We start from the raw sequence: 115343 nt of genomic DNA, 5'->3' as shown, positions 1-115343 counted from the left end.
CCCGAACCCATTGGTTCATATAAGGCGCTACTGAGGAAGGTGAGTAGGGCGGTTCCCATATTTAGCGCGATAGCCGAGTACAATGCCTGCAGCGGGATAGCTTGAGAGCTTGGTGCTTCTGATGCGATGTACTTGATCGCAGCGAGTTGAGTAAGTGCAAACGTTAAGGCATGCAAGCCTTGCGATAGCATCATCAGTGGCAATACTTCGGTGCTACCAAAAATACCCCAGCGGATAACTCCGCCCACTGCCGCGAGTAAAAACATTTTGTTGGCATTCCAGCTTTTAAACCATTTACTGCCAAAGATTAGAATGCTCATTTCTAATGCCACACCGATAGACCATAGGTAACCGATGGTTGATTCTGCATAGCCAATGCTTTTCCAGTAAAGCGTGCTGTAGGCATAGTAAGCAGCGTGTGAGCCTTGAATTAACGCTGTTACTGCCACAAATTTAAGCGCGTGTGTTTGTTTAAGTACCGGCCATAGTTTGCTGCTTACCGGTTCACCGTCACTTTCATCATCGACTAACGGGCTGGCGGGCGTTAGCAAGCTTAAGCCCCACATCACAACCAAAGAAGCAAGCGTTGCATATAAGATTAATGAGTGAGAAAAATAGGTGAGGCCAAGCCCTAAAAGGGTAGAAGAGACAATAAATGCAATAGAGCCAAATACCCGAACGCGGCCGTAGTCTAGTTGCAGTTGGCTAACCCATTTAGTGGCGACAGCATCACCGAGGGGAATTAAGGTGGCAATAAAAAAGTTAGCGGCAAGCGTGAGCACTGTTAGCCAAAAGTAGCCGTTTAACCAGCATAGGCTAGCCACTACCAATATGCTGGCAAAGCTCACCCAACGAACACCTGGCAAAAGGTGTTTAGCAGATTTAATTCGCGGCATAAGTAGCACATTGCCAAGAAAACGCGCCAGCATGCTAAAGCCGAGTAACATACCAATTTGGCTAGGATCTAGGCCTTCGCTTTCGAGCCACAGCGCCCAAAACGGCAAAAAGATCCCCCAGGCAAAGAACAATCCTGAAAAATATAAACTTATCCAACTGGCTGCTTTAGGTTTAAACACACTACCGAACCTTGTACTGCAATATGGCGGCATTATAGCCTTTATCTCCAAATAACAAAGCGAATACTAAAGTGAAATTTGTCTTAGGGTGGATTGGTTGGGTGATGTTTATTTGATGCTTTTGTGTGGTCTGCTCGGTGTAGGCTAGGCGTGCCTTGCAAGCTAGTTCGTAACGCTATTTAGCCAACAAATGTAAAACAATCATGCTAAAAATACTTTATTTATCAATTAATAAAACTGAAACCTGCGGTCTCTATGGTGTAGTCGATTTTTACACTACCTTAACTTAGAGATTGAAATGGATAATCATTTTCCGCTGAATAAACTGCTGCTTGCATCAGCCATTACCGTGAGCTTGACTGCATGTTGGGACAACTCCAGCAACAATTCTTACAATGAATTGGAGATGGAGCTTCGTTTGATGGAAACCACCGATTTGCACTCAAACATGAAGCCTTATAATTACTTCGCTTCTCCAAAAGACAATGCCTTGAGCCCTCAAGATTATGGCTTAGCTCGTACAGCGGTATTGATTAAGGAAGCGCGAGCAGAAGCGCTAAACAGCATGTTGTTTGACAACGGTGACTTGATTCAAGGTAGCCCGATGGGTGATTACGTTGCCAACCTAGGAGTCGCTTATCTCGAGCGAAATGTTCACCCGGTTTATAAGGCGATGAACTATCTAGGTTACGATGTGGGTAACATTGGTAATCATGAATTTAACTATGGACTCGATTACTTAGCTGCAGCAACTTCAGGTGCTAATTTTCCCTACATTAACGCTAACGTTTATCAGTTTGAAGGCAAACAACCAACCAATAATGTTGCTGTAGATGAAGAGACTTGTGCGGTAGATATCGATAAACACTTTGCGGGGAACTACGCTGCATTTTTCGAGCAATTTGAACCTTACTTCACGCCTTATGAAATTCTTGAGCGTGATTTTACTGCTACAGATGGCGGCACTTACACGGTTAAAGTTGGGGTTATTGGTTTCACTCCGCCTAATATTTTGAATTGGGATAAGCGCTACCTTGAATGTAAAGTGATGCTTGCTGATATTAAGATGACAGCCGAGCACTATGTGCCAAAAATGAAAGCTGAAGGCGCTGATATCATTGTTGCTATTCCGCATTCTGGTTTGTCTGGCGGCGATCGAGATGAAGACTTTATGGACAACGCTTCTTGGCAGTTAGCGCAAGTAGATGGTATTGATGCCTTAATGTTTGGCCATGACCACAACAACTTCCCAACAACCAGCAATACCTACGACGGTATGGAAGGTGTTGATGCGCCTAATGGCAAGATTTTTGGTAAACCCGCCGTAATGCCAGGCTTTTGGGGGAATCACCTTGGGGTGATCGATTTAACTTTAAGAAGCTCTGACAGAGGGGAAACTTGGGCTGTTAAGTCGAGCAGCGCCAGCTTACGTTCATTAAAAGATGACCCTTATTTGCAAGATGAAATGGTCAACTATTTAGTGAGTTCAGACCATGAAGGAACCATGGACTTCATGGCTGAAGAAATAGGCAATATTGATGAGCCAATTAACAGCTACTTTTCGGCCGTTGAATCAGACATTTCTGTGCAAATCGTGAACGAAGCGCAATATTCTCAAGGCTTGTCTTGGCAAGATGATGGCGTGTTAGATTCAAGTATTACTATGTTGTCGGTATCTGCTCCCTTTAAAGGTGGTCGCGGAGGTCGCGAAGACTATACCAACATTGATGGTGATGCTTTAACTCGCGCGAGTGTGGCAGATCTTTACGTATTTGATAACAATACCCCTGCTGTACTTGAGTTGACAGTGGCCGATCTTATCGAGTGGATGGAAGTGATTGTTGCTCAGCAATACCAAACCGTTGCTGAAGAGGGAGACCGCTTATTGCACCAACAGTTCCGTAGCTACAACTTTGATGTGTTCTTTGGCGGCTTTGACGCCGATGGCGAGAGTCTTCTCACTTATAGTATTGATGTGAGCCAAGCTCCTCGCTACCAAGTTAACGAAATAGGCGAGTTAGTCTACGATGCAAATGGTAACTTAATTCAAACGGACAGCCGCAGAATTAGCAACATTATGTATGCCGGTGAAGCGTTAGAAAATGACTTAACTAAAAAGCTTTATGTTGTAACAAACAACTACCGCGCATCGCAAAGTTGGATGCCTGGTGTGGCCAACGCGCGCATTGCTCATGAAGATGAAGTAGATTCTAACCGTGATTTAGTGAACAACTACTTGAACGCAAAATCTGATGATCTTGCAGACCCTAATGACATATTAGAGTTTCCCAATGCGCATAACTTTACGCTGGTAGGGCCAAGTGGAGTTACCGTAGAGTTTCTGTCTTCGCACCTAGAAGCGGCAGAGAGTTTTGCAAATACCTATTTGCCTCGGGTTACGCCGACTCAAGAGTTTGACAACGTGGCAGACAATGAAGGCTTTAGGGTATTTACCTATACTTTCGATTAAGTTGATGTAGGCACTCAAAAGTTTGCTTGCAGTAATGACACAAGGCGCACAACGGTGCGTCTTTTTTTGTCGGTCGGTTAACCAAGCCTCGTCTAATATTAGTGGAGAACTTATTGGGTAATCTTGATAAGTTCGCTAATCATAAGGAGTGGGGTATTCGTCAAATTGCGCTTGTTTTCTGTTTTCTATTTTGTTCTTCGGTCTTTGCCGAAGGCCCTTATAAGTACGCCGCTATTGAGCACCTATTTGAGCAAAAAGTTGGGATTGTTGTATTAACTTCGGTCTACAAAAAATTGGGTTTAAGCATAGAGGTGAACCCTTTGCCGGCGAAACGAGCCCAGCTAGAAGCATCAAACGGCATGCTTGATGGTGAGGTGATGCGAATATGGAGTTACGGGGAGCAGAACCCGCAATTGGTTCGTGTGCCAACACCTTATTATTCGCTGAACACCACCGCGTTTTACTTAAGCGAACGAGCGCTAGCAATATCTACCTTGTCTGACTTAGAGCGATATAAATTAGTGGTAGTGAGAGGGGTTAAGCATACTGCCGATGTTACTGCTAATCACATGTATGTTGAGCAATTAAGTAGTACTGACAAACTCCTAAGCTTTATTCACCGAGGGCGAGCAGATGTGGCACTCACGAATAAAGTTGATGGTTTAGTCGCTTCGAAGCGATTAAAACTTAACGAACACATCGCTTATTCGGCGCCGTTAGCGGTGTTCCCGCTTTATCATTATATTCATGAACGAGAGCGTCACTTAGTCGCGAAAGTGGATGAGGTGATTCAAGCGATGCTTAGGTCTGGCGAGTTAGCCCAAGTTATCGAACAAGCTGAACAACAGGTGCTGAATTCTGGCTACTAACCAAAAGGTGCTTTCTAATTTTACTGCTCAACATTTCCTAATCTCTTATTTTGCAATTATCGGGTCGAGCCTATGATTCAATTAGGTTAAAGTTGCGATTAAAGGCTAGTGAGGAAACGTTATGGAGCAAAGTCCATTGCAATCGCATCGAGAGTATCAGCAAATAAGCCAAGCAATGGCTTATTTAGTTGAACACCAACAGCAGCAACCAGAACTTAAAGATTTGGCCGAAGACTTAGGGTTGAGCGAGTCTCACTTGCAGCGTTTATTTAGCCAATGGGCTGGGGTATCGCCAAAGCGCTTTTTGCAGTATCTCACCTTGCAAAAAGCGCGCGAGCAGTTGTTTGAATCACGCTCGGTATTAGAGCTTGCTTACGATGTTGGCTTATCAAGTGGTGCCCGTTTATACGACTTATTTGTAAACATTGAAGCGGTAACACCTGGTGAAGCTAAGGCTCAAGGTGAAGGTCTAACTATTCATTATGGCTGGGGAATTACACCCTTTGGTTGTGCATTTATCGCGACGACGCATAGAGGTATTTGCCAGTTAAGCTTCTGTGAAGCAGAGCAGCAGCAAATACCATTGGAAGAGCTCACCAAGGCGTGGCCTAAAGCCAAATGTATTCATGATGATGATGCGATAAAGCCCTTGTTGACTCAAATATTTAGCCAAAAAGCGCCTCCTAAACAAGCTTTATCGTTATGGCTAAAAGGAACAAACTTTCAGTTGCAAGTGTGGCAAGCTTTGTTAAAAGTGCCTAGCGGCAATTTGTGTTCTTACCAGTTTTTGGCACAGCAGGTGAGCTCGGCCAATGCGACTCGCGCAGTTGCCAGCGCCGTCGCAAAAAATCCCATCGCATTTATTATCCCTTGTCACCGAGTGATTCGCAGCAGTGGTGCTTTGGGTGGCTATCGCTGGGGGCTAGATAGAAAGCAATTAATGATGGGCCGCGAAGCGGTATTGGCTGAGCAAAGTAATCAATATGGGGAGAGTGCATGAGGCCAGAGATGAATTTGCAGCCTTTTGCAGAACAATATGTAGCGAAGGTTTTGGCGCTACAAGTTGCTCCAGAGCAGCAAAACTACGTAAAAAACATCGCAGATATTTTGCAGCTGCTTAGTGAGCAACAATCAGCACATTTGATGATGGTTGATAAACAATTAGTCGGTTTTTTTGTGATTGATCAGCATTATCCATATCACCGAAATTTGCCATTGAACAAGGCTGTATTGTTGAGGTCTTTTTTTGTGGACCATCGTCACCAAGGAAAAGGTTACGGATATCAAGCGGGTTTGCTGCTTAAGGATTATGTCTCTCGATTACATTCAGGCTTTGAATTTTTATGCTTAACCGTAAATTGCCGCAATCACGCTGCGCAGGCTTTATATAAAAAATGTGGATTTAAAGACAGTGACGTTTTGTATCGGGGAGGGCCAGCAGGGCCACAGCATATCTATACAATGAAGCTAAAGTAGGGCAGTAAAGAAATAGGAAGCATAACCTAATCCCAAGGTTATGCTTCTAGAAGTTGTTTATACAACCTCAACGTTGGCCGCTTGTGGGCCTTTTTGACCGTCTTCAACGTCAAATGCTACTTTCTGGCCTTCTTCAAGTGATTTAAAGCCATCTCCTAAAATTGCACGGAAGTGTACAAACACATCTGCGCCAGATTGTTGAGAAATGAAACCAAAACCTTTCTTTTCGTTAAACCACTTAACGGTACCAGTGCTCTTAGACATTATGTCTCCTGAAACAATTGAAATAATACTCTATATTTTTAAGTTTGCTTGCTCTGCAGGGCTTAGTAATTTTGTTCAAATTATGCGCTGTCTTATCAAGCGACAACATCATAACAACAACTAAAGGCCTAGGCATAGTGACAAAACGTGGCAAAAGCACTTTTGCTTGATAACGTTTTCAATGCGTGATGTATCTCACGAAAGTAGTAGTTTAATTCGCTGTTAAATTGAGTAAAAACTGGTGGTTAACACTAGGGGCCGTTTACCCTTGGTGGTTAAGTTTTGTTCGAGGTGAAGTCGTTTTAGGCATGGCAAGGAGTGTGTAGCCTAGCTAGCCATCAAAGCCGCGATCTTGTATTAAATACCCAACTAGCTGCTGGATAAATCAGCTTAGAAGATCAACCGACTCGAGTTAGCAGTTTCTACCTGCGAGAGTTTGCTGAGTAAATTGACTAAAACGCTGCGCAAGTTGTTTGCCATTGCTTGCTTCACCGCTCATCGCTAACAACTGAGCCGCTACTTCAGCGGTGGCCCATTGACCCTTTATTGGCCGAGAACGAAGCCCATAGCTGGAAGCTTGTTCAGGGTTAATTGAAATCACAGGAAACGTGTCTAACCAAGGACTTTGGTGAAACATTTTTCTGGCCTCGCGCCAGCTGCCATCGAGCATAATGAATAGCGGCTTTTGGCCTGCTTTAAGCTCTACCTTGTAATGAACTCTCTCTGGTTGGCTAAACGCGGCAGGGAATACCACATAGGGTTGCCATTGTTGCTGCTGGCAAAGTGCTAATAAAGCTTCACAAGGTTCGGTTCGTTGCCAGATAAAGGCGTAGGTGTCTGGGATTAGGTCAGCAATAAATCGGCCAGTATTACTGGGGCGCAAAACCTCCATATTGTGCATGAGTAGCACAAAACCACAATCACTCTCTTGCAAAATAGCTTGCTCACAAAAGCAGTGTTGCTGAGGCATTTGGCAGGTTTGGCAACGTACTCGGCGTGCCCCTCGGCCTTTAAATTGGGTAGTGGCAGCAGCTTTGCGCTGAGCGTAGAGTTCTAGAAAGCGATTCACAAGCGATAGAGCGTAAGTAAAAGGAAGCAAGTATACGCTAAGCCTTAGCTCAACACGAACAGGCTAGTGGTAGTTGCGTGTTGTTTGCATTGGTAAATAAGCGGTACCTCCAAATGTTCCTGTTAAATGAATAGCTTTGATAGCGCTTTCATTCACATCTTTAATATTCATCTTGTATGATTATCAACGTTTAATCATGGGTTTATTGGCTTTGTTGAGCTTTTTGTTAAGGTTGCTTGGTTTAGTTTTGTTGTACAAGGAAGTAACTATGATTAAATCTCCCAGTTTGTTTTGGTGGGGAATTTTTACTGGGGTAATAGGTATGTTGTTTTATGCCAATTTTAGGGAGCCTCAAATACTGTTTGATGCGCTTCCGGCCTATCAATGGATAAAGTTTTCTGCAAATCCCATTATGCTCCCTCGCTATGCCTCAGAGTGGTTCCCTAGTTTTCTCCACGTAGTGGGCATGAGCTTGTTCACCGCTGGTTTATTAGGCACTGAAGGAAAACGTTGGTTAGCAATACCTATATGTTGGTTAGGTGTTGATCTCGCTTTTGAGTTTGGCCAAGCTACTGAAACCTTGGGGGTTCTAAGCTATGGCAATTTTGAATGGATGGACGTAACAGCGCTTATTATGGCGACTATTTTCTCTACCATTTGGCTTTTTCAGCATAATCAAAAAGCAATTGTTAAGTCGAAGAAAAGCCAATTTGCTATCCCTCTTGCGGTAGTTGTTGGCAGTGCAATGATGCTAGGTAGCTATCAATCACCAACTGTTGATCAAAAGGCTAGATACATTTGTACTTACCCAGATCAAAGTGAAGCTATTTGCGCCATTGAGCCAATATACTTGGACTGGGAAAGTTTTAGAGGCGAGAAGCAAGTTAGCTTTAGCGCTGAAAATAGCAATGCCTTAACACAAGCTTATATCGATGCCGGCTCAAGAGTCGAAGAGTTTATCGGCTTAGAGAATTCCGGAAAGATTTACCTTTACCAGCACTACATGTTTATTATTTCTGAGCTGCGTGGTGTCTACATTTTCGATAATACCAATCGTGAAACGCCAGTATATTTAGGCTTTGTTCATGTGCATGGTGCTTCTGATGTGCTAATTCACCAAGGCATGCTGGTTGTTGCTGCCTTAACGGATTTAGTTCTGATTGATTTTAATAATTTGAACAGCATTACTACTCAAGAGCTCGCCTTAGATTACCCCAACTATGATCGCTTGTCTCCTCAAGCCACCATATTTGCAAAGTTTAGTGAGAGTTCTGAAGAGTATGAATCTGTATACTTGGATTACGAAATTGGTTTGGTGATTGGTTATAAAAATGCCGATGGTAAATCATTCTACTTTTGGCCATTAGAGGAGTTGCTATGAAAACGCTTATTAAAAGACTTAGTGTTCCGATTGCAATAGTACTAATGGCTGCTTGTGATTCAGACTCAAGCTCAAGTGGTGGCACCGTAGTATATAGCGGAACAGGGCAGGTTGGCTCTCTTGCAGCTTTAGTTGAATTTCAAGGCGATCTTCATGCGATAAATACGAACCAAAAAGTTTCGATACTTCGCTCCGAAGAGTTTTTATCTGCTGATTATGTTGATAGTTATTCTTGGATATCTGAAACCTTACACGTGTATGACGATAGCCATGTGATGGTCGGCCATTCAAGTGGTGTAGACATTTATCGCTCCACTGGTGACCTAGATAATCCCGTTGAGTTTATCGCACAGCTTCGTCATTTAGTGGCCTATGATCCAGTCATCGCTCACGACGGAGTGGCTTATTACACCACCAGAGATGGTAGTAACGAAATCACCTTTAGGGACGGAATATTTGTTGAAAACATTAGCGATATCCTAGCTTATGTTCCGCCAACTCAAGAAGAAATTGATGAAGGCGCTTCTAGTATAAGACCTAACAGTACATCAATGGCAGAGTATCGAGAGTTGGCCGAGCCTATTGGCTTAGCGCTTCGAGAGGGGACGCTCTATGTTTGTGATGCTGCCGAAGGATTGGTTCCTTTAGTACTCGAGGCAAACCCTGAAGAATCAGCTGAATTTAGCCACGTACTTACTAGGCAAGCACTTAATGATGTATTTCCTTGTAAGGACGTGATAGCCACTGAGCAGGGGTTAATGCTGGTAGGTGAGTCTGGAGTTATTCAACTCGATGTTAGCGATACTGGCCTGAGCTTAGTGAGTCAAATACCTACCATATAAAACAAACAGGCAAACAAAGCGCATAACTTTGCTTGCCTAATAACATCGAATAGTAGTCAGAAGCAGAATGCTTCAGGGTTAATTTCTGCGGGGATGGGTGAATCGATATTTGGTTCACTTTTCTAAGCGACTGCCATTGGGTTGTAAGATGGTTGATGTCGCCTCAATCGGTAGAGGCAATAAGAAGTAGGTTAACCCTTAGTTGCCGCTCTAGATCTAGTATCAAAGCCAACGCTGTTAGCGAAACAAGAACTGTCTGGGGTAACCAAAGTAGCGGCGAATTTTGTAATGCTGGAACAATAAGGCTGTGGCAAGGTGCAATAAAGAAACAGCACCAAGGATGAATGCCATGCGTAACCAAGGTTGGTCATAGGCGCTGCGAACAACGTAGATTTCTGCGATGGTATTAATCCATTCGGCAGTGAGTAGCAACATGGCACACTGGTTTAGTCGTAAGCAAATTGGGTGGCGAATTAAAATACTACACAGCCCCATAATACATAGCGCAACGTAAATTTGCTGGTGGGCATGGTAGAAGTGGGCAGCACTGAGCAGAAAACAGATACAACAAGGGGCGAGAAACCAACGAATTGAAGATTGCATACTGTGCTGCTTAGTGGTTAAAAATGATGCAGCGAGTGTGGCAAGCTCTATAAAGCAAGATACTGATTTAAATCAAAATAACCGTTTTATACTTAGTTCAATGGTTGAAACTAAGAGTTAGATCGCACTAGCTAGTACTCTAAATAGCGCAATCTAACTGGGGTATTTTCAGACTAACTTAATGTTTGATAGTCGAAGTAATCAAAGTCGGCTTCAATCTGCTTACCTGTTAGGTCACAAGCAAATAAACCGACAAATGAGCCTGTGAAGCGAAACACATCGTTGCTGCCTTCATCTGATAAGTGAGTGGCATTTAAAGGCTCACCAATGGTTTGCCAAACTTTTCCGTCTAATGAATAACTAAATTGATACCACTGAGTACGTTGCTCTAGGCGCATGTAAACCCGTTTACTGCGGCCAATAATTATTTCGTCGGTGTATTCTTGGTACTTATCATCAATGTCGCCCACAACTTGAATGATTTGTTCGCCAGCATCGTTAGCTGAGGTTTTTAAAAAGTAGTGTCCGCCACGTGAGTAGTAAGCTACCAAACCTGCCATTTGCCGTGGTGAGCAGGGATTAAACTCTACAGCGGTTTCGCTGATGCAGTTAAATGCGGTAACTCGCTGCGCCAACATGCTTTGGTTGTAGCGCGAGTACAAGTAGTCACGGCCAGCTAGGCGCAGATAACCCGGTCGCTTGTTTAAAGATATCCATGATTCTTCAAATGGGTCTTTTAGTGATTGGTATTTTACCGCTAAGGTGTTGCCATCAAAGTCATCACGGCTCGCTTCAACCGGCCAAGGTTGAGCCGCTAGTTTTGGCGCTTGGATCTCCAGCCTTGGGGTTGTACCGCCTACAACATATGGCCAGTTATCACGCCACTCTACGTTTTGCAGGGCGGTTTCTCGACCTAAGGTACAGCGACCTTGGGCATATTTTGATGTCTCTTTAGGATTTTCTGGGTCGCTAATTGGGCGGCCACAAAGATGCGATAAATACCATTCGCCATTTTGGGTTTCTACTAAGAAGCCATGCCCCGCACGTTGCAATTCGGCGTCATCTTGGTGGCGAGACGTTAGAATTGGGTTTTCTGGGTGCAGCTCATAGGGGCCCCAAACATTTTTGGCGCGGCAAACCGTGACTGCATGGTCGTATGATGTACCGCCTTCTGCAGTGATAAGGTAATACCAGCCATCTTTTTTAAGAATTTGTGGCCCTTCAGTACAGCCCAGCTTGGTACCGTTAAAAACTACTTTTTCTTCGCCAACTAGCTGGCCTAACTCGGCATCAAATTCTTGTAGAACAATGCCACCAAAAAAGTCGGTTTTTTTGCGGCCATCCCACATCATGTTTACCATGTATTTTTTGCCATCGTCATCATGAAACAGTGATGGGTCGAAGCCATAACTACCTATAGATACAGGTTTACTCCATGGGCCGTGAATGTCTTCGGCGCTAACCACATAGCTGGGAGTAGACATCCAAGTACCGCCACGACAAGAATGCACGTTAGAGAAACAGCACCAAAACTTGCCATCGGCATAACTTAAGGCTGGGGCATATACACCTTCGGAGTTATCCATACCTCGCATATCTAGGTGGTCAACGGTATTAAGTACATGGCCGATAATTCGCCAGTTCACTAGATCTTTAGAGTGGTGGAGCATGATGCCCGGAAACCATTCAAAAGTAGAGGTAGCAATGTAGTAATCGTCTTCTACGCGGATAATTGATGGATCGGGACGAAAACCAGTAAGAATAGGGTTAGTAATAGTAGCCATAGTTACTCCTAAAGTTTGTACTGGTAATTTATTGCTTTAAATTGTGCTTATATGTAAGTTATAGGCTTTAAAGTATAAAAATATTGCTATTATGGCTGCGCATCCTCTCAGTTTTGAAAACATCCATCTTCCTCAGGGAAAATCCTACTATTTGCGCCGTTTTCACATTATTGATGAACCTAGTTTAGAGATTCCAACTCACTTTCACATGTTGTGCGAGGTTATGCTGTTTAAAAAGATCAAAGGGCAGGTAGGGATCGACGGGCAATCAATAGAGTTAAACGATAATTCACTGGTATTTGTTCCTTCATTGGCGATGCACGAAATGGAGATGCAAGGTGAGGAGCGAGAGTTTAGTCTGCTGCAGTTTCAACGTTATCTATATAGCGAGTTAGCCTTATTGGATGTGGCCTCTCAATTAGAGAAGCCTTTAGTGTTGCAACTTAATGACCTACAAGCAGGGTACTTACATAGCCAATTTGCTTGGTTAGAGAGCGTAGATAACAACAATGATGGACGGAATTTGGCGCATAGCTTATTGCGTACATTGTTTTTGTTTTTGGCCGGGCAGCAATCTCGCTGCCAATTCAGTACCGAAAAAAATGCTACCGTATTAAAAGAAAACAAAGGCTTAGCAAAAATTATCCCTTTGCTTCACCACTTAGAGAACCACCAAACACTTAACTTAAGCTTGCAACAAGCCGCTGATATTTGTGGTATGTCGAGATACCATTTTTCACGGGTATTTAAGTCTTTATTTGCCCAAAACTATAAAGATTATTTACTTAAACGAAAAATTAATACCGCAGTTGCTATGCTCAGCGACAGTAAACAAAGCATTACCCAAATAGCTTATGCCTGTGAGTTTTCCGATAGCGCTTATTTTTGTGCCAAGTTTAAGCAAGTAATGGGCATGTCACCGGGTCAGTTTCGCCAATCAACTCAAACGGTGTTGTCATTTGGCTAAGTAACCTGAGCTCGAGATAATAAACTGGTTTCTAGCGGCTACTTTTACTTATTTCGGTGTTGAAGCTACTTGCAATAGGCTAGCTATTGGCGCGCAGCTTCGCCTTGAACTAAGCAAAACTATTTCGCTAGAAACATGAAACTGGTTTAAGTACTGGGTTGCAGACTTATCGTCACTTCTTTATCCAGAGCTCAGGTTAAGTAAGACTGAATAGCTAATCCGCTATAATTTTGGTGTGCATCAATAAACATCAAACCGTTGTAAGTTGTAGCCTTCAAGCATTGTTAGTTAACCTTGATAATCCAGCTAGAAAATACTGTTATTTTAGCTGCTTAGAAAAACTTCTCTTAAGTTTTGGGGAAAATCAGCTAGGCTGTAGTTAACAAATTTATACCAATCACACTAAGTAAGGGATCAGAAATATCGCAGGAAAAATGCTCGAGAATAAGGCAGAATTTTTCGATAAGTAGTTATTCTACAATCAAAAATTCTAACGCAGTTATCGAGTATTTTAACCAGATAGAATGAACAGTTACTTAGTACGATTGGTATTAACAGTAGATTAGGGATGTTTAATGCGAATACTGGTTATTGGAGCATTGGGTACTATTGGCCGAAAGCTAGCCCCTGCTTTGGTTGGTGCTGGTCATCATGTGAGTGTAAGTTCGCGCGACCCTAATAAACCAGCGCCTTGGCCAGAGTTAAGTTGTCCGCGTTTTACTTTAGATCTGCTGGAGCCTAGTAGCCTGCCAGATGCACTGGAAGACGTTGATCTTGTGTATTACCTAATGCATGGCATGAGCGATGGTCAGGCTCATAGTGAGCTGGAGGCGATTGCCGCCAAAAACCTTGCAGATGCAGCAGCTGCGGCCGAGGTCCAGCGTATTATTTATATGGGCAGCTTAGTGTCGGTTAAACCCAAGTCTGAGCACATGCTTGCACGTATAGCGACTGGTGAAGCTTTGGCCTCAAGCGGCGTTGCAGTTACCGAGCTACGCGCTGGCATTATTATTACACCGGGTTCAGCAGCTTTTGAGGTGATGCGCGACTTGGTGGGGCATATGCCTTTAGCATTTGTACCTAAAGCCATTGAGACTAAAGCGCCGCCAATAGCCTTGGAAAACGTGCTCCATTACTTGGTTAAACTTGCCAATATGCCAGAAACGGCCGGGATGGTATTAGATGCTGCAGGCCCAGAATGGTTAAGCTATCGACAGCTTATGTTACGCATAGCTAAGCATTTAAATAAGTCGATAAAAATTATGGTGCTACCAGGTCTTCCAATTAAGCTTGCTTGCACCGTTTTAGGTTTAATAACCTCTGTGCCACAAAGTTTGGCTAAGGCTTTGATTGCGGGTTTAGCTGAGCAGCTAGAGGCAAAACCAGACGTGTTACGTGGCTTAATTCCTCAAAAATTAATGCCGATTGATGATGCCATTGCGCAGGTATTTGAAGAGGAGCAAGTACATACTTACCCTAAGCGCTGGCAAGATGGCGTGCCCACCTTCAGAAACTTTTCCTCATTGCATGGCTTTTATGCCAAAGCGGCAAAAAAAACCGTCACGGTGAATGCCTCTGCAGCAAATACTTGGCGAGTAATAAATCTACTAGGTGGTAAGCATCGTTACTTTTATCTCGATATGCTGTGGGCTATGCGCGAATGGATGGATTTTGCTGTTGGAGGAAAAGGCAGAGAACACGGGCGCAGTGATTATCGAACGCTACGGGTTGGAGAGCGAGTCGATTCTTGGACCATCTTGAGTGTTGAAGAAGATGAATGTTTAGTGATGCGCTTTGGTATGAAGGCGCCCGGCGGCGGCGGTATGCAAATTAGTATCGAGCCTTTGAGCGAAAATAAACACCAACTGGAAGTGGCTTTGTATTGGCATCCGGCCGGTTTTTGGGGCCTAGTATATTGGTACTTTTTTGCACCTTGGCATGGCTGGTTACTCTGGGGTATGACTAAAAACATGGCCAAGTTGGCAGAGCAAAATCAGCAAGCTGAAGAACAAAAGTAGTCCACCATTAATCACGACAAATGGTGGACTTAAACCCTAGTAAGGTGCTGGGTAGCGTTTAAATACTTCACCAATGTCGGCCATTGCCTTCTCACTTAAAGGCATAGCAAATGCGGCAATGTCTTCTTCTAACTGCTGCATGCTGGTGGCACCAATAATGGTAGAGCTTACTCCGTCTACTTGGTCACACCAAGCTAAGGCCAATTGCGCAGGCGTATAGCCGTAATGGGCTGCTAAGTCGGCATAGGCTGCAACCGCTTGGTGAGCAAGTTCAGTATCACGGAAAATTCCGTTGCGTTGCATAAAGGTCCAGCGGCTGCCTTCTGGGCGAGCGCCGTTGGCATATTTACCACTAAGCATCCCCCCAGCCAGCGGAGACCAAGGCAAATAAGCAATATCCTCTTGCACACAATTTTCAATTAAATAGGGCCAATCTTTAGCGTGTAACAAGCTAAACTCGTTTTGAATTGACACCATACGCGGCAAGTTATGTTGTTCACTCAGCTTTAGGTAGGTATTAATACCCCATGGGGTATCATCAGATAAACCGCAGTGACGAATTTTTCCGGCTTCTACACAGCGTTGCAAACCTTGCAGAATATCTAGCATCTGCGCTTGATGGTCGGCTGCATCTATCGCGGTTGGTTGAATATGGTTCGGCCAGTGTTTACCAAAGTGTGGAGTGGAGCGATTAGGCCAGTGCAGTTGGTACAAATCAATATAGTCGGTTTGTAAACGCTTTAATGAGGCATCTACTGCAGCTACCACTTCTTCACCATTAATAGGGCCACCATTGCGCACCCAAGGCAAGCCAGCACCGGCAATTTTAGTCGCAATAATTACATCGTTACGTTTCTGCTTGTTGGCCGCAAGCCAATTGCCAATAATGGCTTCGGTTTTGCCGTAGGTATCTGGAGAAGGTGGAACGGCGTACATTTCTGCTGTATCAATAAAATTAACCCCTTGGCTTAGGGCGTAATCAATCTGTTGATTAGCGTCTTGCTGATTATTTTGTAGGCCCCAGGTCATACTGCCTAAGCACACTCGCGAAACTGATAAGTTACTGCTGCCAAGTTTAGAAAAATTCATGTTAGGTCCATTAATCGGGTTAGCGCACAAGCAGTTAGCTTAGGTGATGGCTAATTGTGAAAGCAAGTACAAATAATTCTTGATGGTAGATAAGCTGATTCACATGGCTAGTATTCGCGATAAAGTTTGCTTAAGGGTAATATGCCAACGTTTCAAATGAGCTATCGGATATTACGTGAGCAACTACAGACCCTCGTCATTACCTATTGATTCCCTGCAAACGCATTTTGTTGAGCAACTTGCTCATGATCATTTAGTGGTAGAAGCTGCCACCGGCTCAGGCAAGTCCACCCGTTTGCCGGTGTGGGCGGCTAACTTAGGTAAGGTGCTGGTGGTGCAACCACGGCGGATAGCTTGTGAGGCTTTATCCACTTATGTCTCTGAGCAGCTGGCTTTAAGCGGCTCGCCACATAAAGTGGGTTATTCAATTCGCTTTCACTCAAGCGTTAATGAAAATACTGATATTGCTTTTGTCACTCCCGGGATCGCCTTGCGTTGGTTAGCTGAAAATAAACTTGCTGACTATGCAGTGCTGATTATTGATGAATTTCATGAGCGCCGTTGGGATTCTGATTTGTTGTTAGCTTTAGCTAAGTCTTTACCGCTTAAAGTGGTGGTCACTTCTGCTACCTTGCAAGGCAATAAGTTGAGTGAATATTTGGCTGCGAAGGTGCTCAAAACTACCGGGAGAGAGTTCCCAGTTAGTGTGAGTTATGAAGCGCGAGAGTCTCATCACCTACCAGATAGCCGACGGGTTACCGAATCAGTTAAGCAGGCTGTTGAGAAGGCTTTGCTAAAGGATGAGGGCGATATATTGGTGTTCTTGCCAGGCCGAGCAGAGATTCAAGCCTGCCAAGCTAGTTTGAGTGGGCTTGATGCAGAGGTAATGCCACTGCACGCAAGTATTAGCGCGCAAGAACGTAAAACCATACTAGACAACAGCAGCGAACAGCGGATAAGGCGAATTATTCTTGCAACAAACGTTGCCGAAACCAGTTTAACCATTCCAAGAATTACCAGTGTGATTGATTCTGGCCTAGAGCGGCGCACCAAGCAGCGTGCCGGTAGAACGGTATTGAGCTTAGAGCGGGTGTCGCGCGCCAGTGCCGAGCAGCGACGCGGCCGAGCAGGGCGAGTATGTGCAGGCCATTGTTACCGTTTATGGGGGGAGTTTGCGCCGCTAGAAAGCGTAACGCCACCACAATTGCAGCGTGAAGAGTTGTTAGAGCCGATGCTTTTTGCGGCAAGCTGTAATCACGCTTTAGCAAAGCTTCAATTTCTTGAAGCATTGCCTGAAAAGTCATTAAGTATTGCGAGTGACCGGCTCAAACGAATGCAGGCTTTGCGCACCGAAGACAGTTTGAGTGAACATGGCCAACGCTTATTAAACTTACCAATTGACAGTTATTTTTCGCATTTGGTCAACCTTGTCCCCAAGGGGCCGGAGCGTGAGGCTATGCTCGACTTGGCAGCGGCCTTAAGTATTAATCGTAGCCTTTATCAAAAGCCAAAATCGGAACATGCCTTAAAGGTGTTGAGCCAGTGGCAACCTTTACATTGTGATATGAGCATTACACTAGATCTGCTACGCGGGAAAACTTGGCCAGATGAACTAACGGTAAACCAAGACGCTTTAAGTCAAGCGCAGGAGTTAGCCGAGCAATTGCGTTCAGTAATGGCTTTAGATGATCTTGCTTATGCGAAAAACTATAGCCGCGAAAAACTGCTAGAAGCCTTGTTAGTCGAGGCTAAAGAACTGGTATATGTGAGGCGAGAAAAGCGCACCAATGCGATGGGAAATGGAATTGCAGAGTTGCAAGTTGGCAGAGAAAGCTTATTTGATGATGCTCAATTGGCTGCAGTGGTGTTTGACCTCTACAGTCTACCCGGGCGAGGAGTAAAGCAGCTAAACAACATTGGTTTGTGCTTAGCGCCGGTGAGTGTAGATTTGTTAGTAAAACACCGCTTTGGCGAGCTACAAAGCAAAACCAGTGTTGCTGCTGATGGCTCTCAGCTCATGCAACGAGTGTATGCAGGCAGGGTGATAGGTAGTGAAAAAGTGGCCTTAAGTGCTGAAGACTATCGCCAAGCGCTGGCTAAGCGGATCCTCGCCAATCAACAGTCTGGCTTTAGCCAACTAGGTTGTATTCAAGATATTGCAGCTTGGAACTTATGGGTAAGCCTTGGTGAGAAACACGGCGGTGGAGAAGGTGACCAAGTAGATTCTCTAGAGTGGTTGAGTTCTCAATTGGCTTTATTAGGCGTAGAAAATGCCGAAGACTTTAGTTTAATCGAAGCTAGCGATTTTGTATTTGAAGGGATCCCCCAATGGCAACGCGAAGACTTTGAGCAACGCTACCCAAGACAGTTAGTATTGGCAGACTTAAAACTGGATGTTGAGTATAAAGCAGGCTCAAAACAAGTGATTGTTCACTATGCTTTTGGCGGTCGTAAGGCGGGGCCTAAACGTTGGGAGCTGCCAACATGGGCAGGCTGGCGAGTGTTTTATGTTAAAGCAAGTAAGCGAGTGGCACTTACTTAGTGTGATTGGTATTAGTTGACGCTCGCAGCAAGCTGTTTGGCTTAACTGCGAGTCGCTAATAAAGGTGTTTTCTATTTAGAGGTCATTCGTTTTAGCGTGTCGTCTTTTAGAATGAAGTGGTGATATAAAGCTGCGAGTACATGCACTGCAAGCACCACATAGAGAAGTTGGCCGCCGTAATGGTGAATAACCGAGCCAATCTCGTTAAGCGATTCATTTTTTTCTGCAAAACCCGCTATCGTAAACAAGCCAAAAAACTTCACATCATGGCCGCCAGACAAGGACATAATCAAGCCAGAAATAGGCATTACTAACATCAGCAGATATAAAGCGATGTGGCCTAGATGAGCCATCTTAAGCTTTATCCCTTCACCGATAGGAGCGGGTACTTTGCTTACGCGATGCCAAACAATTCGTATTGCTATGGCTGCTATGGCAAGTAAGCCTAAACCCTTATGAAGGTCATATAATTCAAACTTCTCTGGCCCTCTAGGCAAGGTATCCATATAAAGTGCAATGGCAATTAAGCTTAAAATAAGTAGTGCCATCATCCAGTGAATGAGTTTACTGAGAAGTCCAAAGCGCTGCGGGCTATTTGTTAAGTTCATATGTTAAATACCATTACTTTAATTGTGGCTTAAGTTAGCAAATTATCTGTTTATGTAAACTATTTTTACGCTTCTTTACGAAGCCTTTGAAACTTGCCAAGGTATTGTTGATAAAACTTTTTTCTAACAAAAACCTTCCTAGTCACTGGGTTGCCAAGTTTGGCTATGCTAGCATGGCTTTAATTGTAGATTATGGTCGGAGTACATGCAGTGAAACGATTCCTTGGCGTGGTGTTGCTGATGGTTATCGTAGTGCTGTCTTGCCTAGTGGCCGTAGACCGTTACATTTCTCGCCAAGTTTCCGGGCAGTGGTTTCGCGATATGCAACAACTGCCGCCTCAGCCTGTTGCTTTAGTTTTGGGCACAAGTAAGTATGTGGGTAAGCGACTAAATACTTATTATACCTTTCGAGTTGAAGCTGCAGCTAAGCTATACCACACCAATAAGGTTCAAGCGCTAATCTTAAGTGGCGACAATGCTACCCGCTATTATAATGAACCTATAACCATGTTAAACGACGTGCTACGTTTGAACGTGCCACGTGAACATATTGCTTTAGATTATGCAGGGTTTCGTACTTTCGATTCTATTGTGAGAGCTAAAGAAGTGTTTGGCCAACAGGCTATAATTATTGTGTCGCAGCAATTTCATGTGGAACGGGCTTTATACATCGCTAATCAATATGGCATAGAAGCTTATGGTTATGTGGTAGACGATGCACCGCAAGCTTTTCATTGGCGGGTGAGGTTACGAGAGGTGTTAGCGAGAACTAAGGCCTTGATTGATTTACATGTATTGCAAGCTGAACCGCATTTTTTGGGTGATCCTGAGCACGTCACAATACGTGAAAACAACGAAGAATAAGCAAATGAAGATTACAAAAGTGTGGCTAGTGGTTTTGTCCTTTTTGTTGGGTGTAAGTACTTCGCTTAAAGCTGAATCCGATATTGTCCCATTTATTGTTGGTGGTAATGATGCGCCAGCTAATTATCCGTGGATGGCTCAAGTGTTTCTCGGCTCATCACGCTGTGGTGGAGTGTTAATTGGCGAGCGCTGGGTGTTAACGGCCGCTCATTGTACCTATGACTCCAGCCGACTAAATCGAACGATTGCGGCCTCAGAAGTCAAAGTGTTGTTGGGCAATTATCAGTTTGCTAATAGTGCTCATCCCGATGCCTTGCAAGTGAGTGAGGTATATCAGCACCCAAGCTATGTTAATCCTTCCGATTCTGGTCCTGCTTTTGATTATGATGTTAGCCTATTACGATTAACAGAAGCGCAAAGCGTAACGCCGGTTATTCTCAACGCTAATAAGGTAACCGATGCGCTCAATATTGGTGGCTTTATGCAGGTGGTCGGCTTTGGGCGAACCAATACTGACCCTTTGAACCCAATTTATCCAGACGTGTTACAGCAAGGTAACCTGAGTTTAATAAGCGAGAGCCGTTGTGAAGATGAGTGGTCCGCTTCTTCAATTACCGATCAAATGTTTTGCGCCTATGGTACTAACCAAGACGCCTGTTCTGGTGATAGCGGTGGTCCGGTTTTTATTGAAGAGCAAGAGCAACATCGTTTATTAGGTTTGGTGAGTTGGGGGAATCTATCTTGCCAAGGCAGTGCTGGCGTGTATGCTGATATAGGCACAGTTTGTACTTGGATCACCGATACAGCCAGTATTGCTGGCGATAGCAGCTTAATTTGCAGTATTGCGGATACTCCCTCGTCAAGCGGTGGTGGCGCCAGTTGGTGGCTATTGATTTTGGGCTTGCCGTTGTGGCTATTGCGGCGGCCTAGCAAAGCACAGCATTTCAAGCGCTAATCCTTGCTATTACAGGCCGCAATCACTAAAATTGCGGCCTTGTTTATTATTGAATAGCCCACAGAGTTTTTAGCCTAATGCGTGTTGCCGATTTTTCTTTTGAACTCCCCGATGAGTTAATCGCTCGTTATCCAAAACAGCAACGTCGTGATAGTCGTTTATTGTGTCTTAATGGCAATACTGGTGAGCTACAACATCAGCAGTTTCCAGACCTACTAAACCATATCCAAGCTAACGATTTATTGGTTTTTAATAATACACGGGTTATTCCTGCGCGTTTGTTCGGTCAAAAAGCCAGTGGCGGAAAACTTGAAGTGCTGATTGAGCGTGTTTTAGATGAACATCGAGTGCTTGCGCATGTTCGTTGCTCTAAATCACCTAAACCCGGTTCAGCTCTGCGCTTGGCCGACGCGTTTGATGCTACCATGCTAGCTCGCCATGATGCCTTGTTCGAATTACGTTTTGATGACCAGCGAACAGTGCTAGAACTGCTTGAAGCCTACGGCCACATGCCATTGCCTCCTTATATCGACAGGCCCGATGAAGATGCCGATAAGGAACGTTACCAAACGGTTTACAATGAAAAGCCCGGTGCTGTTGCCGCGCCAACGGCGGGCTTGCACTTTGATGACGCCTTGATGCAACAGATCCAAGACAAGGGGGCGGATATTGCCTTTGTTACCTTGCATGTTGGTGCTGGTACTTTTCAGCCGGTGAAAGTTGAGTCGGTAGATGAGCATGTGATGCATTCCGAATACGCTGAAGTTGGCGAGGATGTTGTGGCTAAAATCGCTAAAGCTAAAGCCGCTGGTGGTAGAGTGATTGCAGTGGGTACAACTTCAGTTCGTTCGTTAGAAAGCGCGGCTAAAGATGCCAAAGCCAAGGGGCAAGCTTTACAAGCCTACGCGGCAGAAACCGATATTTTTATTTATCCTGGTTATCAATTTGAGTTGGTTGATGCCATGGTTACCAACTTCCACCTGCCTGAATCTACATTGATCATGCTGATTTCGGCGTTTGCCGGTAAAGATAATGTGACGAAGGCTTATCAAGCCGCTATAGAGCAGCGTTACCGGTTTTTTAGTTATGGCGATGCCATGTTTATTGAGCGTAAAGACGCTTAGTTAACCCTATTTTGGCGATTAGACAATTATCTAAGCGCTTATTTGAAGCAATCTGAATCGGACTGTTTTTCCGATCTGAGGTAAGTTATGAAATATGAATTATTGGCGCAAGACGGTAAAGCACGCCGCGGCCGTTTAGTGTTTGAACGTGGCACAGTAGAAACCCCTGCGTTTATGCCTGTGGGTACTTACGGAACTGTAAAAGGCATGACGCCAGAAGAAGTAAGTGCAACGGGTGCTGAGATATTACTGGGTAATACCTTCCACCTGTGGCTTCGCCCTGGCCAAGAAGTGATGAAAGCCCACGGTGATTTGCATGATTTTATGAACTGGCAAGGTCCTATTCTTACAGACTCAGGCGGTTTTCAAGTATTTAGCCTAGGCGATATTCGCAATATTACTGAGGAAGGCGTACATTTTCGCAACCCGGTAAACGGCGATAAAATCTTCTTAACACCAGAAAAATCTATGGAGATCCAAAATGATTTGGGCTCCGACGTGGTGATGATTTTTGATGAGTGTACGCCTTACCCAGCGACTGAAGAAGAAGCGGATAAGTCGATGCAAATGTCCTTGCGTTGGGCAGCGCGCTCACGTCAGCGCCACGATGAGTTGGAAAACAAAAATGCCTTGTTTGGCATCATCCAAGGCGGTGTTTACGAGCATTTACGTGATGTGTCGCTGGAAGGCCTAACTAACATTGGTTTTGATGGTTATGCGATTGGCGGTTTAGCGGTTGGCGAACCTAAAGAAGATATGCACCGCATACTTGATTACGTGGCACATAAAGTACCTGAAGATAAACCACGTTACTTAATGGGTGTGGGTAAACCTGAAGATCTGGTTGAAGGTGTGCGTCGAGGCGTGGATATGTTCGATTGTGTAATGCCAACTCGAAATGCGCGAAATGGTCACCTATTCACTAGTGAAGGGGTGATTAAAATTCGCAATGCGCGCCACCGTGAAGATACAAATACACTGGATAAAGAGTGTGATTGTTATACCTGTCAAAATTATTCTCGTTCCTACTTGCATCATTTAGACAAGTGTAATGAAATCCTTGGCGCTCGTTTGAATACCATTCATAACCTGCGTCACTATCAGCGCTTGATGGAAGGGTTACGTGGTGCAATTGCAGCCGGTAAGTTAGACGATTTTGTAGCAGAGTTTTACGCAAAGTTGGGGCGTGAAGTCCCACCTTTGGCGGAATAATGCCCGATTGAGCAAGCAAAGCCTTGTTTTTGCTTGCTCTGTCTCCATTTAATAAGGTAGTTGTATAGATTATCTTAAGTTTTTAATTTTTTTAATGAGGGTAACAATGAGCTTATTTATTTCTCCAGCATACGCAGAAGGCGGTGCAGCGGCACCTGCAGGTGGCGGCATGGAATTAATTTTCATGATGGTGATTTTCGCGGTAATTTTCTACTTCATGATTTACCGCCCACAATCTAAGCGTGTTAAAGAGCATAAGAATTTGATGTCTTCATTGTCTAAGGGTGATGAAGTACTCACCACTGGTGGCTTGGTAGGTAAAATCATCAAGATTTCTGATGAAAATGACTACTTCCAATTAAGCCTAAGCGATGACACCACAGTTACGCTTAAGAAGGACTTTGTATCAGCGGTATTGCCAAAGGGCACGCTGAAGTCGCTATAGTAGCTATTCGGTCACTAGGGATAAGATTTTGTTAAATAGATACCCTTGGTGGAAGAACCTGATGGTAATCGCTGTGATTGCCATCGGCTTTCTTTACGCCACGCCAAACTTGTACGGTGAGGATCCTGCAGTACAAGTGTCTGGCACTCGGGGCGCTCAAGTAGAGCTGGCCCAATTAGACGAGATTCGCAACTTCCTCACAGAGCAGTCTATCGACTTTCGCTCTGTTGCCTTTGAAGATGGTTTAGCCTTAGTGCGTTTACGTAACGATGCTGACCAACTTAAAGTAAAAAGCCTCTTACATGATTTATTAGGCGACGATTACATCGTTGCGTTAAACCTTGCTCCAGCAACGCCTGGTTGGTTAGACGCCATCGGTGCGGGCCCGCTTAAGCTTGGTTTGGACTTACGTGGTGGTGTGCACTTCTTAATGGAAGTGGATATGGATGCCGCAATCAGTAAAGCCCAAGAAGGTATGATTCAAGATTTTCGAAGCGACTTACGTGAAGAAAAACTGCGTTATGCTGGGGTAAGAGCGCAAGGCGATTCTGTGGTAGTTCGTTTTCGTGACGAAGCCACCCTAGATAAAGCCATCAGCTTTTTAGACCGCAAATACAATGAATACCAATTCAGTGATGCTAGCCAAGGCGACCAATTCCGTCTTAGCGCTAAAATGACTGATGAGAAGCTAAAAGAAACTCGCGAGTATGCGCTGCAGCAAAACATTACCATTATCCGTAACCGGGTAAATGAGTTAGGTGTTGCTGAGCCACAGGTACAGCGACAAGGTTCTGAGCGTATTGTGGTGCAATTACCAGGTGTTCAAGACACCGCACGTGCCAAAGAAATTTTAGGTGCAACCGCTACTCTTGAATTTAGAATGGTAAATACCGACGCTGATGTGCGCGATGCAGCCGCTGGCCGAGTGCCTCCTGGTTCTCAGCTAGCAAAACGTGTTGATGGCTCGCCAGTAGTATTGCGTAACCAAGTTATCTTAACCGGTGACCACATCGTGGGTGCACAGTCGGGGTTTGATGAGTACAGCCGTCCGCAGGTTAACATTAGCCTTGATAGTCAAGGTGGTAGCAAAATGGCTGCCTTCACTAAAGATAATGTTGGCCAATCAATGGCGACTTTATTCATTGAGTACAAACCAACCGATAAGAAAGACGCTGAAGGTAAAACCATTTTAGAGCGTCAAGAGGAAGTGATTAACGTTGCTACCATTCAATCGCGCCTTGGTCGTAGTTTCCGAATTACTGGTATTGACTCTCCTGCAGAAGCACAAAACCTAGCACTACTTTTACGTGCTGGTGCGCTGATTGCGCCGATTCAAATTGTTGAAGAACGAACTGTTGGCCCAAGCCTTGGTCAAGACAACATTGATAAAGGCTTCATGGCGATTGTGGTTGGCTTATTAGCATTATTAGTATTTATGCCTATTTACTACCGTAAGTTTGGCTTGGTGGCTAACTTTGCTTTGATTGCAAACGTAGGGGTAATTATTGGCGTAATGTCGATGATTCCTGGTGCTACCTTAACCTTGCCAGGTATGGCAGGTATTGTTCTAACCGTTGGTATGGCGGTTGATGCTAACGTGCTTATCTTTGAGCGTATTCGTGAAGAGCTAAACGATGGCCGCAGCCCTCAACAAGCAATTCACTACGGTTATAGCAACGCACTTTCAACGATTTCTGATGCTAACATCACTACCTTTATCACTGCGTTGATTCTTTTCGCGATTGGTACTGGCGCTGTAAAAGGCTTTGCTGTGACGCTGGCGATTGGTATTGCAACATCTATGTTCACTGCCATTGTAGGTACCCGTGTAATTGTTAACTGGGTATGGGGCGGTAAGAAAATAGACAAGTTGTCTATCTAGGAGCTACGACGTGTTTTATTTATTTAGACCAAAAGGCACCGTGCGCTTCATGTCGCACCGCAAACCATTTATATGGTTTACTGTTTTGCTGATGGTGGCTTCGGTAGCTAGCTTAGCGATTAACAAAATCAATTGGGGTCTCGACTTTACTGGCGGTACCTTGATTGAAGTTGAGTTTTCTCAGGCCGCTGATCTTACAGAAGTGCGCGAAGTGATGGGCAACAATGGTTACCCTGATATCGTTGCACAATACTTTGGTTCTCAAACCCAAGTATTGTTGCGCATGATGCCGCGTGAAGGAATTGATAGCCAACACTTAGGTGACAGCATTATGGGTTTGCTTCGTAGTGAAGTGGATTCTGATGTTGAAATGCGCCGTATTGAGTACGTAGGCCCAACGGTAGGTAAAGAGTTAGCAGAGCAGGGTGGCTTAGCTATTATCGCCGCTCTGGGCTGTATCTTGCTGTATGTGGCAATGCGCTTTGAATGGCGAATGGCTTTGGGTGCGGTGTTAGCTTTGGCTCACGACGTAGTGGCAACCCTAGGTTTGTTCTCACTATTACAGTTAGAGTTTGATCTTACGGTTATTGCCGCGTTGTTAACCGTAGTCGGTTACTCCTTGAACGATACCATTGTTGTATCTGATAGGATCAGGGAAAACTTCCGTAAGTTACGCAAAGGCGACCCTGAAGAAATTATCGATGTTTCTTTAACTCAAACCTTTAACCGTACAATTGTTACCTCGTTAACCACCATCATGGTACTTGTATCATTGTTCATGTTGGGTGGTGAGTTGATTCACAACTTTGCTACGGCTTTATTGTTTGGTGTATTCATTGGTACTCACTCTTCTATTTACGTTGCTAGTACGCTGGCATTGTACTTAGGCATTAAGAAAGAAGACTTTATGCCCAAAGAAATCGAAGAGAAAGAAGGTGCCGACCAGGACCCTATCGCATAATTATCTAAACCCGCTTCGGCGGGTTTTTTGTTGTTAAGGAGAAAACACAATGGCCCATAACCCTCGATTCTTAGCGTTGGTTGATGATTGTCGCAGCCGTATTAAAGAGTGCGATGTGCACCAGGTTAAACAATGGTTAGAACAAGGTTTAGCATTCACCTTGATTGATAATCGTGAACAAGATGAATGGCAAAAAAGCCGTATTCCAAATGCCAAGTATATGGGGCGAGGGGTAATGGAGCGTGATGTAGAAACGCTTATCCCAGATTTAGACACTATGATTGTGATCTACTGTGGTGGAGGTTTTCGCTCAGCATTAAGCGCCGACAATTTGGTGAAGATGGGTTATACCAATGTGATATCTATGGATGGTGGGATCCGTGGCTGGAAGGAAGCGGGCTACCGGTTAGAAGGCTCATAAAAGATGAATGACCAAGTTAACCCAACAATTTATGCTTTTGATATTGCCGAAAATACCTATTACTTTTTTGACCAGCTTGAGGCCGAGCAGGCTTTTCAGCAAGCCGAAGCTAAAGGCGACTATCCAGATTGGCGAGAGCCCACGCCAATGCTTGAGTTACTAAAAATAAAGGATGCGCTGTTAGGCGAGTTTGCCAAGCGCATCGCGTTTTTAGAGCTACAACTAGAGCGAGCTGAATTAGGTTCTGATAGCTTCGATTTAGGTGCTAATTAGTATCAAATTCCCAGCCTAGTTCTTGGCTAATTTTTGATACTTGAGGCGCTATTAGATCTATGTCACTTTGGGGCACAGATTGCAGTTGGGTAAACCATTGGTCGCCGATTTCGAATGATTCCAACAGTTGTTGTTTCTGTTCAGCCGATAGCTCGGGGTTATCTAACAACTGTTGTTTCATGTTTTCGTAGACTTCAAGCTGTGGTTTATATTCTTCTAAATTAACGGCCAAGATAGCAAATATTACTTGCTCGGTAGTTGCTGCCCAGTGTTCTAAGTCTAAGTTGTATTTATCTAATACTTGTTTCACTTCGTTAGCATAAGCACTTTGATTGAGCTGAAGAACCATCTGTTCGGCTAGCTCGCTGGGGTTTTCTACTTCTTCTAATGTGTTTTCTTCTTCGATTTTTTCAACAATCGGCTTAAGCATTTTGCTCGCTTCAAACCAGTTGTCTATTTGTTGTTGGGTTAAGTTAGCGGCGTTTGCATAAGCGCCTATCAGCAGAAGCAGTAGAGGTAGCAATCTCATAAATACATCCTAAATATGGTGTCTATTTATAAAATAGTGGTCTTAAAGACAAAAATAAAGCGGGCAGTGCCCGCTTTAAGTTGTTTCTGCCTAATTTTATTAAGCTTTAATTGCATCCGTTAAATGCGGACGAATTGTAGATAACATGTGTTTTAGTACTTTAGGGTTTGCACATACAACATTTCCACTTTGGTAGAAATCTGTGTTGCCGCTAAAGTCTGTAACAATGGCACCTGCTTCGCGAGCAATTAGTTCACCTGCTGCGATGTCCCAAGGCTTCAAGTTTAATTCAAAAAAACCGTCTAAACGACCAGCGGCTACATAGGCTAAATCTAAAGCGGCAGAACCAGCACGGCGCATGTCTCCACACTCGGCAAAGATTGCTCCGAACATGGCTAAATAGCTGTCCATGTAGTGTTTGCGTTTGAATGGGAAGCCGGTACCAATTAGTGTGCCTTCTAAATCTTTAGCTTTAGTAACACGTAAACGGTAACCGTTTAATTGCGCGCCTTTACCGCGTGAAGCAGCAAATAACTCATTCCGAAGAGGGTCGTAAATCACACCATGCTCTGTTTTCCCTCGAACGCGTAATGCGATAGAGATAGAGAAGTGAGGAATACCTTTGATAAAATTGGTGGTTCCATCCAATGGGTCTATCACCCATTGATATTCATCATCCTTGCCAGCTGTTAAGCCACTTTCTTCACCAATAAAAGAGTGATCTGGGAAAGCGTTTTGAATGGTGTCGATAATGCTTTTCTCAGCGGCTTTATCAACATTAGTTACGTAGTCGTTAGCGCCTTTTGTTGTCGCTTCAACTTTATCTAACTGTTCGTAAGCTTGAGTTACGACTTTACCTGCGTTTCGCGCAGCGCGAATCGCAATGTTTAGCATAGCATGCATGAATTACCACCAATTTGTAGAAAGAACATAAAATAACCGCCGGATTATAGGGAAAACCAAAAACAAACACAATTGATTATAGGCACTCCATATAAACTTTTTCCAATCTAGCTGCTAAGGCTATGGCTATGTTACAATCCCGCGCATCAAATTTAGGGTGAAGTAAAAGTAATGTTGGAAAATGTTCGAGTGGTTTTAGTTGGCACTAGTCATAGTGGCAATATTGGCTCTGCAGCCAGAGCAATGAAAACCATGGGAATTAGCGATTTGTGCTTGGTAGCTCCAGAAGCTGAGATTGATGGTAAGTCAGTTGCGTTATCTGCAGGTGCATCGGATGTGCTTGGTGGTACCACAATTGTCTCAGAGTTATCAGAAGCAGTTGCAGACTGTCAGCTAGTTATTGGCGCCAGTGCCCGTTCTCGAACTTTAGATTGGCCGATGGTTGATGGGCGAGAAGCCGGCGTTAAACTCGCCGCAGAGGCCCAACAGGGTAAAGTCGCTATTGTGTTCGGTCGTGAGAGCAGTGGTTTAAACAACCCAGAGTTGCAGCAATGCCATTATCACGTTTGTGTACCTGCTAACCCCGAATATAGTTCGCTAAATTTAGCAATGGCTGTTCAGCTATTATGCTACGAAGTGCGTATGGCATTTTTAGACCAGCAAAACACACACCCGGAAGCTGCTCCCGAAGATTACCCTCACGCCGATGATTTAGAGCGTTTTTATCAGCATTTTGAACAGTCTATTGCTGACTCAGGTTTTATCATTAAGCCACACCCGGGCAAAGTAATGGAAAAAGTACGACGAATGTTCAACCGTATTCGTATGGAAAAACAAGAGCTTAATGTAATGCGTGGCATTTTAACTTCTTTTGATAAGCATATTTCCAAACCAGAAAAATAATCCTGACTAATTTAGTAGGTTTTATACTTGACTAAATTACTAGGGTATGGAAAGATTGTGACCAAGTTCACGGGAAAATATAGGTTTGATATGCGCTTAACTTCTAAGGGACGCTACGCAGTTACAGCGATGTTAGATGTTGCTCTTCATATGGAAGAAGGGCCGGTCTCTTTAGCTGACATTTCTGAGCGACAAGGTATTTCTTTGTCTTATTTAGAGCAGCTGTTTTCAAAATTACGTAAACATGGCTTAGTAACCAGCGTGCGTGGCCCTGGCGGCGGATATCGCCTAGGTATGGACGCTGATGATATTGCAGTAGGCATGGTGATTCACGCTGTTGATGAGTCGATTGATGCAACACGTTGTCATGGTTCTGCAGACTGCCAAGGCGGCAAACCTTGTCTTACCCATTCATTGTGGAATGACTTAAGTGAAAGAATCGCCGACTTCTTAGATAACATAAGCTTGGGTGGTCTAATGCGTGAGCGACAAATTGTTAATGTAGCGCATAATCAAGACCAACTTCAGCACGTTGATAACAACACGATACAAATTAGTTTATGACGCTCGCTTTCGCCGAGTAGTAACGGAGAACTTTAATGAAATTACCAATTTATCTTGATTATTCAGCAACCACTCCTGTTGACCCTCGGGTTGCTGAAAAGATGATGCAATACCTTAGCGTAGATGGTATTTACGGTAACCCTGCTTCACGTTCACACCGTTTTGGCTGGCAAGCAGAAGAAGCTGTAGATATTGCCCGCAACCAAATTGCTGACCTAGTAAATGCTGACCCACGTGAAATCGTATTTACCTCGGGTGCTACAGAATCAAATAACCTTGCTATTAAGGGTGCTGCTCACTTTTACAATAAAAAAGGTAAGCACATCATCACGTGTAAAACTGAGCACAAAGCCGTGCTAGATACTTGTCGCCAATTAGAGCGAGAAGGTTACGAAGTGACTTATTTAGACCCAGATAGCAACGGTGTTATCAGCCTTGAGACCTTAACCGAAGCATTACGTGAAGATACGGTTCTTGTATCTATCATGCATGTGAACAACGAAATTGGCGTAATCCAAGACATTAAAGCGATTGGTGAGTTATGTCGCTCTCGTAAAATTTTGTTCCACGTTGATGCGGCACAAAGCGCAGGTAAAGTTGAGATCGATCTTCAAGAGCTTCCTGTAGATATGATGTCTTTCTCTGCACACAAGGTTTACGGGCCAAAAGGTATTGGCGCTTTGTACGTGCAACGTAAGCCACGTATTCGCCTAGAAGCGCAAGTACATGGCGGTGGCCATGAGCGTGGAATGCGTTCTGGTACCTTACCTACCCACCAAATTGTTGGAATGGGGGAAGCCTTTGCTATTGCTAAACAAGATATGGCAAAAGATAACGAGCACATTCGCGCTTTACGTGACCGCTTTTGGGCAGGCATTAAAGATATTGAAGAAACCTATGTAAACGGTGATTTTGAGCAACGTGTAGTGGCTAACTTAAATGTGAGCTTTGCGTATGTTGAAGGTGAGTCATTGATAATGGCGCTTAAAGATTTAGCCGTTTCATCAGGTTCTGCGTGTACGTCTGCAAGCTTAGAGCCATCGTATGTTCTGCGCGCACTAGGCTTAGATGACGAACTCGCACACAGTTCTATTCGTTTCTCTTTTGGCCGTTTCACTACTGAAGAAGAAATCGATTACGCAGTTAAAGTGATTAACGAAGGTATTGGCCGACTCCGCGAAATGTCTCCACTTTGGGACATGTTTAAAGACGGCGTAGACCTCAGCCAGGTTGAGTGGGCACACCACTAAGTATTAAAAATAACGGATTTGGAGAGATATCATGGCTTATAGTGAAAAAGTAATTGATCATTACGAAAACCCGCGTAACGTTGGCGCTTTCGAAGATAAAGATGATAGCCACATTGGCACCGGTATGGTGGGAGCACCAGCTTGTGGTGATGTGATGAAGTTACAACTTAAAGTAAGCGACGAAGGCGTGATTGAAGACGCTCGTTTCAAAACTTACGGTTGTGGTTCAGCAATTGCGTCCAGCTCACTGGTTACCGAGTGGGTTAAAGGTAAGAGTTTAGACGAAGCTCAAGCGCTTAAAAATACCGATATTGCTGAAGAATTAGCCTTGCCGCCAGTGAAGATTCACTGCTCAATTTTGGCAGAAGACGCCATTAAAGCCGCCATTGCTGATTACAAAAAGAAAAACGCGTAGTAGATTTAAGGAGCCATCATGGCTGTATCACTAACTGAAGCTGCAGCAACACATGTAAGTCAATTTTTGAACAACCGAGGCGCGGGCACTGGCGTGCGCCTAGGGGTAAAAACCTCTGGCTGTTCGGGAATGGCTTATATTTTGGAGTTTGTAGACCAATTAGCTGAAGACGACAAAGTATTTGAAAGCCACGGTGTAAATGTCATCGTTGATGAGAAAAGCTTACTTTACATCGATGGCACTGAATTAGACTTTGTTAAAGAAGGTTTGAACGAAGGCTTTGTATTTAACAACCCTAACGTAAATGGCGAATGTGGTTGTGGAGAGAGCTTTAGCGTTTAAATGGAACACGCTATGAATCATTTTGAGTTATTCTCTCTACTTCCGTCTTATCAGCTAGATCAAAATGGTTTAGCTGATAGCTACAGAGAGCTGCAACAACAATACCATCCCGATAATTTTGCTGCTGAGTCTAGCGAACGCCAGGCTCAAGTGATGCAAAAAGCTGCGCAAATCAACGACGCTTATCAAACGCTGAAAGACCCTCTTAGCCGAGCGCAATACTTATTAAGTTTGCAAGGTATAGAGCTTGGAGGCGAACAGCGAACTATCAACGACGTTGCCTTCTTGATGAGTCAAATGGAGTTAAGGGAGCAATTGGCTGAAATAGAGCATGCAGCCGATCCTGAAGACGCTATTGATAACTTCTCAAGGTTATTGAAGCGGCAACGAAGCGACTTGAGCTCAAGCTTTGAAAAAGCCTACAATGAACAAAATTTTGAGCAAGCTGCAGACGATGTTCGCAAACTCAAATTCTATGCACGCCTGCAACAGCAGCTGCTTCAACTTGAAGAGAAAATTTTAGATTACTAATCTATATGGCATTACTACAAATAGCAGAGCCTGGGCAATCGGCTGTTCCTCACCAACATAAACTGGCTGTAGGTATCGATTTAGGTACCACTAACTCTTTGGTTGCAACTGTACGTAGCGGCAAAGCCGTTACTTTGGCTGACCATAGCGGTGATACCTTACTTCCTTCGGTGGTTCGCTACCACAAAGATGGTGTAGAAGTTGGTAAGTTAGCCAAAGCACAAGCGGTTACCGATCCTCATAACACCATTACCTCGGTTAAACGTTTATTAGGCAAAGATAGCGCAGATATAGACCGTAAACTGTTTCCCTATAACTTTAGTGACGCTAAAACCCCGCATATTCAAACAGTAGCGGGCGATGTTAATCCTATTCAAGTTTCTGCTGAAATTTTAAAAAGTTTAGCAGCGAGAGCTGAAGAGTCATTACAAGGTGAACCCGATGGCGTGGTTATTACTGTGCCTGCATACTTTGATGACGCACAGCGCCAAGGTACCAAAGATGCTGCTCAGCTAGCAGGTTTACATGTACTACGTTTACTTAATGAACCGACAGCTGCGGCTATTGCTTATGGATTAGATAGTGGCGATGAAGGCGTAATCGCGATTTTTGATTTAGGTGGTGGTACCTTTGATATCTCCATCCTGCGTTTATCTAAAGGTGTATTTCAAGTACTAGCCACGGGTGGAGATTCTGCGCTCGGTGGTGATGACTTTGATGATGCTTTAGTTGAGTGGATAGCCGAACAAGCGCAAGTTAGTGGAGTGCGTTCTGCCCAGTTACAGCGCGAATTATCACGCATAGCCAATCAAGTTAAAGTAGCCTTGACTGACCAAGACAGTGCCAATATCAATTTGGATATTGACGGTATTAATTGGCAGGGCAGCATTAGCCGCGAGTTATTCGATAGCCTCATTGAAAGTTTGGTTAAGCGCACTATTCGCGCTTGTCGCCGCGCTTTACGTGACGCTGAAGTAGAGCTAGAAGATGTTAACAATGTAGTTATGGTTGGCGGTTCTACTAGAGTGCCAAAAGTACGTAGCGACGTAGCTAACTTTTTTGACAAGCAGCCTTTAACTAACATTGATCCTGACCAAGTTGTTGCGATTGGTGCAGCCATTCAGGCTGACACTTTGGTGGGGAACAAAAAAGATGGTGAGCTGTTACTGCTTGATGTTACACCTCTCTCTTTAGGTATTGAGACAATGGGAGGCTTGGTCGAAAAAGTTATTCCGCGTAATACCACTATTCCAGTTGCTCGAGCCCAAGAATTTACAACGTTTAAAGACGGCCAAACAGCAATGGCGATTCATGCGGTACAAGGTGAACGCGAGTTAGTAGATGATTGCCGCTCTTTGGCTAAATTTGCGCTAAAAGGCATTCCACCTTTAGCTGCTGGTGCCGCTCATATTCGAGTCACCTTCCAAGTGGATGCCGATGGTTTGTTATCAGTTACTGCGATGGAAAAATCAACTGGAGTGCAATCGTCAGTTGAGGTCAAACCTTCTTATGGCTTAGCCGATGAAGAAGTGGCGAGAATGCTTAAAGACTCCATCACCAATGCTAAACATGATGTCACTATGCGCATGTTGCGTGAGCAACAAGTCGAAGCCGCTCGCTTCATTGAAGATATGAGTGCTGCATTAGTCGAAAGTGGCGAACGTTTGCTGCAAGATGAAGAGCGTCTTGGCATTGAACAAGCCATGCAGCAATTACAAGCTAGTGCTGAAGGGGACTCTGTTTCCGAGATAGAGCAAGCCATTAAATATTTAGACAGTATCAGTCAAGATTTTGCCGCAAGGCGAATGGATGATTCCATTAAACAAGCCCTAAGGGGCCAGCAAGTAGATAGGATTTAAGATGCCTAAAGTGATTTTCTTGCCTAATGAGGACTTATGTCCTGAAGGCTCAGTAGTAGAAGCAAAACAAGGTGAAAGCGTATTGGATGTTGCCTTGCGCGAAGGTATCGACATTGAGCACGCTTGTGAAAAATCTTGTGCTTGTACTACCTGTCACGTAATTGTTCGCGAAGGCTTTGATTCGCTTGAAGAAAGCGATGAGCTAGAAGATGATATGCTAGACAAAGCCTGGGGTTTGGAGCCCGAGTCTCGTTTAGGTTGCCAAGCAATGGTAAGCGATGAAGACTTAGTAGTAGAAATTCCTAAATACACTATTAATATGGTGTCTGAACAACATTAAGGAATAGGCTGATGGGGTTGCGTTGGATAGATGTTGAGCAAATAGCGATAGAACTGGCCGAGCAATTTCCAGAGCAAGATCCTAAGCAAGTTCGGTTTACCGACTTACACCAATGGGTTTGTCAGTTAGATGATTTTGACGATGACCCACAGCACAGCAACGAGCGCATTTTGGAAGCAATTATTTTAGCCTGGATGGATGAACTAGACTAAGTTCCAAGGGCTCGTTGTCGATTACTCAAATGAGGAAGTATTGATGACCGCCGTTATGGATCTAGTTTTATGCGCCAAACCTGCCGCTGTTCAATGGGGCCAAAATGCCTTAGTTAGCTTTGAAGCTAACCAAGTTAATATTCATATCAATTCTGAAGGCGTAGCCCGCCTTCAAGATATTCAAAAAGCCGGCCGAAAATTAGATGCGCAAGGCCTAAAGCACCTTTCTTTTATTGGCGATAGCTGGGATTTAGAAGCATGCTGGGCTTTCTATCAAGGTTATTACAACGCTAAACAAGATAACCAATTAGATGTAGTGGTACTAAGTGATGCTGACCAGCAGCGTTTTGATGCGCTTAAGTCTGCTGCTGATTGGACACGTAAAACGATTAATCTTGGTCCGGCAGCTATTTACCCACAAACTTTATGTGAATCTGCAGCGAGCTTCTTAAGTGGTTTATCTCCGGAACATGTTTCTTATGAGATTATCTCTGGTGAAGATTTACTGGAACAAGGCTGGGTAGGGACTTATCAGGTGGGCAAGGGGAGCAGCCAAGCACCAGCGATGTTGCAATTAGATTTTAATCCTAGTGGAAACCCAGACGAGCCAGTGGCCGTAGCCCTAGTAGGTAAAGGTATTACCTTTGACTCAGGCGGTTATAGCCTTAAGCCTTCCGACGGCATGTCAATCATGAAAAGCGACATGGGGGGCGCTGCCACCGTTACTGGAGGTTTAGGTTTAGCAATTGCTAACGGCTTAAACAAACGTGTGAAACTGTATTTGTGTTGCGCCGAGAACATGGTATCTGGAGATGCTTACAAGCTGGGCGACGTAATTACTTACAAAAACGGTGTTACGGTAGAAGTGCTTAACACCGACGCCGAAGGTCGCTTGGTATTAGCCGATGGTTTAATTGCCGCCAGTGAGCAGAAGCCTCAAGTTATTATCGATGCAGCTACCTTAACGGGCGCAGCTAAAATGGCTTTAGGTCGCGACTACAATGCTGTGTTTGGCTTTGATGATGAGTTGGTTCACCAAGCCTTACAAGCTGCCAAACAGGAGCACGAAAAAGCTTGGCCTCTGCCCCTAGAACCTTTCCATAAAGGGCAAATTGGCTCTAGCTTTGCTGATATTGCCAATATTTCTTCAGGCGAGGGCATGGCCGGCGCATCCACTGCTGCAGCTTTCTTAGCCCACTTTGTTGAAAACGCAGAAAAAAACTGGCTGCATTTCGATATGTCTGGCTCTTATCAAAAATCTGGTAATGCACTTTGGGCAACTGGGGCAAAGGGACATGGTATTCGCACCATTTCACGGTTGTTAACTGAGTTGAGCTAACTTATCATTCACTTACAATATCAAAGAGTGATATTCACCAAATTTTAGATGGAGCTAGTTAATGGCCTTAGAACGTACTTTTTCTATACTTAAACCCGATGTGGTGGCGAAAGACGCAATTGGTGCAATTTATGCGCGTATGGAGTCTGCCGGTTTACGTATTGTTGCAGCCAAAATGGTGCATTTGTCGCAAGAACAAGCTGCAGGCTTTTATTCAGAACATGAGGGTAAACCGTTTTACCCACCGCTGATTGAGTTTATGACATCTGGACCGATCATGGTGCAAGTGCTTGAAGCTGAGAATGCGGTGCAGCGTTACCGTGAGTTATTGGGTGCGACTAATCCAGCAGAAGCCGCTGCCGGTACCTTACGTCATGACTTTGGCTCGGGCATGCCACCAAATGGCACCCACGGCTCTGATTCACCAGAGTCAGCGTCGAGAGAAATCGCCTATTTCTTTGAAGACAATGAGATTTGTCCTAGATAAGTCAAACGGGGCAAAAGCTTCTTTGGCAAATGCAGCTTAATAGTTAAAAACTTATTAGCTGCCAATTGGCGCCGAGTACAGAGAATAACTGGCTTTCTGCTGTTATTATTTGTACAATTCGGCGCTTTTTTTATTTGGTCGATCGTGGAGTTAAGCGATGAGTGAAACAAAAACAAATTTACTTGATTTTAATCGAGCTGGTTTACGTCAGTTTTTTGCCGAGATAGGCGAAAAACCATTTCGTGCCGATCAGGTAATGAAGTGGATTTATCACTTTGGTGTAGATGACTTCGACCAAATGAACAATATCAATAAAGCCTTACGCGAAAAGCTTAAGCGTTTGGCTGAAGTACGCGCACCAGAAATTAGCACTGAGCAACGCAGTGCAGATGGCACCATTAAATGGGCGATGTTAGTGGCTGGCCAAGAGATCGAAACCGTTTATATTCCTGAGGGTGACCGCGCGACATTATGTGTATCTTCACAAGTTGGCTGCGCGCTGGAATGTACCTTCTGCTCTACTGGCCAACAGGGTTTCAACCGTAACTTAAAAGTGTCTGACATCATTGGTCAAGTTTGGCGAGCAGCTCAAGTGATTGGTCACAAAGGCATCGAAGGAAAACGTCCAATTACCAATGTAGTAATGATGGGCATGGGTGAACCGTTGCTAAACCTAAACAACCTGATCCCAGCCCTAGAGTTAATGTTAGATGATAACGGCTATGGCCTGAGCAAGCGTCGGGTAACAGTAAGTACCTCTGGTGTGGTGCCTGCTTTAGATAAATTAGGTGATAAGCTCGATGTGGCGTTAGCTATTTCGCTGCACGCTCCCAACGATAAGCTGCGCAGTGAAATCATGCCGATCAACGATAAATACAACATCGAAGCATTTTTGGCTGGTGTAAAACGTTATATCGACAAATCAAACGCTAATAGAGGCAAGGTAACTGTTGAGTATGTATTACTTAATGGCGTTAATGACTCTATGGAGCAAGCGCATGAATTAGCGGAAGTTTTACGCGATACTCCATGTAAAATTAACTTAATTCCATTTAACCCTTACCCTGGTTCGCCGTTTACCAAACCGAGTAATAGCCGCGTAGATCGTTTTAGTAAGGTCTTGATGGAATATGGCTCTACGGTAGTGGTTCGTAAAACCCGTGGCGATGACATTGATGCGGCTTGTGGACAGCTAGCAGGTGACGTTGTCGACAGAACCAAAAGAACCATGAAAAAACGGATGCAACAGCAAGAAATTTCAGTCACAATTCAATAACTAACCTTATCGAAGGACGGATATGAAACGCTGGTTGTACTTGTTTTTGGTGGTATTTTTGGTTTCTGGTTGTGTAACCGAAACCCGTGTAAATGGCCAAGAAGTAAACAATAAAGATAAACAGCTTAATAAAGACGCTGCCGCTAAAACCCGAATTAGCTTGGCGTTACGTTATTTAGAAGCTGGCGATGCAGAACAAGCAAAACGTAATTTGGAGCTAGCGCAAGAGTTAGCGCCTAATCTAGTTGATGTTTACATCGCCCAAGCCCACTTCTACCAAAGTGTTCGCCAGCCTGAGCGAGCCCTAGATGCATATAAACGTGCTAAGTCTATAGCGCCACGCAATGGTGATGTACTTAATAACTACGGCGTGATGCTGTGTAAGCAGAAAGAGTATGACCAAGCCGAGGAGTTATTTAAGCAAGCTTTAGCTAATCCTGAGTACGTTCAAGTAGCGGGAACCAATGAGAACGCGGGTTTATGCGCTTTAACTGCTGGCGACTTGGATAAAGCCTTAGATTACTTTACCAGTGCCTTAGCCTATAACATTCGCCGCCCTGCTTCTTTGCTTGGAGCCACCGAGGTTTATCTACAAAAAAATAAACCCGAGCAAGCCCGATTATATCTGCAACGGTATGATAGTATGGCTGAAACTACGGCGGAAAGCGCCTTTGCTTGGGTTCGCTTAGAAAGTGCAGCCGACAACTTTGCTGAAGAAGCACGTTGGGGCTTAACCTTACAACAGCAGTTCCCTAAATCTGAACAAACTAAACGATACATCGCTAATGACTACTAAAGCCGAATCAGAGCAAACAGAGCTAAGTGAAGACATTGAAGTGGTTAGCCCTGGGCAAATGCTGCAAGAAGCACGTGTTGCCGCCAAGCTAAGTCAAGCTCAAGTTGCTGAACGTTTGAAACTGCGTTTGCAAGTAATCAAAGATATAGAAGGCGATAGCTTCGATAGTGGTTTATCGAGTACTTTTATCAAAGGTTACTTGCGTGCTTATGCGCGTTTGTTGAATCTTTCTGAAGACCTAGTGCTTTCTAGCTACACCCATTTGCACGATGCCCATGAACAACGCACAGAGATGCAGAGTTTTTCTGGGCGGATAAAGCAAGAGACTCATGACAGTCGCTTGATGAAGTTTACCTACTTAGTGGGCCTTGGCATTGTTGTTTTGCTGGTGATTTGGTGGTGGCAAGAAAAGAGCCAACAAGTAGATTTTAGTCAGGCCAGCCCCGCTAGTTCAGAAAGCCGAATTCTAGAGCCGACCAGCGAGCCCGAAGTTGATGTAATTCCAGAACCTAGTGCTGAAAATGTTCAAGTGCTAAGCACTGTTGAAGCTCCCGAGTTGCCATCGGCACAACCAGTAGAGCCTGTTTCAGAGCCTGTGGTAGAAGCTAACAATGAGATTGATGCTGAACCAAAAGTTGAGTCTCAAGAGGTGCTGGAGCCAGTCGTCGAGCCCGTTAATGAATCTGCGTCAAATGAGCCTGCTTCGCAAGCATCTGAGCCCACTGTAATAAACAGCCCAGATCCTGAGCCAGAAGTAGAAGTGAACCAAGCGGCAGCTTTAACTGCCTTAAACATGAGTTTTGAAAATGAGTGTTGGGTAGAGATTAGAGATGCCACTGGCAAACGCTTGGTTGCAGACATTAAACAGCCTGGTCAATCACTCTCTGTAACTGGTCCTTCTCCTTATAGTATCGTGCTTGGTACTAATGCAGGCGTGAGTGTAAGTTACGGACAAGAATCAATCGACTTATCGTCATTTACACGCGGTAAAGTTGTGCGAATGCAAATACCAAACAATTAAGATCTTTCGATTATTATGAATCAACCAACTCCAATTAAACGCCGTAAATCAACACAAATTATGGTGGGTAATGTGCCAGTGGGCGGAGACGCGCCCATCACTGTGCAGTCTATGACCAATACACGTACAACTGATGTTGCTGCAACGGTTGAGCAAATAAACCGAATTGCTGCAGTGGGTGGCGATATTGTGCGCGTTTCCGTGCCTACCATGGATGCTGCCGAAGCTTTCAAGCAAATTAAGCAGCAGGTATCAATTCCTGTAGTGGCTGATATTCATTTCGATTACCGCATTGCCTTAAAAGTGGCGGAGTATGGCGCAGATTGTTTACGTATTAACCCAGGTAATATTGGTAACGAGCAACGCATTCGCTCGGTAGTTGATGCTGCACGTGAGCGCAACATCCCCATTCGTATTGGTGTGAATGGCGGCTCCTTAGAAAAAGATTTGCAAGAGAAGTACGGCGAACCCACGCCAGAAGCCTTAGTTGAGTCTGCGATGCGTCATGTGGATATACTCGATCGCTTGAACTTCGACCAGTTTAAAGTGAGTGTGAAAGCCTCTGATGTTTTCCTTGCCGTAGGCGCTTATCAAGGATTGGCCAGCCGAATTGACCAACCTTTACATCTTGGTATTACAGAGGCCGGTGGTTTACGCAGCGGCTCGGTTAAATCGGCAGTTGGCTTAGGTATGTTGTTATCACAAGGTATCGGCGATACCTTGCGGGTCTCTTTAGCAGCCGATCCCGTTGAAGAAATTAAAGTAGGTTTTGATATTCTTAAGTCTCTGCGCATTCGCTCTCGCGGTATTAACTTTATTGCTTGCCCAAGCTGTTCTCGCCAAGAGTTTGATGTTATTTCAACGGTTAACGCTCTCGAGCAGCGTTTAGAAGACATAGTAGAGCCAATGGATGTGTCCATTATCGGCTGTGTGGTAAATGGCCCGGGTGAAGCGCTTATCTCTGATTTAGGCATTACCGGTGGCAACAAAAAAAGCGGCTTTTATCAAGATGGCGTGCGCCAAAAAGAGCGCTTCGATAATGACGACTTAGTAGATGCTTTAGAAGCGAAAATCCGCTCGCGTATCGCGATTAAAGACATTACCGAAAGCTAATCTGCATTTAAATTTACCTCTTTGCTTAAAGGCCCTATAATCGAGGGCCTTTAATAATTATTGACCTGTTTTATTCGAGATTAATGTGGCTAAACAAATACAAGCAATACGTGGCATGAATGATTGCCTACCAAGTGATACACCCGCTTGGCAGAAGGTAGAATCAGTAATTCGAGAGGTGGTGGCAGCCTACGGTTACAACGAAATAAGAATGCCGATTGTAGAAAGCACTGATTTGTTTAAGCGCTCTATCGGTGAAGTGACCGATATCGTAGAAAAAGAAATGTATACCTTTGAAGATCGCAATGGTGATAGCTTAACCTTGCGACCTGAAGGCACAGCCTGTTGTGTACGTGCAGGCAACCAAGCTGGATTGTTGTACAACCAAGAGCAGCGTTTGTGGTACATGGGGCCAATGTTCCGCCATGAACGCCCACAAAAAGGTCGTTATCGCCAGTTTCATCAAGTAGGCGTTGAGTCTTTTGGTATTGCCAGCGCCGATATCGATGCTGAAGTCATTATCTTGTCTGCGCGCTTTTGGAAAGCCTTTGGCTTAGAGAATCACGTTACTTTGCAGCTTAACAGCTTAGGTTCAAATGAAGCTCGCGCTAACTACCGTGATGCTTTAATTGCTTACTTAGAGCAGCATAAAGAAGCCTTAGACGAAGACGCAAAACGTCGCATGTACAATAACCCTTTGCGTGTTCTCGACAGTAAAAATCCTGAGGTGCAAGCGGTTTTAGTTGACGCACCTAGCCTTAGTGAATACCTAGACCAAGAAAGTAAAGAGCATTTCGAACAACTATGTGCGCTGCTAGATAATGCAGGCATCGCTTATGAACTAAACCCGCGTTTGGTTCGAGGTCTTGATTACTATAACCGCACTGTGTTTGAGTGGGTAACATCAAGCTTAGGTTCACAAGGTACTGTATGTGCTGGCGGCCGTTACGATGGTTTGGTAGAGCAATTGGGCGGCAAAGCAACGCCTGCTGTTGGTTTTGCCATGGGTATGGAACGTTTAGTTCTATTGCTGGAAACACTCGAGTTACTGGGTGATTTACCATCAAGTGCCGATGTTTATGTGATCAATGCTGGAGAAGGAACACTTGGCGCAGCATTTTCGTTAGCCGAACAATTGCGAGATGCGTTACCCTCTGTTCGGGTTATGAGCCACTGTGGTGGTGGAAACTTTAAGAAACAATTTAAGCGAGCTGATAAGTCAGGCGCTAAAGTGGCATTGATCATCGGTGAAGATGAATTAGCCAACCAGCAGGTTACTGTAAAGTACCTACGCGAAGATATTCAACAGCAGTGCATCGCTCAATCAGAGTTAGTTGCTTTGCTTAATACCGTATTAGTTTAGTTAAGGAGACGCTGTGGACATTTATTCCACCGAGGAACAGCAAGTTCAAGCCATCAAAGACTGGTGGAAGAAAAACGGAACATCAGTTATTGGCGGTTCGGTACTAGGTTTAGCTGCTGTATTTGGTTGGCGCTATTTTGGCGAATACCAAATTGAGCAAAAGGAAGCGGCTTCAGATGCTTTTCAACAAGTGGTTAGTCAACTAGCTACAAATAATGAAGAGTTAACTCCTTTAGCAAATTTTGTGGCAGCTAACCAAGGTGACAAAAACTATTCAGTATTTGCATCATTATTGTTAGCAAAAGAACTAGTGGTTAAAGAAGATTATGCTCAGGCGCAAACTCAGCTTAATCTAGCGCTTGAAGGTGCGCCCGAAGAGCTTAAAGGCATGATCTATACTCGACTCGCTCGTGTACAAGCTCAATTAGCCGAATTTGATAATGCCTTAGCCAGCCTAGATAAAGTTACTGAGCCTGCTTTAGTGGCAACCGTTGAACTAATTAAAGGTGATATTTACTTGCAACAGGGTGAGCAAGCATTAGCTCGTCAAGCCTATCAAGCGGCTGTTGCTGCTGGTGCAGCAGAGCAAGACCCTAGTGTAAACCTAAAACTTAATGATTTAACTGAAGTTGAGGCTGCTAATGGTTAAAGCTTGGCGTGCTGCTAGCTTAGCTTGTTTGCTCGTTGGCTTGTCGGCGTGTTCTTTGTTCAACTCTGAAGAAGATGTTGTGCAAATGGCACCCGTGCCTGAGTTTGAAAACCAGTTTACAGTAGGCAAACAGTGGGAAACCCGCGTAGGCAAAGGTGTTGACGATTACTTCTCGGCGTTGTCGCCAGTTGTCGCCTACGATTCAGTGTTTGCCGCTGCCCGCTATGGTCAAGTGCGTGCCTTTGATTTAGAAGGTAAACGCTTGTGGGACCAAGATTTATCTCGAGTTGAAAGTAACAATCGCTTCTCGGGAAATACCCCTAATGCACGTGTTTCTGGTGGCTTAACTGCTGCGTATCGCCGTATATATTTAGGCACCGAAAACGCCGACGTATTTGCGTTAAATGCAGAAACCGGTGAAATAGTTTGGCAGGCAGAAGTGGCTGGTGAAGTGCTAGCGGCTCCTGCTGTAGAAGACAGTTTGGTGGTAGTTATCACCAGTAACGGCCATTTAGTTGCACTAGATGCTCACTCTGGTGAGCAAAAGTGGGATATTAAAATTGACCAGCCAGCACTGTCGTTGCGCAGCAAAGCGCCACCTATTATTTCTAACGGCGCGATAATTTTAGGTCGTAGTGACGGTAAAATTGGCCTGTATCTTTTAGAAAGTGGTCAATTGCTGTTTGAAACAAAGTTAGCCCAGCCTAAAGGTTCTACTGAGATTGACCGAATTGTAGATGTGGATAGTAAGCCAGCCTTGATTGGCTCTCAGCTCTATGCGGTTGCTTACAACGGAAACCTTATTTCGGTTAATTTACGCAGTGGTGAAGAAGACTGGAAGCGCAGTTATTCTGCCTACCAAAATATAGCTTCTTCGGGTTTAAACCTATTTGTTACTGACGTTAGCGACAATGTTTATAGCATTGAGCGCAACAACGGCATAGAAAAATGGACCCAAGGTGCTTTGTCTTACCGTATCGTTACTGCCCCCGCAGTAGACGGAAATAAGGTATTAGTGGGTGACAGTGAGGGCTACTTATATTGGCTTGATCGTGAAACCGGCGAGTTTGCTAGCAAAATGTTAGTAGATAAAAGCGGCTTATATGTTGCGCCTGTGGTAACCTCCGACAAAATTATCCTTCAAACACGAAGTGGTAAGTTAATTGCGCTAGATCGCAGTTAAGTTGTTATAATTGTGTACAAAAGGCTCATGGTGAATTAACCATGAGCCTTTGTCATGTCATGTATTCTAGAAAATGAGGCCCTTATGCTTCCTGTTGTCGCCTTAGTGGGACGCCCAAATGTTGGCAAATCTACATTATTTAATCGCCTTACACGCAGCAGGGACGCGCTAGTAGCTGACTTTCCTGGTCTAACTCGTGACCGTAAATATGGTCAAGCCAAAGTCGCGGAGCAAGAATTTATTGTTATTGATACCGGCGGTATTGATGGCGATGAAGAAGGCATTGACGCTATGATGGCGCAGCAGTCTTTGCAAGCTATTGAAGAAGCCGATGCGGTGTTGTTCTTGGTGGATGCGCGTGCCGGAGTGACCATTGCTGATGAGGCGATTGCCCATCATTTGCGTAAACAAGAAAAGAAAGTTTTCTTGGTGGCCAATAAAACTGACGGCATTGATGCCGATACCGCCTGTGGCGAGTTTTATGCCTTGGCGATAGGTGAAGTTCATCAAATTGCTGCTGCCCATGGCCGCGGCGTAAGCATGTTATTAGAAGAAGCTCTGCGTCCCTTTGTTACTGAGCAGGCTGAGAATCAAGCGGATGAGCCAGAGTTAGAGCAAGCTGATACGCAAGAAATGACCGAGTCAGAGCTTGATGAGTTAGCGCAGAAGTTTGCAGACCTTCCAATTAAACTGGCCATTGTTGGCCGCCCTAACGTGGGTAAATCTACGCTGACTAATCGGATTCTGGGTGAAGACCGAGTGGTAGTATACGACATGCCAGGTACCACCCGAGACAGTATTTACATCCCGATGCAGCGAGAAGATCAAGATTACATCTTGATTGATACAGCAGGGGTACGTAAGCGCGGTAAGGTGACAGAAACAGTAGAAAAATTCTCGGTTATTAAAACCCTTAAAGCGATTGAAGACGCTAATGTGGTGATGCTGGTAATCGACGCAAAAGATGGCATTTCAGATCAAGATTTAAGTTTGCTTGGTTTTGTGTTGAATGCCGGTCGCGCCTTAGTGCTTGCAGTTAATAAATGGGATGGTTTAGACAACGAACATAAAGAGCGGATTAAAACTGAACTGGATAGACGTTTGGGCTTTATCGACTTTGCACGCGTTCACTTTATTTCAGCGCTACATGGTACTGGCGTTGGCCACCTTTATGAATCGGTTCAGGAGGCTTACGCAAGCGCCACTAAGCGCGTTTCTACCTCTATGTTGACCAAGATTATGCAGATGGCTCAAGACGACCATCAGCCGCCTTTAGTGCGCGGTCGTAGGGTTAAATTACGTTATGCTCACGCTGGCGGCTATAATCCACCTCGCATCGTTGTACATGGTAATCAGGTTAATTCTTTACCAGACTCTTATAAGCGTTATTTAATGAATTATTACCGCAAAGCGCTAGAGATTATGGGCACGCCAATTCGCGTAGAGTTTAAAGAAGGTGAGAATCCATTCTCAGATAAGAAGTCAAAACTTACCATGGCTCAAGAACGCCGTCGGAAAAAAATGCAAAATGTAAGTAAGTACAAAAAATCGTAGAGGAACACTATGACTATTGAAGTTGCTTGCCCAGAGTGTGATGGACAGTTACAACACGAACATGACCACTGGTTGTGTGGCGCCTGCCACCATAAGTTCTCGCAGCGTGTGCATTGCGATAAATGCGATGCCGAGCTTGAAAAGCTAAAGGCCTGCGGTGCAGTAGATTATTTTTGTAATAGCTGCAACGAGTTAAAATCTAAGCGAGCTATTATTCGGCGTTTCGAGCGTTTAGACAGTTAATGAAAAAGGCGGCCATTGGCCGCCTTTTTTGAGAGTGAGTTAGTAACTTAGTTACTTGCAAGACTTTTTAGTATTTCAGGCCACTGTCGATAAATCATGTAATGACCTTGTTCAGGAACGACAGTGAGCTTAGCGTTGGCTGCGCGCTCGATAAAGCGCTCGGCAAGCACCAACGGAATATGCCTGTCTTGCTCGCCATGGAATAGCTGCGTAGCAACTTTTACATCTTCAATGTTAAAGCCCCAAGGTGACATCACTTGACGCACCTCGTCAGAAAAAGCATTACCGCCTTGGATCTTCGATTCTTTTAAATAACGGCCAAACTTTTCCCTAAATTGTGGGCTCTCAAATAGCTCAACATCGGCACCTTCTAGATCGCGGGCTAATACCTTAAATAATTTGTTAGGGTCTTTGTGCAAGCCCTTATCAAGAATATTAGTAAACAGGCGATGCATACTAGGGAAGTCACGAGCCAGCTTCATGTGCATGCGATATAGCTTGGCAGTGGCCTCGTAATCACTGTCGTAAGTGAGGGCATCGCCTGAGCTCACAATCGTCATGTTGCTGATCCGCTCAGGAATAGTGGCTGCGCAGCAGGCTGCGTAAACGCCTCCTGTGGCGTAGCCCAGTAACTGAACCTGCTCTAGTTCTAAATGGTCGAGTAGCGCTGCTAAGTCTTTTGACCAATTTACAAAGCCGTAGTTTTCGCAGTAATCAGAACCACCAAATCCGGGGCGGTCGATGCTGATTAAGCGCAAACCTAGGTGTTTTGCTAAATCAACATCATCAAAAAAGTTTTCTAAGCGACTACCTAAAATACTGTGGCAATAAACCACCGGTTTGCCCTTAGGGCTGCCGTATTCTTGGTAACACAGCTTACGTTGATCGGGCAGCGTAAAGTAGCGTGCATTAAGGTCGTGGGCTTCGGTAAAGTCAAAGTGGCGGCTACTTTGCGATAGCATTCCCCAAGGCCCAGTTAGCACCAAACTAGCTAATTCGCTCTGGCTACTAACATTGGTTTTCTTGAATACCGATTTAAGCTGAGTACGCACAGTGTTGTAACTCACAAAAATTTTGTCAGCAATGTCAGGTGGAGACATACCTTGCGCAATATAATTAACGATGCGCGCTTCTTTTGGAGTTAAGTTATAACCGTCTGCAAAAGCGGCTAAATCAAGCTCTACATCGGGGCGAGAAGGGGAGATAAACACCACCACACTGGCATTTCGCTCTAAACTTGGGTTTTGTAGATGGTTTACCGGGCTAAGAATTACCATGGTTTGCACATCTGTTTCTTGACCAATTTGGATCGGTAAGCCCCGGCTGCTGGATTCGTTAGGCCCCAGTGAAGACAGCTCTTCTACATATTGATTGAGCAAATCTGTTGATTCACTTTGCTGGGTCACTAAGTTTTTATTGCGTTGGTATAACCCTTGGCCAAGCTGCAGGGTTTCTTCTGCTAGCTCGTTAGTGAGCAAAATTTCACTTTTAGCATTCACCAAAATTACCCCAACCGGAATGTGGTCGAGCAAAGAGTTAAGCGAATGGTTTTTTTCTTCAAGCTGGTAAATACGCTTTGCGATATTTAATGCTTGGTTAAAGTGTTCAAGTAAAATCTGGTTCCGTTCGGAGTATTGGTTCTTAGCCATCGATAGTTGCGGAGATACCGCATCGAGCATTTGGCTTAATTGTGCCGAAGAGGAGTCTGAGTGGCCATATTCTTCTGTGCTTTGAAGTTCTGGCATCATGTATAGGTGCTCAAGCAAATCGGGCCAATATTCAGGTTCTGCCGCCGCACGGTAAATCATACCGATTAACTGTTCCCTGTTATCGACACTGGTTAGCTCTCGCTCCTTGGTGCTATCCAATGAATTCATAGTATTGCTGCTAATTTACTTTTTATATTGATATCTAGTTAGTTACCCGAATGTTCGCTTTACCTCTTTGTGGGTTTAGTCGACATTCTAGCTAAACTGCGAACCAACTAGGTATTCGGTTTAGTCCAGTCAATCTTATGTCAGAATTAACTAAAATCCCATCAATTTTGATGACTAACTCACTAGATGTGACATTGGCGTTTAAAACGCTAGAGCTTATTCAATAATTGTTGCGTTATGGTTTCCATCGGCAAAATTGATATTGACTTGGTCACCAACGCTTAAGTCTGCAGCAGATTTAACGATTTTCTGTTGCTGAGTCACCAAGCTAAAACCTCGTTCCAATACACGCAGTGGGCTCAAATTGTCCATTTGTCGACACACATTTACTAAGGCATCTTGCTGGTGTTGAAGGTTCTTATCACTGGCTAGGTTTAGCCGCTGCTTAAGCTGGACCAACAGTTGCTGATGACGGCTTAGTTTTAGTTCTAAGAGTGAGTGTTTTAAACGTGAGTGCGCTTCTAGATGGCGCTGCTTGCTGCGGTTTAAGCTTTGTTGATGAGCAAAGCTTAAACGGTGGCTAAGCTCGTCAAAGCGTTGCTGTTGCTGTTCCAATAAATGGATAGGGGATTGGGTTTCTACTTGGTGGTGAAGCTGCTTGAGGCGGATCTGTTGCCGACTAAGCATATGTAAGTAGCTTTGCTCTAACTGTTGGCTTAGTTTGTTTAAGCTTAACGCAAGGTGGCTAGCTTGCTGGCTAACAATTTCTGCGGCAGCTGAGGGGGTTGCGGCGCGAATGTCGGCAACTAAATCACAAATGCTGTCGTCTACTTCATGGCCTACCGCAGATATAATCGGAATGTTTGAATTAAATATACAGCGGGCGAGGGCTTCGTCATTAAAGGCGGACAAATCTTCTTTAGAGCCTCCACCGCGGCCAACAATAAGTAGATCTACTTCTTCACGCTGATTAGCAAGCTCAATCATATTGCTAAGTTGGCTTGCAGCGGCATCTCCCTGAACGGCTGCAGGATAAACGATCACTTTAATAGCAGGGGCGCGGCGTTGAAGTACCGATAATATATCTTGCAATGCCGCCCCAGAGGCGGAGCTTACTACACCAATGGTGCTAGGGTATTCGGGCAGGGATTGCTTGTCAGCTTGGCCAAACAAGCCTTCGCTGGCCAACTTCATTTTTAGTTGCTCAAACGCTTGCTGCTGTGCGCCGTCTCCAGCAGGGTGAATGGCTTCTGCAATAAGCTGATAATCACCGCGTGGTTCATACATGGTGATTTTGGCTTTCACTAATACTTGCATGCCATTTTCCGGTGTGAATACCGCCTTGCGATTAGCGCCTTTAAACATGGCACAGCGTACTTGGGCACCATCGTCCTTTAAACTGAAGTACCAGTGTCCCGAAAATGGCGTAGCAAAATTAGATATTTCACCTGCTAACCAAACTGTGCCTAGAGAGTTCTCTAGCAATCGCCTAACTTGCTGGTTTAATTGACTTACGCTGAGGATATTTTGGGCGATTTGATTGCTTTGCATTAGCCAACTCGAAGCTAAATTGAAAATAATGTAAGAAAATAACATTTTTCAATTTACCTTGGCCAGCTTTATACCTATAATCCGACCGCAATATTTTATCCCTTTATTAACTGATTTAGGCGAATGTTGCTATGTTGAGAATTTCCAAAGAAGCCTTAACCTTCGATGATGTACTACTACTTCCTGCTCACTCAGAAGTACTTCCTAATACTGCCAATTTGGCGACACGTCTAACCAAAGATATCCCGCTTAGTATTCCAATGGTGTCTGCTGCCATGGATACGGTAACCGAAGCTAATTTTGCTATTGCACTAGCGCAAGAGGGCGGTGTTGGTTTTATTCACAAAAACATGAGCATTGAGCAGCAAGCTGCTGAAGTGCGTAAAGTGAAGAAGTTTGAAGCTGGTATCGTTCTAGAGCCTATTACTGTAACGCCTGAGTTAACGTTGGGCCAAATTGCAGAGTTGCGTCAAATCCACGGTTTTGCTGGCTTCCCTGTTGTGACTGAAGCGAATGACCTAGTGGGTATCGTAACTGGCCGTGATTTACGTTTTGAAACTGATTTTTCTAAAACTGTTTCTCAAGTAATGACACCTAAAGAGCGTTTGGTGACAACTACCGATACATCGCGTGACGTCGTTGAAAAACTGATGCACGAACACCGCATTGAGAAAATGCTAGTGGTAGATGAGGCTTTCAAGCTGACCGGTTTGATTACCGTAAAAGATTTCAAAAAAGCTGAGCGTAAACCTAATGCTTGTAAAGATAGCTTTGGTCGTTTGCGTGTTGGCGCTGCTGTAGGTGCTGGTGCCGGTAACGAAGAGCGTATTGATGCCTTAGTTGAAGCTGGCGTAGATGTATTGTTGATTGACTCGTCTCACGGTCATTCTCAAGGCGTTCTTGATCGCATTAAAGCCACCCACGAAAAATACCCGGACCTACCAATTGTTGGTGGCAATGTGGCAACTGGCGCAGGCGCTTTAGCCCTAGCTGACGCAGGTGTAAGTGCGGTTAAAGTAGGTATTGGCCCTGGTTCAATTTGTACTACGCGTATTGTTACGGGTGTAGGTGTACCACAAATTACTGCAGTAGCTGATGCTGTTGAAGCGCTAAAAGGGCGTGATATTCCGGTTATCGCAGACGGCGGTATTCGCTTCTCTGGCGATATTGCTAAAGCCTTAGTTGCTGGCGCTTCTTGTGTAATGGTTGGTAGCATGTTTGCTGGTACCGAAGAAGCACCAGGTGAAATTGAACTTTATCAAGGCCGTTCGTTTAAGTCTTACCGTGGTATGGGCTCGCTTGGCGCAATGTCTCAAGGTTCGTCAGATCGTTACTTCCAAACAGACAATGCAGCCGACAAATTAGTTCCAGAAGGTATTGAAGGCCGCGTAGCTTATAAAGGCCCGGTAAAAGCGATTATTCATCAGCAAATGGGCGGTTTACGTTCGTGCATGGGCTTAACCGGTTGCGCTACAATTAACGAGTTAAATACCAAAGCAGAGTTTGTGCGGGTAACAAGTGCAGGTATGGGTGAAAGCCACGTACATGACGTAACCATTACCAAAGAAGCCCCTAACTACCGTATGGGTTAAGCCTAAAAGTTTGTTTTTCTTCTCTAAGCGCCGAAAGGCGCTTAGTTCTATCAGCCTATTTTAAGTAAGTGATTATGAGCAGAGATATCCACGAACATCGTATTCTAATTTTAGATTTTGGATCGCAATATACCCAACTTATCGCGCGTCGAATCCGCGAAATCGGTGTGTATTGTGAATTGTGGGGCTGGGATGTAGAAGAAGCCGATATCCGCGAGTTTGCGCCGAACGGTATTATTTTGGCCGGTGGCCCAGAAAGCGTTACGGAGAATGATTCTCCGCGCGCTCCTGAGTACGTATTTAATGCTGGTGTTCCTGTTCTAGGTATTTGTTACGGCATGCAAACTATGTCTGAGCAACTAGGTGGAGCGGTTATTCAAGGCGAAGGCGAGCGTGAGTTTGGTTACGCTCAAGTTGAAGTGGTTGCGCAATCTCCATTGTTTAAAGCGATTGAAGATGCAGTTGCGTCAAATGGTAATGCCTTGCTAGATGTTTGGATGAGCCATGGCGATAAAGTGTCGGCCATTCCTGAAGGTTTCACCACCGTTGCGCAAACGCCAAGCTGTGAATTTGCTGCCATGATGAATCAAGATAAGCATTTCTACGGTGTGCAGTTCCACCCTGAGGTGACTCATACTCGTCAAGGCTTGCGCATGCTAGAGCACTTTGTAAAAGATATTTGTGCTTGTGAAGCTTTATGGACCTCTGAATCAATCATCGAGAACGCCATTGCTCAAATTAAAGAGCAAGTGGGCGATGACGAAGTTATTCTTGGTCTTAGTGGCGGCGTTGACTCCTCGGTTGTGGCAATGTTGGTTCAACGTGCAATTGGTGACAAACTTACCTGCGTATTTGTAGATAATGGTTTGCTGCGTCTGAATGAGGGCCAGCAAGTGATGGATATGTTTGGTAACCACTTCGGTTTAAACATCGTTCACGTAAATGCTGAAAACCGCTTCCTAGATGCAATGGCTGGCGAAAGTGACCCAGAGAAGAAGCGTAAAATTATTGGTCACGTGTTCATTGACGTGTTCGATGAAGAGTCTAAAAAGCTTAAGAATGCTAAATGGCTTGCTCAGGGCACGATTTACCCTGACGTTATCGAATCAGCGGCATCTAAAACCGGTAAAGCGCATGTGATTAAATCTCACCATAACGTAGGTGGCTTGCCTGATGATATGGAAATGGGTTTAGTAGAGCCGCTTAAAGAGCTGTTTAAAGATGAAGTGCGTAAAATTGGTTTAGAGTTAGGCCTACCTTATGACATGCTATATCGCCACCCGTTCCCTGGGCCTGGTTTAGGCGTGCGTGTATTGGGCGAAGTGAAGAAAGAGTACTGTGATTTACTACGCCGTGCTGACGCTATCTTTATTGAAGAATTACACAAAGCAGATCTTTACCATAAAGTAAGCCAAGCTTTCACCGTATTCTTGCCGGTTCGTTCAGTTGGCGTAATGGGTGATGCCCGCAAGTATGACTGGGTTGTATCGTTACGCGCGGTAGAAACTATCGACTTTATGACCGCGCATTGGGCACACTTACCTTACGACTTCTTAGGTAATGTGAGCAACCGTATAATCAACGAGATTGATGGTATTTCTCGTGTTGTTTACGACATCTCTGGTAAACCACCAGCGACCATTGAGTGGGAATAAATTACCCTTCGTTGAATAAAGCGCCGCAATGGCGCTTTTTTTGCCTCACATTCAGCCAAAGGTTTTCTCTGTGTGCCTCCTTGCTATTTAAAGCTGAACAACTAATTCACGTTCTCTATTTTTAGGATCTGCTCTATGATGATGTTTTAATACCAATCACACTAAGTAAGTGAGCAGAAGTAACGCAGGGAAAAGACTCGAGAATAAGGCAGGGTTTTTCGATAAGTAGTTATTCTACAATCAAAAATTCTAACGCAGTTATCGAGTATTTTTAACCAATTAGAATGATTAGTTACTTAGTACGATTGGTATAACAGGGAGAGTCATGGCGTGAATGTTTTTGTATGGATGCTGGCTATTTGTCAAGCCTTATTAACCACCGGAAATATTTTGCTCGTGGCAGTCACCGGCTTAATTGGCCAGCAGCTCGCTCCTTCCGCTGCTTGGGTTACCTTTCCTGTTGCTATGCAATTTTTAGGGTTAATGTTAGCCACCATTCCTGCGTCTCTTATTATGGGGATAACCGGGCGAAAGAAAGGTTTTGTACTTGGTAACTTGGTTGGCATTGGTGGTGCACTATTAGCTACTTATGCGCTATCCCACCAGCAATTTATGCTGTTTAGCTGTGCAACCTTTTTATTAGGAATTGGTATTGGTTTTGGCATGTTGTATCGCTTTGCGGCGGTAGAGCTTTGCTCAGAAGGGCAACAACCCCGAGCCATTTCAGCCATTATGGCTGGCGGGGTGATCGCAGCAGTGATTGGGCCAAGCCTAGCGGTGTATAGTCAGGCATGGTGGCCTAATCAGCCTTTCATTGGCGCATTTGTTGGTTTACTTGCTCTGTATATTATCGCGTTAATACTGCTGCTGATGATTCGTTTCAATGATACTGAAGTAAGCAGCCAGCCGACAATTGATGCTCGACCTCTACGGGAAATAGTTAGTTCGGCTAATTACATTGTTGCCGTGGTAGCTGGCGTTGTTAGTTATTTTGTAATGAACCTATTAATGACCGCAACGCCTTTAGCGATGCATCACCATGGCTATCATTTTGCTCAATCTGCTTCGGTCATTGAATGGCATGTATTGGGCATGTTTGCCCCTTCGTTTATTACCGGCAGGCTAATATTGAAAATGGGGCTTTTCCCAACCATGCTGCTTGGTTTAGCGCTAATGTTTGCTTGTGTTGTTGTTAATTTAATGGGCACTAGCTTTATTCATTTTGCAGTTGCATTAACCTTGCTTGGAGTAGGGTGGAACTTTATGTTTATTGGTGCGACCCAAATGCTAACGCAATCTTATCGTTTAAATGAGAAGGCTAAAGCTCAAGCTGTTAATGAGTTTGTGGTGTTCTCTTTAGTGGCTATTTCTGCGCTGTCTGCTGGCTGGTTAGAGCAAAGTTTGGGGTGGCGAGTGGTAAATGTTAGTGCTTTACCCATATTGACGCTTGGTTTGATTTGCTTGCTGTTTTATCAGCGTCAACATAAAAGGCAACTATCTGTATGAGGCTAATTAAAGCCTAGATTTTAGTGCGTAACATCAAAGATTAATTTTTTTAATGCTAAATCCATGCGGTTTTTATTGATTAATACCATTGATATGTTTGCTGATAGGTTTATCTCTATGAATTTTAGGTAAAAAAAAGCCACTGCATAAGCAGTGGCTCAAAATTCTTTTTGACAGACAGGGTCAAAATAAGAAACAGGGAAGTCAGCAAAAGGGCTGACAAATGCAAACACAACATAGCAATCAAAGTAATTACAAATCCGGTAACTACTCAAAGAGGCCTGACATAACACCTTGATTTTAGGTGCTGCGTCAGACCCCTTCGCCTGATTGCGTGAGCATAGTAATCTGCAACTGGTCCTACAACAACAGATAAATTATAATGACCATAGATTAGAAAAACTTATCCGTTAATGGGATGTAAAAATGGCGCGTCGTTTGCCTCCACTTAATGCCTTAAAAGCCTTTGAAGCGGCAGCAAGGCATCTTAGTTTTACCCGAGCAGCAGAAGAGCTTTTTGTGACTCAAGCCGCTGTTAGTCACCAAATTAAAGCCTTGGAAGAATTCTTAGGTTTAAAGCTTTTTAGAAGGAAAAACAGGGCCTTACTGCTAACCGAAGAAGGCCAAGGTTATTTTCTCGATATTAAAGATATTTTTATTTCGTTAACCGAGGCTACCGACCGTTTGTTGGCTCGTGGCGCCAAAGGAACGATAACGGTTAGTTTACAACCCAGTTTTGCCATCCAATGGTTAGTACCACGTTTATCTCAATTTAGTGAGATGCATCCCGATATCGATGTTCGTATTAAAGCGGTTGATTTATACGAAGGTTCATTAACGGAAGATGTTGATGTTGCTATTTATTACGGAAGAGGCAATTGGTCTGGCCTGCGAGCCGACAAATTGCACACAGAGTATTTGGTTCCCGTATGCGCCCCCAGTTTGTTAGTGGGTGATAAAGCTTTAACTAAGCCCGAGGATTTGCAATATCACACCCTATTGCATGATACCGCTCGCCACGATTGGAAAGCGTGGTTTAAATTGGTGGGGCTGCGACAAATGAATGTGAATCATGGGCCTATATTTTCGCATTCAACCATGGTGCTACAAGCGGCGGTGTATGGGCAGGGTGTGGCACTCGGTCATAGCGTATTGGCTAAACCTGAAATTGAAGCCGGCCGTTTAGTGTGCCCCTTTGAGCAAGTTTTACTGAGTAAAAATGCTTATTACATGGTGTGTAAACCCAGCCAAGCTGAACAAGGTAAGTTGGTTGCCTTCCGTGAGTGGATGATTTCTTTGGTTGAGCAAGAACAGCAAGAGTTTGTGAATGAAGGTTTGGTAGACGCGGAGTGAATATGTTGAATCAAACGGCTTGGCCCTTAAGGCTGCTGTTGGCTGTAAGTGGCGCTGTTACCGTGATTATGGGCGCGGGTGCTGCGCATGGCTTCAGTCGCTTTTTGGGTGAGGCGCAATTATCGTGGATTGAAACCGGCGTGTTTTATCAAATCATTCATTTAGTGGCTGCTTTGGTAGTGATAGATAAACGCCGAACAACCGCATTACTTTGGATTTTGGGTGGTTGGTTATTCGCCGGTAGCTTATACTGCTTGGCTTTTTTTGGCTCAAAGCTGTTTGGGCCAATAACCCCAATTGGCGGGTTTATTTTGATTATTGCTTGGCTGAGCCTAGCTTTGCCAACAAAGAGAAGTGTAAATGAGTAGTATAATTTTGTATTGTCGCACTGGCTTTGAGAGCGACTGTGCTGCTGAGATCCAATTTCATGCTGAGCAGTTAGGGTTCTTTGGTTTTGCCAAAGCGAGCAGTGGCACTGGTTTTGTGGAGTTTAGCTGCTATCAAGCTGAGCATTCACAAGCCTTGTATCAAGCGATAGATTTTCGTCAATTGGTGTTTGCTAGGCATTGGTTTTTAGCGCTTGCAGAATTACAACTCGATGAGGCAAACCGCGTCGCATCTATACTTGCCATTGAGCAAAAGCTACCCAAGTGTGGCAGCCTACGTTTAGAGTATCCAGATACTAATGACGGTAAAGCTTTATCTAGCTTTTGCAAAAAATTTACTCGCCCGCTAGAAAATGCATTGGTGAAGCATCAATGGTTGACTAAAAAAGCGAATCCTAAGTTGCCAGCCATGCAGCTATTTTTTGTAAGCGGAACCCATTGCTGGATAGGCTACTCGGATACCCGCAATGGTAATGCTCAGCATAATGGTATATTACGTCTTAAGTTTCCAGTAGAAGCTCCAAGTCGCTCAACGCTTAAACTAGATGAAGCCTTTATGGTGTTGTTGAATGACGAAGAGCGAGAGCAGTATATTCAAAATGGCCAACATGCTGTTGATTTGGGTGCATGCCCGGGTGGTTGGACTTACCAATTAGTCAGACGAAACATGTTTGTGGCTGCTATTGATAATGGCCCTATGGCGCAATCGCTAATGGATACTGGCCAAGTGCAGCATTTTCGAGAAGATGGCTTTAAATATCAGCCAGAGCGTAGCAACGTAAGTTGGCTAGTTTGCGACATGGTAGAGCGTCCTGCTAAGGTAAGTCGTTTAATGTTGAAGTGGTTGGCAAATGGCTGGTGCCAATATGCAATGTTTAATTTGAAGTTGCCAATGAAGCAACGCTTTGCCGAGGTGAATCAAGATCTTAATTTGCTTAAAGAGGGCTTGAGTGAGTTAGGTTTTGAGCATGAAGTAAGGGCCAAGCACTTGTACCATGACCGAGAAGAAATTACCGTTTTTGCGCGTGTTTATTAGGGCAGCAAGACCAAGCATTAAAAAGGCAGCCTGGGCTGCCTTTTTAATTTATGCTGCTATAAGCTTTATAGGCGATCTAGAATCGCTTGTGTAAACTCTTTAGTACCGGCTGTGCCACCTAAATCGCGAGTGGTTCTGTCACCGCTGGCAATAACGTCTTTCACTGCATTAAGAATATTGGCCGCTTTGTCTTCCATTCCTAAATATTCAAGCATTTGAATACTTGCTAGAATAACCGACGTTGGGTTTGCAATATCTTGGCCTGCGATATCTGGCGCGCTGCCGTGCACGGCTTCAAAAATTGCTGCTCGTTCACCAATATTAGCACCTGGCGCCATACCAAGGCCGCCCACTAATCCGGCACACAAGTCTGACAAAATATCACCAAACAAGTTAGTGGTAACCATTACGTCGAAGCGCTCTGGGTACATCACTAAGTTCATACATGCTGCGTCAACAATCATCTCTTCAGATTCGATATCTGGGTATTGTTTAGCGATTTCACGAGCCACTTCTAGGAACAGGCCTGAAGTTGATTTCATGATGTTTGCTTTGTGAACTGCTGTTACTTTTTTTCGGCCTTCGCGGCGGGCAAGCTCGTAGGCAAACTTTACAATACGCTCTGCGCCGTCTCGAGTGATTACACTCATTGCTTCTGCGCTAGTGCCATCTTCACTACGTTTTTGGCCAACACCTGAGTACATGCCTTCGGTGTTTTCACGAACGGTAATAATATCTACGTCTTCGTAACGCGCTTTAGTACCAACAAAAGAGCGCACAGGGCGCAAGTTGGCGTAAAGGTCAAAGTGTTTACGCATAGACACGTTGATTGATGTAAAGCCAGTGCCAACCGGTGTGGTTAGCGGGCCTTTTAAGGCGATGCCATTTTGCTCGATAAGTTGCAGTGATTTTTCAGGCAACAGGCTGCCATCGCTTTCTAGGGCTGCTAGACCTGCGTTGGCAAAATCATATTCGAAACCACAACCCGCTTTATCCATAATCGCGATTGCACTTTCGATAATACTAGGGCCAATACCATCTCCAGGTATGACGGTGATTCGTCTTGTTGACATATCTCTTCCTAATTCGTAGGCATTTTTATTATTTAAGGGGGAGGAGGTAACACTCCGTGTTAATGCCCGAAGTTTGAGGTGTTCGGGCAACACAGAGTTTACAATTTTTTAACGCAATACTCAAAAGGAAATAGCTAATACTAAGGTATTAGCTTGATTACAATACAAAAATCTATTAGCGCTATTGAGCCTAGTTAAAACTTGAATACTTCTACTGATTTATTCAACCGCGTGGCAATATTGCTTAATTCTTCAACCATTTTGCTATTGTTTTCTGAGCTATCAAAAGTGGTTTTCGCTAAGTCATTTATGCCTACTATGCTGCTGTTTATTTCTGCGGCTACTAGGGTTTGCTGCTCCGCTGCTGTCGCTATTTGAGCGTTCATATCGTGGATTACCGAAATTGAATCGCTAATAGCATTAAGCGCTTGGTTAGCTAGCTCTGATTTTTCTGAAGTTTGTTGGGCATCTTTTGCATTCGTCTCCATTAGAGACACTGAGTTCTTGGCCTCAGTTTGCAGATTAGTGATCATTTCTTGAATTTCATTGGTGCTGTCTTGAGTTCTATTGGCTAAGTTTCTTACTTCATCGGCCACTACCGCAAATCCTCGGCCTTGCTCTCCTGCTCGAGCTGCTTCAATTGCCGCATTAAGCGCTAGCAAATTGGTTTGTTCAGCAATACCTCTAATTACTTCCAAAATCCGACCAATGCCTTCAGTTTCCATTTCAAGTTTACCAATTACTTGTTGTACTTCTTCGATGCCCGAAACTAACAAGCTTATGTTACTGTTCATTTCATTGACTACGCTGATACCTTGGCTTGACTGCTCATTTGCTTCTGTTGCTGCGCTAGAGGCTTGCAGAGCGTTGCGAGCAACTTCGTCAACGGTCACGGTCATTTGATTCATTGCAGTAGAGGTTTGTTCTAGTTGCATCATTTGTGATTCTGAGCTGGTATTGACAGACGTCGCTGATTCATGAATGCGGGAGGATGATTGATTGAGCTGTTCGGTTGCGGTGTTTATTCCGGTAACAATGTTGGTTAGGCTATTCACCATCGATAATACCGCTTGGTAAATGCCTGTTTCCTGGCCAGATTGCTGGGAAGAGTAACGCAGGTCTCCTTTTGCAATATTTTGGACAATGGTTTCGATGGTGGCTGGCTCTCCACCAATAGGGCCATACATAAGCTTCATCACCACCCAATAACACACGGCTAAAGCGAGCAGCAGCAGGAAGATTGCAATCGAGATAGTAAGCACAAGGTTTTCATTGGATGCTCGATTTATATTTTCCCACTTGTCCCACGCCCATACCGTCCAATTTAGGTTAGCAACTTTTGCTGACACAACAGAGTACTCATTTCCGTCAAATTCGTAGTCATGCTGGCTGGAAGCTTGATCGTTGTATTGACGATAGGATGGACGTAATTCAAATAGGTTTTTGCCGATGTAGTCGGTGTACTTCGAAGCGATAACAAAGCCGTCTTCTCGGCTCACAAACAATTGGTTATTTTCCGATAGGCCATCAATGAAGCTAGTGATCTGATTAAGAGCAAGGTTGACCGACAATATGGCTACCGGCTTACCATTACGAATAACTGGCACTGCCACCGCCATCACTACATCACCGGTACTACTTGTATAGGGAGTGGTCACGATCTTAGGCTCATTGGCCATGCCTCTTCGATACCATTCCCTATTTAGTTGCTTTGCGTCGAAGTTAGGAATAATACCGTCATTACTTGCAGCGTAAGTGTCGCCATTTTCCAAACCTACATAAGCATTAAGTACTTCTAAGGCGTCTTGTATTTTGTGCAGGCTAGCGACTAGCGGCTTTTCATCAATTTTTCCGCTAGCACTTAAAGGGAGCTCAGAAGCTTTGAGCTTAAGCGTATCGAAGTAACGATTCATTTTTTGTTCAATGGCTTTAGAAATTAAAAACGCTTGGTTGTTTAGTTGGCTGCTGTAATTAACTTCTGATGCAGACTTAAAATTTAAAAAACCGATAACAGAAATGAAAATGATGATGGCTGAAATGAGTAAACCCATTAGTGAAAGGATTTTGGCCTTAGCGCTCATAGAGTTAGTCCCTTAATTTTTACAAGAGAAATAGCAGTAATAAATAAAAACTGTTCTTACACTATAGTCCACAAAAACGGGTGTTAAGTAGCTTGATAGTATTTAAGGAGTTAAATTAAAAACGCCGTTAAAAGGACTGTGACCTAATGAGCCTAGGGTGTTAATTGCTGGGCGCCTGTTGATAGCGCAGTTGTTTGAGAGAAAAACCTAGTTGTAAATCGGTTCGCAGGCTTAATAGCTGTTTAGCTAAGTTGAGCTGCTCGGCATTGGTTTGTACTTTCTGGGCGAGTTTGTCGGGGGTAGGGGCATCTAATATAGCTTGTGCATTGGAATAGTTGTTTAACAGGGTTTTAGCGCTTTTGGCTCCTATTCCGGTAACGCCGGCAACATTAACGCTGCTAATACCAACAAGGGCCCAGTAGTCGGTAAGTTGGGAGATGGTAATGCCAAATTTGTTTTCTACTTCGTCTATGGATATATATTCTCGGCGAAAATAGTCGTACAGATTAACCCCGTTGTTGAGCAAGCTGTAATAGCCTCTGTCAGTAGACACTATGGTTACCGGGTAACTAGCCGCAGCTGCTTTGCTGGCAATAGTCGCACAGATATCGTCGGCTTCTTCATCTGGATCTGATACTGAATCAATGCCGAGATCTAATAGATGGTCTTTTAAGCTTTCTAACTGTTTGGCAAGTTGATCCGGCATGGGCGAACGGTTTTGTTTGTAATCGGGAAAAAGCTGTTCACGCCAAGCGCAGCGTTCTCCATCGAATACCGCAATAATGTGTGAAGGTTTCAGGCTAGCAATAATGCGCTTACAAGCACTACCTAAGGCCATGGTGGTGGCATTATCTAAAGCCCCATTAGGCGTTCTTTGCTGCTGTACAGCATAGATACGTCTAATGAGGTTCAATGCGTCGATGATGACAAGTTGCTTAGCCAATTTCGAACTCGCCTATGGCAAAAGTCATTTAGCTTTTCCAACCCTGTAGCAGGGCTCGTAATTGCTTCCTGGTAGCTTCATACGGTGTTGAGAGACAAAGTCTTTTAAGAGTTTATCTAACATTTTCATTATTTTAGGGTCACCGTCAATAATAAACGGACCGTGTTTTTCTATTTGTTTGATGCCTTCATCTTTTACATTGCCACTTACAATGGCAGAAAATGCTCTACGTAGGTTAGCGGCTAGATCTTGTGGTGCTTGGTCGAAGTGCAAATTAAGCTTCTCGACATTTTCGTGTAGCGGCTCAAAAGGGTGTTGAAAGTCACTATCAATTTTTAGGCTCCAGTTAAATGAATAGGCGTCACCAATTGCGCGGCGGTAGTCTTTCACCTTTGGCATCATCTGTTTAATAACTTGTGCAGCTCGAGCCGAATCATCAATGATTATTTGATAGCGCTGCTGAGCTTCGTGCCCTAATGTTGCACCAATAAACTCATCGATGCTTTTAAAGTACTCCTCGCTGGATTTTGGGCCGGTAAGAACAATAGGCAAAGGTTGGCGGGCATTTTCGGGGTGGAGCATAATCCCAAGAATATATAGCAATTCTTCGGCCGTTCCGGCACCACCTGGGAAGATAACGATAGCATGGCCCATTCGAACAAAGGCTTCTAAGCGCTTTTCAATATCGGGTAGAATGATCAGTTCATTCACTATTGGATTGGGTGGCTCGGCCGCAATAATACTGGGTTCGGTTAAGCCAATATAGCGACCGTCGTTTACCCGTTGTTTAGCATGGCCTACTGCCGCTCCTTTCATCGGACCTTCCATAGCGCCTGGGCCACAACCAGTGCATATGTTTAGCTCACGTAATCCCAGTTGGCTGCCTACTTCTCGTGTGTACTGGTATTCAACATCATTAATTGAATGACCACCCCAGCACACTACCAAATTTGGCTCGGTTCTGGGGTGAATAACTCGGGCATTTCGCAGCATTGAAAAGACTAGGTTAGTAATGTGCGATGATTGATTGAGATCGAGGTGGGCTTGTTCTTTTATTTCGTTAGAAACATATAAAATGTCGCGAAGTACGCTAAACAGGTGTTCTTGAATACCGCGAATAATTTCGCCATCAACAAAGGCATCTTCAGGGGCATTGGCGAGTTCGAGCTTTACTCCTCGCTCTCGGCTTAATACATTTATCTCAAAGTTTTTGTAACGTTCTAGAATTTCACGGCTGCTATCAGTTTTACTGCCGGAGTTGAGCACTGCCAAGCTGCAGTTTCGGTACAATAGGTAAATATCTTCTGAGGCACTTAAGGTGAGTTGATCTACTTCGAGCTTTGACAGTAAGTTCATACTGCCCACAGGGTTTATATGGGTAATCATCGACACCTCACGGTTAATTTGCGGATCGCAACTTAGAGTATAGCGTGAGGCGTCAAGTTAGCGTTGAGTTTCTCAACCCAACGCTAAACTAACTAGCTGATTATGTTAACTTTGTCACGACCACTGCTCTTTGATTCATACAGTGCTTGGTCGGCTCGCTCAAAAGCATCTAGCGGTTTGTCGCTTTCTTTAAACAAGGTAGCACCAATAGACACCGTGATAGACACTTGTTGGTCTTTAAACCTAAACGGCAATGCTTTTATCTGCTCTCGGATGTTGTCCAGTGGCACCATTACTGCGTCGGGTGAAATATTTGGCATAAGTAGCACAAACTCTTCGCCGCCAAAACGTGCCAAAAAGTCGGTGTCTCTTAGGTTGTTTTGCAAAGCGCGGGCAATCACTTTTAGTGCTTTGTCTCCTGCCATGTGGCCAAATTTGTCGTTAATTGATTTGAAGTGGTCAATATCAATAACGGCCATGCCAAGGTTGTAGCCGTAACGCTTCCAGCGTTTGTACTCCAGCTCTAGTCGTTCATCTAAAGCCGCGCGGTTATACACTTGGGTTAGGCTATCAATAAACAATTTGTGCTTGTGAGCATTAAGGCGTTTTTTGTACTCGTGAGTTTCTTCACGAACCAGACGAAGTTTTAGCTCTACGTTACCTAGCTCATCTAACAACTCGCTAGTACGTTGCTCAAGTTGTTCTTTCTCTTTGAACACGTCGGCAATTTGAATCAAGCGATTTTGAATAGAGCTTTTTAGGGTATCTAGGTCGTTGCTTGAACGAACTTCGGCACCTAACTCTAACAATCGATTCTTAAGTAGGCCGTCACTTTGTTTTTGGTCTTTATGAATAGACTTCGATTGACTCAAGGAGTCATTAAATTGGTCGTGAACACCGCCTAAGCTCTCATTAAGAGAATATAAAAACTCTTGGGAAGCTTTGCGCTCTTCACGGCTACCTTCAATGACTAGTTGAATAACTTTTATGCACAAACTTGGTAGTTCTTCAGGCTCAATGCCGACTAATAGGTCTGAGCGAACTTGGCCAAGTTTGGTTCCTACATCACCGGTGTAATCTAATTCGGTAATTAGCCTCTGAAGATCATCACATATACGTTTGTGAAGGCGATTATTGAGGATGCTTTCTTTAGGTTTTACAGCAGGTGTTGAATCATTTGATAAGGGAGCACCACCAAGAGCAGGTTTGTTGATCAATGCTTGGTAGTAATAATTTAGTAGCTGTTCAAGGCGTTGCTGATTGTCGTTGTGAGAATAAGCAGGCTCTTGTTCTAAAAAGTCGGTTAGTTTACGGCGTAATTGCGGTGGTAAACCGTTGATACGTTTAAGTGATTCGCCCGACGTTTTAATAATTCGTTGATTGTGCGCCAGTAGTGTTTTAAGTGTTTCGCTGTGTTGCTTGAACAGCCCATCTAATTCGTTTTGGTATTGAGAAATAGCCGACAGGTCTTCATTACTTTCAACTTCTTGGATAAGTTGTTCAAGTTTTTGATCGAGCTGTTCGTCTAGACCATAACAAATTTTTGACAGGCGAGAAATTAGCTGGCTTATTGCTTTTTTTTCCATTCTAACCTTTGCATCTTGGTTTGAAGGATTTTTGTTGGAACTGTCAATTTCGTTTCTCACCAACGCAAGTCGCTTCTTAATAGTGATGATATCGCTCATCGTTTAAACCAATACTTCCTAGCGTGCCTAACATAATAAAATTAGCATAACATGAGATCTTTGATAACTACAGCAGCTCAAGTGTCATAGTTTTTGGCTGCTGTTTGCATAAGTTTACCAATTTATTAAGCTCTTATCGCTGGAAGCGTTTACTTTCACCAAGCCTTTGGCAATCGCTTGTTTTACATCTTGGGTAACGTCACTACAGAAAAATGCAGCATGTGAACCACTCATTGCTGTAAGTTCAACCCATTGGTTTTGATTAGTGTGTTTACAAAGCTGTTGAGCGCCTTCAAGAGCTAACCATACAACTTCGGTCATTCCTTTATCGTCAATTGCATCTTTAGCTTTAGCTAAAAATGGCAAGCTACAACATCCAATGGCCATAATTAGTTTTATTTTTTGTTGTTCTGCACATATTTTGGCTCGACCACTAAGCTGCTCGCCTAATTCTTGTGGACTTAAATTTGCTTGTTCTATGCATAACACCAACTGCTTGTCGCTAATATGACCTAAGTGGAAATCACCTTCTATGTCTTCAATCAATTCTTCAATAAAGCGTTTAATTAGCTCGCGCTGAGCTTTAAAGCCAAGTGTTTGCTGGCTGGCAAGGCTAATGCTCTCTATAGAAAGCATTAATAGAATACGAGCTTGTTGTTTGTTGGACAGTTTGTCACGTAAACATACTAATGGTGCGTCGCTGTTCGCTAGCTGTTGTAGCCCAGTTACCGGGTGGTGATTGAGTTGATGGCTTATGTCGTTAAGCGAAGCGTTTCGACTCAGTAGCTTTTGACGGGTTACTAAGAATAGGAACAGCAGCATGATGCCAAATACGCAAACCAGCACAAGTACCAATTGCTGAAAGTTACTTTGCTGCAAAATAATCGCTTTTTCACGAGTAAGGTCAGATAGCTGCTGGGCTTGCTCTATGTATTGATAGTGTTGTTTAAACTGCTCGCGTTTAAGTTCATTACGAATTTGCTGATACTGCTGATTTAGGCTGTGGTAAACCTTAAACTGCTCTAGTGCTAACGAGTAGTTGCCATTTTTCTCATAGGCTTGGGTAAGCAGCTTATACACTTTACTATGGCTGCTGCTTAGCCCCATGGTGTTAGCCAACTCTTCTGCTTTTTCTAGCTGCAAAATGGCTAAGCCGTTCTCATTATTATTGATGTGTAATTCACCTAACAACAATAAGCTGCGCAGTAATTTGCCAGGTTGATTTAAGCTAATAAAAAGCTGTCGAGAAATTTGTAAGTGAACGAGTGCTGGTGTGTAGTCTGACAACTCCATATAGGTTTTGCCTAGTTGCAGCTCAATGTCCGCTAACAAGGGGAGGTTGTTATTGGCTTTGGCTATTTCTTTAGCATTGAGGTAGTGCACTAGAGCTGCGTCTATATCACCGGCTAGCTCAGACATATTGCCCAAGGTGGCAATCTCTTCGGCTTGTAAATCAAAATTACCTAATTCAACCGCATTGGCAATAGCATCCTGTTGAATTTGTTGGGCTATTGCTAACTCTCCTTGCCCAAGGTATACCCGTGCGATATTGGCTTGTAGCATGCTGGTGAGCAACAGTGCTTCATTACTATTAATGTCTTGTTGGTCCAACTCGGCTTCACTTAAATGGCTAAGTGCCAGTTCAGGTTGACTGTTCGCTAGGTAATAATTAGCGAGTAGTGCCTCGGACCAGGCGCGTAATATTGGGGATTTGCTGGCGTACGCTTCTTCTTTTGCCTTAAGTAGGTAGGTTTTTGCTTCGTTGCTTTTACCTTGGTTTAGATGATAAAGCGCCAATACTTTTTGAAGTTGAAAGCGCATGTTAGGCAATGGGAAGATTTTGAGTTTATCTAAATTAGTTTGTGCCAGATTGAGGTAAGTTTCTGTTTCACTTGCTCGGTTAGGATCATTGCTCAACACTAATGCGGCAATGATGTAGGCTTGAGTTAAGTGAGCTTGATGTTGCTGTTGTTTCGCTAGCTCGATAGCTTGATCAATGTATTGCTGAGCCTGTCGGGTATCTTTGATTCGATAGGCGCATAGCGCACCTAGTTGATAACTTAGTAAGGTAACGCTTTGCGACTCTGCATTTTGAGGGGATTGTTGCTGATTGCTTAGTTGCTGCTCGGTTTGCCTTATACATTCTCGAGGATTGGCAATCAGTAGCTGGCGGAGTGGCTCTAGTGCTTTGGGTACATGAACAAAACCGTGCTCGTAAGCAGAACTATTGAAGCTTACTAAGCACGTAATTAAGGCCAACAATCCAGTTAAATAAGCTTGAACTCTCAAGAAATAATTACCTTTTATTGGCGTAATAAACGCCAGTTACCTAATTTTTCGTCAACCTTAGGGTCATTAGAGCGCATAGGGTTTATGTCTAACCCTCCGCGGCGGGTATAACGAGCATATATAGTTAAGGTACTGGGTTTACAAAACTGCATAATGTCACAAAAGATCCGCTCGACACACTGCTCATGAAACTCGTTGTGTTGACGAAAAGATACCAAATAACGAAGTAGTGCTTCTTGGTTTATTTTCGGACCTTGATAATCGATGTAAACGCTGGCCCAATCTGGCTGATTAGTGATTAGGCAGTTTGATTTTAATAGATGGCTATTTAGCGTTTCATTGACTACTTGCTGCGGGTCGGCTGCATTTTCTAAAAGGTTAGGGTCTAGCTCATAGTTGCTAATGCTAATTTCTTGTTGGTCAATATTAACGCCGGGAATTGGCCTTGAGTCTATTTCACTGGAGATCGGTAACAGTTTTACTTCAACATTACCTTCAGCACAATGTTGTAAATCTTTCTGAAGGGTTGCAGCAACCTCATTAAAGTTTTTAAAGTGGCTTTGGTTAAAGCTATTTAAGTATAACTTAAATGATTTTGACTCGATTAAGCAGCGCGAACTAGCCGCCACTTTAACCTCGGCTACTGCTACAACGGGCAAACCCGATGGGGTTAACCAAGATAGCTCATACAAGTTCCACAAGTCGTAGCCGGTAAAAGGCAAGGCTTGGCTTTCATCCAAATTTATTTGCTGGCGATTTAAGGTTCGAGGTACGCCTTGTAATAACTCGGGAGAGTAGTGACTAATGTAATCGGTAGGCTTACCGAGGCTCAAACTGTCTTTTAACTGTTGCGAAGTGTTTAAAGGCTGCTTTTTCATGGTGTTGTTACATGGAATTAGTTAGGCTTAGTCTATCTTAATTCTTAGTGAAACACATCCATGAGCAGCGTCATATCACAACCATTATCTCTCGTTTTTAATAAGTTTGAACAGCATTGGCAAAGCAGCGCCTATCCGAAGGTTGAGTATGATGAGCAATGGTTGTCTCCTTGCATTATTGGAGAGCCAGAGCAACAAGAGGTGAGTTGGAAACCGGTGTTACGTGAGGATAAAGGAGATTTCTCTGGCATTGAGCGTGCCTTAGAAATAACTTTACACCCTAGTATTAAAGCATTTTACGGTGATTACTTCTCTGAAACCCTAGCGGTGTACTTTCAAAACAATCGCATTGAGTTGGTTCAAGCCTGGAATGAACAAGACTTTGAGATGCTACTTGAGAACATCATCGGCCATGTATTAATGCAACGTCGCTTGAAGCAAAAAGAAACGGTGTTTATTGCTAGTACAGAAGACGAGATGCAAGTCGTTAGCATCGATAATGATTCCGGAGAGGTTGTATTGGAGCAATTAGGAAAAGGAATTGACCGAGTACTGGCAAAAACACTGGATGAGTTTGTTGCAAAATTTGAGCTGTGTGACTGAAGCCAATTAACCTTCGCGGTTGAATTTTGTTGGAGATAAAATCGTTTTGGGTGCGATAAGGAGTGCGTAGGCTAGCCTACTTTAAGCATTCACTTATTAACTAAGAATAAGCATAACCATAACCAAAAGCTTAAAACGACTTTAGCCAAACCCTTCGGTTGCACTTGTGGCACTTTCTACTACATTATCGGCTACTTTTTCTGGTTCAAAGCCTCCAATTTGTATAAACAACCGCAAATTGCTGCAAAGAGTTGCTCGAAAGAGCAACAAACTTTAGCGCTTAAAATCCCAAGAAATATTGGACACTAAACGGCAGGTGTCACATTTGAAGTCAAAAATATCATGAACGGTGTTTTCTAATAGCCAATCGCCTCTGCAATTTGGGCAGCATCGTTCTTTTTCTGTTTCAAGGCTTTCGCCACCAACCCTATAGAGATACAAATAAGTCGGTACTTTACTTAAGTATTCCAAACGTTTAGTTAGGTCTGAGCCTCTGCGATAAAGGCGACTAGTGATATCACTCATCTCTTTTAATGCAGAATGTTCTAATATGCTGCCATTCATTTGCAGTTGGTCGCAGGCTGACCAATCTTCTTGCCACTTAATTAGCTGCTTGTGGTCGCCATTGGCAACTGCGGGCAAATGATAAAGCGGAATGGGGGTAAAATGGTCACCACAGCGAACTGGAGAACAACTTTGCAGATAATTAGTATACAAGACCTGCCAGCTAGGTGTTTCGCAAGTATCACTGTCATCTGAGTTGATGTCTCGGCCAAGGTTTTTAAGTTTTGGGCTGAGTAAACCTGCCTCACTTAATGCTAGTTTGGCGCGTTTTACTTGCTTACTTTGAAAACTGTCTAATAGGCTATTTTCTTCGGGACAAACAACTCGCACAGAAAAAGTGGCGTCTTTTAATATAACAGGAAATTCGCGGCCAATGATTTGCCCATTATAACGCCAACAATCTAACAGAAGGTTTATCGCTTTTTCGGCGCGGGTAATGGTTGTGTCGGTATAGCATTCAAAGTTTACTTCGCTTAAGTACATGGCTAGTTCTTCGCTTCTAGTTGCTCGATGCGTTGCAATAGTAGCTGGATTTGGCTTTCTAGCTCCATAACGCGTTGTTCAATAGCCTTTGGTGCCTTTTTAACCGGAGGCGCTTCAGCCACAAGATTCTCAACGATAGAGGGATCTTTCTTAAAAGCATTTAGCGCTGCAATTACCGTAGGCATTGGTAGCCTTGTGGTGAGCTTACTTTTTACTAAAGCAAGGGTAGGTTGTTTGTTTTCGTCCAATAAGGCTTTTATCGCGATCAATGCAATTTGCTGAGACATAACTAATCTTTAGTGGTGTTTAGGTGATTGATACAGTTTAATCAACTGCGTAATGGATAGCTGCAGAGCTTCTGAGTTATTGGGGTCACGAAGCTGGGCTAATACAAAACTACGTAAGCTTGGAATGAATACTAAATCAACGAAAATCTGTTGAAACAGCTCTGGGTCGTTTTGGTCCGCAATCGTTTCTAAGAAATATTTGAGTAAGTGGGGGTCACTTAAGGATTGCCACAACCTTCCTGCCACCGCGATAAAGCTATGAATCGAGTTTGCATTTGCAAGCTGTTGCTTAATCGCTTGATGGGTAAGCGGCTTAACAGAAGCCCCGGCTAAAGCTCGAAGATACAAACTTGCAAGCTCTTCATTGCTTAACAATTGCTGCTGATGCAAAGATGCAATTACATGACTAAGCTGCTGATCTAACTTAGCATGTTCTAGTAATTCTAGGGTTTTGTTGGCAACTTCTAGTGGCAGATGTGGGAAGGCTTGGCTAAGCAGTTTACTATTATCATCTCTATCTAACCTTGCCACTAAATCTGCAATGCCTTGCAGTGCTAGGTTCTGCCAATTTTCCCATTCACCATCGTTTTGCAAATAGCGACGAACAGCCAAGTAATGCTCCGATGGCGCTAATTGAGAATCTCTTTTATATAAGGCATTAAAAAAAGCGAGCTTTTCTTCAATGGGTTTATAGATATATTGATTGTTGGCTAATGCCTGTTGTTGCTCTTCACTCGGTTTAAGATTTAGTTCTTGCCCTAGTGCTTCAATAACCAGTTGGATGAACTGATCGCGCGCAGCAAGATTGATAAAACCTTGCTCGTTAACAGGTAATTGCAAAAACCATATATAAGGTGTTGTAGATTGTTGTTTTTGCCAAAAACAAACTGCAAATCTAGCGTGTTGTTGAATGGGGGCAGGGTAGGGCTGCTTTGCTACTTCCATTTGGTAGAAGTCTTGGTTACTGATGTGATGGATCTGTCGACCCATTTCATACACCCGTAGGTCACTGCCCGAAGCCTGAAGAATTTCGCTTAATGTGCTTAGTTTATTCATTGTTACTGTTCGATCCACAACATTTGGCGTCAGTATCCACATTTATAGAGGAGAGGGCAATTATCTCAGTTTGGTAGGTAATGTTAGAGTGGAATGTTACACTGCGATTTTTGCTTTAATGAATACGATGCCGCAACAAATCATGTCATTGCTTTTGGAACTTGAGCAGTGCTTAAAACAAACTAATAGTTGGCAAAACACCCTACCAAGTAACGAACTACTTGCTAGTACTCAGCCATTTTGTATCGACACCTTAAGTTTGCCGCAATGGTTACAGTTTATTTTTATCCCTAAAATGCGTGAACTCATTGAACTCGGTGCACCGTTACCTCAAAAAGTTGAGATAAGCCCTTATGCAGAAGAGGCGGTAAAGCAATTGGCATTTGACGCTAAGCCCTTGCTGGCCATTATAAAAACAATCGATGAGATAAGTAATGACTGACGACTCCAAGCTTAATGAAGAGATTGTTGAAGCTATTCCTGAACAACTTCAGATCTTGTTTGAAGATGACCATTATGTAGCGGTATATAAACCGGTTGGATTGTTAGTTCACCGAAGTTGGATAGCTAAAGAAGCCACCCAATTTGCTTTACAGATTTTGCGTGATCAAATTGGCCAATATGTTTACCCAGTGCACCGGCTAGACAGACCAACCAGTGGTGTACTTATCATGGCTAAGTCATCCGAAGCTGCCCGCAGGCTTTCCGAACAATTTGCTGCACAACATATAGATAAGCAATATCTTGCTTTGGTTAGAGGTTATATAGAGGGGGAACACCAGCTAGATTATCCGTTGAAGGAAAAGCTAGATAAAATGGTGGATGCTAAGGCACAGCAGGATAAACCTGCCCAGTCAGCCCTTACTTTTTACACTGGATTACAAAAAGCAGAGTTACCTTATCCTTCAGGTAAATTTGCAACTTCTCGATATAGTTTGGTGTCACTTAAACCTAAAACTGGAAGAAAGCACCAATTGCGCCGTCACATGCATCACCTAAGTCATCATATTATCGGTGACACCACTTACGGCGATGGTCGTCACAACCGCTTATTTCGTGAGCTGGGGCTACCTGGGCTTTGGTTGTTTTCTAAACAATTAATCTTTGTTCATCCTTATACTGACAACGAAATCATCATTGATTGCCCCTTGCCCGAGCGCTGGAAACAGTTATTTAAGCGAATGTCTTGGAAATAGTTCCCTTTTTATTGGTGATCTGCGTCACACTTGTGAAAGGTAATTGGAACTTTGAAAAGGCTTTCATGGTCGTGAAAAAAAATTACTTTTTTTAGGTCTTAACCTTAAATATTAGTTCAAATTTTGTTTTTTTTTAGTAATTAACCTACTGAAAGCCTTTTCTTTGTGATTGAAAGCATTTTCATAGCTTTTCTTATGGTTATTTGATGATGTGATCCATACCTTGTTTTCACCCCTGAAACCCTTGTTTTCAAGCGATTTTCAGAAAAATCATTCTGTGAGCTAGTTCAAAGTTGTCTGGAAATAGGCTCCCTATAATCCATCTCAGTTAGCGGATATAAGCACACTTACAAATGCACCGCTGGCTCTTACTAAATAAGGTAAGGGACTTAGTAGTTCTAAAGGAAAAGGAAAGGATTATGAAACTGAAAACACTTGCTGTTGCAGTTACTGCGGCAACAATTTCTTCAAGCGCATTCGCTCTTGATTTCAACGGTTACTTCCGTGCTGGCTTCGGCTTAAACGCTGATGGTGGTTCACAGTACTGTTATGGTGATGGTGGCCCTAACGCTCACGTTGTTGGTCGTTTAGGTGATGAGTGTGATACATACGCAGAGTTAGCATTGAGCCAAAACGTTGTAGAACGTAACACTGGTGAAAAGTTCTCTATTCACACTTTAGTTGCTTACGGTACTCAAGAAGGTAACACTGACCAACGTGGTAACTCTTGGCAAGGTGTAGGTGACCCAGAGAACCCATGGTCTGGCCAACGTCTATCTTTCCGTGAAGCTTACGCTAAGTACACTATGGCTAGCGGCACAGAAATCTGGGCTGGTAACCGTTACTACGGTCGTAAAGATGTACACATCAACGACTGGTACTACGTAAACGGTTCTGGTTACGGTGCTGGTGTTGATAGCATTGACCTAGGCTTCGCTCGTTTGGGTGTAGCTGTACGCCATAACAAATGGCATGATGTAGGTGGTGACTCTAGCCAACCTTTCACTTCAACTCCTCAATTAGACGTTCGTTTAAGTGGTATTGATATCGGTTTAGGTTCTATCGACCTAATCGCAATGGGTGGCAAAGCTAACCTAAGCGATGCTCAAGAAGAAGCTCAAACTGATGGCAGCTACAACGACAAAACTGGTGTTCAGTTAACTGCTGAGTGGGCTGTTGGTCTACCAGGTGGTTTCAACAAGTTAGTTGCTCAGTACTCTACTGAAGGCTACGGTTGGTCTGGTTACGGTATGAACAACCACTTAGGTGATTCATACAACATCGGTGGTGGCGGTGACTTAGGTCGTAAATCATGGCGTATCATTGACCACGGTGTGGTTAAATTTGGTAGCAATGTAGATATGGGTTGGTCTGCTTTTTACTCGCAACTTGATCAAGATGACGCGGGTGACAACAACAAGAGCGATGGTACTCGTTACGGCGTAACAATACGTCCTCGTTACTTGTGGAACAACACCATGAGCACAATCCTTGAAGCTGCATACTACAATGCAGAAGACCCATGGATGAGCGAAAGTGCTGACCTTAACAAGGTTGCATTAGCTCAAGCTTGGTCTCCTCTTCAAGAGAAAGGTGGTTTCTGGGCACGTCCTGAAATCCGTATCTTCGTAGCGAAGTTCGGTGGCGACATGGCTCAAGAGAAAAATGACCTTATGTACGGCGCTCAAGTTGAAGCTTGGTGGTAAACACTGCTTTTTAACTTAAATAGTTAGAACGCTAGTCAAGACCCTTAAAATAGAATATTTTAAGGGTCTTTTAGTTTTGAGGAGGTAGTAATGAGAACGAAACTTGGTGTAGTAGTTCTAACTTCAATGATAGGTTTGACAGCGTGTAGCTCTGGCTCAGATAGCTCTATGCTAAGCGGGGGCGCCGATACTCGGTACCTATACGCCGATACCCTTGTTACAGGGCGTACATTAGACTCGGCACCAGTTTGTTGTAATAGTTTTCAAGATATCAGCTATAAAGCCACTAGTTATAACTACCAAGCTGAAGAAGCGATAGACCAAAATCGTCAAGCATTTCAGTTCAATACGGGAAAAAGTTTTATATTGGCTTATAAGTTGCCTGATCTGGGCGAAGACATTCCTATTACGCTAGAAGCGCAAATTGGTGAAACTGTTTTTGCTCCCACAGTTGCTTTATTAAATGAGAATTTTGAAGTATTAAGAGTATTGCCCGCTGATTTTTTTAAGTATGTAGAGGCTAAACACTTTAAGCCCAATATGTTAGCGGCTACTTTTAAGATCCGCTTGGCGTCGGGCTTACCAGAAGAGCGTGAACGCTACATGATTGTATATACGACAGATCAATCATTGAGCGATGAGACTCAAATTGTGCACCCAGCTAGGACATATGCTAAAGCTCAGGCTAAAGCTGATCCAGGTCTACCTGATCCACTAATTCCACATTCCGCTATGGGAATGGTGAATATGACATTCAACTCTGCCAACTCTTCGGTTTTTTCTGATCAAGCATGGTTTGGTGGGAAAAAAGAAGAGCCTCTTCCTTCTCCCTCTAGTCAGGGAACCGTGGCAGCAGCAAGCTCCGCTGGAGCAGCAGTGGCCGTTTCATCAACAAGTTCAAGTGGCTCTGATAATAGAACACTTAAAAAAGCGATGCTTCCCGAAACAGAGGCTTTTTACAACAAGTTAATTGAAGACATGGTTAACAATGACGAAGTAGAAAAAGCGCTTAAGTTGGTAGAAGAAGCAGAATATGCAGGCTCACGCTCAGCAAGAAATACTTTTATTGAAGCAGTGAAAAACAAATAACACTTCTTTTAGTTTGATATAAAGCCAGCGTTAAGCTGGCTTTTTTGTTGCCCGATATTCGGTAGAAACAGGTGGGCTTAGTTATTGTGGCCTTAGCATAACTTCTTGTGCGGTGAGTAGGGTGGGGAAAGGCTTATCTGGGGTCAGTCAAAAAGGCAGTTCGCATAATTCTTTGCGTTAATCAGTGTTGCTATTTTACGAGTCTTATCGATGAGAGCATTAGGGGGGGTAGTGAAGGTGAGTGACTCACTTACTTACTAGCATAAAAAAGCCCTCTTTATGAGGGCTAAAAATAGGCATTTTTATTATTTGGTGTTTACCACCAAGCTTCGGCTTGGAAACCAAAGGTTACTTCATCTTTCGAGCTAGAGTCACGAGAGATGTATTGGTCTGATTTTGCGTAAGTTGCAAATGCACGAAGTGCTGGACGTGCAAATACATTTGGACCAGCTTGCCACTGCTGGGCAATAGTTACTTTAGCTAGTTTGTTATCTTCGCTACCATTAGCTTTAGCTGCATCTTGGAATTCAACTACATCGTAGCCTAGGTCTAAGATAGTAGATAGGTTATTGCTCCAGTTGTACTGAGGACGAACACCAACAGTGAACAAGGTAGAGCCTTTGTTATCATCTTTATCGTAGTTTTCGTAGTTAACTACGTAAGACATAGCTGTTGATTCGCCTAAATCAACCACACCCCAGTTTAGTAAGCGGTACCAGCTGCCTTCATTGCTGTCGGTGCGGTAAACCGGATCATCACCTTCGTCAGCCATATTTTCGTAGCCAAACCCGCGAAGTTGACCACTTGCGCCGATACCTGCCATAGCGTCTGTTGCGTAAGATACAGAGAACTTGTTAAAGCCACCAAAGAAATCACCTTGAGTGTGCTCAGCCATCACGAACACGCCGTTGTCTTTTTGGTTTTCGATGTTGAAATCTTGGTCAGCCGCTTCAGAGTACATGCCGTAAATACCTACTAAGCTCAACTCGCCGTTTGAGTTAGTAGAAATGCCGTCTAGGCGTAAATCTAAGTTGTTACCAGAGAAATCAGCCATAGTTTGGCCAGAGCCGGCAATGTTGGCATCAAATAATGCTTCAGAAGTATTACGAACCCATGCAGCAGAAAGCTTAGCAAAGCCTACATCGATATTTTCGATACCAGCACCTGCACCAGCATTTGCTAAGTAGTAGTAATCAATTTGGTGAACGTCACGACGTTGGTAAAAACGCTTACCAGCCCAAAGGTTTGAACCTTCGAAAGATTCAACCATGTTTTGGCCAGAAACGTACATTTCGCGCACTGCAGAAGGGCTTTCTTCCCAATCGTTACGTTGGTCCACAGAGTGAGCAAGTAGGGTATGTACACCCATTGCTTTGTTGCCTTCTTCATACAAAGGCGCAGATAATGCGATTTCAGCATAGGTTTCACATTCGTTACCCAAACGGTGCTTATATGGTGAGCCGTCGGCTTGGAAGCACATTTGCTCGCCGCCTGAACCGGTAGCGCCAATTCCTGAACGCATGTAACCGTTAAATTCTGGTGTTGCGGCAATTGCTTGAGTTGACATCGCGGCTGATGCTACTGCGATCGAAAGTGTTTTTAATTTCATTACATAAACCTTATGTGTATTAATTTCCAAATTTGGACATAAATAAGCACCCTGTTCTGTAAATTCCAATTCCTGTGGAACATTATGTCGAAAGTATTGTCTCAGTAGTTTTGTGGTTTGTCGTGTGAGGAAACTCACAGTTGCGGTGTGAAAACCCTTTCTTGTGCTTTTTTGGGTTTATTTGCTGGTTTTTTATTCTTTTTTTTGTTGGGTTTGCGGTTTTATATTCTTTTTATTAGGGTGTTGGGGGAAGCTAATAGCTTGTTGATTTACAGGGAGGTAGAAGGAGAATAAAACGAAATAGTTACTCGATGTGGCATTTTTATCTGAATTGAAATTAAGTGTTACAAAGTGTTACAAAAAGTGAGGTTTAACTTGTGCCAAATCGCATTTTTCTATTCCGTACCCGCCTAAACTAAGGCCCTGAAATCGTAAGAAAACGAATTTAGCGGCAACATCAAAATAATTATATTTAAGCCGCTTAAAAATTGGCCTTTTGAAGGAAAATGGCTAAGGCTTTATTTAGTTTACTATCAGCCCCTAGGAGCTCACTATGTTTAAAAATTTGTTTGCGCAAGCGCAAAAGGTAGGTAAAGCACTGATGCTACCCGTATCAGTTCTACCTGTTGCGGGTATCTTGCTTGGTGTAGGTGCAGCCGACTTTAGTTGGATGCCTTCTATTATTTCGCAGTTAATGATGAATGCTGGTGACGCAGTATTCGGCAACATGGCGCTACTATTCGCCGTTGGTGTTGCTTTAGGTTTTACCAACAATGATGGTGTAGCCGCGTTAGCCGCAATTGTAGGCTTTGCGATTATGAGCGCCACCATTAGCGTAATGGCTGGTCTTGAGTTTAACAGTGTTGTTGCAAAGCTACCTGAGCTTGGAGAGGCATTAAACCCTTCTCATTTAGACATCGTGAACTCCATATTTGGTAGCAGTCAAGAGGGCTTAACGGTTGTTGACCAAGGGCTGTTAGACCGCTTAAACGATGCTATTTCTAAAACATTCTCAACTGGTGTTCTAGGTGGTATCTTAGCCGGTGGTGTAGCGGGTTGGACTTTTAACCGCTTCTTCCGCATTCAGTTACCTGCTTACTTGGGCTTCTTCGCGGGCAAGCGAAGTGTGCCAATTATCACTGGTTTCTTAGCTATATTCCTAGGCGTTATTCTTTCAATTATTTGGCCGCCAATCGGTAATGGCATTGCTGTGTTCTCTCACTGGGCTGCTGAGCAAAACCCAACGCTTGCCTTTGGTATTTACGGTGTGGTTGAGCGCTCACTAATTCCATTTGGATTGCACCACGTTTGGAATGTTCCATTCTTCTTCGAAGCTGGATCTTGTGTTAGTGCGACTGGCGAACAACTAAACGGCGTATTAACTTGTTACTTGTCTGCAGATGAAGCGTCTCGTACAGCGAGTACTTCAGGTTTTGGTCAATTAGCTGGTGGCTACATGTTTAAGATGTACGGCCTACCTGCTGCTGCTATTGCAATTTGGCATGCTGCTAAACCTGAGAACCGCGCTAAAGTTGGCGGTATCATGATCTCGGCTGCGCTTACTTCATTCCTAACTGGTATTACCGAACCAATTGAATTTGCGTTCTTGTTTGTTGCTCCGGTACTTTACGTAATTCACGCTTTATTAGCTGGTTTGGCTTTCGTAATTACCAATACTTTAGGTATGGTACACGGCACCTCATTCTCTCACGGTTTAATTGACTTCATTGTACTATCGAGCAATGCACAGAAAATGTGGTTGTTCCCTGTAATTGGTTTGGGTTACGCAGCGGTTTACTACACAGTGTTCCGTGTGGTTATTGCCAAATTAGACCTTAAAACTCCAGGCCGTGAAGACGAAGAAGATACAGTTGCTACAGCGGCGGTTTCTGAAGACGAAATGTCTAAGAACCTAGTAGAAGCGTTTGGCGGAAAAGCTAACATTGTTAGCCTAGATGCTTGTATCACTCGCTTACGCATTCAGGTTAAGTCGGTAGAATCTGTTGACCAACCAAAGCTCAAGAGCTTAGGTGCAGCAGGTGTAGTAGTTGCTGGTCAAGGTGTTCAAGCTATCTTTGGTACTAAGTCAGACAACTTGAAAACTGATATGGAAGCTTACCTAGCAACCGTTTAAGGTTTAGTGTAAGTGTTAAAAAAAGGAGGCTTACGCCTCCTTTTTTGTATCTGTTTTTAGCTTTATAAACGTTCTAGTTTAGCCTCAATTTCAGCAATTTTGTTCGATACTACTTTTTCTAAGTGTCTTAACTCAGAAAGCACTTGTTGTTTGGTATCCTTTTCTTGTTGGTCTCTGCGAGTAATTTTATCCAGTTCTTCTACGATAAATCGAAGGTTAGCATTTATTTCAGTAGTATCTTTGTAAGTGCCGCGACCACCATCAATGAGTACCGTTTTTTTCTGCCTTGGATATTTGAATTTTACACTGCGGGTGAGAAAGTCACCTTTTTCCTTATGGAAGTAAATCTTGAGCGTATCAGAATTGGCTTCTTGGCGGAGGCTGTAACGTTCAATGTCGCTTGGGTTGGTAATGCCAATACTTTTTAGATTTTTGTACATAAAATTTCCTTCATAACGAATTGTCATTCTATTGCTAGAAACAGTCGCCGCCGCATTGTTCTGCAGAGCCTGTATATTGCAGCATAGCTCATTACGCGTAGAAGGAGTGTGAACTAGTGGGCTTTTTATGTGGAGGAATTAAAGAGGGAAAGTAGGCTCAAGCTACCGCAGTAACTTGAGCCGTTTTAGCTTAGTTATGTGCGTGTAGCTCTTCGTTTAAGGCAATCGCCGTTTTGTTGGTTAAACATTCGATTGCGCCAGTAAGGCTATTACGGCGGAATAGCAGATCTGATTTACCTGCAAGCTCACGGGCTTTAATGGTGCCTGCTTGTTGCTTGTTTTCGTCTATTAGCACCACTTTGGTACCTGAGGTAATGTACAGGCCAGACTCAATGGTACAGCGGTCTCCTAGTGGGATGCCAGTACCAGCGTTTGCCCCAATTAGCGATTCTTCACCTACTGCGATAACAATGTTACCACCGCCTGACAGGGTACCCATGGTTGAACAACCACCACCTAAATCAGAGCCTTTACCTACAAATACTCCAGCAGAGATACGGCCTTCGATCATGCTAGTGCCTGCAGTACCTGCATTAAAGTTACAGAAACCTTCGTGCATAATGGTAGTGCCTTCGCCGATGTAAGCACCTAGACGCACCCGTGAAGTTGCCGCAATACGCACGCCACTTGGTACCACGTAGTCAGCCATTTTCGGAAACTTATCTACAGAAGTAACCTGTAGTAGTTCACCTTTAGCACGCGCTTCTAACTGGCGAGCTGGTAACTCGGCTAGATCAATAGCACCCTGGTTAGTCCACGCTACGTTAGGAAGTACCGCAAAAATGCCACTTAAATCGGTACCGTGAGGTTTAACTAAGCGGTGAGAGAGTAGGTGCAGTTTAAGGTAAGCTTCTGGTGTTGAAGCAGCTGCATCATCTTGGCTTAGTAAACATAAAACGCGAGGCTGTTTGCTGCCTAATAAAGCGTTAAGCGCTGTTACTTGCGCTGTTAAACCTAGAGCTTCAGCATTGGCGATTAAGATGTTTAATGCTGCATCGTCTAGTTCAATGTCTTGTTTGCCGTTGTTGTAATCTAAACCTTTAGTTAGGCCTGATACTTCTGCTTCGCTTGGGTTTAAAACCGGAGCAGGGTAAAAAACTTCTAGCCATTGGCCATTTGCGTTTTTACTTCCCACACCAACGGCGTAACTAAAAAAGTCTTTAGACATGATTGTCTCCAAAATAGTGGTTGAGCTTGCTAAATATTATTGTTTGAGTGCTTGTTCCAGAATGCTCTTAAGCTGCTGCTTTTGCTCTGGACTTAGCTTTTCACGTTCACAGTTACTAATACTGAAGAAATCTTCTGCTTTCTCACCAATGGTGGTGACTTTAGCTGCGTGAATCGTGTAATTAAAGGATTGAAATACGGCGCTAATTTTAGCCAATAAACCAGGCTTATCCAAGGCGACAACCTCAATCAAGGTTCGATTGCCTTTAGTGGGCAAAAACTCTACACGAGGCGCGATAGAGAACTGCTGCACTTGGCGTGGCACACGGCGCTGTTTCAAATCAATTGGCGCAGCAACATGGAGCTTTTCGGCCAATGTTTGTTGCAGCAAAATACCGCGCTCTAGTGAGAGAGGTTCGCCCTCGTGATCGAGCACCACAAAGGTATCAAGTACAAAACCATCACGGCTCGACATGATCTGCGCATCATGAATATTCAAATTCTTTTGATCTAGTTCAGCGGCAACTGATGCGAATAAATGCGGTATATCTTGGCAATGGATAAATATCTCTGTGCCCCCGCGAGTTGCGCGCCGACTAACCAATACTAAAGGCTGGTCTTCGCTGTGGCCCCACAAGTGGTCGCTGTGCCAAGCAATTTGCTGAGGAGTGTGGCGCAGAAAGTAATCGGCCCTAAAACGCTGCCATAAGCCGCGTACTTGCTCTTCTGAATAGCCTTTAAGTTCTAATTGCTGAATGGCTTTCTTCTGCTTATCTCTAATCACCCCACGAATATCGACAGGATTTTCCAAGCCTCTTCGTAAGGCTTTTTGTGTCGAATTATAAAGTTCGCTTAATAAGGTTCGCTTCCAGCTGTTCCAGGTGTCGTCATTGGTTGCGCAAATATCAGCTACCGTTAAACAAAGCAACATGTCTAGGTGGCGCTGATCACGTACAACCTTAGCAAACTCGGTAATCACTTCAGGATCATAAATATCGCGGCGTTGAGCGGTTACCGACATCAATAAGTGGTGCTTAACTAGCCACGCTACGGTACGAGCGGAGGGTTTACTAAAACCATGAGCCAAACAGAACTCTTCGGCATCTACCGCACCCAAGGTTGAGTGATCGCCTTTGCGTCCTTTAGCAATATCATGAAAAATTGCTGCTAAAGCCAATAAATCAGGTCGTTCTAAACGCGGGTATACTTGGCAACAAAGAGGGTGAACCTCTTTGGTTTTTTCATCATTAAACGAATGAATTTTGTTAATCAGGCGATGGGTATGTTCATCAACTGTGAAAGCGTGGAACAAATCAAATTGCATCTGACCAACAATGCGGCTCCAAGCAGGGAAATAGGTTGATAAAACCCCATAGCGGTGCATTAAGGTCAGTGGTAACCCAGTCACGTTAGGATGCTTAATAAGGCGTCTAAAGTAGCGGCGACACTCTGGTATATCTTGCAACCAATGGGTTAGCCTGCGTCTCGCTTCGCGCAACTGGCGCAAGGTTGCTGAGTAAATACCGGTAATCTTCGGATTATCGGCAATGTGTAAAAACATCACCAAAATTTGTTCAGGTTGTTCTAAAAATAGCTGGCCATTAGCGCTATCAATTAGGTTGCCACGTAGCATGAAGTTTTCATCGACTGGCTGAACATCCATGGCGGTGTTACCAAGGATCGCTTCATCGAAGAGCTGCAGTAGCATTTCATTTAATTCAGAAATTCGACGCACCGTTTGGAAGAAGTGCTTCATTAAACGCTCAACGGGCGCATTGTGCTCACCGCTATAACCCAGTGATTGAGCTACTGCTAACTGGCGGTCAAATAACAAACGATCATCACTTTTAGGCAAGTGAATATGCAGCGCAAAGCGTACTCGCCACAAAAAATCTCGACAATCTTGCAGTTCTCTGCACTCTGCTAAAGTAAGGAAGTTTTGTTTAGTGAGTTCATCTAAGTCGCTACTGCCAAAATGGCGGCCGGCTACCCAACAAATCGTTTGAATATCACGTAAGCCACCAGGGTTAGCTTTAATATCTGGTTCTAAGGAATACGCATTACCTTTGTATTGGCGGTGACGACTTAGTTGCTCATCCTTTTTGGCGCGGAAAAAAGCTTCGCTAGGCCAAAAACTGTCGGCGCAAACGGCCATACAGAGCTCTTGATACAGTGCTTTATCACCAAACAGTAAACGTGACTCTTGTAAGTTGGTGGCAATGGTAATGTCTTCTAAACCTAGCTCTAAACACACTTTGAGCGTGCGTACACTTTGGCCTACATCTAAGCGTATATCCCACAGTAAGGTAATAAACGCTGATATTTTTTCTGCTATTGCTGGTTTTACTTGCTCTCGAGTGAGAATAAGAATGTCGATATCTGAACGAGGGTGAAGTTCACCACGGCCATAACCACCTACGGCAAGCAACGAGAGCTCTGGGTGATCGGCTAAACCAAAATGCTTCCACAAACAGTTAAGTAACAAGTCCATTTGTTGAGAGCGCAACTGCACTAACTCAACGACATGCACGCCCTGATTGAACTGATCGGCTAAGTACTCTTGCAGTTCGTCTAGATATCGCTTACTACTTTTAAGCGATATCTCTTCTACGCAGGGCAAAGGCGGTGCTGCTAACGTCGTTTCCATGACTATACCTCTAAGACCCGTTGGTTAGTGTTTAATAATACGTGGTAAGTCTTCTTCGTCACGAAGTGTTAACACTTCAACACCGTCATTAGTGACTAACAGCGTGTGCTCCCACTGAGCAGAGTTTTTGCCGTCATTGGTGCGCGCTGTCCAGCCATCTTCTTCGTCAACCCAGTTGCCTTTTTTGCCTTGGTTGATCATCGGTTCAATGGTAAAGCACATGCCTGCTTTTAATACCGTTCGGTCGTTGTTGCGGTAATGCATGATTTGTGGATCTTCATGGAAACCTTCACCAATACCGTGGCCACAAAAATTATCGACAATGCCGTAGCGATAGTTGCCTTTTTTCAAGTATTTTTGAATTGCATTACCTATGTCGCTGACTTTATTGCCAGGTTTTACCACTTTAATGGCTTGGTAGAGCGCTTGCTGAGTCACGCGACATAACAGTTTATCGGCAGGTGAGGCATTACCCACTAAAAACATTTTGGAGGTATCGCCGTGATAACCGTCTTTTATTACGGTGATATCGATGTTGATTACATCGCCATCTTGCAAAATATGGGTACTAGATGGAATGCCATGACATACCACATCGTTTACCGAGGTACAGATTGATTTAGGAAAGCCATGGTAATCTAGTGGCGCAGGAATAGCCCCTTGCTCGTTTACTATGTAGTCATGGCAGCGTTGATTAAGTTCATCGGTGCTAACGCCAACCTTCACATAAGGGGCGATCATGGTGAGAACGTCTGCCGCTAGGCGACCAGCAACGCGCATCTTTTCAATTTGTTCTGGGGTTTTTATTACTATGCTCATGAGTACTAATAGTTGAGTGTTTACCTTGGTTTTGCCGCTAGTTTACCGTAAGGGCGAGGGGAGTTGTAGTAGCTAGAAAAATTAACGAAAAGTTTAGCCTTAGCTTTATCAATATCGCTATTTATGGTATAAAGCGCGCCGTAAGTCATTACTCTAGTTTTCGAATTAGCGTGGATGCTTACATAAATTAAATATTTATATTTTAAACACACACACACATCGTCACGTTTTCCGGGGTGCTGGGCAATTTGGTCTGGTCGGTAAAATGGGATGTGTGGAGGCCTAACCCCATTTGAGGAAATTATAATGGCAAACGTTTCAATGCGCGATATGCTTCAAGCAGGCGTACACTTTGGTCACCAAACTCGTTACTGGAACCCAAAAATGAAGCCTTTCATTTTTGGTGCTCGTAACAAAGTTCATATCATTAACTTAGAAAAAACTGTACCTATGTTTAATGATGCAATGTCTGTTCTTAAGAAAGTTGCATCTAAGAAAGGTAAAGTTCTTTTTGTTGGTACTAAGCGCGCTGCTGGTGACACCATCAAAACTGAAGCACTTCGTTCAGATCAATTCTACGTTAACCACCGTTGGTTAGGTGGTATGTTGACTAACTGGAAAACAGTTCGTCAATCTATCAAGCGTCTAAAAGATCTAGAAGCTCAAAGCCAAGACGGTACTTTCGAAAAGCTAACCAAAAAAGAGGCGCTTATGCGTACTCGCGAAATGGAAAAGCTTGAGAAAAGCCTTGGCGGTATCAAAAACATGGGCGGTTTACCAGACGTATTGTTTGTAATCGATGCTGAACACGAGCACATCGCTATTCGCGAAGCAAACAACCTAGGTATCCCAGTTATCTCTGTAGTTGATACTAACTCTGCACCAGACGGTGTTGATTACATCATTCCTGGTAACGACGATGCTATCCGTGCAATTAAATTGTACCTTGGCGCAGCTGCTGATACTGTTATCGAAGGTCGTCAAGACGACATCGTAGTACAAGCTGAAGAAGATGGTTTCGTAGAGGAAGCTGCTGAGTAATTAAATGCAATAAACAGCATTTATACTGAGTAAGCTTGATGATTAGCAGGGGACAAGCTTGTCCCCTGAGTTTTATCCGATAAACAGTCGAGGATCAAACAAATGGCAATTACTGCTGCCCTAGTAAAAGAACTGCGCGACCGTACCGGCGCAGGCATGATGGATTGTAAAAAAGCGTTGACTGAAACTGATGGTGACATCGAGTTAGCGATTGATAATATGCGTAAGAGCGGTGCTGCTAAAGCGGCTAAAAAAGCGGGCAACATTGCAGCTGACGGCGCGATTATTATTAAAGAAGGCGCTGGTTTTGCAGCCCTACTAGAAGTTAACTGTCAAACTGACTTTGTAGCTAAAGATGGCAACTTTACAGCGTTCGCTGAAAAAGTAGCTGAAGCTGCAGCTGCAGAAAAAACTGACATCGAAACTTTGAAAGCAAACTTCGAAGAAGAGCGTGTTCAACTGGTTGCTAAAATCGGTGAAAACATCTCAATTCGTCGCGTTGAGTACTTAGACGGTGCTCCAATTGCTTCTTACCGTCACGGTGAGCGTATTGGTGTTGCTGTAACTGGTGAAGCTGATGTTGAAACTCTTAAGCACGTTGCAATGCACGTTGCTGCTTCTAAGCCAGAGTTTTTATCTCCTGAAGACGTACCAGCCGACGTTGTAGAAAAAGAGAAAAAGCTACAAATCGAAATTGCTATGAACGAAGGCAAACCAGCTGAGATCGCCGAGAAAATGGTGACTGGCCGTATGAAGAAATTCACCGGTGAAATCTCATTAACTGGCCAAGCGTTCATCATGGAGCCTAAGAAAACTGTTGGTGCTATCTTGAAAGAGAAAGGTGCTTCTGTTGCTGGTTTCATTCGCCTAGAAGTTGGCGAAGGCATTGAGAAGAAAGAAGAAGATTTTGCTGCAGAAGTTGCTGCGCAAATCGCTGCAGCTAAAAAGTAATTTTAGTTGTTCTTCAGGTTGCGGTATCATGCCGCAACCTTCTTGTATTTCTAGATAAGAGAGATCATCATCGCTATGAGCACCAATCCTAAACCTGCATATCGTCGCATTCTTTTAAAACTTTCAGGTGAAGCCCTAATGGGTGATGAAGGTTTTGGTATTGACCCTAAAGTATTGGACCGTATGGCTCTTGAAATTAAAGAGTTAGTAGAATTAGGTATCCAAGTTGGGCTAGTTATTGGTGGTGGTAACCTGTTTCGAGGCGAAGGCCTTGCAAAAGCAGGTATGAACCGTGTAGTGGGCGACCACATGGGCATGCTAGCAACCGTGATGAACGGCTTAGCTATGCGTGATGCATTACATAGAAATTTTGTGAACGCGCGCTTGATGTCGGCCATTGAGCTAAATGGCGTGTGTGATTCTTACAACTGGGCAGATGCTATTAGCAACCTGAAAGCCGGTAAAGTTGTTATTTTCTCAGCGGGTACGGGTAATCCTTTCTTCACAACAGACTCTGCAGCGTGTTTACGTGGCATTGAGATTGAAGCTGAAGCAGTGCTTAAAGGCACTAAAGTAGACGGCGTATTTACTGCCGACCCTGTAAAAGACCCTGCAGCCACTTTATACAGTGAGCTGGATTACGCTGAAGTACTAGACAAAGAATTAAAAGTGATGGATTTAGCCGCATTCACTTTAGCGCGAGACCATAACTTGCCAATTCGTGTATTTAACATGAACAAACCTGGCAGTTTAAAGAATGTTGTTATGGGCGCAGATGAAGGCACCACTATCTGTCACGTATCAAATAAAACAGAAACAGAGTAGGGATAGTTATCGTGATTAACGAAATCAAACAAGATGCTCAAACACGCATGGGTAAAAGCATTGAGTCTTTGAAGTCTCAAATGTCTAAGGTTCGTACAGGCCGCGCCCACACAAGTCTACTAGACGGGATTATGGTGCCATATTACGGTGTAGATACGCCGTTAAAGCAAGTTGGTAATGTATCAACTGAAGACTCGCGCACGCTAACCGTAACCGTTTTTGATGCTAGCCTAATTAGCGCAGTAGAAAAAGCCATTATGAGTTCAGATTTGGGCCTAAACCCTTCTTCTGCTGGTACGCTAATTCGCATTCCATTACCAATGCTAACCGAAGAGCGTCGTCGCGACTTAATTAAGATTGTTCGCGCGGAAGCAGAACAAGCTCGTGTGGCTATTCGTAACATTCGCCGTGATGCCAACAGCGATGTAAAAGAACTACTAAAAGAAAAAGAAATTGGTGAAGATGATGATCGTCGTGCACAAGACGAAATTCAAAAAATCACTGATGCAGCAGTTAAGCAAGTTGATGAAGCCTTAGCCGCAAAAGAAGCTGAATTGCTGGAAGTTTAATCGATTCAACGATTGAAAATAGCCGTGTCTTGTTACACGGTTTTTTTTTGTAAGTAAGAGTAGTGAATTATGACCTTACCTGAAGCGCAGCAGTTAGCCGTGAAAGATGCTATGCCAAAGCATGTTGCCATCATTATGGATGGCAACGGGCGCTGGGCTCAGCAACGTGGTAAATTGCGCATGTTTGGCCATCAAGCAGGGGTGAAGTCTGTAAGACGGGCTGTAAGTTTTGCCACCCAACTTGGCGTAAAGTCATTAACCTTGTTTGCCTTTAGCAGCGAGAACTGGCGACGCCCAGAAGAAGAAGTGTCAAGCTTAATGAACTTGTTTTTGACAGTTTTGCAACGAGAAGTTAAAAAACTGAAAAACAATAATGTACAACTAAGAATAATTGGTGATACTTCTCGCTTTAGCGAAAAATTGCAAAAGCGTATTGCCATTGCTCAAAATGAAACTGCCACAAACGATGGTTTGGTGCTAAATATTGCGGCTAACTATGGCGGTCGTTGGGACATTGTAAACGCTAGCAAACAACTTGCAGAGCAAGTTAAGAAAGGACACTTAGATGCACAAGATATTAGCGAAGAGCATATCTCGGCATTAATGGACAGTGATACGGTTGGCGATGTGGATTTGTTAATCCGTACCGGTGGCGATCACCGAATTAGTAACTTTTTGCTATGGCAAACCGCTTATGCAGAGCTTTACTTTAGTGATGTGTTGTGGCCAGACTTTGACGAAGATGCATTTGGCGAGGCCATTGCTGCATTTGTTAGCCGCGAGCGTCGCTTTGGTTGTACTGGGGAACAGGTACAAGCTTTGTTGATAGATAATCAAAAAAATGAGGATCATTTTGCTTAAGCAAAGAATCATAACGGCGCTGATATTAGCGCCTTTGGCCCTAGCTGCAATTTTCATGTTACCACTGTTTGGCTTAGCGCTGGTGTTTGCATTAGTGCTGGTGTTAGCAGCCAGAGAGTGGGCTAGAGTGGTGTCTGACCAAGGTTCAAAGCGTTTGAGCTTTTTTGTTGTTTTTTCTTTGGTTTTTGGGTTTAGCTTGTGGCAACTCCCGCTAGACAGTTTGGCACATTCAATTTGGTTTAGCGCCATGCTGGGCCTTGCTGTAGCTGCGTGGCTAAGTAGTTTGTATTTGCTCTCCAGCTATCCTCATTCGGCGACGTTTTGGCACAACAGCAGCATTTTTAAGCTGTTAGTTGGGTTGGTAGTGCTACTTCCATTCTTTTGGTCTTTAGTCTTTTTACGTTCAGTAGACCCGAACAATCCAGCCGTTGGTGGTGCTTGGGTGCTTTACGTATTACTGCTAGTTTGGGCCGCAGATACCGGGGCATACTTCGCCGGTAAACGTTTTGGTAAACGTAAGTTGGCTAAAAATGTTAGCCCGAAGAAAACCATTGAAGGTTTGCTAGGTGGCTTTGCGGTTGCAGCGTTGGTTACTTTGGGCGCATTTATCTTTTTAGATATACCACAAGGCAAAGAGTGGGTATTGGTGATAGCCAGTGGATTTACCGTTTTAGCCTCGGTAGTGGGTGATTTGGTTGAAAGCATGTTCAAGCGTCAAGCCGGAATAAAAGACAGTGGTAGTTTGCTTCCTGGCCATGGCGGCCTGCTTGATCGCATTGACAGCATGACTGCAGCGATGCCGGTATTCGCTTTTTTCTTCCTTCATTGGATGTAGCCCTTGATGAGCAAGCAATTGGTTATTCTTGGCGCAACCGGCTCGATTGGTAGTAGCACCCTTAAAGTTATCCGCGAAAACCCTGAGAGCTTTGCTTTGTTTGGTGTGACTGGTGGAAAAAACCTAAGCGCTATGTTGGATATTTGTCGTGAGTTTTCACCTCAATATGCATTAATGGCCGACGAACCTAGTAATCAAAAATTACGTGAAGCGATTAAAGCGGAGTCTCTTAAAGTAGAGGTGCCTAGCGGCAGCAACGCCATTGCTGAGATGGTTAAGGCCACTGAAGTTGAATTGGTGATGGCTGCAATTGTTGGCGCTGCTGGTTTATTACCTACGTTAGCTGCTGTAGAGGCTGGCAAAACGGTGCTGCTGGCTAATAAAGAAGCCTTGGTAATGAGCGGCGCTATCTTTATGGAAGCGGCGCAAAGAAGCGGTGCTCAAATTCTACCAGTCGATAGTGAACATAATGCGATATTCCAATGTATGCCGGAACAAGTCCAACAGCAGCTTGGTTATTGTAATTTGTCTGAGGCTGGCGTAAGTAAAATTTTGCTTACCGGTTCTGGCGGGCCTTTTAGATACGTTGAGTTGGCTAGCTTGTCCTCGGTAACCCCAGCGCAAGCTTGCGCACATCCAAATTGGTCGATGGGGCAAAAGATCTCAGTAGATTCAGCCACCATGATGAATAAAGGTTTAGAGTATATTGAAGCAAAGCGCTTGTTTAATACTCAACCTAATCAGATAGATGTAATCATTCATCCCCAGTCCATTATTCACTCCATGGTGCAGTACTGTGATGGGTCAGTGTTGGCGCAAATGGGCCAACCGGATATGGCTACACCAATCGCCCATGTGATGGCATACCCACAACGGCAGGTTTCTGGGGTAGAGGCTTTGGATTTCTTCAGCATTGGTGAATTGAGCTTTATTCCACCTGATTACGCCAAATACCCTTGTTTGAAATTGGCTATCGATGCCTGTTATGACAGCCAAACTGCTACGACTTGCTTAAATGCGGCGAACGAAATCGCCGTAGAAGCATTTTTGGCAGAGCGGATAAAATTCACCCAGATTGCTGAAGTTGTCGCCACTTGCTTGGATAAACAGAGTTATATGGGCGCCGAAACTGAACTTTCAGTTTTACTAGAGGTCGACCAAAGGGCGCGAATGCATGCTGATGCAGCGGTTAAAAGGATCTGTGCATGAACGAAGTGATTTGGAATACCAGCTTTTTTATTATTGCCCTAGGCATTTTGGTAACGGTGCATGAGTTTGGCCACTTTTGGGTTGCCCGTCGTTGTGGCGTTAAAGTAGAGCGTTTCTCAATAGGTTTTGGTAAAGCGCTTTGGCGCAAGACGGCTAAAGATGGTACTGAGTATGTGGTGGCAATGATCCCGCTTGGTGGCTACGTAAAAATGCTCGATGAACGAGTTGCCGAAGTGCCTGCCGAGCTTCGCTCTCAAGCCTTTAATAATAAAACATTGGGTCAGCGCAGTGCGGTTGTCGCGGCTGGTCCTATTGCTAACTTCTTGTTGGCTATATTAGCTTTCTGGCTGATGTTTGTTATTGGCGTTCCTTCGGTCAAACCGGTTCTAGGTGGCGTTGCACCTAACAGCATTGCTGAGCAAGCTGGTCTTCGTTCGGGTCACGAGATTATCATGATTGACGGCCAGAAAACGCTGGATTGGGAAAGCGTTAACTTAGCCTTGGTTAGCCAGCTTGGTAATGAGTCGATCGCCGTGGAAGTACAAGACACCGAAACCCAACAAACTCAAATGGCTTATTTGGACATTCGTGAGTGGCAGTTGGACAGTGAGCAGCAAAGCCCGATTATTAGTTTAGGCCTACAACCATTCAGCCCAAGCATCTCGATGAACGTTGCCAAGGTAGTTGCTGGTAAACCTGCCGCAGAGGCCGGTTTGTTAGAAGGCGATAAGCTGGTAGCACTAGATGGCGTTAATCTCGCGTCTTGGCAAGATTTTGTTACTTATGTTCAAGCTAGGCCGCATCAGGCAATTGTTGTTGATGTGGAGCGTGCTGGTAGCCAAGTACAGCTAACCATGACTCCTGAGGCCAGAGAATACCAAGGGAAAGAAAGCGGCTATGTGGGTTTAGCACCTGAAGTATCTGAGTTCCCAGAAAAGTATAGAATTGATTTGCATTACGGTTTTTTTGATGCGTTTGGCAAATCTCTCGAACGAACTTGGCATTTAAGCAAATTGACCGTATCTATGATCGGTAAATTGGTGACAGGCGTGGTTTCATTAGATAACCTTAGCGGTCCAATATCTATCGCTAAAGGTGCTGGAGCTACCGCCGACTACGGCTTGGTTTATTTTTTAGGTTTTGTTGCCTTGGTGAGTATTAACTTAGGCATTATTAATTTGTTTCCCTTGCCAGTGCTAGATGGTGGCCACCTAGTATTTTTTGCCATTGAGGGCATAACTGGTAAACCCGTGTCAGAGCGTGTGCAGGAAATTGGATTTAGGATTGGTGCAGTGTTAGTGATGGCTTTGATGAGTCTTGCTATTTTTAATGATTTTATGCGCTTATAACAATTAAATAGGACGTTCTTTTTTCTTATGTTCAAAAAGCAGTTGGTTGTTGGACTTTTACTAGCCTGCATCTCCGGAACGACTCTCGCCGCTGGAAATTCGGCGTTTACTGTTGCAGATATTCGGATCGAGGGATTACAACGGGTATCGTTGGGTGCCGCGTTATTGCAAATACCTTTACGTATTGGCGATGAGGTAGACAGTTCTCAAGTTAGTGACAGCATTAAGCGCTTGTATCGCAGTGGCAACTTCGAAGACGTTCAAGTTTTCCGTGACGGCGATGCATTGGTATTCAAAGTTCTTGAAAGGCCTACCGTTAGTAACATCGAGTATTCTGGCAATAAAGACATCAAGACCGAACAACTCGAAGAGTCTTTGCGTTCATCGGGCATCAAAATAGGCGAGCCCTTAGATAAAACTAATCTTCGTAATATTGAAAAAAGTCTTGAAGACTTCTATTACAGCGTGGGTAAGTACAGTGCGCGGGTTAAAGCGATTGTTACCCCCTTGCCGCGCAATCGAGTTGATTTGAAGTTTAATTTCCAAGAAGGTTTATCTGCGGAAATTGAACAAATTAACATTATTGGTAACCAAAAGTTTTCTTCTGGTGAGCTAATTAAACGTATGACGCTTACCGATAGTGCACCTTGGTGGAATGTACTTGCCGACCAAAAGTATCAAAAGCAAAAGCTAGCTGGCGATTTAGAAACCATTAATAGCTTTTACTATGACCGTGGTTATATTCGCTTTAAAGTTGATTCCACTCAAGTTGCTTTAACGCCCGATAAGAAAGGCATTTACATCACCATTAATGTTGATGAAGGTGAGATCTACACGGTAGAGAAAGTCGAGTTAGCGGGTAACCTCCTAGATAAGAGCGCAGAGCTAAATGGCTTAGTGAGCATTAATCAAGGGGATACTTATAGCGGTGCTGAAGTCACTAAAACTGAAGAATTACTGTCTAAATTCTTGGGTCGCTATGGTTACGCTTATCCTCAAGTTAATGTTTTTCCAGTAATTAATGATGAAGATAAAACAGTAGTTCTTAACATCAATATAGATCCTGGTAATCGAGTTTACGTTCGCCGAATCAACGTGAGCGGCAACACTATCACCAAAGATGAAGTACTGCGCCGTGAGATGCGCCAAATGGAAGGTACTTGGTTATCAAGCCGCTTAGTTGAGCAATCCAGAGCCCGCTTAAGCCGTTTGGGCTTCTTTGAAACGGTTGATGTAGAGACAGTGAAAATTCCGGGCTCTGATGACCAAGTGGATGTCAATTTTACTGTTAAAGAGCAACCTTCGGGGTCGTTTAATGCCGGTGTAGGCTTTGGTACCGAATCAGGCTTAAGCTTGTCAGCTGGTGTACAGCAAGACAACTTCTTGGGCACCGGTAACCGAGCAGGAATTAATGTAAGTACTAACAAATACTCTAAGAATTTTGATGTTAACTTTACTGACCCTTACTTTACAAAAGACGGGGTGAGTTTTGGTGGCCGCTTCTACTACACCGACTTTGAAGCGTCAAAAGCCGATATTGTAGACTATAACAACGAAACAATTGGTTTACGTGGGACCCTTGGTTTCCCTATTAACGAATACAACCGTTTGAGTGCGAGTCTGGGTTTAGAGCAAAATAAAATTTCGCAGTTAAACGCTTATGCGCAAATCCAACAGTTTTGGGATATTTATGCCCCACACCGAAATGAAGATGGATCGTTAACCTTTGGGTCCTTGGATACCACCTTGGGTTGGAGCCGCAATACTTTAAACAATGGTTCTATGCCTACAGCGGGTTCTTCACAGAAATTCGATACTAAGATAACCATTCCTGGCTCAGATATTCAGTATTTTAAGATGAGCTTTGATACGCGTCACTTCTTCCCTATTACCACCAACCACGATTGGGCGTTTGCAGTAAGAGGTAAAGTTGGCTACGGCAACGGTTATGGTCAGCTTGAAGGTAATGACCAAATTCTACCTTTCTTCGAAAACTTTTATGCCGGTGGTTATTCTACCTTACGTGGTTTCCGTTCAAATACCGTGGGCCCACGTGCGCTTTACTTAGTAGATAATAATGGTAGTTCGTATGTTACCGCGTCTGATGATTCAGTGGGCGGTAACGCTTTGGCGGTAGGTTCAGCAGAGCTCATCTTCCCAACTCCATTTCTTGACGAAGCTTATATTCGTCAAGTTCGTACCACTGCGTTTATAGACTTTGGTACTGTTTGGGATACCGAGTTTGATTATGAACGTTATAGTCAAATGCAATGTATTAGGTATTGTGACCGTTTTGGTGATTATTCATCACCGGACCGAATTCGAGCCTCAGTAGGTGTGTCTATTCAATGGTTCTCTCCTATGGGACCACTGGTATTCTCATTTGCTAAGCCAATTAAGAGTTATGAAGGGGATCGATCTGAAGCCTTCTCATTTAACATTGGCCAAACTTTTTAACTTTTGATTTTAGGAGTAAATCTTTTGAAAAAACTAATTGCTGCTGTTGCCCTTGCTGCAACTATCGTAACCCCGAGTTTTAGTGCGCTAGCAGAAACTAAAATTGCTGTGATTAATATCGCTGAAGTTTTTCAACAATTGCCTCAGCGTGACACTTTACAAAAAACGCTAAAAGACGAATTTGAAGTGCGTGTGCAAGAAGTTCGTGGCTTGGAAGCTGAAATGCAGCGTCTTTATGACAAACGTGAAAAGGATGGCGAGCTGCTAGGTCAGCAGGAAGTAACTAAGATTACTCGTCAGCTTGAAACTATGCAGGCTGAATACAAACTTAAGCGTAAAAACTTAGAAGAAGACCAACGCCGTCGCGGCGCTGAAGAGCAACAAAAATTGATGATTAAAGTTCAAGACGCAATTGTTGAAGTATCTAAAGCACAGGGCTACGATTTAGTATTACCTTTAGATGCAACAGCGTATGCATCTGACTCTTTGGATATTACCAAGCAGGTTGTTCAACAAGTGAGTAAGAGTAAGTAAATATGACACTAAGCCTTGGCCAAATCGCTGAGCAACTCGGGCTTACCCTTCAGGGTGATCCCGAGCTAGTTATTTCAAATATCGCCCCCTTTGAAAAAGCAGGGGCGCAAGAGATAAGCTTTTTAACAAACGCAAAGTACAAGCCTTTGCTGGCCACTAGCAAAGCTGGTGCGCTTATTTTGTCGAAAAGTCATGCTGATGCTTTTTCTGGCAATACCCTGATAAGTGAAGACCCTTATGTTAGTTATGCCCAATTAGCGCAGCTACTAGATACCACCCCAGCTAGCGCAAGCAGTATTCATCCATCCGCTATTATCGAAGATGGCGCTAAAATTGGTAACAATGTCTCTATTGGCGCTAATGCAGTTATTGAAAGCGGTGCTTTTTTAGGCGATAACGTGCAAATTGGAGCGGGTTGCTTTGTCGGTAAAAATGCAGAGATTGGTGCAGAGACAAAATTATGGGCTAATTGCAGCATCTATCATGAAGTTCAAATTGGCCAGCAGTGTTTAATTCAAAGCAACACTGTGGTTGGTTGTGACGGTTTTGGTTATGCCAATAAGCAAGGCCAATGGGTAAAAATTCCGCAATTGGGCACGGTGATTATTGGCGATAAAGTTGAAATCGGTGCTTCGGTTTCTATCGACCGAGGGGCGTTAGACAATACTGAGATTGCGTCAAACGTGATTATCGATAATCAAGTGCATATCGCTCACAATGTAACGATTGGTACCGGAACTGCCATTGCAGGTACTACTGGGATTGCCGGTAGCACTAATATTGGCCGTTATTGCATTATTGGTGGTGGTGTTGGCATTAACGGCCATATCGATATATGCGACCAAGTGACTATCACCGGTTACTCTATGGTCACTAAATCAATTAGTGAACCAGGCACTTATTCTTCTGGCATGCCAACCCAAGCTAATCGTCAGTGGCGAAAATCAATGGCTCGCCTATCTCAAATAGATGAGATGCATAAACGCATTGTAAGCTTAGAGCGCAAGAACAGCGCTGAAGCTGACTAAACTAGGAACAGATTTTGACTAAACAACTTAACCGCTTAGAAATTCAAGATATCATGGAGCTTTTGCCCCACCGTTACCCATTTTTGTTGGTAGACCGGGTATTGGATTTTGAAGAAGGTAAAACGCTACACGCCATTAAAAACGTAACTTTTAACGAACCGTTTTTTACTGGTCACTTTCCGCAACAACCTGTTTTCCCAGGCGTATTGATTCTTGAAGCACTGGCTCAGTGTACTGGGATATTGGCGTTTAAATCTACCACTAAGCCAGCCGATAACGAGCTTTACTATTTCGCTGGTATCGATAATGCTCGCTTTAAGAAGCCGGTTGGTCCTGGCGATGTATTGCACCTCGAAGTTGAATTATTACGCGACCGTCGCGGCATCGGTAAATTTAACTGTGTTGCCAAGGTAGAAGGCGAAGTGGTTTGTAGCGGCGAAATCATGTGCGCACGTAGGGCCTACAAGTAAGTGGAGCTGAATATGATAGATAGCACTGCAAGTATACATCCAAGCGCCATCATCGAAGGTAATGTAAAAATTGGTGCCAACACTACTGTTGGTGCTTTTACCATTATTCGCGGTGACGTTGAGATTGGTGAGAACTGTCAAATCGCTTCACATGTAGTGATTAAAGGCCACTCTAAAATTGGCAATAATAACCGCATTTTCCAATTTGCCTCGGTAGGTGAAGACTGCCAAGACTTAAAATATGCCGGTGAAGAAACCTATTTAGAAATTGGCGATAACAATACTATCCGTGAGAGTGTGACGATTCACCGGGGCACTACCCAAGACCAAAGCATTACTAAGATTGGCAGTAACTGCTTGTTTATGATTAATGCCCACGTTGCCCACGATTGTGTTGTAGGTAACGGCTGTATTTTTGCTAACAACGCGACTTTAGCTGGTCACGTCACTATTGGCGATAACGTTATTTTTGGCGGTCAAGCGGCAATTCATCAGTTTGGTAAAGTGGGTTCTTACGCCTTTGTAGGTGGCTGCGCAGCTGTTAACAAAGATGTTCCTCCCTATGTGATGGCTGTAGGTAACTATGCTCGCCCAGTAGCAGTTAATACCGAGGGTTTATTGCGTAGAGGTTTTAGTAAGGATGCTATTAAGGCGATTCGCCAAGCTTACAAAACGCTTTACCGTAGTGGCAATACTTTAGAGGAAGCGCTAAGCCAGATAGAGTTATCTGCTGAGCAATACCCAGAGGTTAAGTTGTTCGCCGATTTTCTAAAAGAAAATGGGCGAGGCATTGTTCGCTAATGGCTCAGGCGGATTTGCATATCGCTATCGTCGCCGGGGAAGTCTCCGGCGATATTTTAGGTGCCGGTTTAATTTCTGCACTTAAACAGCAATACCCCAATGCGCGCTTCTCCGGCATCGCGGGTCCATTAATGCAAGAGCAAGGCTGTGAGGCCTTGTTTGATATGGAAGAGCTATCGGTAATGGGGCTAGTGGAAGTGCTAGGGCGCTTACCGCGTATAATCAAAATCCGCAAACAACTGCTCCAACAATATATTCAATCTCCACCAGACATTTACATTGGCATTGATGCTCCAGATTTTAACTTAGGCGTAGAACATAAACTGCACGCTAAAGGTGTTAAAACTGTTCATTACGTTAGCCCCTCCGTTTGGGCATGGAAACAAAAGCGAGTTTTCAAAATTAAAGAGGGCTGCAATAAAATTCTGGTTTTCTTGCCATTTGAAAAAGCTTTTTATGATCGCTTCGAAGTGCCTTGTGAGTTTGTTGGGCACACCTTGGCTGATCAAGTTCCTCTTGAAAGCCCCCAATTGCCTGCCATTGAAAAGCTAGGTTTAGACAGTTCTAGAAAAGTACTAGCGATATTGCCTGGTAGTCGAAATGCTGAAGTGGGCTTGCTTACACCAGTCTTCCTTGAGTCCGCTAAAAAATTACTTGAGCAGTATCCAGATCTACAACTGGTTGCTCCTTTAGTTAATCAGCGTCGCCGGGAGCAATTTGAATCTTTAGTCAATGAGCATGCGCCAGAGCTAGATATTAAAGTTATCGACGGACAAGCTCGCACCGTGATGACCGCAGCAGACGCTATTTTATTAGCTTCTGGCACGGCAACGCTGGAAGCGATGTTAGTAAAACGGCCTATGGTAGTAGCTTATCGTTTTAAGCCTTTGACTTATCGAATTGCAAAGTTAATTGTTAATGCTAAGTTCGCTGCCTTGCCTAATTTGCTTGCCGACAAAATGATTGTGCAAGAATATGTACAGGAAGACTGTACCAGCGACAACATTGTGGCCGAGTTAAGTCGCCTACTTGAAAGTGATAACAGCAAACTCATCGATAAGTTTACTGAATTGCACCAACAAATCCGTTGTGATGCTGACCACAAAGCAGCGCAAGCGGTTATTGAAGTAATAAATAGTTAGTTTTCCTTATACGCGTTTTTTGGAGTTGTCATGACGCCTTTTGTTTATCCTTCTGGTTATTCTGTTTTTGCTGGCGTCGATGAAGTAGGGCGGGGCCCTTTAGTGGGTGATGTGGTAACCGCAGCGGTTATCCTTGATCCTAAGCAGCCAATTGCAGGACTAAACGATTCCAAAAAGCTCTCTGAGAAAAAACGTTTGGTACTAGCCGAAGAGATTAAGCAGCATGCAATAGCCTGGGCGATAGGCCGGGCAACTCCTCAAGAAATAGATAAGTTGAATATTTTGCACGCAACCATGCTGGCTATGTCTAGAGCCGTTGCGGCTTTGAGCGTTACACCTGAGTTTGCGTTGATCGACGGCAACCGAGAGCCTCAGTTAAGCATCCCCTGCCAAGCGGTGATAAAAGGTGATGGTTTGGTGGCCGAAATTAGCGCTGCATCTATTATCGCAAAAGTGGCTCGAGACCAAGAAATGGTCGAATTAGATGCCCGTTACCCAGATTATCAATTTGCCAAGCATAAAGGCTACCCAACGGCCTTACACCTAGAAATGTTGGAGAAACACGGTGCTATTGCCGAGCATCGGCGCAGTTTTAAACCCGTACAGCGGGTACTAGGAGAGCTGTAGTTTTGTCAGAACCTACACCAAATCCATCTTTCATTCACCTTCGGGTCCATTCAGACTTTTCGATGGTTGATGGCTTAAAAAAAGTAAAACCCATTGTTGCAAAAGCGGCCGAGTTAAACATGCCGGCCATTGCTTTAACTGATCAAACTAACCTCTGTGGTTTAGTTAAGTTTTACGGCGAAGCTCATAACCAAGGGATTAAGCCCATTGTCGGTTGTGATTTTTTTGTTCAGTCAGATGAATTAGGTGATGACCAGTTTCGATTAACCTTATTAGCTACCAATAACAAAGGTTATCAGAACATCACTATGCTCATCTCACGGGCCTATTTGCGAGGGCAGCTGCAGGGTAAGCCGGTTATTGATAAGCAATGGCTTAGTGAACATGCTGAAGGAGTGATTGTTCTGTCTGGTGGTCGCCAAGGTGATGTGGGCAAAGCCTTACTTAAAGGTAACCACGATATCGTTGAGCGAAGTCTTGCATTTTACCAAAAGTATTTCCCAAATCATTACTTTTTAGAGTTAATTCGCACCGGCCGCCCCGACGAAGAAAACTACCTGCACATGGCCGTTGCGTTAGCGGGCGATAAAGGCTTGCCTGTAGTCGCTACCAATGAAGTTGTTTTTTTAGAAGAAGATCAGTTTCAACCTCATGAAGTGCGGGTTGCCATTCACGATGGTTTTGCTATCGATGATAGCCGCAGACCTAAAAAATATAGTGCGCAGCAATATCTTCGCAGCGAGCAAGAAATGCAGGAGTTGTTTGCAGATATTCCCGAAGCACTGCAAAACTCAGTTGAAATCGCTAAACGCTGTAATGTAACGGTGCGCTTAGGTGAGTACTTTTTGCCTGACTTTCCCACCGAAGGCCTGCCCATTGAAGAGTTCTTCTGTAAAGTATCTTGGGACGGTTTAGAAGAGCGCTTAGAGTTTTTGTTTCCCGACCCTGAAGAGCGAGCAAAACGTCGTCCGGAATACGACGAACGTTTACAAATTGAACTTGATGTAATTAACCAAATGGGTTTCCCTGGTTACTTTCTCATCGTAATGGAGTTCATTCAGTGGAGTAAGGATAACAATATTCCGGTTGGACCTGGCCGGGGCTCGGGCGCTGGTTCGTTGGTAGCTTATGCGCAAAAAATTACCGATTTAGATCCGCTTGAATTCGACTTACTATTCGAGCGATTTTTGAACCCCGAGCGGGTATCTATGCCTGACTTCGATGTCGATTTTTGCATGGATCGTCGTGACGAGGTAATCGACCACGTAGCTGAGCTATATGGTCGAGATGCGGTATCGCAGATTATCACCTTTGGTACTATGGCTGCTAAAGCAGTAGTGCGTGACGTAGGTCGAGTATTAGGTCATCCTTTTGGTTTTGTTGACCGGATCTCCAAGTTGATTCCACCCGATCCGGGAATGACCCTAGAAAAAGCCTTTGAGGCTGAACCGCGTTTGCCAGAGCTGTATAACGCTGATCAAGAAGTTCGCGAGCTAATCGATATGGCTCGTATCCTCGAAGGGGTTACGCGTAACGCGGGTAAACACGCTGGTGGCGTAGTAATTTCGCCCACCACTATTACCGACTTTGCCCCCTTGTATTGTGATGCAGAGGGTAAAAACCCAGTTACCCAGTTTGATAAGAATGATGTTGAATATGCCGGCTTAGTGAAGTTTGACTTCTTAGGCTTGCGTACACTGACGATTATTCAATGGGCTTTGGATATGCTCAACCCAGTGTTAGAAGCCAAGGGTGAGCAGCCAATCGATATTGCGGCAATTTCTACCACTGACCCAAAATCATTTAGATTACTGCAAGATTGCAAAACAACCGCGGTATTCCAGTTGGAATCTCGTGGTATGAAGGATTTGATTAAGCGTCTTAAGCCCGATTGTTTTGAAGATATGATTGCACTTGTTGCCCTGTTTCGTCCCGGTCCGTTGCAATCAGGCATGGTAGATAACTTTATCGAACGTAAACATGGTCGAGAAGCTATTTCTTACCCTGATGAAACTTGGCAACACGACAGCCTGCAACCTATTCTAGAGCCGACCTACGGTATTATTCTTTACCAAGAACAGGTAATGCAGATTGCTCAGGTTCTAGCAGGTTATACCCTCGGTGGCGCTGACATGTTACGCCGGGCTATGGGTAAGAAAAAACCTGAGGAAATGGCCAAGCAGCGGGCAGTATTTGAAGAAGGCTCTATTAAGAATGGGGTTGATGGCGAACTGTCCATGAAGATCTTTGACTTGGTAGAAAAGTTCGCTGGCTATGGTTTTAACAAGTCTCACTCCGCTGCTTACGCTTTAGTTTCTTATCAAACTTTATGGATGAAGGCGCATTACCCTGCGTACTTTATGGCAGCGGTGATGTCGGCCGATATGGATAACACCGACAAAATTGTTACTTTAGTAGATGAATGTAACAACATGGGGCTGAAGCTGGTGCCGCCCGATGTAAACACTGGCTTGTTTAAGTTTTCGGTGAATGCCGATGAAGAAATTGTTTACGGTATTGGCGCGATTAAAGGGGTAGGTGAAGGCCCCATTGAAGCGATTTTAGAGGCCAGACAAAGTGGACCATTTATTGATCTGTTTGATTTTTGTTGTCGCTTAGATCTCAAGAAAATCAATAAAAGGGTGATTGAAAAACTTATTATGGCCGGAGCTATGGACAAGCTAGGCCCGCATCGCGCCGCAATGATGGTGACTTTGCCAACAGCTATGCAAGCCGCTTCACAACATGCAAAAGCCTCAGCTCGGGGCCAAGAAGACTTATTCGGTATCATTGCTGAAGAAGAGGATGAACGCCCAGAGTTTATTGATGAACCTGTTTGGACAGAAAAAGTCTGGTTAGAAGGGGAAAAAGAAACCCTTGGCTTATACTTAACCGGTCACCCAGTTAATCGCTATTTAAAAGAGTTTCGTCAATATACTACTGGTCGCTTGGTAGATATACGCCCCACCGGCCGCGGTACTACATCAACGGTAGCGGGCTTAGTGTTATCTACGCGGGTAATGCTTACCAAGCGGGGCTCTAAAATGGGCATCATTCAACTCGATGATCGCAGTGCCCGTTTGGATGTGATGTTCTTTAGTGAAGCATTCGATACCTACCAAGAATTATTAGAAAAAGATCGCATGTTGGTGATTCAAGGAGAGGTCAGCGTTGATGATTTCTCCGGAGGCATTAAAATGACTGCTCGTGAAGTCATGGATTTGTCGATGGCTCGTGAACGCTGGATGAAAAAACTGCGTTTGCGAATGTGTCGCGACCAGCTAGATGAACTATTTTGGCAAAGATTTTACGAAGTATTAGAGCCTTATCGAGCGGGAACCTGCCCAATAGCAATAAGTTATGAGGGCGATAATGCCAGTGGCATGTTAAGCTTAGGCACCGATTGGCGAATTACGCCGAGTGAAGATTTAATAGAGGCGTTGACCCAACTGCTGGGACAACAGCAAGTCACCCTAGAATTTAATTAAGAAAAAGATTATATGAATCCGAATTTTCTAGAGTTTGAGCAGCCGATTGCTGAGCTGCAAGCGCAAATTGAAGAGTTGTGCATTGTAAATGAAGAATCTGGCGTAGATGTAGATTTACAGGAAGAAATCTCTCGTTTGCAACAAAAGCAAAACGATTTAACCCAAAAAATATTCTCAGACTTAGGTGCTTGGCAAGTCGCCCAGCTAGCGCGTCATCCTAATCGCCCATATGTGTTGGATTACATCGAGCACATTTTCACTGACTTTGATGAATTAGCTGGTGATAGAGCTTACGCTAACGACGAAGCTATTGTTGGTGGTATGGCACGTCTAGATGGCAAACCAGTAATGGTTATTGGCCAGCAAAAAGGTCGCGAAACCAAAGAAAAAATCCGTCGTAACTTTGGTATGCCAAAACCAGAAGGCTACCGCAAAGCGCTTCGTTTGATGGAAATGGCTGAGCGTTTTAATATGCCAATCATTACCTTCATTGATACTCCTGGAGCATATCCAGGCGTAGGCGCAGAAGAGCGTGGACAAAGTGAGGCAATTGCTAAAAATCTATTGGTTATGGCTGGCTTAAAGGTGCCAACTATTTGTACCGTTATTGGTGAGGGTGGCTCTGGCGGCGCCTTGGCAATTGGTGTAGGCGACCGCGTTAACATGCTTCAGTACAGCACTTACTCGGTGATTTCTCCAGAAGGTTGTGCTTCGATTTTATGGAAGAGTGCTGATAAAGCGCCTGTTGCAGCCGATGCTATGGGCATTACTTCAGAACGCCTTAAAGAATTAGATTTAATTAATGACATTGTTCCAGAGCCTTTAGGTGGCGCCCACCGTGATGTTGCCGCGATGGCGCTTAATCTAAAAACTAAGCTATTGAGCGATTTAGAAAGCCTATCAGCATTAGACACTGAAACCTTGTTAGAGCAGCGCTATCAGCGCTTAATGTCCTACGGATATTGCTAATAATGAACTAGGGCATTGGTATCTCCAGTGCCCTATTAAGAGGTTAATTTGTCCCTTCAATCTCGCTTTTCACACTCCCTAGTTTCTCTTCCGTCAACAACTCAACGTATTGTTATTGCCCTTAGTGGCGGCTTAGATTCAAGCGTTCTATTGCACTTAGCAGCCCAGTACCATAAATCTCACCGGCACTTAGAATTACTAGTTGTGCACGTAAACCATGGCCTGCAAGAGCAAGCAAATAATTGGCAACTTAACTGTCAGCAGCAAGCAGAGGCTTTGGGTTTACCCTTTGTGGCTGAGATGGTTGATGTTGAAGTAAAAGCACGCTCTAGCTTGGAAGCGGTGGCGAGAGAAAAGCGTTATCAAGCTTTAGCGAAACATATGGATGCTCATAGCTGCTTGCTAACGGGACACCATGCCGACGACCAGTTCGAAACCTTTATGCTAGCGCTAAAGCGGGGAAGTGGCTTACAAGGCTTAGCTGCTATGCCGCCAATGCGGAATTTTGCTGCTGGGTGCTTGTTAAGGCCTCTGTTATCTGTAACGCGAGCAGAGTTAGCAGACTATGCTAGGCAACAGCGACTCAGCTGGATAGAAGACCCAAGCAACCAGTCTTTAGAGTTTGATCGTAACTTTTTGCGGCATAAGATATTGCCAGAGCTAACAGGGCGCTGGCCCCAATGGCTAGCTTCCACTCAGCGTAGTGTTCAATTACTACAAGAATCTGTCGATTTGTTGGAAGAGCTGGCTGAGTCTGATTACCAAACGCTTGAGAGTGAGCAAACGTTGTGTTGCGAAAGCTTGTTACTGCTTTCGCCAAAGCGCCAAAGAAACGTGCTCCGTTACTGGTTTAAACGTATGGGTTGGGCTTACCCAAGCCAAGCGCAATTAGCGCAGATCCTCACTCAAGCCTCTGCACAACAAGATGCCAAGGTAGCTGTTACATTAGCAGAAGGGGAGTGTCGCCGCTTTCAAGCTTGTTTGTATTTGGTGAGAAAAGTTGAATTGCTTGAGTCAAACTTAGTGACTAACTGGGAGCTTGCTAGCACACCAATATTAACCTTGGATAATGGTAGTCAATTAGCTTGGCAAAATGGTGGCAAGTTATTGCCGCCTTCAAGTTCCCAACAAGTTAGTGTTAAATTTAGAACTCATCTAGAGCAAAAAGAGTTTAAAGCGTTTGGGCGCGTTGGCAGTAGAAGCATTAAGAAGCTATTGCAAGAATGCAAGTTACCGCCATGGCAGCGCAATCGCTTACCTTTTGTATTTTATGATGAAGTACTAGTGGCAGTAGCTGACATTTACATTCAGCAAGATTATGCATGCCCTAATAATAAGGGCATTGCTCTTAACTGGTTGCCGACTTGTTAGCGTAAAGCTGTTCGTCGGCGCTTTGGATTAGGCTTTCGCTATTGCTGCCAGGTGTCCATTCGCTTACTCCAATACTCGCTGAAATATCGTATTGAGCCAGTAGTGGCGACTCTTCAAGTTTAGCGTGTAAGCGTTTAATCACTTTTTGCGCAGAGTACTCGGTGGCCGGGCGCAATAACATGGCAAACTCATCACCACCTACTCTAAAGGCTTGATCGCCGCTTCTAATTACCGACTCGAGTACTTTGGCAAAGCTAATCAATACTTGATCGCCAACCGGATGGCCAAGCGAATCATTCACTTGCTTAAACTTGTTCAAGTCTAACAGCATAAGTACTAAGCCACCTTGTTGCTGGCTTTGACGGGTTTGCTGTTCGATCGACGTATGTAAAGATTCATCGAAATGGGCACGATTACCGATACCGGTTAAGTAGTCATTACGCACGCGTTCTTGTAATCGTGCTATCTGCAGGGCATGTTTTAATGGAGCCTGCAGTAGCTGCGTTAGCTGGCGGAGTTGATGAATTTCATTACGCTGAAACGGAGTATCGCGGGTAAAGGTAACAATCGCTAAGGGCTGGCTTTTATTGTTGAGATTAAAACTACGGTAGTAGCGCTGGCCTTCAAATAGGCTCACTTCGGTTTGCAGGCTATCACTAACTAAACGCATGGCGGAAAACTCAACGTAATTCGTTGCCATAGCGGCAAAGTTTTGCAGTAACTCATCTAACTGTAAGCTTTCTTGCAAAGACTCAAGAATACTCAGCTTCTGAACAGCACTAAGTTTAGCGTCATTAGAAAAATGTGATATTTTTCTTGGGCTTACAATATTGTTCTGCGCTAATTGTAGAGAATCCATAGTTACTTTACTCTTATCTAATCTTGCTGTTTAGCGTCAAAAAACGCCGCTAGTTAAGAATAAAGCAATTTGTAGGCCAGCTAATCTTCCAAAAAAGCCAAAATTTTGTCAATTTGCTGCGAAGTGTTTTGGTATCCCTCTCTTATCAGATAGTTAGTGTAATCTTGCTCGAACATTAAAAAGCTGGTGATGGCCGAAGGTTTGTCTTTTTTAATGCCTAAGGTAGCCAGCATCAGCCGTACCGAAAGTGGCAATATACTAAAGTGGTTGTGTGCGGTTTGTTCGAAATCGATATTAGGTTTGATACTTAAAGAGTGAATAGGGCGCAAATCTAATTGTTTTTGCTGTTGTGGTGTTAATAACTCAATAGTTCGATTAATACGTTGTAAGCGCTCTAAGTCTGAATTAAGAGTATCGGAAAACACCGAGTCGAGAAGATGACCTGCAATTGTTGCGCTATTCGGCGGAGGACAATCTATTGCGCAGTTGGGTTTGCGAGGCTGCTCTAAATGAATCGCCAGTATTTTATCAGCACCTAAATGGATTGCGGGGCTAAGTGGGCAAAGCTGATGAATGGAGCCATCGCCGTAGTAATCTTGACCTACTTTCTCTGCTGGAAATATCAGAGGTATGGCTGTTGAAGCAAGTAGGTGACTGGTATGGATTTGGGTTTTTCGCCCCAGCCGCCTGGCGCGTTGCCAGTTTTGTTGATGCTGCTTGGCTTGAAAAAAAGATAAGGACTGACCGTCTTGGTAATTTGAAGCGGTGACCGATAAGGCATGCAGATAGCCAGTGGCAATGTTCTGATCGATCCGCTTGTAGTTAAGATAATCGTTTAATAAGGCTTGTAAGGGCTGGTTATTGAGTAGGGAAAAGCCTTGTTGCTGGCTATAGTCTGCATGCAGGCTTTTGCACACCATTGATGATAATTGCTTGGCTATGGCTAAACTGTCGGTTCTAAAAACTTGCTTACATTTAAAGTTACGCCAAATATATTCAAGTTTTTTAACCCCTAATCGAAAGCAGGAGGCATAGACACCTAGCGCAGTAGCGTTTATCGCACCCGCGGAAGTACCACAAAGTATTGAAAAGGGACTGGCATGGTTTCTTGGGTATTGCTCCGCAATCGCTTTTAGAACCCCAACTTGGTAGGCCGCTCGCGCGCCGCCGCCGGTAAGAACGAGAGCGACTTTGGGTTTGTTTTTAGTGCTAGCCTTTTGATTCATAATAATATCTTAGCACAGCGTTTTATCACTGCTTACTGGTGATATCACACTCCCAAAAACAAAAAAAGCCGGCGAAGGCCGGCTTTTTAGTCAATTTACAGATCTTAGAATTGGTCGAAGATTTGCTCTACAGCCACTTCAACTTTTTCTCCACTGCGACGATTTTTGTATTCAATCACACCTTTGTCTAGGCTGCGGTCACCAATAACGATAACGTGTGGAATGCCAATCAATTCTATGTCGGCAAACATAACACCTGGACGCTCTTTACGATCGTCAAACAATACATCAATACCACGCTGCTTGGCTTCTTCGTAAAGCTTGTTAGCCACTTCTTGAACGCGATGAGATTTGTGCATGTTCATCGGTACAATGGCTAGCTTGAATGGCGCAATTGCATCTGGCCAAGTAATACCGTATTTGTCGTTGTTTTGCTCAATAGCTGCAGCAACGATACGAGATACACCCACGCCGTAACAACCCATGGTTAAGGTTTGGTTTTTACCTTGCTCATTAAGCACCGCAGCGTTCATTGATTTAGCGTAGGCATCACCAAGTTGGAAAATATGACCAACTTCGATCCCACGTTTAATTGATAAATTACCTGAACCGCAAGGGCTTGGATCGCCTTCTACCACATTGCGTAGATCAGCAACTTCGCCAAGTGCTACATCTCGCTCCCAGTTGATACCGAAGAAGTGTTTATCATCTACGTTAGCACCTGCGCCAAAGTCACTACAGTGCGCGGCAGCGCGGTCTACAATAACTGGCATTGGTAAATTAACTGGTCCTAAAGAGCCTGGGCCTGCGCCAACTGCAGCGCGAATTTCTTCTTCACTAGCAAACTCAAGCGGTGAAGCTATCTCAGTTAAGTTTTCTGCTTTAATTTCATTGAGCTCGTGGTCGCCACGCAAAATTAATGCAATAAGTGAATGCTCAGATTCTTCACTGGCTTTCACAATCAAGGTTTTAACTGTTTGTTCAACCTTAATGTCGAACTGTTCAACTAGCTCAGCAATGGTTTTAGCATTTGGCGTAGCCACTTCTTGCATCTCTTGGCTAGGTGCTGGGCGCTCACCTGCAGGGGCTAAGGCCTCTGCTTTTTCAATGTTTGCCGCGTAGTCGCTGTTATCAGAGAATACGATTGCATCTTCGCCAGACTCGGCGAGAACGTGGAACTCATGGGATACGCTGCCACCAATGCTGCCAGTGTCGGCCAATACTGGGCGGTACTCTAAACCTAAACGCTCAAAGATACGGCAGTAAGCTGCGTACATATCATCATAAGTGCTTTGTAAGCATTCATCGGATAAGTGGAAAGAGTAGGCGTCTTTCATTAAAAATTCGCGAGAGCGCATAACGCCGAAACGCGGGCGAACTTCATCACGGAACTTGGCTTGAATTTGGAACAAGTTAAGCGGAAGTTGCTTATAGCTGTTTACTTCTCTGCGGACTAATTCGGTAACCACTTCTTCGTGGGTAGGGCCTAGTACAAAATCGCGCGAGTGACGGTCTTTAAAGCGAAGCAGCTCTGGGCCAAACTTGTCCCAGCGGCCGGTTTCTTGCCATAAATCTGAAGGTTGAACAGTAGGCATGTGGATCTCAATAGAGCCACTGGCATTCATTTCTTCACGAACAATTTGTTCTACTTTTGAAAGAACACGCAAACCATTGGGCAGCCAAGTATATAAACCTGAGGCTAATTTTCTTACCATGCCAGCGCGCAGCATTAACTGGTGAGATACAATCTCTGCATCGCTCGGAGTTTCTTTCTGAGTTGCCAGAAGATATTTGCTAGAACGCATATCTGTCCTTTCATTTAGCTATTAAATTGCGGCGATTGTAACAGGCTAATTTCGCTCTGTCAGGCCTTGTCACGGCGGTCGCCGATGATTTTTGCAGGGTTACCGGCAACGATAGCCCATTTAGCCACATTTTTAGTGACTACCGCTCCCATGCCTACGACCGCATGGTCGCCAATTTCAATGCCGTCAACAATACAGGCGTTCGCACCAATCCACACATCTTCGCCAATTGTGACGCCTTTGGATTGGCTGTTTTGCCGCCAAATATCTTGCTCTGGGTGCATGCCATGGTTGAAGGCATAAATTTTTACGCCGTTAGCAATACGGCTGTTGTTGCCAATGCTTACGCCTTTTTGCCCGCCGTCGATGGAGCAGCCGTGGTTTATAGCTACATAGTCGCCAATGGTTATTGGGCCATGCAAGAAGCTTTGAGCAGCCACAAACGAGCTATTGCCTAGCGAGACTAAACGCCCTGGCTCGGCAAATATATTGGCGTCTGGGGCAATGAAACAGTTCTCACCAATTTGTACGGTTTCTAGTGCTTGCAAATGTTGTTGGATATCATTTTGCCAGGGCTTGGCCCATTGCAGGTGTTTCGCTTTTAAACGGTAATAAAGCCATGGCATCCAAGCAAGGCGCTGTTTGTGTTGTTGCTGATAGTCCTGAGGTTCAAGCTGCATGGCTCACCGAAACAATTTCTACTTGTGACTCACTTGCATTAACTTCTAGGATTCGCCAGCGGATATTGAATTGATATAAGGCCACACCATACTCTCGGTCGTCAGTTTTGTTTTGTTTGTATGCTGGGCGTGGATCTTGGGCTAATACCTGCTCTATCACCAGCCGTTGAGCTTGTTCTATATTCAGCTGTTGAGCTTGTTGCAAGGCTTGCTGAGACCAAATCACTAGTAACTGTTGCTGTGGTGCTTGTTGTGCGTAACCAGCCTGCGCTTCTGGAATACTGTCGGCGTAAGGTAAGTAGGGCTTTACATCATAAATAGGAGTGCCGTTAACTAAATCGCCACCTTTGAAATGCATGGCCAACTTATTTGGGCTGCGTTCAACGTGACTAAGTTCAAGTAAGGATAAACCTAAGTGATTAGGGCGAAATGACGAACGAGATGCCAATACGCCCACTTTTTTGTTACCGCCTAAACGTGGTGGGCGTACCTTGGCTTTCCAGCCAGATTTAATATTTTGATGAAAGGCAAACACTAACCAAAAGTGACTAAACTGCTCCACATTGTCTAGTAAATCAGGGTCATTAAAGTCGGAGTTGAAGACTAAGCTGCTGGTTGTGGCATTAACCAAGCCGGGCTGACGTGGCACCGAAAACTTCTCTTGATAAGGGGAGTGGATAAGGCCCAAAGGAGATAGCTGGATATTCATTACTTTTCAATTCTGTAGGCTTTGCCAAAACAACTTAACATGGCAATGCATGCTGCAGGTTCTTCAATTGGGTAACATTGTTGAATAGTGACTACATTGGCCCCAATACCGGCGGCTTGCTCGCGAAGATTATTGCGTGCATCCACTTTCTGCGGTGGTGCTTGATTGGCTTTTTCTTGGCAACTTAGCCCTTCTACAATGCCTAAGTATTCTGCTTGCAGGGGATCGATTTGTTCATCGTTAACTATTTCCACTTCGGTGGCAGGCAAATAGTTTTCAAAGTTTTCTTTATCGACGTTGGTATTAAAACTGTAGTTGCCACTACAAGCTATTAGGCTGCTGCTAAGCGCCATTATTAGAAAAACACGCATACACTTCCCTTGAATCAAATACTTGAAGCTGGTCATTAGCTGGTAAAATTGACATGTACTTATTGATAATACTGGGTTTATTATAACATCACTTAGTTTCGCTTGTTGTTTCAAGTTAATGCTGAATAGCGAAAAAGTTTTTAGGATGTTTTACCAAGGATATAGGTAATGTCTAAACCTAACATCAGCATGTTTCGCAATTTAGATTTAGCATGGCGGCACAGCATTGGCTTGCTATTTTCGCTGGTGTTGGTGGTAGCTCTGGCCTTTTGGGGGCGCCAGTCTTCAGCGTCAGTGGCTCCCTTAGTTACTGTTATGGTGGCGATGCTTAGCATTATTTTGCCGCTTTCTGTTGGCTTAATGTGCCGCAGTTTTTACCGTAAGAAATACAGTTACACGATGTTGGTTTTTGGCGCCGCCTTTTTCTCGGTGTCGGGTTTAGAGCTTTGCTACTTTATTCTCAACTATCCCTCCTTTTTAAGTGTTCAGCCACTATCTTCGAATACTGTAGCGATATGGTCTGGGCTAATTACACGTGGCTTTTTAGCTGCAGTGTTGCTCATTTGCGGGGTGCTGCTTAGCCGTTACGAGCGCTTAGCCAACGGTGGGAAGATGAGCATCGCGGTGCTGGCTATCGGTAGTGTGATATTTTCTTTCCTAAGTGTCGCCTTTCTTTATGTGGTGTCATTACCTTTTATGCAGGTGGCTTTATCCCATCTTCATTCAGTGTTGGAATTATTGGTTACTGCGGTATTTGCGATTGCTATCGCTTATTTTGGCTGGCGTGGCCGTTGGCTAAATTGCACCCTTGAATGTGGCGTATTTGCGTGTGTGTGCATTCAATTTATTTTGTACTTTTGGCCGGTGTCAGAAAACTTAGGTGTTAACAGCTTTGCCGTGTTTTCCTTGTCGTTAATTAAGCTAAGTAGTTACTTGGTGGTTGCCGTTGCTAGCTACTTGGAGTTAAGAGCGCCTGCGCCAGTAACCACCATAGAGCGGGAGCGACGCCGCGAAGACCGGTTGATTCGCTTAATGGATCGAGCGAGGGGGAAGCAGTACTCATGGTTTAAACGCAGTAAAAGCTCCATTAGTACTTACGTTACCTTGCTCAGCGGTTGCTTGGTGGTAGCCGGGGTTACGGTAACTTACCTTATCTTTTATTTTTCTTTTGTTGCCAGTTTAGAGAGCGAGCGTGAACAGCAATTAAGTTTACGAAATGCAATTCAAGTTGAGCGCCTAGATCGAGAAATATCTCATGCTTATGAAGAGCTCAGCCATCTAGCCGAGCAATCTTTACTTGATGGGTTTATTCAGCAGCAATTTGTAGATGAACGCTTCATCAATGTTGAACCCGATTTTTGGCATTCGCGCTTAAGTAGCGATATTCGTCAGTTACTTAAACGGGAAAAAGCTTTACTGGCCGCGCATCTTATTGTGGTTAGCCAAGGCCAACAATTTGAATACCTCTCAGTAGGAAAGCGAATTGGTCAAACGCTGCCTAAGGCTTTGCTATTAGACGCAGAAAAGTTGCCAGACAGAGTGCACGCTCAAACAATTAGACAAAATAGCCAAGGCGTATGGTACTTGGCAACCAGTGTCCAGCATAGCGATGGTGGCGTTGCCGCTATATGGCTTTTTGAGTATCGCCTTGATGATTTATTTAAAGTATCTCAGCAAGCGTCATCAAATCGTTCTAGTCAACATGCTGAAACCACCATTGGGCCTTTGTTAGTGTTCGACATTAATGGAGAGCGATTGTGGCGCAGTGAGCATGGCAGAGGGCAGTCTACGAGCTTTCAAGCCTCAGAATATCAACGCATCAAGCAGCTAATTAACTCCCCAGTTAAAGACTTACCAGAACAAGTGGTTAAGTTTGGCTCTTACATACTAAGTATTCAGCGTCTGCCTTATTTGCCGTCGAACGACCAAGAGTATTTGGATTTAGTGCAAATAACTGATTACGAGGAAACTATCGCGGCCTCACAAATGGCGGCTAAGCAAGCTTTGTTAGCAGCAGCTGTGGTAATCGGCTTAATGGTGCTAGTAGGCTGGTTTTTTGCTCACACTATAGTTGCGCCACTGCGCTACATTACCAACGCAACGTTGTTGTTTGGTGAGCGCAATATACAGGTGACCTTACCAGATAAATCTAATGATGAAGTGGGCGTATTAGCCCGAGCCATAGGCCAAATGACGGCAAAAGTAGATGCTCGTACTGAGCAGCTCAATGACGAGATTGCCGAACACCAGCGTAGCCAGCAGCAGTTAAGCATTGCTAGGCGAGATGCAGAAACAGCTTCGCAAGCAAAAAGCGACTTTTTAGCAATGATGAGTCACGAGATCCGAACCCCTCTAAATGGTATTTTAGGAATGACTCAGTTACTTAGTGCTTCCTCGTTATCTGAGGAGCAAATTGAGCACGTGAATACCATTCGCCTTTCTGGCAAAGCTTTATTGGTGATTGTTAATGACGTATTGGATTTCTCTAAGGTAGAAGCCGGTAAAATGGAGCTACGCTTGGATGCTTTTAGCTTGCATTTAACCTTGCTGGAAGTCGTTAAATTATTCTCTCCTCAAGCTAAAGCCAAGCACTTGAGTTTGCATCTCGATTACCCTGAACATTTACCTAAGGTGTTCATTGGTGATCAGGGCAGGGTGCAGCAAATATTTATTAACCTCGTCAATAATGCGATTAAGTTTACCGAAGTGGGCACGGTGAATTTGAGTGTTGAATATAGTCAACAACCAGGTGCCGAGGAAACTGTCTTAGTAAGAGTAACCGACAGCGGCATTGGTATTGCCGATGAGTCTATCAACAATTTATTCATGCCTTTTGCTCAGGCTGACAGCTCAACAACCCGTCGTTATGGCGGCACTGGCTTAGGGCTGGCCATTTGTCAGCGCATTGTATCCTTAATGGATGGTGATATATCAGTGACATCGGGTTTAGGGGTTGGCTCAGAATTTAGTGTGAGCTTACCTTTGCAAAGTGTTGAAGATGATGTGTTGAGCGTAAGTGTTACCGACAGTCGTGAACAGGCTGTATTAAGCAAGTTGTCTGGCCATGTGCTGTTGGTTGAAGACACCGTGGTTAATCAACGTGTTGCTAGCCATATGTTAGACAGTTTTGGCCTTAAAGTGATGATCGCTCGTGATGGCCATGAAGCCATAGATCTGTTTAAGCGTTGGGGCTCAAAACTTTCTCTCATTTTAATGGATTGCTTGATGCCTGACATGGATGGTTATGAAGCCACAATGGTTATTCGGGAACTAGAAAACCTTGCTCAGCGAATTCCCATTATTGCGTTAACAGCAAGCGTTAGCTTAGAAGCAAAACAGGCTTGTTTTGATGCTGGAATGGATGACTATGTGACTAAGCCATTTGACCGAGTGGGCTTATATGTTTGCCTGCGTAAATGGTTGAATACAAAAAATGCTAGTGTTGAGCAAACACTGCTAACAAGTAGTGATGAGCTTTCTAACGTTCAATATCAACGGATTTCAACAACTGAGCTTACTAAGCTGCAAGAAAGTATGGGGGATGAGTTTGATGCCTTATTGCAGGAATATCAAAAGGGCGCAGAGGCGATGATTGAAGAGCTATTGCAAGCTTTAAAGGTTAAGCGTTACCAAGATGCAGTACGCTTAGCGCATGGCCTTAAATCTAGTAGTAGTTATTTCGGTGCAAGCAGTTTACAAGCTCAGTGTTTAGCGCTTGAAGAGGGCTTAAAAAAACAACCGATTTTGGATGAGCATATAGCACTTGCTGCTGGCTTATTTGAAACGCTTAGTGAAACTATGCTGGAAATCGAACAGCATATCCGCTTATATTCTAAATAGATTCGTATTTTTGGTTTGCTGGATGTAAACCACGATGCGTTGTTGCTTTAGGTAAATAGACTAGCCTTAAACAACAGCATCGTTTTTTGTGGAAAGGAGTTATCTTCGTGTCTATCTCGAATAAGCTGTTATCGGCTTTTGGTTTCGTTGCTATTTTGATGTTTTGTTCCGCCGTTATCGTGTTTATTCAACTAGATAAAATTGCTCAAAAAGAGCGGCAAATAGTTGAAGTTAGTGTTCCTGTAGTTGCCCAAAGCAAAGAAATTGAGCGACACCTTCAGCAATCGCTTAGTGCCCTTCGAGCCTACCTCATCCATGGCGCAGATAAACAACGCGCCGAGCATTTTCAAAGCCTATTTGAACAGTCTTGGCTCAACATTGATTTGGCCGTAGAGCAAATTCAATTGTTAAGCGATATAGCGGTTCCAGAGCAAACCTTAACTAGCTTTTTAGCCTTAAAAGAACTGCAGCAACAAATTATCAAAATTTCCAATAGCGAAGATAACCTACCTGCACACGCTTTATTGCTGTTTGATATTGCCCCCTTAGCTGAAGAAGCGATGAACCAGGTTTCTAGCGCAGTCACCGAAGAAATTTCTCAACCCGGCTTATATAGCCCCAAAAAACGGGTACGTTTGTTAGCAGATATGAGCGAAGCGCGTAATGAACTGGCCAATGCCCTTACCAGCTTGCGTAGTTTTATTATTACTGGCGATAAATACGAACAAGAGAAATACCAAGAGTATTTTGCCAGGCATAAACAGCGGGTAGCCGATGTAGAGGCCGCAAATAATTTATTTACCGAAGAACAAGCTCGGTTGTGGCAACAGTTTGTCGAGTTAGTTGATATTTTTGTTCCCTTAGTCGATGAAATGTTTGTGATACGAGCAGCTCCTGACTGGAATATTGCCAATCACCGTATGGCCAACGAAGTTATTCCCTTAGTGGCCGATATTGAACTGAAACTTAATGACTGGAATATGCAGCAGCAAAATGTGTTAGTGAGCCACCAACAGGAACTAGAGCGTTTAGGCGAGCAAGTTGTGCTGGTGGTATTTGCTGGTGCTGCTATTGCCGCGTTATTAGGTGGCTTGGTGGTGCTTTGGTTAACTCGTCAAATTAAATCCAACCTAGCTCTAGTTAATCAGCGAGCAATGCAAATAGCTAACGGAAACCTTTCGCAACCGGCATTGAAGGTTAGCGCTAAAGACGAGGTAGGGCAGCTTACTGGCTCCATTAATGCGATGGCAGAACAGCTAAAAGGATTAATAACAGAGGTTAATCAAACTGCTGCAGATGTGAGTCAAAGCAGTGTGAAGGTCTTTGATAAGAGCTCGGGCATTGGCACAGCTCTTGATGAACAGCGTTCGAAAGTTGACTCAGCGGCTACTGCTATTGAAGAGATGTCTGTAGCAGCCAGAGAAATAGCGCAAAACACTTCTCAAGCTGCTGACCATGCAAGAGATTGCGGAGACGTCGCAAGCCAAGGTGGGCAAGTGGTCACAGATACCATTTCCATTATGCAAAAAATCGAAGGTTCTGTAAGTGATAGTAATCAGCACATCGCTAAGTTAAACCTGGCGGGTGAAGAAGTAGAAAAGATTACCGATGTAATCGCTGGTATCGCTGAACAAACCAACTTGTTAGCGTTAAATGCAGCCATTGAAGCAGCTCGTGCTGGCGAGCAAGGGCGTGGTTTTGCTGTAGTTGCTGATGAGGTTCGTAGCTTAGCTAGCCGAACTAGCCAATCCACAGAAGAGATTGCTCGAATTATCAACCAAATTCGTAGCCTAACTGAAGCGGCTAATCAGAGTATGTCAAAGAGTACCGAACTGGTTTCTAGCGGCCGCAATGTAGTTAATAAGGCAGGAGATGCGTTGCATCAAGTTATCGACACTACTCAGGGTGTTACCGAAATGGTTACCGCGATTGCAGCAGCCACCGAGGAACAATCTGCAGTGGCCTCAGATGTGGCGGCAACACTGGAAACAATTGCCCTTATTGCTCAAGATTCAGTGAGTGAAGCCCAATCTAGTGTAGATGATGCCAAGTCGTTAGAAGAAAAATCCAATCAACTCAAGCAACAAATTCAACGCTTTGTATTGTAG

102 protein-coding genes (1 of these 102 cut by a window edge) are annotated in these 115343 nt (G+C 44.1%); 70 read left to right on the top strand and 32 right to left on the bottom strand.

Going from position 1 to position 115343, the window contains the following annotated elements; all coding sequences use genetic code 11:
• Positions 1 to 1076, bottom strand: partial view of a 3-phenylpropionate MFS transporter gene (locus OV592_RS14205; RefSeq protein ID WP_406609029.1) — the 5' portion only. 88 nt of this gene lie to the left of the window's left edge; 1076 of the gene's 1164 nt are visible here — the first part of the coding sequence; it begins with the start codon at positions 1074 to 1076; its stop codon lies off the left edge, out of view.
• Positions 1077 to 1374: 298 nt separating this feature from the next.
• Between OV592_RS14205 and OV592_RS14200 the strand changes: the two genes are divergently transcribed.
• The 4 genes from OV592_RS14200 (at position 1375) to OV592_RS14185 (ending at position 5891) form a co-directional block, all read left to right on the top strand.
• Complete coding sequence (locus OV592_RS14200; protein ID WP_406609028.1) at positions 1375 to 3546, top strand: bifunctional 2',3'-cyclic-nucleotide 2'-phosphodiesterase/3'-nucleotidase; 2172 nt, start codon at positions 1375 to 1377, stop codon at positions 3544 to 3546.
• A gap of 113 nt (positions 3547 to 3659) precedes the next feature.
• Entirely contained in the window at positions 3660 to 4415 is a 756-nt protein-coding gene (locus OV592_RS14195) for a substrate-binding periplasmic protein (RefSeq protein WP_406609027.1), read from the top strand.
• A 121-nt stretch (positions 4416 to 4536) separates the two neighbouring features.
• The gene (locus OV592_RS14190; protein WP_406609026.1) at positions 4537 to 5415 is read left to right on the top strand and encodes a bifunctional transcriptional activator/DNA repair enzyme AdaA; all 879 of its coding nucleotides are present in this window, start codon (positions 4537 to 4539) and stop codon (positions 5413 to 5415) included.
• Positions 5412 to 5891, top strand: coding sequence for a GNAT family N-acetyltransferase (locus OV592_RS14185; protein WP_406609025.1), 480 nt, complete (start codon positions 5412 to 5414; stop codon positions 5889 to 5891). Before OV592_RS14190 ends, OV592_RS14185 begins: the two co-directional genes overlap by 4 nt.
• Before the next feature lie 57 nt (positions 5892 to 5948).
• On the opposite strand, the gene OV592_RS14180 is transcribed toward OV592_RS14185, so the two are convergent.
• Complete coding sequence (locus OV592_RS14180) at positions 5949 to 6155, bottom strand: cold-shock protein (protein WP_016401263.1); 207 nt, start codon at positions 6153 to 6155, stop codon at positions 5949 to 5951.
• A gap of 412 nt (positions 6156 to 6567) precedes the next feature.
• Positions 6568 to 7224, bottom strand: coding sequence for a tRNA-uridine aminocarboxypropyltransferase (locus OV592_RS14175; protein ID WP_406609024.1), 657 nt, complete (start codon positions 7222 to 7224; stop codon positions 6568 to 6570).
• A 268-nt stretch (positions 7225 to 7492) separates the two neighbouring features.
• Here OV592_RS14175 and OV592_RS14170 point away from each other — a divergent pair, with 268 nt between their 5' ends.
• Both OV592_RS14170 and OV592_RS14165 read left to right on the top strand, forming a co-directional pair.
• Positions 7493 to 8605, top strand: coding sequence for a hypothetical protein (locus OV592_RS14170; RefSeq protein WP_406609023.1), 1113 nt, complete (start codon positions 7493 to 7495; stop codon positions 8603 to 8605).
• The gene (locus tag OV592_RS14165; RefSeq protein WP_406609022.1) at positions 8602 to 9447 is read left to right on the top strand and encodes a hypothetical protein; all 846 of its coding nucleotides are present in this window, start codon (positions 8602 to 8604) and stop codon (positions 9445 to 9447) included. Before OV592_RS14170 ends, OV592_RS14165 begins: the two co-directional genes overlap by 4 nt.
• A gap of 237 nt (positions 9448 to 9684) precedes the next feature.
• Here the strand turns inward: OV592_RS14165 and OV592_RS14160 are convergent, their stop codons facing one another.
• Together OV592_RS14160 and OV592_RS14155 are read right to left on the bottom strand one after the other, a co-directional pair.
• Positions 9685 to 10050, bottom strand: a complete 366-nt coding sequence (locus OV592_RS14160; protein ID WP_406609021.1) for a hypothetical protein — start codon at positions 10048 to 10050, stop codon at positions 9685 to 9687.
• A gap of 173 nt (positions 10051 to 10223) precedes the next feature.
• The gene (locus OV592_RS14155) at positions 10224 to 11834 is read right to left on the bottom strand and encodes a glycoside hydrolase family 43 protein (protein WP_406609020.1); all 1611 of its coding nucleotides are present in this window, start codon (positions 11832 to 11834) and stop codon (positions 10224 to 10226) included.
• A 91-nt stretch (positions 11835 to 11925) separates the two neighbouring features.
• Between OV592_RS14155 and OV592_RS14150 the strand changes: the two genes are divergently transcribed.
• Both OV592_RS14150 and OV592_RS14145 read left to right on the top strand, forming a co-directional pair.
• Positions 11926 to 12801: an AraC family transcriptional regulator gene (locus tag OV592_RS14150; RefSeq protein WP_406609019.1), complete on the top strand. Its 876-nt coding sequence runs from the start codon at positions 11926 to 11928 to the stop codon at positions 12799 to 12801.
• Between the two features lie 575 nt (positions 12802 to 13376).
• Positions 13377 to 14819 (top strand): DUF2867 domain-containing protein, encoded by a 1443-nt coding sequence (locus OV592_RS14145; RefSeq protein ID WP_406609018.1) that lies wholly within the window; start codon positions 13377 to 13379, stop codon positions 14817 to 14819.
• 36 nt (positions 14820 to 14855) lie between these two features.
• On the opposite strand, the gene OV592_RS14140 is transcribed toward OV592_RS14145, so the two are convergent.
• Positions 14856 to 15908 carry an aldo/keto reductase gene (locus OV592_RS14140; protein ID WP_040307039.1) on the bottom strand — a complete coding sequence of 351 codons (1053 nt, stop codon included), beginning with the start codon at positions 15906 to 15908 and terminating at the stop codon, positions 14856 to 14858.
• A 175-nt stretch (positions 15909 to 16083) separates the two neighbouring features.
• On the opposite strand from OV592_RS14140, the gene OV592_RS14135 reads away from it, so the two are divergent.
• Complete coding sequence (locus OV592_RS14135) at positions 16084 to 18450, top strand: helicase-related protein (RefSeq protein ID WP_406609017.1); 2367 nt, start codon at positions 16084 to 16086, stop codon at positions 18448 to 18450.
• 71 nt (positions 18451 to 18521) lie between these two features.
• Here OV592_RS14135 and OV592_RS14130 read toward each other — a convergent pair whose 3' ends face one another.
• Positions 18522 to 19058, bottom strand: a complete 537-nt coding sequence (locus OV592_RS14130; RefSeq protein ID WP_406609016.1) for a cytochrome b — start codon at positions 19056 to 19058, stop codon at positions 18522 to 18524.
• A 210-nt stretch (positions 19059 to 19268) separates the two neighbouring features.
• Here OV592_RS14130 and OV592_RS14125 point away from each other — a divergent pair, with 210 nt between their 5' ends.
• From OV592_RS14125 to OV592_RS14085, 9 genes are all read left to right on the top strand, one after another.
• Positions 19269 to 19922, top strand: a complete 654-nt coding sequence (locus tag OV592_RS14125; RefSeq protein ID WP_249483617.1) for a vancomycin high temperature exclusion protein — start codon at positions 19269 to 19271, stop codon at positions 19920 to 19922.
• Positions 19923 to 19926: 4 nt separating this feature from the next.
• Positions 19927 to 20877, top strand: coding sequence for a S1 family peptidase (locus tag OV592_RS14120; protein WP_406609015.1), 951 nt, complete (start codon positions 19927 to 19929; stop codon positions 20875 to 20877).
• A 77-nt stretch (positions 20878 to 20954) separates the two neighbouring features.
• Positions 20955 to 22001: a tRNA preQ1(34) S-adenosylmethionine ribosyltransferase-isomerase QueA gene (gene queA, locus OV592_RS14115; RefSeq protein ID WP_338621714.1), complete on the top strand. Its 1047-nt coding sequence runs from the start codon at positions 20955 to 20957 to the stop codon at positions 21999 to 22001.
• An 87-nt stretch (positions 22002 to 22088) separates the two neighbouring features.
• Positions 22089 to 23213 (top strand): tRNA guanosine(34) transglycosylase Tgt, encoded by a 1125-nt coding sequence (gene tgt, locus OV592_RS14110; RefSeq protein WP_152779321.1) that lies wholly within the window; start codon positions 22089 to 22091, stop codon positions 23211 to 23213.
• A gap of 106 nt (positions 23214 to 23319) precedes the next feature.
• On the top strand, positions 23320 to 23658 hold the full coding sequence (gene yajC, locus OV592_RS14105; protein ID WP_016401246.1) for a preprotein translocase subunit YajC: 339 nt from the start codon (positions 23320 to 23322) through the stop codon (positions 23656 to 23658).
• Between the two features lie 28 nt (positions 23659 to 23686).
• The gene (gene secD / locus OV592_RS14100) at positions 23687 to 25540 is read left to right on the top strand and encodes a protein translocase subunit SecD (protein WP_406609014.1); all 1854 of its coding nucleotides are present in this window, start codon (positions 23687 to 23689) and stop codon (positions 25538 to 25540) included.
• 10 nt (positions 25541 to 25550) lie between these two features.
• Positions 25551 to 26501 carry a protein translocase subunit SecF gene (gene secF / locus OV592_RS14095; protein WP_016401244.1) on the top strand — a complete coding sequence of 317 codons (951 nt, stop codon included), beginning with the start codon at positions 25551 to 25553 and terminating at the stop codon, positions 26499 to 26501.
• 49 nt (positions 26502 to 26550) lie between these two features.
• On the top strand, positions 26551 to 26922 hold the full coding sequence (locus OV592_RS14090) for a rhodanese-like domain-containing protein (RefSeq protein ID WP_406609013.1): 372 nt from the start codon (positions 26551 to 26553) through the stop codon (positions 26920 to 26922).
• Positions 26923 to 26925: 3 nt separating this feature from the next.
• Complete coding sequence (locus tag OV592_RS14085; RefSeq protein ID WP_406609012.1) at positions 26926 to 27195, top strand: hypothetical protein; 270 nt, start codon at positions 26926 to 26928, stop codon at positions 27193 to 27195.
• On the opposite strand, the gene OV592_RS14080 is transcribed toward OV592_RS14085, so the two are convergent.
• Positions 27188 to 27724, bottom strand: a complete 537-nt coding sequence (locus OV592_RS14080) for a hypothetical protein (protein ID WP_406609011.1) — start codon at positions 27722 to 27724, stop codon at positions 27188 to 27190. The genes OV592_RS14085 and OV592_RS14080 overlap by 8 nt on opposite strands.
• Positions 27725 to 27823: 99 nt before the next feature.
• Positions 27824 to 28627: an inositol-1-monophosphatase gene (gene suhB, locus OV592_RS14075; protein WP_016401240.1), complete on the bottom strand. Its 804-nt coding sequence runs from the start codon at positions 28625 to 28627 to the stop codon at positions 27824 to 27826.
• 171 nt (positions 28628 to 28798) lie between these two features.
• Here suhB and trmJ point away from each other — a divergent pair, with 171 nt between their 5' ends.
• From trmJ to OV592_RS13975, 20 genes are all read left to right on the top strand, one after another.
• Positions 28799 to 29530, top strand: a complete 732-nt coding sequence (gene trmJ / locus OV592_RS14070; protein ID WP_016401239.1) for a tRNA (cytosine(32)/uridine(32)-2'-O)-methyltransferase TrmJ — start codon at positions 28799 to 28801, stop codon at positions 29528 to 29530.
• A 90-nt stretch (positions 29531 to 29620) separates the two neighbouring features.
• Positions 29621 to 30094 (top strand): Fe-S cluster assembly transcriptional regulator IscR, encoded by a 474-nt coding sequence (gene iscR, locus OV592_RS14065; protein WP_016401238.1) that lies wholly within the window; start codon positions 29621 to 29623, stop codon positions 30092 to 30094.
• Between the two features lie 35 nt (positions 30095 to 30129).
• A complete protein-coding gene (locus OV592_RS14060; RefSeq protein WP_406609010.1) occupies positions 30130 to 31344 on the top strand; it encodes an IscS subfamily cysteine desulfurase in 1215 nt (404 codons plus the stop codon).
• A 31-nt stretch (positions 31345 to 31375) separates the two neighbouring features.
• Complete coding sequence (gene iscU, locus OV592_RS14055) at positions 31376 to 31759, top strand: Fe-S cluster assembly scaffold IscU (RefSeq protein WP_016401236.1); 384 nt, start codon at positions 31376 to 31378, stop codon at positions 31757 to 31759.
• An 18-nt stretch (positions 31760 to 31777) separates the two neighbouring features.
• On the top strand, positions 31778 to 32101 hold the full coding sequence (gene iscA, locus OV592_RS14050) for an iron-sulfur cluster assembly protein IscA (protein ID WP_016401235.1): 324 nt from the start codon (positions 31778 to 31780) through the stop codon (positions 32099 to 32101).
• 12 nt (positions 32102 to 32113) lie between these two features.
• Positions 32114 to 32632: a co-chaperone HscB gene (gene hscB, locus OV592_RS14045; RefSeq protein WP_406609009.1), complete on the top strand. Its 519-nt coding sequence runs from the start codon at positions 32114 to 32116 to the stop codon at positions 32630 to 32632.
• Between the two features lie 5 nt (positions 32633 to 32637).
• Positions 32638 to 34491: a Fe-S protein assembly chaperone HscA gene (gene hscA / locus OV592_RS14040; protein WP_406609008.1), complete on the top strand. Its 1854-nt coding sequence runs from the start codon at positions 32638 to 32640 to the stop codon at positions 34489 to 34491.
• 1 nt (position 34492) lies between these two features.
• Entirely contained in the window at positions 34493 to 34831 is a 339-nt protein-coding gene (gene fdx / locus OV592_RS14035) for an ISC system 2Fe-2S type ferredoxin (RefSeq protein WP_016401232.1), read from the top strand.
• Positions 34832 to 34842: 11 nt separating this feature from the next.
• Entirely contained in the window at positions 34843 to 35043 is a 201-nt protein-coding gene (gene iscX / locus OV592_RS14030) for a Fe-S cluster assembly protein IscX (protein ID WP_016401231.1), read from the top strand.
• A 43-nt stretch (positions 35044 to 35086) separates the two neighbouring features.
• Positions 35087 to 36382, top strand: coding sequence for an aminopeptidase PepB (pepB, locus tag OV592_RS14025; protein WP_406609007.1), 1296 nt, complete (start codon positions 35087 to 35089; stop codon positions 36380 to 36382).
• A gap of 61 nt (positions 36383 to 36443) precedes the next feature.
• The gene (gene ndk, locus OV592_RS14020; RefSeq protein WP_406609006.1) at positions 36444 to 36869 is read left to right on the top strand and encodes a nucleoside-diphosphate kinase; all 426 of its coding nucleotides are present in this window, start codon (positions 36444 to 36446) and stop codon (positions 36867 to 36869) included.
• A gap of 157 nt (positions 36870 to 37026) precedes the next feature.
• Positions 37027 to 38145 (top strand): bifunctional tRNA (adenosine(37)-C2)-methyltransferase TrmG/ribosomal RNA large subunit methyltransferase RlmN, encoded by a 1119-nt coding sequence (locus OV592_RS14015; protein WP_152779309.1) that lies wholly within the window; start codon positions 37027 to 37029, stop codon positions 38143 to 38145.
• Between the two features lie 22 nt (positions 38146 to 38167).
• Entirely contained in the window at positions 38168 to 38941 is a 774-nt protein-coding gene (pilW, locus tag OV592_RS14010) for a type IV pilus biogenesis/stability protein PilW (protein ID WP_016401227.1), read from the top strand.
• Positions 38931 to 39962 (top strand): RodZ domain-containing protein, encoded by a 1032-nt coding sequence (locus tag OV592_RS14005; RefSeq protein ID WP_406609005.1) that lies wholly within the window; start codon positions 38931 to 38933, stop codon positions 39960 to 39962. The genes pilW and OV592_RS14005 overlap by 11 nt, the downstream gene beginning before the upstream one ends.
• A 15-nt stretch (positions 39963 to 39977) precedes the next feature.
• Positions 39978 to 41075, top strand: coding sequence for a flavodoxin-dependent (E)-4-hydroxy-3-methylbut-2-enyl-diphosphate synthase (ispG, locus tag OV592_RS14000; RefSeq protein ID WP_016401225.1), 1098 nt, complete (start codon positions 39978 to 39980; stop codon positions 41073 to 41075).
• 85 nt (positions 41076 to 41160) lie between these two features.
• Positions 41161 to 42438, top strand: a complete 1278-nt coding sequence (gene hisS, locus OV592_RS13995; protein ID WP_406609004.1) for a histidine--tRNA ligase — start codon at positions 41161 to 41163, stop codon at positions 42436 to 42438.
• 13 nt (positions 42439 to 42451) lie between these two features.
• Positions 42452 to 43087: a tetratricopeptide repeat protein gene (locus tag OV592_RS13990; RefSeq protein WP_016401222.1), complete on the top strand. Its 636-nt coding sequence runs from the start codon at positions 42452 to 42454 to the stop codon at positions 43085 to 43087.
• On the top strand, positions 43080 to 44270 hold the full coding sequence (gene bamB / locus OV592_RS13985) for an outer membrane protein assembly factor BamB (RefSeq protein WP_016401221.1): 1191 nt from the start codon (positions 43080 to 43082) through the stop codon (positions 44268 to 44270). Before OV592_RS13990 ends, bamB begins: the two co-directional genes overlap by 8 nt.
• An 84-nt stretch (positions 44271 to 44354) precedes the next feature.
• Positions 44355 to 45824 (top strand): ribosome biogenesis GTPase Der, encoded by a 1470-nt coding sequence (gene der / locus OV592_RS13980; protein ID WP_406609003.1) that lies wholly within the window; start codon positions 44355 to 44357, stop codon positions 45822 to 45824.
• A gap of 9 nt (positions 45825 to 45833) precedes the next feature.
• Positions 45834 to 46067, top strand: a complete 234-nt coding sequence (locus OV592_RS13975) for a zinc ribbon domain-containing protein (protein WP_406609002.1) — start codon at positions 45834 to 45836, stop codon at positions 46065 to 46067.
• Between the two features lie 47 nt (positions 46068 to 46114).
• Here OV592_RS13975 and OV592_RS13970 read toward each other — a convergent pair whose 3' ends face one another.
• Both OV592_RS13970 and xseA read right to left on the bottom strand, forming a co-directional pair.
• A complete protein-coding gene (locus OV592_RS13970) occupies positions 46115 to 47944 on the bottom strand; it encodes an alpha/beta fold hydrolase (protein ID WP_406609001.1) in 1830 nt (609 codons plus the stop codon).
• A gap of 216 nt (positions 47945 to 48160) precedes the next feature.
• Complete coding sequence (xseA, locus tag OV592_RS13965) at positions 48161 to 49495, bottom strand: exodeoxyribonuclease VII large subunit (protein WP_406609000.1); 1335 nt, start codon at positions 49493 to 49495, stop codon at positions 48161 to 48163.
• A 131-nt stretch (positions 49496 to 49626) separates the two neighbouring features.
• Between xseA and guaB the strand changes: the two genes are divergently transcribed.
• The 6 genes from guaB to rlmM all read left to right on the top strand — a co-directional run bounded on the left by guaB (position 49627) and on the right by rlmM (position 57023).
• Positions 49627 to 51087, top strand: a complete 1461-nt coding sequence (gene guaB, locus OV592_RS13960) for an IMP dehydrogenase (protein WP_016401215.1) — start codon at positions 49627 to 49629, stop codon at positions 51085 to 51087.
• A gap of 74 nt (positions 51088 to 51161) precedes the next feature.
• Positions 51162 to 52742 (top strand): glutamine-hydrolyzing GMP synthase, encoded by a 1581-nt coding sequence (gene guaA, locus OV592_RS13955; protein WP_406608999.1) that lies wholly within the window; start codon positions 51162 to 51164, stop codon positions 52740 to 52742.
• Positions 52743 to 53072: 330 nt separating this feature from the next.
• Positions 53073 to 54248 (top strand): MFS transporter, encoded by a 1176-nt coding sequence (locus tag OV592_RS13950; protein ID WP_406608998.1) that lies wholly within the window; start codon positions 53073 to 53075, stop codon positions 54246 to 54248.
• A gap of 426 nt (positions 54249 to 54674) precedes the next feature.
• On the top strand, positions 54675 to 55601 hold the full coding sequence (locus tag OV592_RS13945; protein WP_016401212.1) for a transcriptional regulator GcvA: 927 nt from the start codon (positions 54675 to 54677) through the stop codon (positions 55599 to 55601).
• 2 nt (positions 55602 to 55603) lie between these two features.
• Positions 55604 to 55969, top strand: a complete 366-nt coding sequence (locus tag OV592_RS13940; protein WP_016401211.1) for a DUF423 domain-containing protein — start codon at positions 55604 to 55606, stop codon at positions 55967 to 55969.
• Positions 55962 to 57023: a 23S rRNA (cytidine(2498)-2'-O)-methyltransferase RlmM gene (rlmM, locus tag OV592_RS13935; RefSeq protein WP_406608997.1), complete on the top strand. Its 1062-nt coding sequence runs from the start codon at positions 55962 to 55964 to the stop codon at positions 57021 to 57023. The genes OV592_RS13940 and rlmM overlap by 8 nt, the downstream gene beginning before the upstream one ends.
• Positions 57024 to 57088: 65 nt before the next feature.
• Here rlmM and OV592_RS13930 read toward each other — a convergent pair whose 3' ends face one another.
• The 7 genes from OV592_RS13930 to queF form a co-directional block, all read right to left on the bottom strand.
• The gene (locus OV592_RS13930) at positions 57089 to 58096 is read right to left on the bottom strand and encodes an isocitrate dehydrogenase (protein ID WP_016401209.1); all 1008 of its coding nucleotides are present in this window, start codon (positions 58094 to 58096) and stop codon (positions 57089 to 57091) included.
• Between the two features lie 194 nt (positions 58097 to 58290).
• The gene (locus OV592_RS13925) at positions 58291 to 60177 is read right to left on the bottom strand and encodes a methyl-accepting chemotaxis protein (protein ID WP_406608996.1); all 1887 of its coding nucleotides are present in this window, start codon (positions 60175 to 60177) and stop codon (positions 58291 to 58293) included.
• A gap of 160 nt (positions 60178 to 60337) precedes the next feature.
• Positions 60338 to 61120 carry a flap endonuclease Xni gene (gene xni, locus OV592_RS13920; protein WP_406608995.1) on the bottom strand — a complete coding sequence of 261 codons (783 nt, stop codon included), beginning with the start codon at positions 61118 to 61120 and terminating at the stop codon, positions 60338 to 60340.
• Between the two features lie 24 nt (positions 61121 to 61144).
• Entirely contained in the window at positions 61145 to 62506 is a 1362-nt protein-coding gene (ppnN, locus tag OV592_RS13915; protein ID WP_016401206.1) for a nucleotide 5'-monophosphate nucleosidase PpnN, read from the bottom strand.
• Between the two features lie 92 nt (positions 62507 to 62598).
• The gene (locus tag OV592_RS13910) at positions 62599 to 64191 is read right to left on the bottom strand and encodes a GGDEF domain-containing protein (protein WP_016401205.1); all 1593 of its coding nucleotides are present in this window, start codon (positions 64189 to 64191) and stop codon (positions 62599 to 62601) included.
• 114 nt (positions 64192 to 64305) lie between these two features.
• On the bottom strand, positions 64306 to 66480 hold the full coding sequence (locus OV592_RS13905) for a tetratricopeptide repeat protein (protein ID WP_406608994.1): 2175 nt from the start codon (positions 66478 to 66480) through the stop codon (positions 64306 to 64308).
• 14 nt (positions 66481 to 66494) lie between these two features.
• Positions 66495 to 67358 (bottom strand): NADPH-dependent 7-cyano-7-deazaguanine reductase QueF, encoded by an 864-nt coding sequence (gene queF / locus OV592_RS13900; RefSeq protein ID WP_406608993.1) that lies wholly within the window; start codon positions 67356 to 67358, stop codon positions 66495 to 66497.
• A 60-nt stretch (positions 67359 to 67418) separates the two neighbouring features.
• On the opposite strand from queF, the gene syd reads away from it, so the two are divergent.
• Positions 67419 to 67961: a SecY-interacting protein gene (gene syd / locus OV592_RS13895; RefSeq protein WP_406608992.1), complete on the top strand. Its 543-nt coding sequence runs from the start codon at positions 67419 to 67421 to the stop codon at positions 67959 to 67961.
• A gap of 273 nt (positions 67962 to 68234) precedes the next feature.
• On the opposite strand, the gene OV592_RS13890 is transcribed toward syd, so the two are convergent.
• Genes OV592_RS13890 through OV592_RS13880 form a run of 3 tightly spaced genes read right to left on the bottom strand, consistent with a single transcriptional unit; the run spans position 68235 to position 70351 of the window.
• Complete coding sequence (locus OV592_RS13890; protein ID WP_406608991.1) at positions 68235 to 69008, bottom strand: Zn-ribbon-containing protein; 774 nt, start codon at positions 69006 to 69008, stop codon at positions 68235 to 68237.
• A 2-nt stretch (positions 69009 to 69010) separates the two neighbouring features.
• Entirely contained in the window at positions 69011 to 69295 is a 285-nt protein-coding gene (locus OV592_RS13885; protein WP_406608990.1) for a hypothetical protein, read from the bottom strand.
• 9 nt (positions 69296 to 69304) lie between these two features.
• Complete coding sequence (locus OV592_RS13880; RefSeq protein ID WP_406608989.1) at positions 69305 to 70351, bottom strand: DUF3549 family protein; 1047 nt, start codon at positions 70349 to 70351, stop codon at positions 69305 to 69307.
• Between the two features lie 127 nt (positions 70352 to 70478).
• On the opposite strand from OV592_RS13880, the gene OV592_RS13875 reads away from it, so the two are divergent.
• From OV592_RS13875 to OV592_RS13860, 4 genes are all read left to right on the top strand, one after another.
• Positions 70479 to 70793: a YqcC family protein gene (locus OV592_RS13875; protein WP_406608988.1), complete on the top strand. Its 315-nt coding sequence runs from the start codon at positions 70479 to 70481 to the stop codon at positions 70791 to 70793.
• Complete coding sequence (truC, locus tag OV592_RS13870; RefSeq protein WP_406608987.1) at positions 70786 to 71547, top strand: tRNA pseudouridine(65) synthase TruC; 762 nt, start codon at positions 70786 to 70788, stop codon at positions 71545 to 71547. The genes OV592_RS13875 and truC overlap by 8 nt, the downstream gene beginning before the upstream one ends.
• Before the next feature lie 419 nt (positions 71548 to 71966).
• A complete protein-coding gene (locus OV592_RS13865; protein WP_406608986.1) occupies positions 71967 to 73253 on the top strand; it encodes a carbohydrate porin in 1287 nt (428 codons plus the stop codon).
• 90 nt (positions 73254 to 73343) lie between these two features.
• Positions 73344 to 74342: a MalM family protein gene (locus OV592_RS13860; RefSeq protein WP_406608985.1), complete on the top strand. Its 999-nt coding sequence runs from the start codon at positions 73344 to 73346 to the stop codon at positions 74340 to 74342.
• A gap of 316 nt (positions 74343 to 74658) precedes the next feature.
• Here OV592_RS13860 and lamB read toward each other — a convergent pair whose 3' ends face one another.
• Positions 74659 to 75951 (bottom strand): maltoporin LamB, encoded by a 1293-nt coding sequence (lamB, locus tag OV592_RS13855; protein ID WP_040307021.1) that lies wholly within the window; start codon positions 75949 to 75951, stop codon positions 74659 to 74661.
• Positions 75952 to 76504: 553 nt separating this feature from the next.
• Here lamB and ptsG point away from each other — a divergent pair.
• The gene (ptsG, locus tag OV592_RS13850; protein WP_406608984.1) at positions 76505 to 78085 is read left to right on the top strand and encodes a PTS glucose transporter subunit IIBC; all 1581 of its coding nucleotides are present in this window, start codon (positions 76505 to 76507) and stop codon (positions 78083 to 78085) included.
• Positions 78086 to 78147: 62 nt separating this feature from the next.
• Here ptsG and OV592_RS13845 read toward each other — a convergent pair whose 3' ends face one another.
• The 4 genes from OV592_RS13845 to map form a co-directional block, all read right to left on the bottom strand.
• Positions 78148 to 78525, bottom strand: a complete 378-nt coding sequence (locus OV592_RS13845; RefSeq protein ID WP_016401191.1) for a DUF3461 family protein — start codon at positions 78523 to 78525, stop codon at positions 78148 to 78150.
• A gap of 190 nt (positions 78526 to 78715) precedes the next feature.
• Complete coding sequence (gene dapD / locus OV592_RS13840; RefSeq protein WP_406608983.1) at positions 78716 to 79753, bottom strand: 2,3,4,5-tetrahydropyridine-2,6-dicarboxylate N-succinyltransferase; 1038 nt, start codon at positions 79751 to 79753, stop codon at positions 78716 to 78718.
• Positions 79754 to 79789: 36 nt separating this feature from the next.
• Positions 79790 to 82399, bottom strand: coding sequence for a bifunctional uridylyltransferase/uridylyl-removing protein GlnD (glnD, locus tag OV592_RS13835; RefSeq protein ID WP_406608982.1), 2610 nt, complete (start codon positions 82397 to 82399; stop codon positions 79790 to 79792).
• Between the two features lie 24 nt (positions 82400 to 82423).
• A complete protein-coding gene (map, locus tag OV592_RS13830; RefSeq protein WP_406608981.1) occupies positions 82424 to 83218 on the bottom strand; it encodes a type I methionyl aminopeptidase in 795 nt (264 codons plus the stop codon).
• 306 nt (positions 83219 to 83524) lie between these two features.
• Here map and rpsB point away from each other — a divergent pair, with 306 nt between their 5' ends.
• The 18 genes from rpsB to tilS all read left to right on the top strand — a co-directional run bounded on the left by rpsB (position 83525) and on the right by tilS (position 103745).
• Positions 83525 to 84259, top strand: coding sequence for a 30S ribosomal protein S2 (rpsB, locus tag OV592_RS13825; protein WP_016401186.1), 735 nt, complete (start codon positions 83525 to 83527; stop codon positions 84257 to 84259).
• Positions 84260 to 84361: 102 nt separating this feature from the next.
• A complete protein-coding gene (gene tsf, locus OV592_RS13820; RefSeq protein ID WP_016401185.1) occupies positions 84362 to 85210 on the top strand; it encodes a translation elongation factor Ts in 849 nt (282 codons plus the stop codon).
• A 75-nt stretch (positions 85211 to 85285) separates the two neighbouring features.
• The gene (gene pyrH / locus OV592_RS13815; protein ID WP_040307020.1) at positions 85286 to 86035 is read left to right on the top strand and encodes a UMP kinase; all 750 of its coding nucleotides are present in this window, start codon (positions 85286 to 85288) and stop codon (positions 86033 to 86035) included.
• Between the two features lie 11 nt (positions 86036 to 86046).
• The gene (gene frr / locus OV592_RS13810; RefSeq protein WP_016401183.1) at positions 86047 to 86604 is read left to right on the top strand and encodes a ribosome recycling factor; all 558 of its coding nucleotides are present in this window, start codon (positions 86047 to 86049) and stop codon (positions 86602 to 86604) included.
• 69 nt (positions 86605 to 86673) lie between these two features.
• On the top strand, positions 86674 to 87465 hold the full coding sequence (gene uppS / locus OV592_RS13805; protein ID WP_016401182.1) for a polyprenyl diphosphate synthase: 792 nt from the start codon (positions 86674 to 86676) through the stop codon (positions 87463 to 87465).
• The gene (locus OV592_RS13800) at positions 87458 to 88300 is read left to right on the top strand and encodes a phosphatidate cytidylyltransferase (RefSeq protein WP_406608980.1); all 843 of its coding nucleotides are present in this window, start codon (positions 87458 to 87460) and stop codon (positions 88298 to 88300) included. The genes uppS and OV592_RS13800 overlap by 8 nt, the downstream gene beginning before the upstream one ends.
• A gap of 6 nt (positions 88301 to 88306) precedes the next feature.
• Complete coding sequence (ispC, locus tag OV592_RS13795; RefSeq protein WP_406608979.1) at positions 88307 to 89509, top strand: 1-deoxy-D-xylulose-5-phosphate reductoisomerase; 1203 nt, start codon at positions 88307 to 88309, stop codon at positions 89507 to 89509.
• Entirely contained in the window at positions 89506 to 90858 is a 1353-nt protein-coding gene (gene rseP / locus OV592_RS13790; RefSeq protein ID WP_406608978.1) for a sigma E protease regulator RseP, read from the top strand. Before ispC ends, rseP begins: the two co-directional genes overlap by 4 nt.
• 27 nt (positions 90859 to 90885) lie before the next feature.
• Positions 90886 to 93315, top strand: a complete 2430-nt coding sequence (gene bamA, locus OV592_RS13785; protein WP_406608977.1) for an outer membrane protein assembly factor BamA — start codon at positions 90886 to 90888, stop codon at positions 93313 to 93315.
• A 24-nt stretch (positions 93316 to 93339) separates the two neighbouring features.
• A complete protein-coding gene (locus OV592_RS13780) occupies positions 93340 to 93849 on the top strand; it encodes an OmpH family outer membrane protein (protein WP_016401177.1) in 510 nt (169 codons plus the stop codon).
• Between the two features lie 2 nt (positions 93850 to 93851).
• Positions 93852 to 94877 carry a UDP-3-O-(3-hydroxymyristoyl)glucosamine N-acyltransferase gene (gene lpxD / locus OV592_RS13775; protein ID WP_406608976.1) on the top strand — a complete coding sequence of 342 codons (1026 nt, stop codon included), beginning with the start codon at positions 93852 to 93854 and terminating at the stop codon, positions 94875 to 94877.
• A 14-nt stretch (positions 94878 to 94891) separates the two neighbouring features.
• Entirely contained in the window at positions 94892 to 95347 is a 456-nt protein-coding gene (gene fabZ / locus OV592_RS13770) for a 3-hydroxyacyl-ACP dehydratase FabZ (RefSeq protein WP_016401175.1), read from the top strand.
• A 12-nt stretch (positions 95348 to 95359) separates the two neighbouring features.
• Positions 95360 to 96148: an acyl-ACP--UDP-N-acetylglucosamine O-acyltransferase gene (gene lpxA / locus OV592_RS13765; RefSeq protein ID WP_406608975.1), complete on the top strand. Its 789-nt coding sequence runs from the start codon at positions 95360 to 95362 to the stop codon at positions 96146 to 96148.
• Complete coding sequence (gene lpxB, locus OV592_RS13760) at positions 96148 to 97290, top strand: lipid-A-disaccharide synthase (protein ID WP_406608974.1); 1143 nt, start codon at positions 96148 to 96150, stop codon at positions 97288 to 97290. Before lpxA ends, lpxB begins: the two co-directional genes overlap by 1 nt.
• 30 nt (positions 97291 to 97320) lie before the next feature.
• Entirely contained in the window at positions 97321 to 97917 is a 597-nt protein-coding gene (gene rnhB, locus OV592_RS13755; RefSeq protein ID WP_406608973.1) for a ribonuclease HII, read from the top strand.
• A 2-nt stretch (positions 97918 to 97919) separates the two neighbouring features.
• Positions 97920 to 101405: a DNA polymerase III subunit alpha gene (gene dnaE / locus OV592_RS13750; RefSeq protein ID WP_406608972.1), complete on the top strand. Its 3486-nt coding sequence runs from the start codon at positions 97920 to 97922 to the stop codon at positions 101403 to 101405.
• Between the two features lie 12 nt (positions 101406 to 101417).
• Positions 101418 to 102374 carry an acetyl-CoA carboxylase carboxyl transferase subunit alpha gene (gene accA, locus OV592_RS13745; protein WP_016401170.1) on the top strand — a complete coding sequence of 319 codons (957 nt, stop codon included), beginning with the start codon at positions 101418 to 101420 and terminating at the stop codon, positions 102372 to 102374.
• A gap of 48 nt (positions 102375 to 102422) precedes the next feature.
• Entirely contained in the window at positions 102423 to 103745 is a 1323-nt protein-coding gene (tilS, locus tag OV592_RS13740) for a tRNA lysidine(34) synthetase TilS (RefSeq protein ID WP_406608971.1), read from the top strand.
• Here tilS and OV592_RS13735 read toward each other — a convergent pair.
• From OV592_RS13735 to rcsF, 6 genes are all read right to left on the bottom strand, one after another.
• A complete protein-coding gene (locus OV592_RS13735) occupies positions 103723 to 104604 on the bottom strand; it encodes a GGDEF domain-containing protein (protein ID WP_016401168.1) in 882 nt (293 codons plus the stop codon). The two genes, tilS and OV592_RS13735, sit on opposite strands and share 23 nt — an antisense overlap.
• An 80-nt stretch (positions 104605 to 104684) precedes the next feature.
• The gene (locus OV592_RS13730; protein WP_406608970.1) at positions 104685 to 105830 is read right to left on the bottom strand and encodes a patatin-like phospholipase family protein; all 1146 of its coding nucleotides are present in this window, start codon (positions 105828 to 105830) and stop codon (positions 104685 to 104687) included.
• Positions 105831 to 105934: 104 nt separating this feature from the next.
• Complete coding sequence (locus OV592_RS13725; protein ID WP_406608969.1) at positions 105935 to 107635, bottom strand: proline--tRNA ligase; 1701 nt, start codon at positions 107633 to 107635, stop codon at positions 105935 to 105937.
• A 59-nt stretch (positions 107636 to 107694) separates the two neighbouring features.
• Positions 107695 to 108315: an acyltransferase gene (locus OV592_RS13720; protein ID WP_406608968.1), complete on the bottom strand. Its 621-nt coding sequence runs from the start codon at positions 108313 to 108315 to the stop codon at positions 107695 to 107697.
• Positions 108305 to 109024: a tRNA (N6-threonylcarbamoyladenosine(37)-N6)-methyltransferase TrmO gene (gene tsaA / locus OV592_RS13715; RefSeq protein WP_406608967.1), complete on the bottom strand. Its 720-nt coding sequence runs from the start codon at positions 109022 to 109024 to the stop codon at positions 108305 to 108307. Before tsaA ends, OV592_RS13720 begins: the two co-directional genes overlap by 11 nt.
• Positions 109024 to 109395 (bottom strand): Rcs stress response system protein RcsF, encoded by a 372-nt coding sequence (gene rcsF, locus OV592_RS13710; protein ID WP_194164041.1) that lies wholly within the window; start codon positions 109393 to 109395, stop codon positions 109024 to 109026. The genes tsaA and rcsF overlap by 1 nt, the downstream gene beginning before the upstream one ends.
• A 168-nt stretch (positions 109396 to 109563) precedes the next feature.
• Here rcsF and OV592_RS13705 point away from each other — a divergent pair, with 168 nt between their 5' ends.
• Both OV592_RS13705 and OV592_RS13700 read left to right on the top strand, forming a co-directional pair.
• Positions 109564 to 113235, top strand: coding sequence for an ATP-binding protein (locus tag OV592_RS13705; RefSeq protein WP_406608966.1), 3672 nt, complete (start codon positions 109564 to 109566; stop codon positions 113233 to 113235).
• A 107-nt stretch (positions 113236 to 113342) separates the two neighbouring features.
• Positions 113343 to 115343, top strand: a complete 2001-nt coding sequence (locus OV592_RS13700) for a methyl-accepting chemotaxis protein (protein ID WP_406608965.1) — start codon at positions 113343 to 113345, stop codon at positions 115341 to 115343.

The sequence above is a fragment of the Agarivorans sp. JK6 genome (assembly GCF_045277145.1).
Taxonomy (GTDB): Bacteria; Pseudomonadota; Gammaproteobacteria; order Enterobacterales; family Celerinatantimonadaceae; genus Agarivorans; species Agarivorans albus.
The sequence above is the reverse complement of the archived record's forward strand: the minus strand, read 5'-3'. Positions and strand labels throughout refer to the sequence as shown.

What these genes read in the sequence shown, in the direction of transcription:
- OV592_RS13705 (WP_406608966.1), top strand. Translation starts at nt 109,564, where the DNA reads ATGTCTAAACCTAACATCAGCATGTTTCGCAATTTAGATTTAGCATGG.
- ispC (WP_406608979.1), top strand. Translation starts at nt 88,307, where the DNA reads ATGAGCAAGCAATTGGTTATTCTTGGCGCAACCGGCTCGATTGGTAGT.
- rlmM (WP_406608997.1), top strand. Translation starts at nt 55,962, where the DNA reads ATGAGTAGTATAATTTTGTATTGTCGCACTGGCTTTGAGAGCGACTGT.
- uppS (WP_016401182.1), top strand. Translation starts at nt 86,674, where the DNA reads ATGACCTTACCTGAAGCGCAGCAGTTAGCCGTGAAAGATGCTATGCCA.
- OV592_RS14180 (WP_016401263.1), bottom strand. Translation starts at nt 6,155, where the DNA reads ATGTCTAAGAGCACTGGTACCGTTAAGTGGTTTAACGAAAAGAAAGGT.
- OV592_RS14170 (WP_406609023.1), top strand. Translation starts at nt 7,493, where the DNA reads ATGATTAAATCTCCCAGTTTGTTTTGGTGGGGAATTTTTACTGGGGTA.
- OV592_RS13725 (WP_406608969.1), bottom strand. Translation starts at nt 107,635, where the DNA reads ATGCGTTCTAGCAAATATCTTCTGGCAACTCAGAAAGAAACTCCGAGC.
- pilW (WP_016401227.1), top strand. Translation starts at nt 38,168, where the DNA reads ATGAAACGCTGGTTGTACTTGTTTTTGGTGGTATTTTTGGTTTCTGGT.
- OV592_RS14200 (WP_406609028.1), top strand. Translation starts at nt 1,375, where the DNA reads ATGGATAATCATTTTCCGCTGAATAAACTGCTGCTTGCATCAGCCATT.
- rcsF (WP_194164041.1), bottom strand. Translation starts at nt 109,395, where the DNA reads ATGCGTGTTTTTCTAATAATGGCGCTTAGCAGCAGCCTAATAGCTTGT.
- ispG (WP_016401225.1), top strand. Translation starts at nt 39,978, where the DNA reads ATGAATCAACCAACTCCAATTAAACGCCGTAAATCAACACAAATTATG.
- accA (WP_016401170.1), top strand. Translation starts at nt 101,418, where the DNA reads ATGAATCCGAATTTTCTAGAGTTTGAGCAGCCGATTGCTGAGCTGCAA.
- OV592_RS13875 (WP_406608988.1), top strand. Translation starts at nt 70,479, where the DNA reads ATGCCGCAACAAATCATGTCATTGCTTTTGGAACTTGAGCAGTGCTTA.
- OV592_RS14130 (WP_406609016.1), bottom strand. Translation starts at nt 19,058, where the DNA reads ATGAACTTAACAAATAGCCCGCAGCGCTTTGGACTTCTCAGTAAACTC.
- OV592_RS13930 (WP_016401209.1), bottom strand. Translation starts at nt 58,096, where the DNA reads ATGTCAACAAGACGAATCACCGTCATACCTGGAGATGGTATTGGCCCT.
- OV592_RS13735 (WP_016401168.1), bottom strand. Translation starts at nt 104,604, where the DNA reads ATGGATTCTCTACAATTAGCGCAGAACAATATTGTAAGCCCAAGAAAA.
- pepB (WP_406609007.1), top strand. Translation starts at nt 35,087, where the DNA reads ATGACCGCCGTTATGGATCTAGTTTTATGCGCCAAACCTGCCGCTGTT.
- OV592_RS14080 (WP_406609011.1), bottom strand. Translation starts at nt 27,724, where the DNA reads ATGAGATTGCTACCTCTACTGCTTCTGCTGATAGGCGCTTATGCAAAC.
- OV592_RS14165 (WP_406609022.1), top strand. Translation starts at nt 8,602, where the DNA reads ATGAAAACGCTTATTAAAAGACTTAGTGTTCCGATTGCAATAGTACTA.
- OV592_RS14120 (WP_406609015.1), top strand. Translation starts at nt 19,927, where the DNA reads ATGAAGATTACAAAAGTGTGGCTAGTGGTTTTGTCCTTTTTGTTGGGT.
- lpxB (WP_406608974.1), top strand. Translation starts at nt 96,148, where the DNA reads ATGGCTCAGGCGGATTTGCATATCGCTATCGTCGCCGGGGAAGTCTCC.
- yajC (WP_016401246.1), top strand. Translation starts at nt 23,320, where the DNA reads ATGAGCTTATTTATTTCTCCAGCATACGCAGAAGGCGGTGCAGCGGCA.
- OV592_RS14185 (WP_406609025.1), top strand. Translation starts at nt 5,412, where the DNA reads ATGAGGCCAGAGATGAATTTGCAGCCTTTTGCAGAACAATATGTAGCG.
- OV592_RS14160 (WP_406609021.1), bottom strand. Translation starts at nt 10,050, where the DNA reads ATGCAATCTTCAATTCGTTGGTTTCTCGCCCCTTGTTGTATCTGTTTT.
- OV592_RS13945 (WP_016401212.1), top strand. Translation starts at nt 54,675, where the DNA reads ATGGCGCGTCGTTTGCCTCCACTTAATGCCTTAAAAGCCTTTGAAGCG.
- OV592_RS13925 (WP_406608996.1), bottom strand. Translation starts at nt 60,177, where the DNA reads ATGAGCGCTAAGGCCAAAATCCTTTCACTAATGGGTTTACTCATTTCA.
- der (WP_406609003.1), top strand. Translation starts at nt 44,355, where the DNA reads ATGCTTCCTGTTGTCGCCTTAGTGGGACGCCCAAATGTTGGCAAATCT.
- OV592_RS13845 (WP_016401191.1), bottom strand. Translation starts at nt 78,525, where the DNA reads ATGTACAAAAATCTAAAAAGTATTGGCATTACCAACCCAAGCGACATT.
- lpxA (WP_406608975.1), top strand. Translation starts at nt 95,360, where the DNA reads ATGATAGATAGCACTGCAAGTATACATCCAAGCGCCATCATCGAAGGT.
- syd (WP_406608992.1), top strand. Translation starts at nt 67,419, where the DNA reads ATGAGCAGCGTCATATCACAACCATTATCTCTCGTTTTTAATAAGTTT.
- rseP (WP_406608978.1), top strand. Translation starts at nt 89,506, where the DNA reads ATGAACGAAGTGATTTGGAATACCAGCTTTTTTATTATTGCCCTAGGC.
- OV592_RS13975 (WP_406609002.1), top strand. Translation starts at nt 45,834, where the DNA reads ATGACTATTGAAGTTGCTTGCCCAGAGTGTGATGGACAGTTACAACAC.
- rpsB (WP_016401186.1), top strand. Translation starts at nt 83,525, where the DNA reads ATGGCAAACGTTTCAATGCGCGATATGCTTCAAGCAGGCGTACACTTT.
- fdx (WP_016401232.1), top strand. Translation starts at nt 34,493, where the DNA reads ATGCCTAAAGTGATTTTCTTGCCTAATGAGGACTTATGTCCTGAAGGC.
- hscA (WP_406609008.1), top strand. Translation starts at nt 32,638, where the DNA reads ATGGCATTACTACAAATAGCAGAGCCTGGGCAATCGGCTGTTCCTCAC.
- OV592_RS13730 (WP_406608970.1), bottom strand. Translation starts at nt 105,830, where the DNA reads ATGAATCAAAAGGCTAGCACTAAAAACAAACCCAAAGTCGCTCTCGTT.
- iscA (WP_016401235.1), top strand. Translation starts at nt 31,778, where the DNA reads ATGGCTGTATCACTAACTGAAGCTGCAGCAACACATGTAAGTCAATTT.
- xseA (WP_406609000.1), bottom strand. Translation starts at nt 49,495, where the DNA reads ATGCAAAGCAATCAAATCGCCCAAAATATCCTCAGCGTAAGTCAATTA.
- ptsG (WP_406608984.1), top strand. Translation starts at nt 76,505, where the DNA reads ATGTTTAAAAATTTGTTTGCGCAAGCGCAAAAGGTAGGTAAAGCACTG.
- iscU (WP_016401236.1), top strand. Translation starts at nt 31,376, where the DNA reads ATGGCTTATAGTGAAAAAGTAATTGATCATTACGAAAACCCGCGTAAC.
- ndk (WP_406609006.1), top strand. Translation starts at nt 36,444, where the DNA reads ATGGCCTTAGAACGTACTTTTTCTATACTTAAACCCGATGTGGTGGCG.
- OV592_RS13910 (WP_016401205.1), bottom strand. Translation starts at nt 64,191, where the DNA reads ATGAGCGATATCATCACTATTAAGAAGCGACTTGCGTTGGTGAGAAAC.
- OV592_RS14145 (WP_406609018.1), top strand. Translation starts at nt 13,377, where the DNA reads ATGCGAATACTGGTTATTGGAGCATTGGGTACTATTGGCCGAAAGCTA.
- queA (WP_338621714.1), top strand. Translation starts at nt 20,955, where the DNA reads ATGCGTGTTGCCGATTTTTCTTTTGAACTCCCCGATGAGTTAATCGCT.
- trmJ (WP_016401239.1), top strand. Translation starts at nt 28,799, where the DNA reads ATGTTGGAAAATGTTCGAGTGGTTTTAGTTGGCACTAGTCATAGTGGC.
- suhB (WP_016401240.1), bottom strand. Translation starts at nt 28,627, where the DNA reads ATGCATGCTATGCTAAACATTGCGATTCGCGCTGCGCGAAACGCAGGT.
- OV592_RS13880 (WP_406608989.1), bottom strand. Translation starts at nt 70,351, where the DNA reads ATGAATAAACTAAGCACATTAAGCGAAATTCTTCAGGCTTCGGGCAGT.
- OV592_RS13865 (WP_406608986.1), top strand. Translation starts at nt 71,967, where the DNA reads ATGAAACTGAAAACACTTGCTGTTGCAGTTACTGCGGCAACAATTTCT.
- OV592_RS13720 (WP_406608968.1), bottom strand. Translation starts at nt 108,315, where the DNA reads ATGCAGCTTGAACCTCAGGACTATCAGCAACAACACAAACAGCGCCTT.
- iscX (WP_016401231.1), top strand. Translation starts at nt 34,843, where the DNA reads ATGGGGTTGCGTTGGATAGATGTTGAGCAAATAGCGATAGAACTGGCC.
- queF (WP_406608993.1), bottom strand. Translation starts at nt 67,358, where the DNA reads ATGAAAAAGCAGCCTTTAAACACTTCGCAACAGTTAAAAGACAGTTTG.
- OV592_RS14150 (WP_406609019.1), top strand. Translation starts at nt 11,926, where the DNA reads ATGGCTGCGCATCCTCTCAGTTTTGAAAACATCCATCTTCCTCAGGGA.
- tsf (WP_016401185.1), top strand. Translation starts at nt 84,362, where the DNA reads ATGGCAATTACTGCTGCCCTAGTAAAAGAACTGCGCGACCGTACCGGC.
- hscB (WP_406609009.1), top strand. Translation starts at nt 32,114, where the DNA reads ATGAATCATTTTGAGTTATTCTCTCTACTTCCGTCTTATCAGCTAGAT.
- bamA (WP_406608977.1), top strand. Translation starts at nt 90,886, where the DNA reads ATGTTCAAAAAGCAGTTGGTTGTTGGACTTTTACTAGCCTGCATCTCC.
- tgt (WP_152779321.1), top strand. Translation starts at nt 22,089, where the DNA reads ATGAAATATGAATTATTGGCGCAAGACGGTAAAGCACGCCGCGGCCGT.
- truC (WP_406608987.1), top strand. Translation starts at nt 70,786, where the DNA reads ATGACTGACGACTCCAAGCTTAATGAAGAGATTGTTGAAGCTATTCCT.
- map (WP_406608981.1), bottom strand. Translation starts at nt 83,218, where the DNA reads ATGAGCATAGTAATAAAAACCCCAGAACAAATTGAAAAGATGCGCGTT.
- guaB (WP_016401215.1), top strand. Translation starts at nt 49,627, where the DNA reads ATGTTGAGAATTTCCAAAGAAGCCTTAACCTTCGATGATGTACTACTA.
- glnD (WP_406608982.1), bottom strand. Translation starts at nt 82,399, where the DNA reads ATGGAAACGACGTTAGCAGCACCGCCTTTGCCCTGCGTAGAAGAGATA.
- bamB (WP_016401221.1), top strand. Translation starts at nt 43,080, where the DNA reads ATGGTTAAAGCTTGGCGTGCTGCTAGCTTAGCTTGTTTGCTCGTTGGC.
- OV592_RS13885 (WP_406608990.1), bottom strand. Translation starts at nt 69,295, where the DNA reads ATGTCTCAGCAAATTGCATTGATCGCGATAAAAGCCTTATTGGACGAA.
- OV592_RS14155 (WP_406609020.1), bottom strand. Translation starts at nt 11,834, where the DNA reads ATGGCTACTATTACTAACCCTATTCTTACTGGTTTTCGTCCCGATCCA.
- tsaA (WP_406608967.1), bottom strand. Translation starts at nt 109,024, where the DNA reads ATGAATATCCAGCTATCTCCTTTGGGCCTTATCCACTCCCCTTATCAA.
- OV592_RS13940 (WP_016401211.1), top strand. Translation starts at nt 55,604, where the DNA reads ATGTTGAATCAAACGGCTTGGCCCTTAAGGCTGCTGTTGGCTGTAAGT.
- OV592_RS14090 (WP_406609013.1), top strand. Translation starts at nt 26,551, where the DNA reads ATGGCCCATAACCCTCGATTCTTAGCGTTGGTTGATGATTGTCGCAGC.
- rnhB (WP_406608973.1), top strand. Translation starts at nt 97,321, where the DNA reads ATGACGCCTTTTGTTTATCCTTCTGGTTATTCTGTTTTTGCTGGCGTC.
- OV592_RS13860 (WP_406608985.1), top strand. Translation starts at nt 73,344, where the DNA reads ATGAGAACGAAACTTGGTGTAGTAGTTCTAACTTCAATGATAGGTTTG.
- OV592_RS14085 (WP_406609012.1), top strand. Translation starts at nt 26,926, where the DNA reads ATGAATGACCAAGTTAACCCAACAATTTATGCTTTTGATATTGCCGAA.
- OV592_RS14005 (WP_406609005.1), top strand. Translation starts at nt 38,931, where the DNA reads ATGACTACTAAAGCCGAATCAGAGCAAACAGAGCTAAGTGAAGACATT.
- OV592_RS13970 (WP_406609001.1), bottom strand. Translation starts at nt 47,944, where the DNA reads ATGAATTCATTGGATAGCACCAAGGAGCGAGAGCTAACCAGTGTCGAT.
- iscR (WP_016401238.1), top strand. Translation starts at nt 29,621, where the DNA reads ATGCGCTTAACTTCTAAGGGACGCTACGCAGTTACAGCGATGTTAGAT.
- guaA (WP_406608999.1), top strand. Translation starts at nt 51,162, where the DNA reads ATGAGCAGAGATATCCACGAACATCGTATTCTAATTTTAGATTTTGGA.
- OV592_RS13890 (WP_406608991.1), bottom strand. Translation starts at nt 69,008, where the DNA reads ATGTACTTAAGCGAAGTAAACTTTGAATGCTATACCGACACAACCATT.
- dapD (WP_406608983.1), bottom strand. Translation starts at nt 79,753, where the DNA reads ATGTCTAAAGACTTTTTTAGTTACGCCGTTGGTGTGGGAAGTAAAAAC.
- lpxD (WP_406608976.1), top strand. Translation starts at nt 93,852, where the DNA reads ATGACACTAAGCCTTGGCCAAATCGCTGAGCAACTCGGGCTTACCCTT.
- OV592_RS14140 (WP_040307039.1), bottom strand. Translation starts at nt 15,908, where the DNA reads ATGAATTTTTCTAAACTTGGCAGCAGTAACTTATCAGTTTCGCGAGTG.
- pyrH (WP_040307020.1), top strand. Translation starts at nt 85,286, where the DNA reads ATGAGCACCAATCCTAAACCTGCATATCGTCGCATTCTTTTAAAACTT.
- OV592_RS14060 (WP_406609010.1), top strand. Translation starts at nt 30,130, where the DNA reads ATGAAATTACCAATTTATCTTGATTATTCAGCAACCACTCCTGTTGAC.
- ppnN (WP_016401206.1), bottom strand. Translation starts at nt 62,506, where the DNA reads ATGATTACCCATATAAACCCTGTGGGCAGTATGAACTTACTGTCAAAG.
- lamB (WP_040307021.1), bottom strand. Translation starts at nt 75,951, where the DNA reads ATGAAATTAAAAACACTTTCGATCGCAGTAGCATCAGCCGCGATGTCA.
- OV592_RS14190 (WP_406609026.1), top strand. Translation starts at nt 4,537, where the DNA reads ATGGAGCAAAGTCCATTGCAATCGCATCGAGAGTATCAGCAAATAAGC.
- OV592_RS14015 (WP_152779309.1), top strand. Translation starts at nt 37,027, where the DNA reads ATGAGTGAAACAAAAACAAATTTACTTGATTTTAATCGAGCTGGTTTA.